This is a genomic window from Citrobacter sp. T1.2D-1 (assembly GCF_950098555.1).
Lineage (GTDB): Bacteria > Pseudomonadota > Gammaproteobacteria > Enterobacterales > Enterobacteriaceae > Citrobacter_A > Citrobacter_A telavivensis.
The window spans coordinates 115,344-230,686 of the sequence record NZ_CATNHH010000034.1; the positions used below are offsets into that span (position 1 = coordinate 115,344).

Sequence of the window (115,343 nt, forward strand, 5' to 3'; positions counted from 1 at the left end):
TCCGCTTGAGCTGAGCTTTGGCGAAAAGATGACGATTTCCGGCAATATGTGCAATCGCTTCAACGGTCAGGCATCACTCTCTGACGGCGCATTGAAGGTAAAAGAGATGGCGATGACCCGTATGATGTGCGCCGATCCCCAGCTCAGCGAGCTGGATAACACCCTCAGCACGATGCTGAAACAAGGCGCACAGGTCGACCTGACCGCGAACCAGCTCACCCTGGCCACCGCGGAGCATTCGTTAAGCTATAAACTTGCCGATTTAGTGCAGTAATGGAAGCTTAGTAGCTACCACAGCTTCCCGCGGCGAGGGATTGTTCGCTGCAACGTTTGCCGTTGGGAAGCGCGCACATGCCGATTGCCGATCCATCCAACTGACGAGCAACGGAAAGTGAACCGCCAATCATGGCGCAATTGGCCTCACCGGAACTGGTCATCGCCGCTTTTAAACCCGGTGCGACGTGCGCTGCTGTCGCCTGCTGAACAGGTTCATTGTCACTGCTGCAAGCCGACAATAATAACGCGGCACATCCTACCCAAAACGCTGCGCGCATTTGACTCCCCTCATATTCTGTAAGCGTAAACAAGCCGCACTAATAATAGGCATCCGAATCCGTCGCGTCGAGAGCCAAAACGCGCATTTATGCGGCCTCGCCGCATTTTATTGCGCTTTTTCACGCGGTTTTTGATCCTACTGACCTGTTCTGCCGTTATGCGCTTACCCGACGCGCGGTCAAATAATGCGCCTGCCAGTACTGATTCGACAAATGTGACAGCGTCACACCCTGCGAACTGGACGCATGAATAAAGGAGTCATTGCCGATATAGACGCCAACATGATGCACGTTCGGCTCCGTTTTAAAGAACACCAGATCGCCGACTTTGAGTTCACGCTGGCTGACAGGATGACCGGTATGACTTTGTTCCAGCGCCGTTCGCGGTAAACGTCTGTTGATCACCGACGCGATGATTCTGCGCGTGAATGCGGAACAATCAATTCCTCTGCGGCTATCTCCCCCCCATTGGTAATCGGTTCCTCTCCACGCGGCAAATTCACTCATAATGCGACGCTTAAGTTGCGCTTTCTTATTCGGAACAGGTGCTTGCGAAAAGTACCCTTCAGAATAAGTCAGATGAGATACGGTATTGAAACCTATGTTTTTAACCTGGCTTTTCACCATGGCAAATGACGACGACGAGACGGAAATAAGTAAAGCGAGCAATAATATTCGAAACATAACCTAATCAAAACAATTAAATACATGGACACATCCAGACTTTTTGCGCACGAAAAAGAGTTATCTATAGGGATAGATAAAAGAGTCATTGTTGTTATAACGCGTATTCGCGATTAAATAGAGATTATCGACATTCAGTGACCTGAAGATTTTCAGGCTCTCTTGTTCTGAACAGCGCCCAGTATAGACGTGGGCTACCGGATACCGAACTTAAAAAACCTTATTAAGAAATTTACATCGTGATGACGACAGCGAAGATAATAAATTCATTAAGGAAATCCTCAAAGAGAATCCCAATCCATTTTTGGACAAAGTATTTTTTATTGTTATTCCAGCGATAAAATTATCGCGGAGAGTAAGAAAAATTTCGCTCATCTCCCGCAACCAATAACCAATTAGCAACAAAAATACACAATTAAATATACAACCCAGTCTTTGTTGGTACGTAATAAAACGGTCGCTATTTTTGCGATCCTTGTGTCAATTTGTGCACTCGAAAGCAGCACAACTTCAAGGGAATACAGGAAAGCCCTATACTTAAGGAATAACTATCAGGGCGCTAAGTTGTTTCCTGCGTCCCTCTTTTTTTGCGCAATGTAAGGGTGTCATATGCAAACAATTGACGGTAATGGTGCAGTCGCTTCGGTGGCGTTTCGTACCAGTGAAGTTATCGCCATCTACCCCATTACGCCCAGTTCAACGATGGCTGAACAGGCAGATGCCTGGGCAGGCAACGGGCTAAAAAATGTCTGGGGGGATACGCCGCGTGTCGTCGAAATGCAGTCGGAAGGCGGTGCTATTGCTACCGTTCACGGTGCGCTGCAAACCGGCGCGCTAGCTACCTCCTTTACCTCTTCACAGGGGTTACTGCTGATGATCCCCACGCTGTACAAACTGGCGGGACAGTTAACCCCCTTTGTACTGCATGTCGCCGCGCGTACTGTGGCAACCCACGCGCTGTCTATTTTTGGCGATCATTCTGACGTCATGGCCGTCCGCCAGACCGGCTGCGCCATGCTGTGCGCGGCGAGCGTACAGGAAGCGCAGGACTTTGCGCTGATCTCGCAAATCGCCACCCTGAAGAGTCGGGTTCCCTTTATTCATTTCTTTGATGGTTTCCGCACATCGCATGAAATCAACAAAATCATCCCGCTCGCGGATGACACCATTCGCGGCCTGATGCCACAGGCTGAAATTGAGGCGCACCGTGCGCGGGCGCTCAATCCGGAACACCCGGTGATCCGCGGCACCTCAGCGAATCCGGACACCTACTTCCAGTCCCGAGAGGCAACCAACCCGTGGTATGACGCGGTATATGACCACGTCGAACAGGCAATGAATGACTTCGCCGCGGCAACTGGTCGTCAGTATCAGCCGTTCGAATACTACGGTTATCCGCAGGCCGAACGGGTCATCATTCTGATGGGCTCCGCCATCGGCACCAGCGAAGAGGTGGTCGACGAACTGCTGACGCGCGGCGAGAAAGTCGGGGTGCTGAAAGTCCGTCTGTTCCGCCCCTTCTCGGCTAAACATCTGCTGCGGGCTTTGCCTGAATCCGTTCGCGCGGTTGCCGTGCTCGATCGAACCAAAGAACCGGGTGCCCAGGCCGAGCCGCTGTATCTCGACGTGATGACCGCGCTGGCGGAAGCCTTCAACTGCGGCGAACGCGAAACGTTGCCGCGCGTGATTGGCGGCCGCTATGGCCTTTCGTCAAAAGAGTTTGGTCCGGACTGCGTGCTGTCGGTCTTTAATGAATTGAGCCACGCCAAACCCAAACCGCGCTTTACCGTTGGTATCTACGATGATGTGACTAACCTGTCGCTGCCGCTGCCTGATAACACCCTGCCGGCGACGGCCAAACTGGAAGCGCTGTTTTACGGCCTCGGCAGCGACGGCAGTGTTTCGGCAACCAAAAACAACATCAAGATCATCGGTAATTCGACGCCGTGGTATGCCCAGGGTTACTTCGTTTACGACTCCAAAAAGGCCGGCGGTCTGACGGTTTCTCACCTGCGCGTGAGTGAACAGCCGATCCGTTCCGCTTACCTGATCTCTCAGGCCGATTTTGTCGGCTGCCATCAGTTGCAGTTTATCGACAAGTACCAGATGGCTGAGCGTCTGAAGCCCGGTGGTATTTTCCTGCTGAATACGCCATATCCCGCCGATGAGGTCTGGTCACGGTTGCCGCAGGAAGTACAGGCGGTACTGAACCAGAAGAAAGCGCGTTTTTACGTCATTAATGCGGTGAAAATCGCCCGTGAATGTGGACTGGCGGCGCGTATTAACACCGTCATGCAGATGGCGTTTTTCCATCTGACACAAATCCTGCCGGGTGACAGCGCGCTGGTTGAGCTTCAGGGCGCGATTGCCAAAAGCTATAGCAGTAAAGGTCAGGACCTGGTAGAACGCAACTGGCAGGCACTGGCGCTGGCGCGAGAATCCGTTGCTGAGGTGCCGCTGCAGGCGGTTGATCCGCACAGCGCCAACCGTCCTCCGGTGGTATCTGACGCCGCACCTGACTTTGTAAAAACGGTCACCGCAGCCATGCTCGCGGGCCTCGGCGACGCCCTTCCCGTTTCGGCGTTACCGCCTGACGGCACGTGGCCGATGGGCACTACGCGCTGGGAAAAACGCAACATCGCCGAAGAGATCCCCATCTGGAAAGAAGAACTGTGTACCCAGTGTAACCACTGCGTTGCTGCCTGCCCGCACTCGGCAATTCGTGCCAAAGTGGTCTCGCCGGAAGCGATGGAAAACGCCCCTGCCAGCCTGCATTCGCTGGATGTGAAATCACGGGATATGCGCGGGCAAAAATACGTTCTGCAGGTCGCGCCGGAAGACTGCACCGGTTGTAATCTGTGCGTGGAAGTCTGTCCGGCGAAGGACCGTCAGGATCCGGAAATCAAGGCCATCAATATGATGTCCCGCCTTGAACACGTAGAAGAAGAGAAAGTGAATTATGACTTCTTCCTCAGTCTGCCGGAAATTGACCGCAGTAAACTTGAGCGCATCGATATCCGTACGTCGCAGCTGATTACGCCGCTGTTTGAGTATTCCGGTGCCTGTTCCGGCTGTGGCGAAACGCCGTATATCAAGCTACTGACCCAGCTCTACGGTGACAGAATGCTGATCGCCAACGCCACCGGTTGTTCGTCTATTTACGGCGGTAACCTGCCTTCCACACCTTACACCACCGATATCCATGGTCGCGGCCCGGCGTGGGCAAACTCGCTGTTTGAGGATAACGCGGAATTCGGTCTGGGCTTCCGGCTGACGGTCGATCAGCATCGGGTACGCGTTCTGCGCCTGCTTGAACAGTTTGCCGATCGGATCCCGGCCGAACTGAACGATGCACTGCATGCGGAAGCGACGCCTGAAGTGCGTCGCGAGCAGGTTGCCGCGCTGCGTCAGCATCTGAAGGATGTCGATGGCGCAAGTGAACTGCTCACCGATGCCGACGCGCTGGTTGAAAAATCCATCTGGCTGATTGGTGGTGACGGCTGGGCCTACGATATTGGCTTCGGCGGGCTGGATCATGTGCTGAGCCTGACTGAAAACGTCAATATTCTGGTGCTGGATACGCAATGCTACTCCAACACGGGCGGTCAGGCCTCAAAAGCCACGCCGCTCGGTGCCGTGACGAAATTTGGCGAGCACGGTAAGCGTAAGGCGCGTAAAGATCTGGGCGTCAGCATGATGATGTACGGTCATGTCTATGTGGCGCAGATTTCGCTCGGTGCACAACTCAACCAGACCGTGAAGGCCATTCAGGAAGCGGAAGCGTATCCTGGGCCGTCGTTGATCATCGCCTACAGCCCGTGTGAAGAACACGGCTATGACCTCGCGCTGAGTCACGATCAGATGCGTCAGTTGACGGCGACCGGCTTCTGGCCGCTCTACCGCTTTGACCCACGCCGCGCGGATGAAGGCAAATTGCCGCTGGCGCTGGACTCTCGTCCACCGTCAGATGCGCTGGCGGAGACATTGCTCAACGAGCAGCGTTTCCGTCGCCTGAATGCGCAGCAACCGGACGTGGCCGAGCAGTTATGGAAAGACGCCGCGGCGGATCTGCAAAAACGCTATGACTTCCTGGCGCAATTGGCAGGTAAAGCCGAGAAGACCAGTACCGACTGACCCGGTTGCTGGAATCGCTGACTGAACGCAAAAAAAAGCCCGAACATCTGTTCGGGCTTGTCAATTTCTTTGTCGGTAAATCAGTACGTTTCGCAATGGACCAACAAAAAAGCAGTACGTGACAATAAAGGCATATAACAGCCGAAGAATATCGCATCGTCTTTATTTTGTATAATTTAAATTTTATATCTTTCATGCAATTATATTCATACCAATTATTATCATTTCTACAGAATTATTTATTTAAGGTTTAACTTAAGACGTAACGATTGATGTTTATCTCTTTGCGGAACTTCTCCTTTAGTATTTTTTTACTCCCCAACAGAGGGAGTTACAGGTAAATAATAAAACTAAAGGATAATTTCGATGAAAAGAAAAGTACTGGCCCTTGTTATCCCTGCCCTGTTAGCCGCAGGCGCCGCGCATGCCGCTGAAGTTTATAATAAGGACGGCAACAAATTAGATCTGTATGGCAAAGTTGATGGCCTGCATTATTTCTCTGATGATGCCAACAGTGATGGCGATCAAACTTATGTCCGTATGGGTTTCAAAGGTGAAACGCAGATTAACGACCAACTGACCGGTTACGGCCAGTGGGAATATCAGGTTAACGCTAACACCACCGAAAGCGATCACGGCAACAGCTTTACCCGTCTTGGCTTTGCTGGTCTGAAATTTGGCGATTACGGTTCATTTGACTACGGTCGTAACTACGGCGTCATGTACGACGTGGAAGGCTGGACCGATATGCTGCCTGAATTTGGTGGCGACTCCTATACCCGGTCTGACAACTTTATGACGGGTCGTGCTAACGGTGTTGCAACCTGGCGTAATACTGATTTCTTCGGTCTGGTTAATGGCCTGAACGTCGCCCTGCAGTATCAGGGTGCCAACGAAAATCAGAAAACCAATGAACAGGAAGGCACCGGTAATGGTGGCGATCGCACCGTCCAGAACGCTAACGGCGACGGTTTCGGTATCTCGTCTACCTATGACGTCGGGATGGGGGTTAGCTTCGGTGCAGCCTACACCACTTCCGATCGTACCAACGAGCAGGTCAATACCGGCGGTCGCGTCGCGGGTGGCGATAAGGCGGATGCCTGGACTGCGGGTCTGAAATATGACGCCAACAACATTTATCTGGCCACTATGTATTCTGAAACCCGTAACATGACCCCGTATGGTGATGACGGCGTAGCAAACAAAACCCAGAACGTAGAAGTGACGGCACAATACCAGTTCGACTTCGGGCTGCGTCCAGCGGTTTCCTTCCTGATGTCAAAAGGTAAAGATCTGACCGGTCAGGGCAATGACAACAGCAAAGATCTGGTGAAATACGCGGATATTGGCGCGACTTACTACTTTAACAAGAACATGTCCACCTACGTTGATTATAAAATCAACCTGCTGGATAACGACGACAGCTTCTATTCTCGTAACAATATTAATACCGATGATGTCGTCGCACTCGGTATGGTCTACCAGTTCTAAGCCCCTCAGCCCGCGGGTAACGGCGGGCTGTTATCACTTTCACCCGGTTAGAACCTATCCGCTTTACCTATAACAAAACGCGATATCTTGTAGACTAAAATCCCCTTCAGTTAGATGATATATTCATTGTATGACCTGCCGTCGAGGATGCCGCCATGAACCATCAACCCGTAAAATCATCACGAATCGCATCCGTCGGCTATGACGAGAAATCGTCTACGCTGGAAATTCGTTTCTACCAGTCTGGTGTTCTGCAATATCGCGGAGTCCCTGCGCATATATACCAAAATTTTCTTTCTGTGGTCTCAAAAGGCCGATTTTATGACGGCGTTATTAAGGGTAAGTATCCAGAAACTAAAAACAAATAATGCTGAAATGTGATCATTATCATTGTACTGAATCTGCGATAAGACGTTACACTTTATATGGATACTCAAACAGGAGGTTTAATGAACAGAACAATTCTTGTACCCATCGATATTTCAGACTCAGAATTAACTCAACGTGTGATTAATCATGTCGAAGCCGAGGCGAAAATTGACGATGCACAGGTTCATTTCCTGACCGTCATCCCGTCTCTGCCTTACTATTCTGCACTGGGCCTGGCCTACTCTGCGGAGTTGCCTGCCATGGACGATCTGAAAGCCGAAGCGAAATCTCAACTGGAAGAGATTATCAAGAAGTTCACTATCCCGTCGGACAGAGTACAGATCCATATCGCTGAAGGCTCGCCAAAAGACAAGATTCTTGAAATGGCGAAAAAACTGGCGGTTGATATGGTGATTATTGCTTCGCACCGCCCGGACATTACAACATATCTGTTAGGGTCGAACGCCGCTGCTGTGGTACGCCATGCAGAGTGTTCCGTACTGGTCGTACGCTAACATTTTCAGCCCGCACATCGCTGCGGGCTTTTTGTTCCCGTCCTTCAGAACGTTTAAGCTGTAAAACGTGCTGGCATTCGTCGCCGCAATCCGTACCATACACGGCACACTTTCGCATGCGGATTATTGCCCGCAGGCGCAAACCCGTCTTTTGTTGCCATCAGGTGGGGCACAAAAATGCGCAGCTGGTGTATGAAATCAATGCTACCGGGATTGAAGAAATGAAGAGTGAGCAGATAGCGATGCTAAACTCGACGCTGGCGATGTAAAGCGCTTTTGTCCCACTGGTGCCCCGTTTGATATTTGAGTAAAGATTAAATGTCGCAAAATCAAGATATTACTAAGAAAGAACAGTACAACCTGAATAAATTGCAAAAACGTCTGCGTCGTAACGTGGGCGAAGCGATTGCCGATTTCAATATGATTGAAGATGGCGACCGCATCATGGTCTGCCTGTCCGGCGGTAAAGACAGCTACACCATGCTGGAAATTTTGCGCAATTTGCAGCAAAGCGCCCCTATTAGCTTTTCTCTGATCGCCGTTAACCTGGACCAGAAACAACCCGGTTTCCCCGAGCACATTCTGCCTGAATATCTTGAACAACTTGGCGTTGAGTACAAGATTGTTGAAGAGAATACGTATGGGATCGTGAAAGATAAGATCCCGGAAGGCAAAACCACCTGCTCTCTTTGTTCACGCCTGCGCCGTGGCATTCTCTATCGCACGGCGACGGAACTGGGTGCCACCAAAATCGCCCTGGGCCACCATCGCGACGACATTCTGCAAACCCTGTTCCTGAATATGTTCTACGGCGGGAAAATGAAAGGCATGCCGCCGAAGCTGATGAGCGATGATGGTAAACATATCGTGATCCGCCCGCTGGCCTACTGCCGTGAAAAGGATATTGAACGCTTTGCCGAAGCCAAAGGCTTCCCGATCATCCCTTGTAATCTGTGCGGTTCGCAGCCAAACCTGCAACGTCAGGTGATTGCCGATATGCTGCGCGACTGGGATAAACGCTATCCTGGCCGTATTGAGACCATGTTCAGCGCCATGCAGAACGTGGTTCCTTCACACCTGAGCGACATTAACCTGTTCGATTTCAAAGGCATTAAGCACGGTTCTGATGTTGTCGATGGCGGCGATCTGGCGTTTGATCGTGAAGAGATCCCGCTTCAGCCCGCAGGCTGGCAACCGGAAGAAGACGACAATCAGCTTGACGAGCTGCGTCTGAACGTTGTTGAAGTGAAGTAATGTGAAGCGGGCCGGACACGTTTTGTCTCCGGCCCAACAAGCGTTTATTTCAGCAGGCGAACCCGACAGGTTTTGCCTTTGATCTTCCCATTCTGCAGTTGTTTCCACGCCTTATGCGCCACCGACTGACGGACCGCCACATAAACATGCGCCGGATGAACGGTAATCTTGCCAATATCCGCGCCATCCAGACCAATATCGCCGGTTAACGCGCCCAGCACATCACCCGGACGCATTTTGGCCTTCTTACCGCCGTCGATACACAACGTCGCCATTTCAGCAACCAGCGGCGTTACCGTGCGTTGAGCCGTAGCGGAGACCCAGTTAAGGGTTATCTGTAGCATTTCAGAGAGAATATTCGCCCGCTGCGCCTCTTCCGGTGCGCAAAAGCTGATAGCCAGACCGCTGTTCCCGGCGCGCGCGGTACGTCCAATGCGGTGAACATGGACTTCCGGATCCCACGCCAGTTCGAAATTCACCACCAACTCCAGCGATTTGATATCGAGTCCGCGCGCCGCAACGTCAGTCGCCACCAGCACCCGCGCACTGCCATTGGCAAAGCGCACCAGCGTCTGATCGCGGTCGCGCTGTTCCAGATCGCCGTGCAGTGCAAGCGCACTTTGTCCGGCCTCATTCAGCGCATCGCACACCGCCTGGCAATCTTTTTTGGTATTACAGAACACCACGCAGGAAGCTGGCTGATGCTGGCTAAGCAACGTTTGCAGCAGCGGAATTTTACCGTGCGTGGACGTTTCAAAGAACTGCTGTTCGATGGCGGGAAGCGCATCCACCGAATCAATTTCGATAGAGAGCGGATTTCGCTGCACGCGACCGCTGATGGCCGCGATCGCTTCCGGCCAGGTCGCCGAAAACAGCAGCGTCTGACGTGATGCGGGCGCGAAGCGGATCACCTCGTCTATCGCCTCACTGAATCCCATATCCAGCATCCGGTCAGCTTCGTCCATCACCAGAGTGGTCAGCGCGTCCAGCGAAACGGTGCCCTTTTGCAGATGGTCGAGTAAGCGACCGGGCGTGGCGACAATGATATGCGGCGCATGTTGAAGAGAATCGCGCTGTGCACCGAAAGGTTGTCCACCACAAAGCGTCAGGATTTTAGTATTCGGTAAGAAACGCGCCAGACGACGCAGTTCGCCCGCGACCTGATCCGCCAGTTCGCGCGTCGGGCACAGGACCAGCGACTGCGTCTGAAACAGGGTGACATCAATATGCTGTAACAGCCCGAGACCAAATGCTGCCGTCTTACCGCTGCCGGTTTTCGCCTGCACCCGGACATCCTGCCCGGCAAGGATCGCCGGCAACGCCGCCGCCTGGACGGGTGTCATGGACAGATACCCCAGCTCGTTCAGATTCTCAAGCTGGGCGGCGGGTAACACATTCAGGGTAGCAAAAGCAGTCACAATTTAATCTCACGGTAAACGACTCACAGTCAGCAGGCGCGTATCCTCGCAGATCTGCGCCTGTGATGCGACATTTTAATCGGTTCTTCATCCGGTGGCGGATCCGGCATCGGCTGCGGACGAGGAATCGGCTCAGGGATGGGTATGGGGTCGGTTGGCACGGAATCAGAGAAATGAATCGCCCGATCGTGCAGGGTTAACACAGGTAACATCGTTGCCTCCGGTCTGTCATTGACTCCCTTTTAGGGTAGTAGCTGAAAACAGGCAGACAAAAAAAAGCCGACTTATTTAAGTCGGCGTCGTACGAATCAATTGTGCTATGCAGTAATTCAAAAAAGGAAGTAAGACAATATGGAGCGCAACGCCCATCGCTTGACGTTGCATTCACCTGCAAGAGTGATATTGCCCCTAACAGGCGTCGCATTTATTGACTTCGCTCAATCTTAAAGCCGTTTTTAGGTGTAGAAATCTCTTAAAACACCCGTTTTTACAACCATTTACTACGATGCAACCATAAAGTAACACCACCAATCAGAACCACTAACAGAATGCAAAAGAGTGAAAAACCAAATTGCCACCCTCCGCCAGGTATGCCGCCGAGATTGACGCCGAACAGTCCGGTCAGAAACGTGCTGGGAAGGAAAACCATCGCCATCAATGACATGGTATACGTGCGTCTTGCCAGAGACTCCTGCATCACCTGAGCAATCTCATCCGCCATAACGCCGGTACGGGCGATACAGGCATCAATTTCATCCAGCCCTCTTCCCAGTCGGTCGGCAATGTCCTGCATCCGGCGTCGCTGATCGTCCGTCATCCACGGCAGACGCTCGCTGGCCAGGCGCGAGTACACATCGCGCTGTGGAGCCATATAGCGGCGCATGACGATCAGCTGTTTTCGCAACAGTGCGAGGAATCCGCGCGGCGGGATTTGTTGATCGAGCAGATTGTCTTCGAGATCGATGATTTTATCGTGCAACTCTTCGATAAATTCGCTGGCGTGATCCGTCAGCGCATCGCATACGTCAACCAACCAGCCGCCACAGTCGGCAGGCCCGGTGCCTTCCTGGAGATCGCTGACCACATCGTCAAGCGCCAGCACTTTACGCTGTCGCGTTGAGACGATCAGCCGTTCATCCATATACAGACGCATTGCGACCAGTTGGTCGGGACGTTCATCGGTGCTGCCATTAATACAGCGCAGCGTAATGAGCGTCCCTTCCCCCAGGCGGCTAACGCGCGGACGAAGACTTTCACCGGCCAACGCGTCACGGACGTTATTCGGCAATAACGGCGTCGTTGCCAGCCATTGCGCGCTGTCCGGATGCGTGTAGTTCAGGTGCAGCCAGCATGGATGTTCGCTGCTGATCACATCATCATCTTCCAGCGGTTTTACGCCGCCTTTGCCGTCCAGCAACCAGGCAAACACCGCATCCGGCACACTGACTTCAGACCCTTTGATGGCTTCCATTTCGCCTCCCATACCTCGCGCTTTTCTGGTTAGTCTAGCCGTCGACGTATGTTAAGCAACCACTCATTCTCCCATTGTGCTGAAATGGCTCATGAAAACCCGCGAGCATAGCGCTTGTGCACCGGGGGGGATATCTCTTCTGCCGAATCACTTAAACGGAATTGATGTGTTTTTGACTGGAGATCGACAACCTGAGATTTCAGAACATCTGACGATCCTGATAATTCGTCCACCATCAGGGTGTTACTTTGCGTCACTTTTTCCAGTTCGTTCATCGCCAGGGTTATCTGATTAATCCCTTTTTCCTGTTCAGTCGTGGTGGCCGATATTTCACTCATCAACTGGCTTAATTGCCCTGCACCCTGAACAATTTCCTGCATATTTTTTTCTGTTTCGCCCACAATCGTTGCGCCTTGCTGCACATTTTGATGAGTCACATCGATGAGCCCCCGAATATTTTTCGCGGCCTCTGCACTTCTGTGCGCCAGATTTCGAACCTCCGTCGCCACGACGGAAAATCCTTTTCCGTGCTCTCCTGCACGCGCGGCTTCTACAGCGGCATTCAGCGCCAGAATATTGGTCTGGAACGCAATATCATCAATCAGGGTGATTATTTCTGTCATTTGCTGCGCACACGCCGTAATCGAATGCATATTACTGGCGACCTGAACCATTAATTCGCTGCCCTTGTACGCGCATTGCATCGCGCTGTCGGCCTGTTGGTTGGCGAGTCGCGTGTGGTCAGCGTTGTTGCGGGTACTGGCTGCCATTTGTTCCATACTGGCGGCGGTCTGGATTAATGAGGCGGACTGCTGTTCTGTTTTTACCGATAATTCAGCGCTGCGGGCAGCCAACTGCTCTGACAACAACAGCGCTGTTTTCGAAGAAAGTCGGATCTCCCGCACCAGCGTCGCGATGCTGCCGGATAAACTGTTGATGCCCGGAATGAGTCTCCCGGCACAGTTATTACCAAATTCAGGAATATGAACGGCGAGATTTCCCGCGGTCACCGCCTCAATACTTCTTTTCACCGTATTGATGGGGGTGACAAGATATATTGTCATGTAGCACCATAATGACAGTAACGCCAGCAGAAAAATGACGTTCATTGCAATGAATACCGGAAATCTCACCGAGTACATTATTTGCACAACATTAATCATGAAAAAAACAAATAGCAGAAATACGAGAATAAATGTTCTGACGCTAATGTGTTTTAACATTTTAAACCTGTTAGAGGTTAATATGGCAGGTCATATTTATATAGCATCAGAAAAGCATATATTCTTCTCGTTTAGCTCTGTATCTCATCTTCACGTTGAGATTAATTAAATTTACCTTAAAGCGGGATAATGGAAGATAAATTTACCTTATGCTTCATGTTAATCATGGAAACGACGACTTTCCCCTCCAGGCTCATGAGATTCTACTCCTGAACAGTTAAGTGGCACGACACTCTATGTAACGCGCATTAACCACAGCTTAACTGATTAGATTTCATAACGTTTAAATAAGCACCTTCGCGCTTTTGCCGCTTTTCACCGCAGAACGCTAATGAAGAAGGCGAAAATTTCGGGATTTGTCATTTTTTTCTCATGCGAAAGGATGAATCCCTGCTAAATTTAACTGCACGACAGACTCTCGATGGAAAGCAAGATGTTGCACGTATCATGGGATCCGGTATTAATCGGCATCTCGTTTCTTGTTGCCTTCATTGCTGCATTTGTCTCCCTCGATAGCGCGGGTAAAGTGGCTATTTCTGCGCGGCGAGAATCGATATTCTGGCGCTTATCGGGGGGTATTACGCTCGGTATGGGGATCTGGTCTATGCATTTCATCGCAATGCTGGCGATGAAAATGAGCATGCCCCTTAACTATCATCTGCCGTTGACCCTTCTCTCCTTTGCTATTGCCCTGCTCGCGGCGTCGTTTGCAATTCACATTGTGATTCCCGGCACACCGCTCTCACGCATCAGACTGCTGGTCGCAACCGTGGTTCTGAGCATGGGAATGGTCGCCATGCATTATGTTGGGATGGCCGCAGTCGTCGGACAAGGTGCCATCATCTGGAATCGGGGGCTGGTAGCCCTGTCCGTTATCATCGCCGTCATGGCTTCCGGTCTCGGCCTGCGACTGGCTTTTTCACAGCAGCAGGATACGCGCCAGACGTTGCTTAACCGGTTGGCGGCGTCACTAATTTTCGCGCTGGCGATCTCCGCCATGCACTACACCGGTATGAGCGCGGCCACGTTCAGTCATCATAGCCACACACTCCACGCGGGACTCAGTCAGGTTGAACTCGCCATCTGCGTCGCGGGTATCACGCTGGTCACGCTAGGCGTGATGCTGGTGATCTCCATGCTTGACTCGCAGGTGCGGGCGTCGCAACTGGCAGAAAACCTCTCCCATCTCAGCGAGAAACTGACCCAGCAAAGTCATTTCGATGCCTTGACAGGGCTGCCCAACCGCGCACAAATCGACACCTGTTTACTGGCCTGTATGGAAGACTCGGCGCTCAACCAGCGGCGGTTTGCCCTTGCTTTTATCGATCTTGACCGTTTTAAAGTCGTCAATGACACCTGGGGTCATCATATTGGCGACCAATTACTGGTAGCCAGTAGCCAGCGCATCCTCGCCTGTCTTGATGACACCATGACGCTTGCCCGCTTAGGGGGAGACGAATTTATTTTATTGATGCCGGAGAACAATACCGAAGCTATCTCCACTCGGATGGACCGTATTGCCAACGCTCTGCGAATGCCTTTCTCTCTCTCAGGCCATGTCATTCGTGTTTCACTCAGCGCCGGGCTCAGCTTCTATCCCGAACACGGTACCACCCCGCATGAGCTACGCGTGAAGTCGGATGTCGCCATGTATCATGTGAAGCAGCAGGGTCGCGACGGCTGGGCCATCTACCAACCGGAAATGGAAGCCCTTGTTACCACCGCGCCAGCCTTTTTACAGGACCTGTCACAGGCGCTGGCGCGTCATGAATTTGAGCTATGGTATCAGCCAAAATATACTGCCAGTGACCGCACTCTGGCCGGGTTTGAGGCGCTGTTGCGCTGGCGGCATCCTGAACAAGGGCTACTGATGCCTGGCGCGTTTCTCCCCACGCTTGAAGATACGGGTCTCATGCTTTCGGTCGGGAAATGGGTGATTCAGCAGGCCTGTTCGCAGCTCTGTCAATGGACCCAGCAAGGACATACCGACTGGTCGCTTGCGATTAACCTCTCTGCGACGCAGTTTGAACAGCATGATATCGTCGATATCGTCTGTAGCGCGCTTGCCCGTTACCAGATCCTGCCGTCCCGGTTAACGCTGGAAATAACGGAAAGTGCCGTGCTAAAAAATCTTGAGCGCAGCACGCAGATCCTGAATAGCTTTTCGACTGCCGGGATCACGGTTTCAATTGATGATTTCGGAAGCGGATATTCAAATATGCTAATGTTGAAATCACTTCCGGCGCGGGAATTGAAGATCGATCGTATCTTTATTAAAGATATCAATGAGAACAACAAGAACAGCAAAATTGTCTCGACGATTATTGATATCGCCCACTCTATGAATTTACGCGTCGTCGCGGAAGGGATCGAAACGCCTGAGCAAGAGCGACTCCTGACGCAGATGGGGTGTGGCGTACTGCAAGGCTTTTTATATGCCCATCCCTTACCGGCACAGCAAATACCGTCACTATTACAAAAGGATAATCTCATTGAACAACTAAACGTTGTTTCCTGTTTATCACCACAACGTTCTATTACATTATAAAAAACTATTCTCGCATGTTCGCAAAATAATGAATAAAAAATAACGGGATTACTGATGATTGCACACAACCTGAATGCACTGGATTTATTAACGCTTCCGGTCTGGATCGTCTCTCCAGGCACCGAAGAATTACTCTTTGCCAATCGTATCGCCAGAGAGATGATGCAAGGATACACCTTCAGCCAACTGCGCAAAGGGGTGTATTCCACCCACGCGCAGACTATCTTACCGAACTATATTACGGATCTTCGCAACCAGCAGGATATTGTCGAAATTCTGACGGTGCCGCGTGAAAATAATCCGGCTGCGCTCACCTGCCGGTTGTCGGTAAAAGACCTGCCGGGATCCGGTGAAGTGATTCTCTTCGAAGGCATTGATACCCCGGCGGCGCAGGGGTTGAAGGCCAGCCGGTCTGCAACCTATCAGCGTAAAAAGCAGGGATTTTACGCCCGATTTTTTCTCACTAACTCCGCCCCCATGCTGTTGATTGACCCCTCAAGAGAGGGACTTATTGTCGATGCCAACCTGGCGGCGCTCAATTTCTACGGCTACAGCCTGGAGGCAATGTGCCAGAAACATACTTGGGAAATCAATATGTTGGGTCGGCAGATTCTGCCGATTATGCATGAAATTGCGCGACTTCCGGGCGGGCATAAACCGTTAAATTTTGTCCATAAAATTGCCGATGGCACAACCCGCCATGTGCAAACCTATGCCGGGCCGATTGAAATCTACGGCGACAGACTGATGCTGTGCATCATTCACGACATCACCGAGCAGAAACGCCTCGAACAAGAACTGGAGCGCGCCGCCCTGCATGATGCGCTGACCGGATTGCTCAACCGTCGTCAGTTCTATCAACTGACTGAACAGGGACAGATGCAGCATCTGTCCCTGCCCCAGGATTACAGCCTGCTGCTCATTGATACCGACCGGTTTAAAAGCATTAACGACCTGTATGGTCACCTGAAAGGGGATGAGGTGCTCTGCGAGCTGGCGCGAAACCTGGAATCCTGCGCGCGCAACGGTGATTTAGTGTTCCGCTGGGGCGGCGAAGAGTTTATTCTGCTGTTACCGCGCACCCCGCTGGAGACCGCGCTGCAGCTAGCCGAATCCATTCGCGCCTCGGTGGCGAAAATTGGCCTCCCCGGCCTGCCGCGCTTTACCGTGAGCATTGGTGTGGCCCACCACGAACCTAACGAAAGTATCGATGAACTGTTTAAGCGGGTGGATGCTGCACTCTACCGGGCCAAAAACGATGGGCGAAACCGGGTGCTCGCAGCCTGAAAACGGTGTCCCCCGACGACGCGCACCGTCGCCGGGGTGTCCGGATTTATTTCCCCGCGGCGTCGCGCTGATCAAAAACCTGCTGCGCCAGATGCAGCGTCGCATTGGCGGCAGGCAATCCGCAGTAAAGCGCCGAATGCATGATCAGCTCTTTCAGTTCCTCACGCGTTACACCGTTGTTGAACGCGGCATTGAGATGCATTTTCAGCTCCGCCTCGCGATTGAGCGCAATCAGCATCGCAATGGTTATCATACTGCGCGTATGCCGATCCAGTCCGGGACGGCTCCAGATATCACCCCATGCATAACGGGTAATGAAGTTCTGAAATTCTTCATTCAGCGGCGTCAGATTTTGCACGGTGCGGTCAACATGCGCATCGCCCAGGACACCCCGGCGTATGGCCATTCCCTGCTGATAACGTTCTTCATCCTGCATGTTGTCCTCCCAGAAACGATAATAACGCCGCGTTCACCGTGGCCGGCGCTTCAATAGTGGATAAGTGGGACGCCTTCACCACGGCCAGCACGGAACCTGCAATACGCTGATGCATAAACCGGGCGTCGTCCACGGTGGTGACCGGGTCATATTCTCCGGCGATCAGCAGCACCGGCCGCGTAATACGGCTAATCTGTTCACGTAAATCAGCCGTAGCCAGCGCATCACAGCAGGCGGCGTATCCTTCTGCTGACGAGTCCGCGAGTTGCTGACACAGGGCTGAGACCGTTTGCGGTGCGGACCGACAAAAGGATGGGCTGAACCAGCGTTCAGGTGCGCTGACGGCAATGTCGCGCAGTCCGTTCTGACGAACATGTTGTGCGCGAGCGTGCCAGCCCGCCTCATCACCGATGCGTGCGGCGCTGTTTATCACCGTCACGCTCAGCATCCTCTGAGGATGATGACAGGCAAGCCAGAGCCCGGTGAGCCCTCCCATCGAGATCCCGCAAAAATGCGCTGCCGGAATATCCAGGTGGTCAAGCAACGCAATCACATCCTGCCCTAACCGGGCGAGATCGGTTGGCCCCGTTTTACCCGTAGCACCATGCCCGTGAGTGTCATAGCGTAACACCCGATACTGTGCGCTCAACGCGGCAAGTTGCGGCGCCCACATCGTAAGCGTGGTGCCCAGGGAATTGGATAACACCACCACTGGCGCATCGTCCGGGCCATCAATCTGGTAATTCAGTTCCATGCTGTCGTTCCTCGTAACGTGCAAGCACACGTTGAACAAATTGTGCCGCGCTGCCGGTCGCCGTGCCGGGATCCAGTAACGCCGCCAGCTGAGATTCATTAAGATGGGCCATCACCTGCGGGTCATCGACAAGCACCGAATGCAGGGATCGATCGTTTTCTATTGCGCGATGGCACAGCCCTTCAATCAGATGGTGCGCGTCCTGTTTGCCGATAAATGCCGCCAGCGCCAGAGTGACCGCTTCCGCCATCATCAGACCGTGGGTGATGTCCAGGTTGTCACGCATCTTTTGCGGAAAAACCTGCATATGCAGGGCGAGCAGCTGGGTTTCCTCCAGCGCGTGCCCGACCAGCATGACGACCTCCGGCAGGACTTCCCATTCAGCCTGCCAGCCGCCGAGCGCGCGTTCATGCTGCTGTAGCTGACAACCAAAGAGTGTGGCCATCAGCCCTGGCGTACGCTGCGTGGCGGTCAGGATCGCCGCACAGCTTACCGGATTTCGTTTATGCGGCATCGCCGACGATCCGCCCCGACCTGCGGCGGCAGGTTCGCTGACTTCTGCCACTTCAGTCTGCATCAGCAGCGCAAAGTCCTGAGCAAACTTGCCGAGGGTACCGCCAATACCGGCATACCATGCCCCGACTTCTAACAGCCTGTCGCGCTGGGTATGCCAGGGCGTATCCGGCAGCGTCAGCGCCAGTTCCTGCGCAAGCCGCTCTGCCACCGGTAGAGCGTCCTGTCCGAGTGATGCCAGCGTTCCCGCCGCGCCGCCAAACTGCAGCACCTGGACGCGAGGCAGCAACTGTTGCAGACGTTCCTGCCAGCGCAGCAGCGCATCAAGCGTGCTCGCCAGTTTTAAGCCCCAGGTCACCGGCAGCGCCTGCTGCATCCAGGTACGCCCAGGCATGACGGTGTGCTGGTAGTGCAATGCCTGACGGGCAAAGGTTTCTGTCAACTGACCCAGCGCGCGTTGCGTGTGATTCAGCGCGGCACGCAGTTGCAGCACCAGACCGGTATCGATCGCATCCTGACTGGTTGCCCCCCAGTGGACGTAGCGCGCCGCGTCAGGATCTGCGCTCTTCACCCGTTCGGTTAAGTGTTTTACCAGCGGAATCGCCAGATTGCCTGCCGCCCGCGCCGATTCCGCCAGCGCGGGCAGATCAAACAACTCCGCGCGACAGGCCTGGGCGATAGGCCCGGCGGCCGTTGCCGGGATCACTCCGCAGGCGGCCTGCGCGCGGGCAAGCGCGGCTTCAAAATCGAGCATTCCCTGGAGAAGCTGTAAATCTGAAAATTCTGTCGTGAGCGCCGTTCCGCGCATCAACGGGGTTAGCAAGGTCATTCCTGCTCCTTACACACGTTCAATAATCAATGCGATCCCCTGACCCACGCCAATGCACATCGTACAAAGCGCATAGCGGCCGCCGGTACGCTGTAACTGGTAAGCGGCGGTCATCGCCAGACGACCGCCCGATGCCCCCAGAGGGTGGCCGAGGGCAATCGCACCGCCGTTGGGATTCACCTGGGCGGCATCATCGGGTAGCCCCAAATCGCGCATCACCGCCAGCGCCTGCGCGGCAAACGCTTCGTTAAGTTCGATGACATCCATCTGACTGAGCGTTAATCCTGTTTGTGCCAGCACTTTACGGACCGCCGGTGCCGGACCGAAGCCCATAATTCGCGGGGCGACCCCAGCGGTTGCCACGCCGACAATACGCGCCAGCGGTTGCAACCCCTGCTGTACCATCGCCTGTTCACTGGCGATGAGCAGCGCACAGGCACCGTCGTTGACGCCAGACGCATTGCCCGCCGATACCGTACCGTCGGCGCGAACCACGCCTTTCAGCCTGGCGAGCGCCTCCAGCGACGTTGCGCGCGGATGCTCATCCTCGCGAAAGATCAGCGGATCGCCCCTTTTCTGTGACACTGTCACAGGAATCAATTCTTGCGCGAACAGTCCCTGCTCCTGAGCGGCAGCGGTGCGTAACTGGCTGCGCAGGGCAAACGCATCCTGATCGGTGCGCGATATGCCAAACTCCTGCGCCACGTTTTCCGCCGTTTCCGGCATAGAATCTACACCATAGCGTGCTTTCATTTGCGCGTTGATAAAACGCCAGCCAATCGTGGTGTCTTCGATTTTCATATTCCGGCTGAAGGCGTTTTCTGCTTTACCCATCACAAATGGCGCACGCGACATGCTCTCCACGCCCCCCGCGATCATCAGCTGCGTTTCACCACTTTTAATCGCTCGCGCGGCGATGCCGATGGCATCAAGGCTGGATCCGCACAGACGGTTTACCGTGCTGCCCGGAACGCTTTCCGGTAGCCCGGCCAGCAGCAGCGCCATCCGCGCCACGTTGCGGTTATCTTCCCCCGCCTGATTTGCACAGCCGTAAATCACATCATCAATCAGCGCCGGATCGAGGCCAGGATTACGTTCAAGCAAGGCTTTCAGCACAATGGCGGCCAAATCGTCAGCCCTGACGCTCGCCAGCGTTCCGCCGAAGCGACCAAAAGGGGTCCGCACTGCATCGCAGATAAATGCCTGATTCATCATAGTTCCTTATGCGCTTTGCGCCAGCGGTTCACAGCTCAGCGTTACCGGCGTCAGACGCTGCAACTCCTCAAAAGAGAGACCGTTGAAAATCTCCCGGACAACCGGCCCCGTGTCGGTAATGTCGATCACTGCCAGGTCGGTATAGATACGGCTGACACAGCCCATGCCCGTCAGTGGGTAGGAGCAGTACTCAACCAGTTTGCACTCACCGTCGCGGGTCAGATGGTCCATCATCACGAAAACCTGGCGCGCACCGATCGCCAGATCCATCGCGCCGCCCACGGCGGGAATGGCGTCCGGCGCACCGGTACTCCAGTTGGCAAGATCCCCTGATGCAGAGACCTGATACGCCCCCAGCACGCAGATATCGAGGTGTCCGCCACGCATCATGGCGAAAGAGTCGCCGTGGTGGAAAAAGCAACCGCCCTGCAACAAGGTGACGTACTCTTTTCCGGCGTTAATCAGTTCCGGATCTTCTTCCCCTTCTGCGGGTTTTGGCCCCATCCCGAGCAGGCCATTTTCACTGTGCAGGAAAATCTCTTTTTCCGCCGGCAGGTAGTTGGCGATGCGGGTCGGCAAGCCGATCCCCAGATTGACGTATGCTCCTTCCGGAATATCCTGCGCCACGCGTCTGGCCATTTCGTCACGGGATAATTTCTTCATCATTTACTCCTTACGCGCGCAGCGCAGCGTGGGTGAGGTTTTCCAGAGAAAACACGCGCTGGACAAAAATACCGGGCGTGATGACGTGCTCGGGATCGAGTTCGCCCAGCGGGACAATCTGATTCACCTCCACCACGGTGGTTTGCGCGGCAGTCGCCATGATGGGGCCAAAATTGCGCGCCGCTTTTCGATACACCAGATTTCCCCAGCGATCGGCCTGGTGCGCCTTAATCAGAGCAAAATCGGCTTTGATCGGATAGTCGAGTACATAGTTTTTCCCCTCGATGCGGCGAGTTTCTTTACCTTCCGCCAGCGGGGTGCCGTAGCCTGTCGGCGTATAAATGGCTCCCAGTCCGGCCCCGGCGGCCTGAATCCGCGCCGCCAGATTCCCCTGCGGCACCAGTTCCAGCTCAACCTCGCCGCGGCGATACAGTGCGTCAAAAACCTGTGAATCCACCTGACGCGGAAAGGAGCAGATCATTTTGCGCACGCGTCTGGCCTTCAACAGCGCCGCCAGACCGATTTCACCGTTGCCCGCATTGTTATTGATGATGGTGAGGTCGCGAGCCCCCTGCGCAATGAGCGCATCGATCAACGTGGTGGGTTGTCCGGCGGTACCAAAGCCCCCAATCATGATGGTGGCACCATCCGGGATCCCGGCGATGGCCTCCTCCAGCGAAGGCACACTTTTATCAATCATCAGCTCGCTCCTTTTGGTGCGTATTTCGCACATTTTTGCGTTGTTCGCACAAAATGTGACCCACTTAACGAAGTCAGGCAAGGGCGATAATCGAAATATGGTGCGATTATCGAACATCATTTATATTTGTACGAAGAATGTGATCCGTGGCGAACAACGAGAGGAAAACAGTGGAAAAACATCCTGATGACCGACTGAACAATGAGGCCGATCCGTTCAAGGGCGACCCTAACTACATGGCTTCACTGGCGCGTGGGCTGGAGGTGATTCAGGCGTTTACGCCGCAACGGCGGGTTATGTCAATATCGCAGATTAGCCAGAAAACCGGGATACCGCGCGCGGCGGTCAGACGCTGTCTGTATACGCTGGGAAAACTGGGATTTGTCTATGCCGAAGATGGAAAAAATTTTGAATTACGCCCACGGATCCTGGCGCTGGGACATGCTTATCTGGCCTCTACGCCGCTGGCACGTGCGACGCAACCGGTTCTGAAGCATCTGAGCGAAATGCTCAATGAGTCCTGTTCCATCGCCACCCTCGACGGTGACGATATTTTGTATATCGCCCGCGCCTCCAGTTCACGCATTATGACCATCGATCTGGACATCGGCAGTCGACTGCCCGCGTGGTCCACTTCAATGGGACGCGTGCTGCTCAGTCATCTTTCTGAGGACAAGCTGAACGACATGCTCGGTCGCATCACCATGATCCGCTACACCTCGCAGACCGTGGATTCCGTCCCCGCCCTGCGCGCCGAACTGAAGAAAGTGCGGCAACAGGGCTATGCGCTAAACGATCAGGAACTGGAGATGGGGCTGCGATCCATTGCCGTACCGCTGATGAACAGTCAGGGCCAGGTTCAGGCCGCGTTGAACGTGGGAGTACATGCCGGCCAGGTGACGGCGGACGAGTTGCGCAACCGGGTGCTGCCTGAGTTGCAGAAAGCCGCGCAGGAGCTGTCGCTGTTGCTGCATTAACGGCTTCGCTTGGCGTGGCGTTCCCAGTTTTCCTGCTTCGCCTGTGCGGTCTTGCGCAGCGCCACGTAACACGCCCCGCTGCCGCCATGATGCGGCAGCGCCGTGCAATACGCCTGAACGTCGTCGAATTCGGTCAACCAGCGCGCCACGTAGCTGCGTACGATGTTGGCATGTGAGTTATTGTCTCGTCCTTTACCATGAATGATCAGTACGTTACGCAGACCATCCTGTAACGACTGGAGAAGAAAACTGAACAGCTGTTGGCGGCACGCTTCCACCGGTTGACGCAACAGGTTCAGGCTCGCCTGCTGGCTGTACTTCCCTGTGTGCAGTTTATCGAGCACGCCCTGCTGCAATCCCTCGCGACGAAACGCCAGCGGCTGCGTCAGCGGGACGACCTCCAGAAAACCGGTGGTGAAAAAATTATCCAGTTGGAGTGTATCAATGCGCTGCGGGGTACGCGTATTGCGCACGGGTTGCCAGTGTACGTCGGCGCAACGTTTCAGCGGCTGAACATCCTCCATGGCGTCAAGAAATAATGATTTGTCGTCAAGGTTCATGCTCCGTCCTCCCGCTTTTAAAGACAGCCACTATCATAACCGTCGCCCAGAAGGGCGACAACGGTTTACAGATGTTTCCAGTAAACATCGGGATGTCATAAACCCATGATGCACTAAGTACCGTCGATTTTATCCATGATTAACTCATATTGAGTGATTCTAAAATCCATTTGATTTAACTTAGATTTTCGTGAAATCAATCACCCATGATGGCTGGCATCAGTAAACGGTTCTTGCTATAAGACATTACCCGCCACACGGAATAATAACGGGAACACATGAAGGATAAACTGCTGTGTGTACTGTAGAGTCTGGCGGATGTCGACAGGCTCTATTTTTTTATCCCAAATCAGAGGTATAGCGCTGCTGACGACGACCATGATACGTTGACGCCCACCGACTGCATGCCAACGAGGCAACCGATGCTGACACTACTGGAAGAGAAAATGATGACCCCGCTGGGTCCGCTTTGGGTGATTTGCGATGAGCAATACAGGCTGCGCGCCATCGAGTGGGAACAGTACAGCGATCGTATGGTGCAACTGCTGGATATCCATTACCGCGCCGAAGGTTATACCCGCATCAGCGCGACGAATCCGGGCGGCCTGTGCGATAAACTTGCCGACTACTTTGCCGGCAACCTCAGCGCGATCGATTCGCTGCCTACCGCCACCGGCGGTACCCCTTTTCAGCGGGAAGTCTGGCAGACATTACGCACCATTCCTTGTGGTCAGGTGATGCACTACGGCCAGTTGGCTGAACAATTGGGACGTCCTGGGGCCGCGCGGGCGGTTGGCGCGGCGAACGGTTCGAATCCAATCAGCATTGTGGTGCCCTGCCACCGCGTCATCGGACGCAACGGCACCATGACCGGTTATGCTGGCGGCGTGCAGCGGAAAGAGTGGCTGTTGCGCCATGAAGGTTACCTGTTGCTGTAATATCCAGGCAATTCGTGCCTTCTTGCTCACACTTTTACGTAAAGACGCCACACGGAAAGTATGGATTTTCAAAGAGATAGAAATAATTTGCTCACGTATACCAGAATTATCCGCTATTGGGGTTAGCTCAGACTTACGTGCTCACCAAAAAGATGTTAAAATTGACAAATATCAATTACGGCTTGAGCAGACCTATGATCCCGGAAAAGCGAATTATACGGCGCATTCAGTCTGGCGGTTGTGCTATCCATTGCCAGGATTGCAGTATCAGCCAGCTTTGCATCCCGTTCACACTTAACGAGCATGAGCTTGATCAGCTTGATAATATCATCGAGCGTAAAAAGCCGATCCAGAAAGGCCAGACGCTGTTTAAGGCGGGTGATGAGCTGAAATCGCTCTATGCCATTCGTTCCGGTACGATCAAGAGCTATACCATTACTGAACAAGGCGATGAGCAGATAACAGGCTTCCACCTCGCGGGCGACCTGGTCGGTTTCGACGCGATCGGTAGCGGTCATCATCCGAGTTTTGCGCAGGCACTGGAAACCTCAATGGTCTGCGAAATCCCGTTTGAGACACTTGATGATCTGTCCGGCAAAATGCCGAACCTGCGTCAGCAGATGATGCGTCTGATGAGTGGTGAGATCAAAGGCGACCAGGATATGATCCTGTTGCTGTCGAAGAAAAACGCGGAAGAGCGTCTGGCGGCATTTATCTATAACCTGTCCCGTCGCTTCGCGCAGCGAGGCTTCTCTCCACGTGAATTCCGACTGACCATGACCCGTGGGGATATCGGTAACTACCTGGGCCTGACCGTTGAAACGATCAGCCGTTTGCTGGGTCGTTTCCAGAAGAGCGGGATGCTGGCGGTGAAAGGGAAATACATCACCATCGAAAACAGTGATGCGCTGGCGGTACTCGCCGGACACACCCGTAACGTTGCTTAATCTTTCCGCAACCCTTCTGAAACCCTTCTGTCGAATCGCTAAATTTTCCTGATTTATTGATCTGACAGAAGGTTCTTCCCTGTTTCAATTCACATTCTTGGGTTACTCTTTTAGTTACAAACTGCGATGACAGTTGTAAGGAGACCCTGTATGGCTATGTATCAAAACATGCTGGTGGTTATCGATCCGAATCAGGACGATCAACCTGCGTTACGGCGTGCGGTTTATTTGCATCAACGGATTGGTGGCAAAATTAAAGCCTTTTTGCCGATCTACGACTTTTCCTACGAGATGACCACCCTGCTGTCGCCTGATGAGCGTACAGCCATGCGTCAGGGCGTCATTAGTCAGCGGACAGCCTGGATACGCGAACAAGCAAAATACTACATCGAAGCAGGCGTTCCTGTTGACATTAAAGTGGTCTGGCACAACCGTCCTTTTGAAGCCATTATTCAGGAAGTCATTAGCGCCGGGCACGATCTGGTGCTGAAGATGGCGCACCAGCATGACAGACTGGAAGCGGTTATCTTTACACCGACCGACTGGCATCTGCTGCGTAAATGCCCAAGCCCGGTGTGGATGGTAAAAGACCAGCCCTGGCCGGAAGGCGGTAAAGCGCTGGTAGCGGTAAACCTCGCCAGCGAAGAGGCCTACCACAATGCGCTGAATGAAAAGCTGGTGAAAGAGACGCTACAACTCGCCGAGCAGGTCAACCATACAGAGGTGCATCTGGTCGGGGCCTACCCTGTCACCCCTATCAATATCGCCATTGAACTGCCGGAATTTGATCCCAGCGTCTATAACGATGCGATTCGCGGTCAGCACCTGCTGGCAATGAAAGCGCTGCGGCAAAAATTCAGCATCGACGAGAAAGTCACGCACGTCGAGAAAGGATTGCCGGAAGAGGTGATCCCCGATTTAGCAGAACATCTGCAGGCGGGGATTGTGGTTCTGGGGACGGTGGGTCGTACCGGGATTTCCGCCGCGTTCCTGGGCAACACGGCGGAACAGGTCATCGATCACCTGCGTTGCGACCTGCTGGTCATCAAGCCCGATCAGTACCAGACGCCTGTTGAACTTGATGACGATGAAGACGACTAACGCGTCGTGAAAGAAACCAAAGGCCCGAATAATCGGGCCTTTTTTATTGTTTGTCCTCACCGCCGAGGAAATAAATCCCCAACGGGATGGCGAGCAGCACAGTGAAAACAAGGCTATAGACGAAAATCATTGATGACTGAATGATATACATCGACGTCGTCCAGTCAGAAAGCGGAATATCATACTGTTCAATCACCCCGCCGATCGTGGCGCGTGTGACAACCGATGCGGCGATGATAAACACCCCCAGCAGGCACAGCAGAAACTTTTTGCCCTTCGCCGTCTTTAGCTTTTCCATCATCATAATGCCCTTCTGTTACTGAAAGTCCGTTACTTTAGTGCAACAATACCATGACAATGCGCAAAAGTCTTCACGCACAAATGCGTCACATTGAAATCTTATTGGTATGAAAGCGCCGATATCACTATTTATCGCCACGATTCTTTGATGACTCAATTGTTTATCCTGAGTATCATGATTAAGACTGTGGCTATATTGCTGTTATTTAAAAGGGACCGGAATACCGGGGATAACGATGTTTACTGACCTGTTTGTAAAAAACATCTTCAATGTGACGGTTATTTTAAGTAGCCTTTTCAGCTTAATTCTGATGAATTTTTGGTTTCATCACGGTAATAAAAAGAAGAAAGGGTTTGTTCTGCATGTCATCCAGTTTCTTATTTACACCCTGATCATTAGTACATTGGGTAGCGTCGCGAATACGGTCATTGCGCATTATCATATCAGCGCAATCTCATCCAGTTTTGTCGACTTTGTCTGTACTTCACTGATTGCGCTGATTCTGACCCTGAAACTGTTTCTGCTTATTAACCAGTTTGAAAAATCGCAAATAAATAAAGGTCATGATATCACCCGCGCGAGAATTTTATCGCGGATAATCAAGATAACCCTCGTTATCGTCATCATTCTGCTGTATGGCGAACACTTCGGTATGAGTCTGTCGGGATTACTGACCTTCGGCGGAATTGGCGGTATCGCGGTCGGGATGGCCGGGAAAGATATTTTGAGCAATTTCTTTTCAGGAATCATGCTCTATTTCGACCGCCCTTTCAGCATCGGTGACTGGGTGCGATCTCCGGATCGCAATATTGAAGGCACCGTGACGGAAATTGGCTGGCGGATGACCAAAATCACCACTTTCGATCATCGGCCATTATACGTTCCCAACTCGATTTTTTCCTCGATTAGCGTCGAAAACCCAGGCCGCATGAGTAACCGGCGAATCAACACGGTTGTCGGGTTACGTTACGAAGATGCCAGCAAAATCGGTGCTATCGTCGCTGATATACGGCAGATGCTACAAACCCATAATGATATCGATCAGCAACAAACGCTGCTGGTCTATTTCAATGGCTTTGGCGACTCCTCGTTAAATATCATGGTGTATTGTTTTACCCGCACCACGATCTGGGAAGAGTGGCTGGCCGTACAGCAACAGGTTTATCTTAATATTATTGATATTGTACAGAATCATGGTGCTGACTTTGCCTTCCCGAGCCAGACGCTCTATATCAATGAAACCGGTAGCGGTTCGTGACGTTTACTATTCCAGCCCCGGACATCGCGATCCGGGGCTGGGGATCCCTCTCCTCACTCGACAATTTCGATGAAATTCCCGTCCGGGTCCTTGATGACCGCTTCATAGTAACCATCCCCGGTGGTACGTGGAGGCGAAACGAGGATCCCCTGCGCCTGTGCTTTTTTCGCCAGCATATCCACTTTTTTTGCACTACCCACCGCAATCGCCAGATGCACCCATCCGGTTGTCTGGTTATCCGGTCGCTGAGCACGCAACCCCGGTTTTGTCATCAGTTCAATGGCAATGTCATCGCCGATGCGCACAAAATAGGACTCGAATCCGGGATTGTTCTTGCTGCTGTATTTTTCATTGAGCGTACCGCCAAAAAACTCCGCCCAGAAGCGCGCCTGTGCCTCCAGTTCCGTGGTCCATAGCGCCATGTGTGCGATTTTCATGTTTTACCTCGTCTCAGCCCGTCAGAATGTTGACAGCAGCGATCGTTTTGCCCGATCATGCTTTTTATTGCTCGATGATATGGTTTTCAGGATTTATTATGCTCGATTATGCAGCTTTCCCGGAACAACGACAAGCCCTGATTCAGCAGATCCTGCAGGAGAATGGGCGTGTGGTATGCAGCGACCTCGCCTCCCGACTGAACGTGTCGGAACACACCATTCGCCGCGATCTTCACGAACTCAGTAAGGAAGGTATTTGCAAAAAAGTGTATGGCGGCGCGGTAATGATGCTGCCAGAGGCCGGTGACTATGCGGTCCGCAAAACGAAGAAACCCGATCAAAAGAGCAGCATCGCGCAAAAATGTGCACGACTGGTCAAATCAGGCAGTTGTATTTTTATCGACACCGGCACGACCAACCTGGCAATGGCGGAAGCGCTCCCGGCAGAACTCTCTCTGACCGTGGTCACCAATTCACCGGAAATCGCTGCCGTACTGCTAAAAAAGCCGCTGTATGACGTCATCATGCTCGGCGGTCAGTTGCAGCGTTCTTCCGGCGGTTGCGTCGGCGCATCGGCGATCGCTCAGGTTCAGGGAATGTTGTTTGATCAGGGCTTTATCGGCGGCTGTGCGATGGCACCAGAATCCGGTCTGACCGGGTTCGATTATGCCGACTGTGAATTCAAGCGCGCGGTGCTTCAACAGTGCAATGAAACCATTGTGGCGCTAACGGCAGACAAGATCCCGGCGGTGGCTCGCTATGTCGTCGCCCGAAGCAGTGAAATTGACGTTATTGTGGTTGAGGCGAACATCAGCAAGGAGTATTGCGAGGCGTTTCGCGAACATGATATTCGCATTTACACGGTGTAATCAGCAGGCGCGATCCCGCGCCCGCTGACGGATTGTTAGTGCTTAATGATGTACATGGTCCGGCTGTAAGCCACATCTTCCGGGTTCATGATCGGATACCCTTTCAGCCACGGTTTGATTAAGCGCCCGTTGGTGTACTGATAAATTGGCGCGATCGGAGCCTGCTCCATGAGGATTTTTTCCGCCGCATTGTAATCCGCGTTACGTGCTTTATCGGTATTTTCCATCGTCGCCTGGGTGATGACTTTGTCATACGCCGGGTTGTTAAAACGGGAAATATTGCCGGAGTGTGTTGAGGTCAACAGCGACAGGAAGGTGGAAGGCTCGTTGTAATCCCCCACCCAGGAAGCGCGAATCACATCGAAGTTCCCGGTGTTACGGCTGTCGATGTAGGTTTTCCACTCCTGGTTTTGCAGCTTGACATCCACACCTAAATTTTTCTTCCACATCGAGGCTACCGCGATGGCGATTTTCTGGTGGTTCTCAGAGGTGTTGTACAGCAGCGTCAGATTCAGCGGCTTCTGCGGGCCGTATCCCGCCGCACGCAACAGCGTTTTCGCCTGCGCATTCAGCTCTTCCTGACTCATTTGCTCAAAGGGCGACGGTTCAGGCGTAAAGCCGGCAGTGACGTCCGGCGTAAAATGCCAGGCCGGTTTTTCCCCGGTCCCCAACACCTTCTCCGCCATAATGCGACGATCGATGGTCATGCTCAGCGCCAGACGCACGCGGGAATCCGCAGTAGGGCCTTTTTGCGTGTTAAACGCATAGTAATAGGTTCCCAACTGGGGTGGCGTATAGACCTGACCAGGAATGTCCTTCAACAGCTTCTGGTACATATTTTTGGGGAACGACTCGGTGATGTCGATGTCACCCGCCAGGTAACGTTTGGTGGCTGAGGACTCCTGATTGATAGGCAGGAAGGTCACCTTTTGCAGCACCGTTTTACCGTTATCCCAGTAATGGGTATTCGGCACCACCACCAGCTTTTCATTCACCACGCGATCCTGCAGCACATAGGCGCCGTTACCAATCAGATTGCCCGGTTTGGTCCAGTCTTTACCGCTTGCCACGTTGGCTTTTTGTACCGGATAAAACGCAAAGCTGGCGGTGAGATTGGCGAACCACGGCAGCGGTTTATCCAGTTGTACTTTCAGGGTGCGAGCGTCAATGGCGGTCACGCCGAGCTTATCGGGCGTCATTTTGCCATCAATAATCGCCTGGGCGTTATTCACCCCCGCCAGCGCGGCAAACCAGGCAAAAGGTGACAGCGTTTTCGGATCTACCAGCCGCTGCCAGCTATAGACAAAATCCTGCGCGGTCACCGGGGTACCGTCTGACCAGCGCGCATTATCGCGCAGCGTAAACGTCCAGATCCGATTGTCGTTGCTTTTCCACTGCGTGGCGACGCCAGGCACGATTTCGCCCTTCTCGTTCTGGTTCACCAGCCCTTCATACAGGTCGCGAATAACCTGAATTTCCGGCAGTCCAACGGCTTTTGCCGGGTCAAGCGTCGCAGGTTCATCTTTTATATGGCGAACCAGCTCCTGCTTCTCTGCCAGTACCGTTGTGCTGGGAACATCCGCAGCATATGACAGAGAAATGCTGCTAACCAACAGCGCACAACAGGTTACTGAAACAGAGTGCTTCATAGAGTCCCCTCAATCCGGCTTAGTCACGATGGCGTAATTATTTGTTTCGCCTGAAGGAAATGCAAACAACTTCCTGCAGAAAATTGATATTACGACTAAAAATCAGTGCGTGTGAAAACGATTTGATTATCGGCCAGATTTGCACAACACTGCGAGTAATAATCCCTGAATTCAGAGACGCTTATGACCGTTACCCGCCCTCGTGCACAACGCGGCGCCTTTCCGCCAGGAACCGAACATTATGGACGTTCACTGTTGGGGGCTCCGCTGATCTGGTTTCCGGCTTCCGCCGCCAGTCGCGACAGTGGTTTGATTATTGCGGGAACGCACGGTGACGAAAACGCGTCGGTGGTCACGCTCTCCTGCGCGCTGCGCACGCTGACGCCGTCACTGCGCCGCCACCATGTGATCCTCGCGGTAAACCCGGACGGCTGTCAGCTTGGTTTACGTGCGAACGCCAACGGCGTCGATCTCAATCGCAATTTTCCGTCAGCCAACTGGAAAGCCGGGGAGACGGTTTATCGCTGGAACAGCGCTGCACAAGCGCGTGACGTGGTGCTGTTGACGGGAGAGCATCCGGGTTCGGAACCGGAAACTCAGGCGCTATGTCAGTTGATTCATCGCATTCACCCCGCGTGGGTCGTCTCCTTCCATGACCCGCTGGCCTGCATTGAAGATCCCAAAAGCAGTGAACTCGGTGAATGGCTGGCGCAGGCGTTCGAACTGCCGCTGGTGACCAGCGTGGGTTACGAAACGCCCGGCTCTTTCGGCAGCTGGTGTGCGGACCTGGAATTACACTGCATCACTGCGGAATTTCCGCCGATCTCATCCGATGAGGCCAGCGAGAAATATCTACAGGCGATGTCCACGCTCCTGCGCTGGCATCCTAAAGATGAAGTTGTCCGGTCGTAAAGTGCAGCGCGGGCTCGACATCGACAGCCAACCAGGTAGGGCCATCAAGATCGGCAAAACTGACCTGCGGCGTCAGCGGTAATGCGGCAGTAATCGCCCGTGACGTGCAAAGCATGCAACCCAGCATCAGCGCAAATCCCTGTTCGCGTGCGTCGGTAGCCAGCGCCAGCGCCTCGGTCAGTCCACCGGTTTTGTCCAGCTTGATATTGACCATTTCATAGCGCCCGTGCAGCGCTTTCAGGCTGCTACGGGTATGACAACTCTCATCCGCGCAGACCGGCAGCGGATGGATGAAATTTTCCAGCGCCGCGTCATCCTGCGCCGGAAGCGGTTGTTCCAGCATCGCCACGCCGAGATCGGCTAACAGTTGACAGCGCGCCGCCAGCCCTTCCGCCCGCCATGACTCATTGGCATCGACAATCAGGGTCGCCTCCGGTGCCGCCGACCGAATCGCCACCATGCGTTCACTGATCAACCGATCGTCCAGTTTCACCTTCAACACTCTTGCACCGGCTTCCCACAGCGCCGCCGCGCTGGCCGCCATTTGTTCCGGTGTGCCAATCACCACGGTCTGCGCAGTGGCGATCGTCTCGGGCAACGCCACGCCAAGCGTTTCCGTCAGCGTTTGCTGCTGCTGACGGGCATGCAGATCCCACAATGCACAGTCAACCGCGTTACGCGCCGCGCCGGCGGGAAGCAGTTTCTGTAGCGCGTCCCGGGTCAGTCCTTTTTCCAGTTGCGGCGCTATGCTCATGATTTGCGCCATCACGGACGCATCGCTTTCCCCGTAGCGCGGATAGGGCGTGCATTCGCCCGTCCCTTTCACGCCCTCTTCTTCCAGTTCAACCACCCCGACACGCGCCTCGCTGCGGCTGCCACGGGCAATCACAAAGGGGGTATGTAACGGCCAGGCTTCCTCGTATACCTTCACAGAACGCATTTTTTCTCCTTAAACCATGACGTGGTGGTTTGTGCGCTACACCGAAATAGCGTTTGCCGTGTTATCGGCTGTTGGCATAAACTAGCTGTGACGTTAACTATATGTAAACAGGAAGATAACCATGTCACAAACCGTTCATTTCCAGGGCAACCCGGTTGCAGTCGCCAACTCCATTCCTCAAGCGGGTAGCAAAGCGCTGCCTTTTACCCTCGTGGCAAAAGATCTGTCTGACGTCGCACTGAGCCAGTTTGCAGGCAAACGCAAAGTGCTGAACATTTTCCCGAGCATCGATACCGGCGTTTGCGCGGCATCGGTACGTAAGTTTAACCAACTGGCCACTGAAATCGACAATACCGTCGTACTGTGTGTGTCTGCGGACCTGCCGTTTGCTCAGTCCCGCTTCTGCGGCGCAGAAGGTCTGAGCAACGTTATCACGCTGTCCACGCTGCGTAACTCTGAGTTCCTGAAAAACTACGGCGTTGAAATCACTGAAGGCCCTCTGAAAGGCCTGGCCGCTCGCGCGGTGGTGGTTCTGGATGAAAATGACAATGTCATCTTCAGCCAACTGGTGAATGAAATCACTAACGAGCCTGACTATGCCGCCGCACTGGAAGTGCTGAAAGCGTAAGTCATCCCGGCATACAAAAATGCCTCCATTTTGTCGGAGGCATTTTTTTACTCTTCACTCTTCTTCTGGTTCAGGCCATATTCGCGCAGCTTATTCGCAATCGCGGTATGAGAAACCCCCAGACGTTTCGCCAGCTTGCGCGTACTTGGATAACTGCGGTACAGCTGGGTTAACACCGAGCGCTCAAAGCGGCTGGTGATGTCATCCAGAGAACCTTCCATCGCATCTTCACCGACTGCAACCGTCGTCGCATCGTAATCCGGCAGCAAAATATCCTGCGGCCGCAGCTCGTAACCTTCAAGCTGCGTCAGCGCCCGGTAGACGGCGTTTTTCAACTGTCGCACGTTGCCTGGCCAGCCGTAGCGGGTCAACACCGTACTGAGATCGGCAGCCAGTTTGGGGCGCGGGACACCCTGTTCATCGGCAAAACGCGCCACGAACAGTTCGGTCAGCGGCATGATATCCTGCGGACAATCGCGCAGCGGCGGCAAATTCAGCGTCAGCACGTTAAGGCGATAATAGAGATCTTCGCGGAACAGTCCTTTCTGCACCAGTTCAACGAGATTCTTTTGCGTCGCGCAGATCACACGCACATCGACATGGACCTCATGATCTTCCCCCACCCGGCGGAACGTGCCGTCATTGAGGAACCGCAGCAGTTTAGTCTGCATGCGTGGCGACATTTCGCCAATCTCATCAAGCAGCACCGAACCGCCGTTCGCCTGCTCGAAGAAGCCTTTTTTGCCTTCCGGCGCATGGCCGAACAGTTCGCTTTCCACCGCATCTTCAGGAATCGAGGCGCAGTTGAGCGCCAGATACGGTTTACCCGCACGCAGGCTGGCCTGATGACAGGCATGGGCAAACAGATCTTTACCGGTGCCGGTATCGCCGATAATCAGCAGCGGCGCACTCAGCATTGCCAGTTTGCGCGCCTGTTCAACAACGTGTTTCATTTTGCCGCTGACGGCGATGATCTGGCTGAAAGCGCTCACATCCTGGGTCGCCAGATTCTGCAACTGACGCCCCATCCGAATGGTTGAACGTAGCATTACCACCGCCCCGGTGAGCATGGTTTCGTCAGCTTCCCCTTGCAGAAAGACCGGTGTGATTTCCATCAGGAAATTCTGCCCGTTGATCACCACATGTTCGTTGTGGGAGGTCTGCGGATTGCCCTCCAGCCAGCGCTGGAAGTTAAAACCGTTTATCAGTTGCGCGGCGGTGTGGTTGCGCATTCGCTCCGGATTTAGCGCAAAGAGCTGGCAACTCGCCGGGTTCGCCATCTCAATTTTACTTTTCAGATCCAGCGACAGGACGGGTTCAGGCAGCGCCTCAAGCAGCGCGCTGAGCGCCAGATGTTCACGCTCTGACGGCATCCACGGTACGGTGCGTACGTCGGTAACGCCCGCAATGCGGCGGATTTCAGCCATCAGGCTACTGAAGTTAGTGAACTCCAGTTCGGCAAAGTTAAGGTAGATTCGCCCGATGGGGTCAATCTCGATACCGCGCAAATCTATGCTTCGTAGCACCAGTAAATCGAGTAATTCGCGAGTCAGACCGAGTCGGTCTTCACAAAAGACTTCCAGACGCATGGGGGGACCTTCACCTGAATAATGAGCTATAGATAAGATGATAAGCCAGGAATGGGGAAGCAGGAAGGATTCTGTCAACAAATATTGACAGCATGACGGAAAAACAGGCGTTTCGGCGTAAAGTTACGCGGTCAACGCCTGCGACAACATTATTTCTCTCGCGAGGAGCCGTTTTTCTGCACTGTCTCTTTGAGCTGACCGACCAGCTGACGACGGAAATCCCCCAGACGCGGTTTGTCATCATCTATCCATGGCAACGGACGGCAAAGTTCCATCGCTTTGATCCCCAGTCGCGCGGTTAACAGCCCTGCCCCAATCCCCTGCGCGGCACGGGTCGACAGGCGCGCGGCGAGATCCTGCGACATCCAATCCATCCCCACTTCCCGCACCAGCTCGCTGGCCCCGGCAAAGGCGATATTGAGCAACACCAGACGGAACAGACGCAAACGGCTGTAATAGCCCAGCTCAATACCGTACAGCGTGGCAATACGGTTAATCAGTCGCAGATTGCGCCAGGCAATAAACGCCATATCCACCAGCGCCAGCGGGCTGACCGCGATCATCAGCGTCGACTCCGCCGCCGAACGGCTGATTTCGCGCCGCGCCTGGGCATCGAGCACCGGCTGAACCAGATGGGCGTAGAGGCTGACCACCTCGCGATCGTTTTGCGTTTCGTGAATCGAGGCGTACCAGCGCTGTAGCGCCGGATGCGACTGATCGATTCCGGCCTGCTGCGCCAGTTTCTCGCAGAAGGCCCGCCCTTTTCCGGCACCGTGACTGTGCAGCAGGTCGCGCGCTTCATCGCGCTCATGCGCACGCTGACGCAAACGCCACAGGCGTCGCCATTCGGTTGCCACCGATCCAACGCCCGCGCCGATAATCAGCGCCCCGGCCGCGCAGCCACCGAGCGCCACCCAATCCTGCGTTTGCCAGGCGTTCATCGTCCACTGTACGCCCTGTCCAACCACGCTTACGCCGAACAGCCCCAGACCGCCCATCACCATCTTGCGCCACAAACTGCGCTTCGGGCGCAGCGCCGCATCAATTACCGCTTCGGCCTGCCCCTCTTCTTCCAGAGGCTCATCGACGGTGGCCGGGGCAAAGGACTGGGCTTGCGTCTCGCTAAACGTTTGTTGCGCTTTAAAAGCCGGGTTCTGCTCGACTTCAAGCGGACCGGCAAAATCAATCCGCGGTTTTATCGGTTCGCTCATCGCAATTTATCTCCTATTAAAAACTCCAGCGCGGCATCCAGGCGAATGTGCGGCAGTGGCTTATCGACATCCATCTTTTGTGGTCGAAAAGCTTCAAACTGAAATCCCTGATTGTCCCAGAACGCCTGTCCCGGCAGTCGTGCCGGCACTTCGCCGGGGTAGACCGTCAGGGGCGATCCGTCGCTTAAGCGATTTCCGCGCAGCGCCGGGATCTTCTCGCCGTTAACGTCAATCAACCCGCTGGTGGTTGCCTGGACGGAAGCCAGCCCCAGACAATCCATGCTGATCCCCTCAAACGCCGCGTTCTGCCAGGCGTCCTGAATCAACTGCTGCAACAGCGACACCATATTGGCGTGCTGGTCGATAGTCACGTGGTCCGCTTTGGTGGCGGCAAACAGCAACTTGTCTATCACCGGAGAAAACAGCCGACGAAACAACGTGCGCTGTCCGTAATGGAAACTTTGCATCAGTTGGGTTAGTGCAAGGCGCATATCGTTGAACGCCTGCGGCCCACTGTTGAGTGGTTGCAGACAATCCACCAGCACGATCTGACGGTCGAAGCGCAAAAAGTGGTTCTTATAGAACCCCTTCACCACCTTTTCGCAGTAGTAGTTAAAGCGTTCGCGCAGCATCCCGGCGTTGGTGTGTTTATCCGCCTGGGCCAGTCTGGATTCCCCCCACGCGTCCACATCCGGCCAGGGGAAAAATTGCAGTGCCGGCGCGCCAGCCATATCACCAGGCAGCACGAACCGCCCCGGCTGGATGAAATGCAACCCCTGCTGTTTGCACTGATGCAGGTATTCTGTCCACGCCGCCGCGATGTCGGCCAGGCGATTCTCATCGGCGGTTGCCAGCGGATCCAGTCCTTGCGTCAGTTGTCGCCATTTCGCCGACCATTCTGCCCGCTGTCCGGTGAGCAACCCGGTCATCTGCCGTGACCAGCTCAGATAATCCTGCGCCAGCATCGGCAGGTCGAGCAGCCATTCGCCGGGATAATCGACAATCTCCAGATACAGCGTCGACGTCTCTTTGAAGTGACGCAGCAGAGAATCATTGGATTTATAGCGTAGCGCCAGGCGAATTTCGCTGACCCCGCGGGTTGGCGTCGGCCACGTCGGCGGATCGCCATACAGCTGGGCCAGCCCTTCATCGTAGGTAAAGCGGGGAATGCCAAAATCGCGCTGGGGAACCCGCTTCACCCCGAGCAGGCGCTCTTCACGCACCGCGCTAAGCAGCGGCAATCGCGCCCCGGCATGGATATTCAATAACTGGTTAACCATTGCGGTGATAAATGCGGTTTTTCCGCTCCGGCTCAGCCCGGTGACCGCGAGGCGCAAATGTCGGTCTACGCCGCGATTAACCAGCGCATTGAATTCATTGGTGAGTCTCTTCATCGCCATCCCGTTATGCCTGAAGACCAGAAAAAAGTATAACGCATACCTTTATTGTGGGGGCAGGTCGTTGATTATCAACCGTGTTGTGGTACTGGAAAAGCAAGTGCGACACCGTTACACCTGAAAAGCGGTTTAATGGCATGAATACGTCAGGACGATGCGTTATCAGCAATGCCGCACAAATAACGCATTATTTTAAATTAAATTTGATAACGTTTATTTCTCTACCCGATTCTTATCCGTCCCCCTGTTCATCCCGCGCCAGACAATGTCTCCCATTGACACCAAATATATTGCATTGTATAAAACCCCGCTTCAATAATGAGTTTCATTTGCATTAATAATAATTTGAATGAAGGGTAGCGGTTAATGAAAAAAGTCATTTGCGCATTCGGCATGGTGTTCGCGTCCGTCAGTGCTGCTCAGGCAACGACCTATCCACTGACTCTGGAGAACTGTGGATACACTGAAACGTTCACCAAAGCGCCAGAACGCGTCGTGGCTCTCGGGCAGAATACCGTTGAGATTCTGCTGCTGTTAGGTTTGCAGAATAACGTGATCGCCAGTGCATTTTGGCCGACCAAAGTGCTGCCTCAGTTGGCTGAACAAAATGCCAAAATCAAAACGCTCACGGTAGAAATTCCCACTCTTGAATCCATCCTTGCGCAAAACCCGGATTTCGTTCCCGCACAGTTACCTTTGTTATTAGGGCCTGAAAGTAAGGTAGCAAAACGTGAAGATTTGCTTACCGTCGGCGTAAACAGCTATTTATCGCCAGGCATGTGCGCCACAAAGAAAGCGGCCGGCGATTTATATGGCAGTCGTCAGACCCTGTGGGATATGACCTATCTCTATAAAGAGATTGAAGATTTCGCGAAAATTTTCAATGTGGAAGACAGAGGTCAGGCTGTTATCGCCGATTTTAAAAAGCGTGAAGCCGATCTCCGCCAGGAGTTCGGTAACAGCAAGAAAGATCTCTCTTTTGTTTTTTGGTTCTCCAGTGCATCCCCTTCTGCCGATGCTTACGTCGGCGGTAAAAACAGTGCTTCCGGGTTCATTGCCAACGTGCTGGGTGGACACAACGCCATCACCTCTGAGACAGAATGGCCGACGGTGAGTTGGGAAAGCGTTATCGCAGCCAACCCGGACGTCATTGTGGTATCCAGCCTTGACCGTAACCGCTGGGCGCTTGATAACGCTGAAGAGAAAATCAAATTCCTGAAAAGCGATCCTGCCGTCAGTCAGTTAGACGCCGTGAAAAAAGGCCATATTGTGGTTATGGACGGTCAGGCGATGAACCCGACTATCCGCACCCTTTACGGTGCTGAACAGGTTGGCGAGCAGCTCAGAAAACTGGGGCTGAACTGATGACATCTGCGGTACTTCAGACACGACAGGGTCTGCTTCTTACCAGCTCATGTTTACTCGCTATCCTGCTTTTGTTTCTCACGATTGCCACTGGGGTCAGCGTGGGTGAGTTGTCTATCCCGCTGCGGGACGTTTTCTACGCCATCAGCAACAGAATGGGACTCACCGATATCCCGCTCAGCCGCATCTATGAAAGTGTGATTTGGGACTTTCGCCTGAGCCGCGCGCTGGTCGCGGCATGCTGTGGGGCGGGTCTCGCAATCTGTGGTGCAGTACTGCAAAGTCTGTTGAAGAATGCACTGGCGGAACCCTATGTGTTAGGGGTATCTGCGGGCGCATCAACCGGTGCGGTTTCCGTTGTTGTTTTGGGGATTGGTACGGGCGCGGTCTCCCTCTCTGCTGGCGCATTTGCCGGGGCATTTGCAGCCTTTGCCTTTGTCGCCTTTCTGACAAACGGCGCGCGAGGGGGTAACGAACGAACTATTCTGGCTGGCGTGGCGGCTTCCCAGCTCTTCAATGCCATCACGGCTTATACCATCAGCACCTCCGCTAGCGCGCAACAGGCTCGCGACGTGATGTTCTGGCTGCTGGGCAGTTTCAGCGGCGTACGCTGGCCTGAGTTCCAGTTAGCGTTGATTGTGGTACTGACCGGACTGGCAATATGCCTTTACTATTCGCGTGCGCTGGATGCCTTTACCTTTGGCGACGATGCCGCCGCGTCTTTGGGGATTGCTGTTCCCTGGGTACGTCTTGCCCTTTTCACCACCACCGCGTTCATCACCGCCACTATCGTCAGCATGGCTGGCTCAATTGGTTTTGTAGGGCTGGTGGTTCCACATGTCATGCGCTTCTTCTTTGGGCCGCTGCATCGCACATTGCTTATTGCCAGCGCACTTGCTGGCGCGATCCTGATGGTGCTGGCGGATATCGCGTCGCGTTTATTGATAGCGCCGCAAAGTTTGCCGGTTGGCGTGGTAACCGCCCTGGTCGGTGTCCCCTTCTTTGCCGTGATCATTTACCGCTCAAGGAATAAGTGATGAGTATTGCCGCTGAAAATGTGACCTGGAAAGTCGGTAAAAAGGTTATCGTCAACAATGTCTCGCTCAACGTCGCGCCCGGTAAGACCGTTGGATTACTTGGGCCAAACGGTTGTGGGAAATCATCACTTTTACGCATCCTGGCAGGATTACGTCGCCCGGATATCGGCAACGTGACGCTGGACGGAAAAAACCTATCCCGTATACCCAAAAAGCAACTTGCCCGTCGGGTAGCTTTCGTTGAACAACACGGCATGACCGATGCAAACATGCGCGTGCGTGATGTCGTAAAACTTGGCCGCATTCCCCATCACTCCCCCTTCTCTAACTGGAGCACGCACGACGACGAAACGGTCAACGCAGCCTTACAGCGGGTTGATATGCTGGAAAAATGCGAACAAGGTTGGCTCAGTTTATCCGGCGGTGAACGCCAGCGGGTACATATCGCCCGTGCGCTGGCGCAAGCCCCCACCGAAATTCTACTGGACGAACCCACCAACCACCTGGATATTCACCATCAAATGCAATTAATGCATCTGATCAGTGAACTGCCAGTGACCAGCATTGTGGCTATCCACGATCTCAACCATGCGTCTATGTTCTGTGACTCGCTGATGGTTATGCAACGTGGGCAGATTGTGGCAACGGGAACGCCGCAGGACATTCTGAGCGAGGAACTGCTTTGGGACGTTTTCCGGGTTAAGACCCGAATCGAAATCTCGCCTTTCCATGGCAAAAAACATATCCACTTCCTGGTGTAAGGCCGTGTAATGCGTCTCTCTGCGTGGTCCCTGCGACCAGCCACAACCCTCCACCCGCCTGTTCTGCTGGGCAGCCAGTTTGCCTTTAATATCGGTTTTTACGCGGTCGTGCCATTTCTCGCCCTCTTTCTGCGCGACGATATGCTGCTCTCTGGTGGACTTATTGGGCTGGTGCTGGGATTGCGCACCTTCTCACAGCAAGGAATGTTTATTGTCGGCGGCGCCCTCTCCGATCGTTTCGGGGCAAAAATTGTCATCCTCTTCGGTTGTATGGTTCGTGTTCTGGGCTATCTGCTTCTGGCCTATGGACAATCGCTGGGCCCCATCATTCTGGGCGCGTGTCTGACGGGAATCGGCGGGGCGCTGTTCTCCCCGTCAATTGAAGCCCTGCTGGCAAAAGCAGGCACGCAAAGCGAAGCCCGCGGAAAGCGCAGCCGTGCGGAATGGTTTGCCCTGTTTGCGGTTTGTGGGGAGCTTGGCGCGGTACTCGGCCCGGCGATGGGTGCGCTGATGACGGGGATCGGTTTTCGACAAATCGCGCTGGCTGGGGCCGGTGTGTTTCTTATCGCGTTAATCGTTCTCTACTTCTTCCTGCCTGCCTCTGACCACAACAAACAGACGCTCAACATTCTCCCGTGGTGGACGACCTTTCGTCAGCCTCGCTTCGTTGCCTTTATCATCGCCTACAGTTCGTGGTTGTTGAGCTACAACCAACTCTACCTGGCTTTGCCGGTGGAGCTCCAGCGTTCGGGTGGCAGTGAAAAGGACCTCGGTCCACTCTTTATGCTGGCCTCGGTACTGATTATTTTATTTCAGCTTCCGCTCGCGCGTGTCGCGAGGCGGGTTGGTGCCGTCAGGATACTGCCTGTGGGGTTTTTGTTGCTCTCAGCCGCGTTTGCGAGTGTGGCCTTTTTTGCCGCGACAGAACCGCCGCAGGGAGGATTACGGTTAATACCGTCAGTCTGTCTGGTCACGCTATTAACGCTGGGCCAGATGCTGCTGGTACCGTCGGCAAAGGATGTCATCCCTCAGTTCGCCAATGAATCGACGTTGGGCGCACACTATGGTGCGCTCTCCACCGCAGGGGGATGCGCAGTGCTGGCGGGTAATTTGCTGCTTGGTCGTTTACTGGACAATGCGCTTGTTCCGTCAACACAAGCGATTTATCCCTGGCTTTTACTGGCGTTGTTTCCGCTCTGTAGCGCTGCGGCCCTGGTGCTGATTTGCCGTCCGCTACGCACAGCGCGAATCGCTGAAACCTGAACGGCGGGAAAATCACCAAACGAACGATCATAAAATCAGTGCACTATTGCTGGCATTCTTCCTGGGAGGCTATAGTCGTTACTCCCTCTCACTTCGTCAGGAGCACCCTATGCCAGAGTTCTGTTTTTATCAAAAAGGGCAGCACACCAGAACACTGAAACGATCCGACGCGGATGCCGCATTGCGACTGACTGAGCAGGGCTACGAGAAGCAATTTGAAGAGATCAATGCCGCAGATGAAGAACAGGCGCTTGCCCGTTTTGCAGATATCCGCAAGGAAAAACAGATCGATCAGCAAAACTTTTTAGCCGGTGCGGGCGTCATGCCGCTCATCGGGATTTTAGCGACAGCGATAACGACCATTTTAGGAAAAAAGAAAGGCTAGCAGCCCAACAATCGACGCTGTGGGCTGTTACAGATGAAGACAAGGGAAATGATTAAAGACTGCGGAAATTAACTTCCGGAATAACGTTTTGATATTTTCGCCGCCATGCGGCTTAAAAATGGCTCCAGTGCCAGAGCCAGCAGCATTTTCAGTGGACGGCGGGCGACGGATTTCACCGCCCACCCTGCGACACCCGCCGGGCCGTAGCGTAGTGCGGTCAGAAGCACCAGCTTTCCTGCTATTTTCATTCCGGGTCTTACCTTCTGCCCGGCGCGTTGCCAGCGATTGCTCATCTCAGCCCTCTTAAATGACTTACAACTGACGGAAACGGCTACGTAAGGTAAACGTGTCCGAGGTGACATACCGTTCCATTTCCCGCAAGCGTTTCTCCCCCGCCGCCAGCTCTTTATCGACGATATCCAACAGCTCGCCGCTGGACGGTTGCTGTTCGCCAGCCGCGAGGTTGTCCGGCATCGGATCGAGCACAAACGCCAGAATGATGTAGGCGACCAGGGTGAAAAAGGCCAGCCCGAAGAAGATCGACAACACCACTAAAATGCGCACCAGTTTAACCGGCACATCAAGATATTGCGCGATCCCCGCGCAGACGCCCCGCACCATGCCTTGTTGTGGAATGCGCCATAATTTTTTGTTCAGATCAATGCCGCCCATTAGCGATCCCTCCAGTTCGGATGTTCCGCATCAAGAATATCTTCCAGCGCCTGGATACGTTCACGCATGCGTTGCGCGTCGTCGGTCAACTGAACTAAACGTTGCTGTTCGCTTTGCGATAACTCCCCGCGACTGGAACGGTTGCTGTAATGCAGCCATAACCAAATCGGTAACACAAACAGCACGAAAATGGTTAACGGAATGGCCAGAAATAGCGCGCTCATGAGTACTCCTTACAGGTGATGAGCGGCGGCGCGTTCGGGCACCGCCAGGTATTATTATTGCTTGTCTTGCTGCATTTTGGCTTTCAGCTGTGCCAGTTGCTCGCTGATTTCATCATCCGCTTTCAGGTCGGCAAACTGCTGATCCAACGTTTTCTGTTTGCCAAAGTTGTGGCTTTCCGCTTCGGCTTCCATGTGGTCAATGCGACGCTCGAAAGATTCAAAGCGCGCCATCGCTTCATCCAGCTTACCGCTGTCCAGTTGACGACGCACGTCACGGGATGAGTTCGCCGCCTGATGACGCAGCGTCAGCGCCTGCTGACGAGCGCGGGTTTCGCTGAGTTTGTTTTCCAGCTCGCCAATCTCTTTCTTCATGCGCGTCAGCGTATCGTCCACCAGCGTCACTTCATGTTCCAGAGAGCCAATCAGATCGGTCAGCTTCTGCTTCTCGATCAGTGCGGCACGGGCCAGATCGTCTTTCTCTTTACGCAGCGCCAGTTCCGCTTTCTCCTGCCACTCGGTTTGCTGAGCCGTTGCCTGTTCGATTCGACGTGATAACTGTTTCTTTTCCGCCAGCGCACGTGCCGAGTTAGAACGCACTTCAACCAGCGTATCTTCCATTTCCTGAATCATCAGACGAACCAGCTTCTGCGGATCTTCCGCTTTCTCAAGCAGTGCGTTGATGTTGGCATTCACGATGTCGGCGAAACGAGAAAAAATACCCATAATTCTATCCTCACATTTTTCTGATGTCGGGCGATGCCCTGCTGACTCTCTAATACAATCTGCGTGCCAACTTTTTAATCCTTTGATTTTGCTTGATATGTACCGTTTTACCTCGACAGAAAAACAAGGTAAAGTGGTTAAATACACTAACATGTGGCGAAATTCATCATGGCTGAATACAAAGATAATCTGTTAGGGGAAGCCAACAGTTTTCTGGAAGTGCTGGAGCAGGTTTCCCGCCTTGCGCCGCTGGACAAGCCGGTACTGATCATCGGCGAGCGCGGAACCGGTAAGGAACTGATTGCCAACCGCCTGCATTATCTCTCCTCTCGCTGGCAGGGACCGTTTATTTCGCTCAACTGCGCGGCGCTGAATGAAAACCTGCTCGACAGCGAACTGTTCGGTCATGAAGCCGGCGCGTTTACCGGTGCGCAAAAACGTCATCCGGGGCGCTTTGAACGGGCCGACGGCGGCACGCTGTTTCTGGATGAACTTGCTACCGCGCCAATGCTGGTGCAGGAAAAACTGCTCAGAGTGATTGAATATGGCGAACTGGAGCGCGTCGGCGGTAGCCAACCGTTGCAGGTGAACGTGCGTCTGGTTTGCGCCACCAATGCGGACCTTCCGGCGATGGTCAATGAAGGCACCTTCCGCGCGGATCTCCTTGACCGTCTGGCGTTCGACGTGGTGCAACTGCCGCCGCTGCGCGAACGTCAGGCCGATATCATGCTCATGGCAGAACACTTTGCCATTCAGATGTGTCGTGAAATTCGCCTGCCGCTGTTTCCCGGATTTACGCCACATGCCAGAGAAGCGCTGCTGAACTACGGCTGGCCGGGGAATATCCGTGAATTAAAAAATGTGGTTGAGCGTTCGGTATACCGACATGGCACCAGCGAGTCGCCGCTTGATGAGATTGTGATCGATCCGTTTCAGCGTCACGTGCCAACGCCCCCCGTCGCAGAAACCGCGACAACGGGCCCCTCGCTTCCCCTCGATTTACGCGAGTTTCAGCAACAGCAGGAGAAAACGTTACTGCAAACGAGTCTGCAACAGGCAAAGTTCAACCAGAAGCGGGCGGCACAATTGCTGGGACTGACCTATCATCAGTTGCGCGCACTGCTCAAAAAACATCAGATTTAACGCTTGCCACCCCCTGATTGCGCATATTTGCGCCAGTTGCCCGCAGACATTTGTACCTGGCGGGCGATAGTGCGATACACTTTGCAAATCGTACCTAAAAACCTTAAAAATTATGCGCCTGGTTTTATCGTCTCTGGTAGTGATGGCTGGACTTCTGAGTGCTCAGGCTACTGCTGCGCCTGAAATCACCCCGCGTGAAGATATCCGCGACAGTGGCTTTGTCTATTGCGTGAGTGGGCAGGTCAACACCTTTAATCCGCAGAAAGTGAGCAGCGGGCTGATCGTTGACACCCTCGCCGCCCAGCTCTATGACCGGCTGCTGGATGTCGATCCCTACACCTATCGTCTGGTCCCGGAACTGGCAGAAAGCTGGGAGGTGCTGGATAACGGCGCAACCTACCGCTTCCACCTGCGTCGCGACGTGGCGTTTCAAAAAACGGCCTGGTTTACCCCCTCCCGCAAACTGAATGCCGACGACGTGGTCTTTACTTTTCAGCGCATCTTTGATCGCAACCATCCGTGGCATAACGTCAACGGCGGCAATTTCCCCTATTTCGACAGCCTGCAGTTTGCCGATAACGTGCAGAGCGTGCGTAAGCTTGACAACAACACGGTGGAATTTCGGCTGACGAAACCGGACGCCTCTTTCTTATGGCACCTGGCAACCCACTATGCGTCCGTGATGTCGGCTGAATATGCCGGGCAACTGGCAAAGCAGGATCGCCAGGAACAGCTTGACCGCCAACCGGTCGGTACCGGTCCGTTCCAGCTTTCAGAGTATCGCGCCGGACAGTACATTCGCCTGCAACGGCATGAACAATTCTGGCGGGGTAAACCGTTGATGCCGCAGGTGGTGGTGGATCTGGGCTCTGGCGGAACCGGACGCTTATCAAAACTGCTCACCGGTGAATGTGATGTGCTGGCCTGGCCTGCCGCCAGCCAGTTGACTATCCTGCGTGACGACCCGCGCCTGCGTTTGACGCTGCGTCCGGGGATGAACATCGCTTACCTGGCGTTTAACACTGACAAACCCCCGCTGAATAACCCGGCGGTTCGCCACGCGCTGGCGCTGGCAATCAATAACCAGCGTCTGATGCAGTCCATCTATTACGGCACGGCAGAAACGGCAGCCTCTATTTTACCTCGCGCCTCGTGGGCGTATGACAACGAGGCTAAAATAACAGAATACAATCCGGCCAAATCCCGCGAGCAGCTTAAGGCGCTGGGGCTGGAGAATCTGACGCTGCGGCTGTGGGTGCCGACCAGTTCGCAGGCGTGGAACCCCAGCCCGCTGAAAACGGCTGAGCTGATCCAGGCGGATATGGCGCAGGTTGGGGTGAAAGTGGTGATTGTACCGGTTGAAGGTCGTTTCCAGGAGGCGCGGTTGATGGACATGAACCATGATCTGACGTTGTCCGGATGGGCAACCGACAGTAACGATCCGGACAGTTTCTTCCGCCCGTTACTCAGCTGCGCGGCCATCAATTCGCAAACCAACTTCGCCCACTGGTGCGATCCGGAATTCGACAACGTGCTGCGCAAGGCGCTCTCTTCTCAGCAGCTTTCCGCGCGTATTGATGCGTATGATGAAGCGCAGAACATTCTCGCCAAAGAGTTGCCGATCCTGCCGCTTGCCTCGTCGCTGCGTTTGCAGGCCTATCGATATGACATTAAAGGTCTGGTGTTGAGTCCTTTTGGTAACGCCTCTTTCGCCGGCGTGTCGCGCGAAAAAAACGATGAGGTGAAAAAGCCATGATTATCTTCACCCTGCGTCGTTTTCTGTTGCTGTTGGTCACCCTGTTTTTTCTGACCTTTATTGGCTTCAGCCTCAGCTATTTTACACCGCATGCGCCGCTTCAGGGGGCATCGCTGTGGAATGCGTGGGTGTTCTGGTTCAATGGCCTCATTCACTGGGATTTTGGTGTCTCCAGCATCAACGGACAGCTCATCTCTGAGCAGCTTAAAGAGGTGTTCCCGGCCACCATGGAGCTGTGCACGTTGGCGTTTGGCTTTGCGCTAATGGTGGGGATTCCGGTGGGCATGCTGGCGGGGATCACCCGCAACAAGTGGCAGGATCGCCTGATCAGCGCCCTCGCCCTGCTCGGTTTTTCAATCCCCGTATTCTGGCTGGCGCTCCTGCTGACCCTTTTCTTTTCGCTGAACCTCGGCTGGCTGCCGGTGTCAGGCCGCTTCGATCTGTTGTACGAAGTTAAGCCGGTCACGGGTCTCGCTATTATCGACGCCTGGATCTCTGACTCCCCCTGGCGTGATGAAATGGTGATGAGCGCCGTGCGTCATATGGTATTGCCGGTGCTGACGCTGGCCGTCGCGCCGACCACCGAAGTAATTCGCCTGATGCGCATCAGTACCATCGAGGTGTTCGATCAGAATTACGTTAAAGCCGCGGCCACGCGCGGTCTGTCACGGTTTACGATCCTGCGCCGCCATGTGTTGCATAACGCCTTACCGCCAGTGATCCCTCGTCTTGGCCTGCAGTTTTCAACCATGCTGACGCTGGCGATGATTACTGAAATGGTCTTTAGCTGGCCCGGGCTGGGCCGCTGGCTGATCAACGCCATCCGCCAGCAGGATTACGCCGCGATTTCCGCCGGCGTAATGGTGATTGGTTCGCTGGTCATCATCGTTAACGTGATTTCTGATATTTTGGGTGCTATGGCTAACCCTCTGAAACATAAGGAATGGTATGCCTTACGATAGCGTTTATAGCGAAAAGCGCCCGCCAGGTACGCTACGCACCGCATGGCGCAAATTTTATGGCGATACCACGGCAATGGTCGGCCTGTACGGATGTGCGGGACTGGTGGTGCTATGCGTGTTTGGCAACTGGTTTGCACCGTATGGCATCGATCAACAGTTCCTCGGCTATCAGTTGCTACCGCCGTCCTGGTCACGCTATGGCGAAGTTTCCTTTTTCCTTGGTACCGACGATCTGGGACGTGATGTCCTGAGCCGCCTGCTCAGCGGCGCGGCCCCTACGGTGGGCGGCGCGTTTGTCGTTACGCTCGCCGCGACGCTGTGCGGACTGCTGCTGGGTGTTGTCGCAGGGGCGACGCACGGTCTGCGTTCCGCCGTGCTTAACCATATTCTTGATACGCTGCTGTCGATTCCGTCTTTGCTGCTGGCGATTATCGTCGTCGCCTTCGCCGGGCCGCATTTAACCCATGCCATGTTTGCCGTCTGGCTGGCGCTGCTGCCGCGCATGGTGCGCTCGGTCTACAGTATGGTGCATGACGAGCTGGAAAAAGAGTACGTTATCGCGGCACGTCTTGATGGCGCCTCGACGCTCAACATCCTCTGGTTCGCCATTCTGCCCAACATTACCGCGGGTCTTATCACTGAAATCACCCGCGCATTGTCAATGGCGATCCTCGACATCGCCGCGCTGGGTTTTCTCGATCTTGGCGCACAACTCCCCTCTCCGGAATGGGGGGCCATGCTGGGCGATGCGCTGGAGTTGATTTACGTTGCGCCGTGGACGGTGATGTTGCCCGGTGCGGCAATCATGATAAGCGTTCTGCTGGTCAACCTGCTGGGTGACGGCATTCGCCGCGCCATCATTGCGGGGGTGGAATAATGCCGTTACTGGATATCCGCAACCTGACGATTGAATTTAAAGCCGGCGAAGAGTGGGTCAAAGCCGTCGATCGCGTCAGCATGACCTTAAGCGAAGGTGAGATTCGCGGGCTGGTGGGTGAATCAGGTTCGGGTAAAAGCCTGATTGCCAAAGCCATCTGCGGCATAGCCAAAGACAACTGGCGCGTCACCGCCGACCGGATGCGTTTTGACGATATCGACCTGCTGCGCCTTTCGCCGCGCGAACGACGCAAACTGGTGGGACATAACGTCTCAATGATCTTCCAGGAGCCGCAGTCGTGTCTGGATCCCTCCGAGCGTGTGGGTCGCCAGTTGATGCAAAACATTCCGGCATGGACCTATAAAGGCCGCTGGTGGCAGCGTATTGGCTGGCGCAAACGTCGCGCCATTGAACTGCTGCACCGCGTGGGGATTAAAGATCATAAAGACGCGATGCGCAGCTTCCCTTATGAACTGACCGACGGTGAATGCCAGAAGGTGATGATCGCCATCGCGCTGGCGAATCAGCCGCGACTGCTGATTGCGGACGAACCCACCAACGCGATGGAACCGACCACCCAGGCGCAGATCTTCCGTCTGCTGACACGACTGAATCAGAACAGCAATACCACTATTCTGCTGATCAGCCATGACCTGCAAATGCTTAGCCAGTGGGCAGATAAAATTAACGTGCTGTACTGTGGTCAGACGGTGGAAACGGCACTGAGCAAAGAGCTGGTGACGACGCCGCATCATCCGTACACGCAGGCGCTGATTCGCGCCATTCCCGACTTTGGTAGCGCCATGCCGCACAAGAGTCGTCTTAACACGATGCCCGGAGCCATACCGTTGCTGGAACAATTGCCGATCGGCTGCCGTCTGGGGCCGCGCTGTCCCTATGCACAGCGCGAATGTATTGAAACGCCGCGTCTGACCGGGGTGAAAAACCATCTCTACGCCTGTCATTTCCCGCTAAACATGGAGAGAGAGTGAGATGGTCGAGACCTTACTCGAAGTCCGCAATCTGAGTAAAACCTTCCGCTATCGTACGGGCTGGTTTCGTCGCCAGACCGTGGAAGCCGTAAAACCGCTGAGCTTTACGCTGCGCGAACGCCAGACGCTGGCCATCATTGGTGAAAATGGCTCCGGTAAATCGACGCTGGCAAAAATGCTGGCAGGCATGGTTGAACCGACCGGCGGTGAACTGCTGATTGACGATCATCCGCTCGAATTTGGTGACTATTCGTTTCGCAGTCAGCGTATCCGTATGATTTTCCAGGATCCGTCAACGTCACTGAACCCGCGCCAGCGTATTTCGCAAATCCTCGATTTTCCGCTGCGCTTGAATACCGATCTTGAGCCGGAACAGCGACGCAAACAGATCATCGAGACCATGCGGATGGTAGGACTGCTGCCCGATCACGTCAGCTACTATCCCCATATGCTGGCGCCGGGACAAAAACAGCGTCTGGGGTTGGCGCGTGCGATGATCCTGCGTCCGAAAGTGATTATTGCCGATGAGGCACTGGCGTCGCTCGATATGTCGATGCGCTCGCAGCTCATCAACCTGATGCTGGAATTGCAGGAAAAACAGGGCATTTCGTATATCTACGTGACTCAGCATCTGGGGATGATGAAGCACATCAGCGATCAGGTGCTGGTGATGCACCAGGGGGAAGTCGTCGAGCGCGGCAGTACCGCGGATGTACTGGCCTCTCCGCTGCATGAACTGACCAAACGCCTGATTGCCGGGCATTTTGGTGAGGCATTGACGGCGGATGCGTGGCGCAAAGATCGGTAAAGAGTAAAGGCAGAAATTATTCTGCCTTTTCTTAACCCCGAGACGACACATAATGTTTTTATTTATAGGTTACATTATAAACCACTGTGGCAGAAACCGAGCCCGCTTTAACTGCCGCGCTGGTGGTTCTGTAATAACGAGCCGTCATGGCGATAGCGGTATTTCCTTCAACGGCATCGCCTACCTTAAAGGTTTCATTCAGTTTCGCCGGGTTATTATTGACTAACAGCTGGACACCGACCCCCGAGGCCGTTGAGTTGCCATTTAAAGCCAGCACACCATCGTCCTGTGCGTCAGTGTCCTCGGTGCCATCAAGCAGCAAATTGACAGAGACGTTATTATTGCACTTCAGTGAAATCTCAAACGGCGTATCCTCAGCCGTACTTCCCTTATGGGAGAGGTCGTTGGCACTGACCGGTTTGAGCAAAACACGTGAAGGCGTAGCAGCATCGACACTACAGCTGGGGACAACCACGGTACCGGTAATATGGTAGGTGATGGCGGGATAGCCATCCGTGGTAAAGGGCGTAACGGTCGTATTAATGATGCCGGGCTTTGCCGGGGCGCCGCCGCCGTATACACTAAGAGCACCTATCATAATAATGCCTTCGTGACTTTGTGGGTTCCAGCATTCAGATTCCATACAGAATTTATTCCATGTGGCGGCAATCGTGACCGGAGGCGAGGCATTGTGCAATGAATTATACCAGCCGTCATAGGCTCTGGTATAAAATTTAAAACCAAGACCACTCCAGGAACCATCCGATAACAGCGCTTTTTCAAGATCGTTGGTGCCCGGTACGGCATTGGTTATTTTCCCTACATAAGTAAAATAACCCGAGCAGGATATCGCTGCGGCGGTCTCGACATCAGCTTGGGTTCCAAGTAAATCTTTATATTCAATGCTGGTGCTGTTATCCGCATCGCCTGGAATAGTGATGGTGCCGATGTCAATATTCATAACCCCGGTGGTGCCTGAACAACTGGCATGCACTGAGCAGGTGAGTGTCAACAGTGAAACAAAAATGCTGATCAGTATGAAAATGATATTTTTTGCTTTCATAATTTCGCAGTTAAGATATTGTTTGTAGAGGTAATTGTTTGAATCTGTCACGGTTTGAACTGGGGTATTATAATATCTATTATGCTATGCGCATATTTATGTCGGGTGTAAAAACAGACCCGGTAAAAACTTGGGTAACGCTTCCAATTAGTTGAATTGTCATGAATTATTGGGGCCCTTATTGAAAAATACATGTTCTACTAATTGGAGGCATCACCAAACCGTGAATAAAAGAGAAACGTTTAATTAATAATTTGTGACTAGCGACATTCATTACTAAACCGCTGAATAGCCGTTTGCTTAGTGTCATCCTCAATACCGGGCGCAAGCATGTAGCTAACCGAACATTGTGATGCGCTACCCTCACCCCATTTTACTTTCAACGCCCCTTTCAGCTCCACGACGCGGGCATAGATCGTGCTCCCCTGCGCAACGGTACCAACGCTATGGTCTTTTTCGTCATAGACCTCAGCACCAAACGGCAGCGCTTTGCCTGCGTAGGACGAGGTAATTAAAATCGGCGTGCCTTTCTCCGCGTTGAACTTCACTTTCACGACAGCGCCATAGCGAGGGACCACTTTTTGCGATGTATTGTCCAACTCGACATTGCGGGACGTGCCTTTCGGATCGATTGATACATCACTCAACTGATAGGGACTTGAAGCCGGCAGCAGCGCATAACCAAACCTGTCAACCTTAATCCCGGGATATGACGGCACTGTTGCCCCTTCTGCGCCTTTCGCTTCCACCAGCGTGAAGGTATCGCTGTTATAAGGTGAGAGCGTCAGGCCACCGGAGTGGGCAACCATCGCCCCGGACATGCTCAGAGACGTGCTGCGGTAGTCCGGCCCCTGACTGTAACTGCCTGACATCTGTGCCACACGGCTCCGATACGAACCGCCGACGCTCGCGGAAGTTCCGGCCTCACTGTCATGCGTGCCGCTGGCGTTCCAGGACAATTGATTATCCGTTCCCGCGCTTCCTGAAATCATCGCCTGTTCACCCGAACGACCATTTGAGTCCTGGTTGTAGCTCAGACTCATTTGTGGTGCATAGTTGCTGTCGTGGTTTTCCCACAGGGGGAATGACAGATTCAAATAATAACTGGTCTGCGATTCGCCCCAGGCATCCTGGCTACGGCTAACGTTGATGCTGTAGCTCAGTTGTTTATAGTGATTCGAGTAACCAAACTGATACTGGCGCTCATAATTATCTTGTCCCCAATAGTCCTGTAAAGAACCACTGAGATAGAGTTGGCCCCAGTCATCAGCCAGTCCCTGGCTTATCGTGACTGTGAAACGGTTTTTTTCACGCTGGATGGTATTTCTGTCTTCGCCATCTTTAACCGCCTGAATGCTTTCCATTGCAGTCATATAATCCATATAACCGCTGCTCGAAAAACGGTATGCAGCAAGCGTTATGTTACTATTGGTTTCATTAATAAGCTTGCTGTAGCTCACCTGATAGCTTTGGCCGGAAATATCCTGCTTATCTGGTGACGGCAAATGCGTCTGCGATTGTGTGACGTCAAAAGCGATCGCACCGATTTGCAGCCCCAGCGCCGTCCCCACCTTAACCGCCTGATAATCTTTATTGGCCTGTAAACCGGTATAGCCGGTAATCAGGTTGGAGAAACCGCGTTGATAAGTCGCTTCAGCCAGGTTCGGATCGCTTGAAACACTGTCACTACGCAGTTTACCCAAGCTCAGGCTGTAACGCTGACTGCCTGGGCGCAAGAGCTGAGACACCGAGGCATAAGGAATCGAAAAATTCTGCTGAGAGCCATCGGCCTCTTCAATAGTGACATCCAGGTTGCCGCCGTAACCGGTTGGATAGAGATCGTTGATGACGAAAGAGCCCGGCGAAACGGTGGTCTCATAAATGGTCTGCCCGCTCTGTTTCACCGTCACTTTCGCATTGGTTTTCGCGATACCGCGGATTTCAGGCGCATAACCACGCTGTGATTCCGGCAGCATACGTTCGTCGCTGGCGACCTGAACGCCGGTAAATGGCACCGTATCGAACAATTGCCCACTGGTGTTGGACTGCCCAGCCACCAAACGACCAGAAATACGCGGTAAATCGTGCTGAATGTAAGTATTCAGAACGCTGTAGCGTCCCCCGGTTCCATCGGCCCAGTTATACGACCCATTATGGCGTAAATACCAGGAGCCGATATTCAACCCGCTGTTAATGGCGGTATAAAACGACTTTGAATCGTAGCCATTATTTTTAGATTGATACGCGTTCATGTTATAACTCAGCATCATCGCCGGAATACCGCTGTCCCACATAGAGGCAGGCACTGACCCGCGGGGCTGTTTATTAATATAAATCTGCGGTATAGAGATGTTTAACTGCTGATTCTGGTTATCAAAATCCAGCTCAGCTTCAGGAACGATCGCTTTAAGGTTGATACATTCTGTTTTGTCAGTGAGGGAATCCCACTGAGTAAAGTTAATTTGTTCTTTCTTGAAATTAATCAAATTGAGCACATTCAGCGGAATACAGGGGATGACATTTTTGTTATCTGCCGCCTTGAACTCGACTTCCGCCACGGTCAGCGTTTGTTGATTCAACGCCACAGCGATTTTATAAACACCCGGCAGAACGTTAGCTCCGTTGGAGAAACGGGCTAAATCTACGGACTGTCCCGCCGGCTGTTTTACAAAGTCAGAATCAAACTCCACTTGCTCCTCTGCCGGGGGAGCCGGCACGTCCCCCGTGGCGGCCACCGAACATTGCATAATGAAAATGTTTAGTACTAAAAACAAAATAACTGAGAACAAGATAATCATAATATTTCCACCAGAGGCAGAGCTTAAGACTATTTGCCCTGGTTATGTTTGACCGCAGCGCCATAGTCATTAATTGAGGTAAAAGTAATCGCGTTAATATCACTGATTGCACTTACATTTTTAAAATGAAAGTCAGAACTGCTTCCCGGCGCGATCATTTTTCCATCTTCAACGTGTTTACTCCCCCCCTGGGTATAGGTCACTGTCCCGAGAGTAATATAATAAGGTGTAGGGTTTGTGGCTTTTACACCGCCATTACTGATTGACCATTGCAATGCGTCTGGCGCATCACCGGCACTACCGCTTAAACCTTGCGGACGATAAAAAAGCTTTATTCGGGTTCTGAACGCGATACTAAGATGATTATTCTCAGCGGCATTTTTTGACTTCGCTGGGATCTCCAGAACGTTCAAATAAAATATGGATTCTTTATTCGTCGCAATCCCCTTGCCATCAACCAGACTAATCCTTAACGTCTGCCCCTTTCCGGCATCGACGCGATTAATGGGAGGTGTTAATACAAACGGTGAAATAATTTTATCCGGCGTTGCGGATTGATTGCCATCATCAATCCAGCTTTGTGCCAGCACCGGTGCTTTGCCGGAGTTTTTCATGTTTACAGTGACTTCGTTTTGCTCCGCGGGATAAATAACGCGGGTTCCGCTTAGCACAATACCAGCACAAGAGAGAGTGCTATAACTTAATGCTGTCATCCCTGATAGCGCTACGAATAAAAACTTTACTTTACGTCTGGACAGAATCATAGGAATAAACATATTGTCATAACACTCTTTGGTCGATTATTTATAAATCAGGTCGTAAACGACTTTGCCTTGTACCGCACCAGCACCCAGGGTGGCGCCTGATACTTTGTAGTACTCAACAAAGTAAGAAAGGGTTCCCTTTTTACTCGTGGTGTCAGGCACGACATATTGCGCGGAACCTGTCTGCCCTGCATCGCCGACAAGAATAGCGGTGTCGTCATTACCATTTGATAATTGCAGACTTACGCCGGTTGCGGCACCAGTCGTAGCGATATTATTCAGATGCCCGGTTGCGGAATCCACCTGAATACCATCAGGTTCAAAAAACGTCCCGACCTTGGTATCTGGATCCGTCAGCGTACAATTTGCCAACTCAATGGTAAACGGTGTACGCCCGGCGGTAGCATCAGTGAACGCAGAGACGGCGACCGGTGGCAATGTTACGGTCCCGTCGGCCTCAACGCCGTTCACTGTCGCCTCACAAGTAGAAGAGGTAATTTTACCCTCAAAGGTGATGGTGCCGCTTGACGCTCCAGGGGCGGCATAGGAGGCATTCACCATGCCCATAGATGCGGATGCAATAAGACCCACTTTAAAAAAAACAGATAGTTTCATTTTCGTTCCTAAAAATAGAATGATGCCCTGACCGCGAGTCTATAGCTGTTCCTGAGATAATTTTATTTGCGTATAAAAAACAGAAGGCAATATACAATAACAACGCATTCATCGTTGCAAAACATTCCTTCCATCTATTATAAATCAGCCACCCATTTAGTCCCCATGCAATTTATACAGCTTGAATAGAAAACATGAGTGAAAATGTCTATCACAAGAACCAACTCTCCACTAACGAAGAATATTGTATTTATGGAAACATTCGAATGCAATGTAGCCTCAATCCAGAATTACACACCCCCACACGTTATTTATTCGTAAATTGCAATATTTTGGCGGTGTAATTTTAGACACTTATTCTGGATCCAGTGATAGACATGAATAAGTCATAATTGGAAAGTTATTCTCTTTCATTACCAGGATTCAGCACCACCATGTCAGATTCACCGACCATTGACATTTTTTTGCATGAAAACAAGCCTGAACAATCATTCCAGGAGTTACTCACTGCTCTGAATACTCAGGCGATACCCCTACTGACACGTAAGGGAACGGTACTACAGTATGCAACCGATGAGATAAAATACTGTTATTTGCTGCATAAAGGGCATGTGGTGATCAACCGCACAATAGATGGATTGTCGTTAAACTCTGAAACTGCCCCTTTTGTTTTTGGCTTTAGCATGTTGAGCGACATCCCTTGTCAGCTAACATTATGCACATCAGCAGATGCGGTCGTGAGCCGCCTTCCGCTTGGCGAGGCCATGGACATTATCCAGCAGCACGTGCTATGGGAGCCGCTTTCCCACGTGATGGTACATATTTCGTCCCGCATTTTTACGCATTGCACGCGTTTGTCTCAGCCAGGGGCTTACGGCGCCATACGCTATCTACTGTTTGACCTTTCGCTGGAGTCTGACGAGTTCAGAAAATCGGAATCGGTAGTAAATTACGTTCAAAACCGCTGTTTCTTGTCCCGCAGCGGGATTATGGCAGTACTTTCGACATTGCGCCGGGGAAACTACATTGAAATAAATAACGGAAAATTAATTAAAATTAATTACTTACCAACAAAGTTTTGAGCTTAAGCATGATCTGGTGAGCTTTGTTGTAACGTTTTGCAACTCTTTGTCTATAATTATCAAAGAGACATGTCATTCGGTATAACTGTTTTATGGATGAAAAAGCATTAACTCCACCGGCACTCAATACCCCCCACCCATGGTCAAAAACGTTGGTTGAGGCATTATTGCCTTTTGTCACACCTCGTACTTACCGAAAGGGAATTAGGCTTGATTTTCTTGAGGCAAACACTCCGGTTTGTCGATTAATCCTCAGTGGCTCTGTTGAGGTACATCGCACCGCAGACCATCTGCTCGTGGTACGTGCCCCATCATTTACTATCCTGGGCCTGGGAGTCACCGGCAGCTATATTATTACCGCAGAGCCCTGCAAAATCGCGACCCTGCCTTTAGTGGAGGTGCATCAGCACATCCAGGAACTGGGTTTGTGGGAAGTGCTGGCTAAACATATGGTCGTGGTGAGCAGTAAACTGTTTTCTTACAGTCGACAATTGAGCGCGCCCACCGCCTATGAAGTGATTTGCAGTCAACTGATTGAGTTGATGCATGAGTCAGAATCCTTACGTAAAACACTTTCCGTTGAGCGCTTCATTCGTGACAGAACCCATCTTTCTCGCAGCAGCATCATGAAAATCCTTGCCGACCTCAAGTTAGGTGGTTATATCAGCATCGAAAATGGACGACTGATAGCTATCCATCATTTGCCGCAAAAGTATTGATTAAATGAGGTTGGATCAGTACAGACAGCGACTGCTGATATAATAGAAAAGTGCTGGTTTTCTGCTCCGTGACGCGAACCACTTTCAGCACTATGTAAAAATCACGTGACAATTCAGGCGTATAGTGGGCTATAATTTCAGCCTGCTATCTCTTTTATTCTGGCTACATTCGTCATAACCGAATGAATATAAAGCTAAAATAAGCAATGACATAAGGATTTAAGCTATGGGTTTTCTTTCCGGTAAGCGTATTCTGGTGACCGGTCTTGCCAGCAAACTTTCCATCGCCTGGGGTATCGCGCAGGCGATGCACCGCGAAGGCGCGGAACTGGCATTCACCTACCAAAACGACAAACTGAAAGGCCGCGTGGAAGAATTTGCTGCTCAGCTGGGTTCAAACATCGTTCTGCAGTGCGATGTGGCAGAAGATGAAAGCATCGACACCATGTTCGCAGAGTTGGCCAAAGCCTGGCCGAAATTTGACGGTTTCGTTCACTCTATCGGCTTTGCTCCTGGCGACCAACTGGACGGTGACTATGTGAACGCGGTCACCCGCGAAGGTTTTAAAATCGCTCACGACATCAGCTCCTACAGCTTTGTGGCGATGGCGAAAGCCTGCCGTTCTATGCTGAACCCGGGCTCTGCCCTGCTGACGCTTTCTTACCTGGGCGCTGAGCGCGCGATCCCGAACTACAACGTGATGGGTCTGGCAAAAGCGTCTCTGGAAGCAAACGTCCGTTATATGGCGAACGCGATGGGTCCGGAAGGTGTACGTGTTAACGCTATCTCTGCGGGTCCAATCCGTACGCTGGCGGCTTCCGGCATTAAAGATTTCCGTAAGATGCTGGCACACTGCGAAGCAGTCACCCCGATTCGTCGCACTGTGACCATCGAAGATGTGGGCAACTCTGCGGCGTTCCTGTGCTCCGATCTGTCTGGCGGTATCTCCGGTGAAGTGGTTCATGTCGACGGTGGCTTTAGCATCGCTGCAATGAACGAACTGGAACTGAAATAATCGTTCCGACTTCCCCTGTGGGCGGTGCCCTGCCGCCCATGTTCTAAAACCTTCCCCGCAATATAGCTTTTTGATCTTTGTTATCACGCAACAATCTTTCATCCCTTCCCCCGCTTACGCCAGGATAAAGCAGCGAAAACGATCCGGCGTGATTCGACGACGACGTGTCCGGGTCGCCACATACAGACCAAGGAACGCCCATGGAACAACGCCGATTCAACGGCAAAAGCCACTGGTATCACGAAACCCAGTCCAGCACCGGCCCGCAGGACGTGTTACCGCTGGTGCCCGAAGCCGCACACGTTGACGATCGCTTTCTGTTGGATTTGGTGATCCCCGAAGACGCGCTTATTCCCTTTCAGTCCTGGCTGCAACCGGCACGCCAGTTGGCTCACGAACTGTTCCCTGACACCGTTTTACTGAACCGCCTGCATACCTTTAGCGCTTATGAACGCATGAGTACCGCGTTAACGGTCGCCCAGGTGTACGGTGTGCAGCGACTCTGTAACCATTATGCGGCCCGTCTGACGTCGCTTCCCGGCCCAGATTCGTCACGTGAAAGTAATCACCGACTGGCGCAGATTACCCAGTACGCGCGCCAGCTTGCCCGTTCGCCCTCGGTGATTGATAACCGCGCACGCCAGCATCTACGCGACGTGGGTCTCTCCGCCTGGGATATCGCGCTGATAAACCAAATCATCGGCTATATCGGTTTTCAGGCACGCGTCATCGCCACGTTTCAGGCCTGGCTTGGACAACCGGTGCGTTGGGTGCCGGGCCTGGACACGCAGTCATTCGCCGATGTCGCCCCATTTCTGCAGCCCGACGCGACCTGGCATTCGGCGCACGAGCAGGTCGAACTGCGCTACGCAACGGCGGAACAGCTTGAGTGTCTGTCGCGCTATCAGCCCGTCGCCTACCTTCAACACATCGCCCCCAATCTGGTTCATCAACCGACGCTGCTCGCCCTGCTTGGCTCCTTACTGAAGAGCACATTGTCTGTTGAGTCCCCCGCGCACGGTTTCACCACGCTGCTGACGTCACGAATTAACGGCAGTGCAAGCTGCTTTAACCAACATGCGACAGCATCAGAAGTCGCCGAATCACTACGGCAGAACGAACATGAGATTGAGCGGCGGGAACGGCAACAGCCGCTTGAGCGCCCGTTGTTCCAGGCGATACAATGGCTGACGCGCGCGCCCGATCGTTTCAGTGCCGCACAGTTCACCCCGCTCAGCGAGTACTGTACGTCCGTCGAACAGGCAATCAATCTGTTGGCCTGGTCGGGTTTGTGCGGATGGATAAATCGTCTGAAAATCGCGCTGGGCGAGACGCGTTAACCCCCTCATTGCCATAAAGAGCACTTGCCGCATCAGGTACTTTCGCGTAAAACTGTCAGCCGCTCTTATGGCCACGAAAATAGACAAATATGTTTCAGGACAACCCGCTGCTAGCGCAGCTTAAACAGCAACTGCATTCCCAGACGCCACGTGCCGAAGGGGTGGTAAAAGCCACGGAAAAGGGCTTTGGCTTCCTGGAAGTCGATGCGCAAAAAAGTTATTTCATCCCACCGCCGCAGATGAAAAAAGTGATGCATGGCGACCGAATCATCGCCGTCATCCACACTGAAAAAGATCGTGAATCTGCGGAGCCGGAAGAACTGGTTGAGCCGTTCCTGACCCGTTTTGTCGGTAAAGTGCAGGGTAAGAACGATCGCCTGTCCATCGTGCCGGATCATCCGCTGTTAAAAGACGCTATCCCCTGCCGCGCCGCGCGCGGTGTGGAACATGAATTTAAAGAGGGTGACTGGGCCGTTGCTGAAATGCGCCGTCATCCACTCAAAGGCGACCGCACCTTCTACGCCGAATTAACCCAGTTCATCACTTTCGCTGACGACCACTTCGTACCGTGGTGGGTCACCCTGGCACGTCACAATCTTGAAAAAGAAGCGCCAGACGGCGTGGCGACGGAAATGCTGGATGAAGGTCTGGAACGCCAGGATCTTACCGCGCTGAATTTTGTCACCATCGACAGTGCCAGCACTGAAGATATGGACGATGCGCTGTATGCCGAAGAACTGACCGACGGCAAGCTACAGCTGACCGTGGCGATTGCCGATCCTACCGCCTGGATAGCCGAAGGCAGCAAGCTGGATAACGCCGCGAAAATCCGTGCGTTCACCAACTATTTGCCGGGCTTCAACATTCCAATGCTGCCGCGCGAACTGTCTGACGATCTCTGCTCGCTGCGCGCCAATGAAGTGCGCCCGGTGCTCGCCTGTCGCATGACCATTGCCGCGGATGGCGCCATTGAAGATGACATCACGTTCTTCGCCGCCACGATTGAGTCGAAAGCAAAACTGGCTTACGACAACGTCTCTGACTGGCTGGAAAATAGCGGTAGCTGGCAGCCTGAGCGCGAAGAAATCGCACAGCAGATTCGCCTGCTGCAACGTATCTGCCTGAACCGCGGCGAGTGGCGCCATCACCATGCGCTGGTGTTTAAAGATCGCCCTGACTACCGCTTCATTCTCGGCGACAAAGGCGAAGTGCTCGATATCGTCGCGGAACCGCGCCGTATCGCGAACCGGATTGTCGAAGAGTCAATGATTGCCGCCAACATCTGCGCCGCACGCGTGCTACGCGACAAACTCGGCTTTGGCATTTACAACGTTCACTTGGGCTTTGATCCGGCCAATGCTGATGCGCTGGCGGCGCTGCTGCAATCCCACGGGATGCATGTGGACGCCGAAGAGGTATTGACCCTCGAAGGCTTCTGCAAACTGCGTCGTGAACTGGATGCGCAACCGTCGGGTTTCCTCGACAGCCGTATTCGTCGCTTCCAGTCCTTTGCGGAAATCAGCACCGAGCCGGGGCCGCACTTCGGGCTGGGTCTGGAGGCTTACGCCACCTGGACTTCACCGATTCGTAAGTATGGCGATATGATCAACCATCGCCTGCTTAAAGCAGTCATCAAAGGTGAAAGTATTAGCCGTCCGCAGGAAGAGGTAACCGTACAGATGGCAGAACGCCGTCGCCTGAACCGTATGGCGGAACGCGATGTTGGTGACTGGTTGTATGCCCGTTTCCTCAGCGATAAGGCCGGTACGGATACCCGCTTCGCGGCGGAGATCATCGATGTCAGCCGTGGCGGGATGCGTGTCCGCCTGGTGGATAACGGCGCGGTTGCTTTTATCCCCGCGCCATTCCTGCACGCGGTGCGTGACGAACTGGTGTGCAGCCAGGAAAACGGCACCATCCAGATCAAAGGCGAAACCGTCTACAAAGTGACCGATGTGATTGATGTCACCATCGCCGAAGTGCGGATGGAAACCCGTAGCCTCATCGCCCGTCCAGCCGCCTGATAACCGGCTCTGTAACGGCCTTTTTCTTTTCAGGAAAGGCCGTTTCTTTTCCCCCAAATCCCTATTCTCTCACTACACTCTGACTGTCAGCCGGATATATTTTCAACCGCGCCTATGCTTTTTCCCGGATCTGAATTACAAATAAATACATAAACAAAACAAGATGTTCAGCCATCATGAGTTTAACTGAACGGTAGCTGCCCCTTCCATTGAGGGTTGTTCGCGCTTTAAACGGGAGGGTGTTCATTATGAAAGACATTCTGGAGTCCGCAACGTTGTATAGCTATATGGGCACTCACACGCCTTACTGGCGTTTGTCAGAAGATTCCAACACCCTGCATTTGTCCGTCACCGAAGCGACCGACCGTACGGAAAGCGTTGAACTTGCGCCCGAGCAAGCCGAACGGATCCGCGAAATGACCGTTATCACATCCAGCCTGATGATGACGCTCCCCTTTGACAACAACGATATCCCGGTGCATCTGGTGGGCCGTAAAATCAGCAAGCATGAATGGGCGGGCAGCGCATCGGCCTGGCACGATACCCCTTCCGTGGCGCGCGATCTGGTCAAAGGGCTGTCGTTTGCTGAACAGGTAGTGTCTGAAGCCAACTCTGCCATTGTGATCCTCGACAGCCGGGGCAACATTCAGCGCTTCAACCGCCTGTGTGAAGAGTACACCGGGCTAAAAGAGCAAGAAGTGATTGGGCAGAGCGTCTTCAAACTCTTTATGAGTCGTCGGGAGGCCGCCGCCTCTCGTCGCAACATCAGCGGCTTCTTTCGCAACGGCAATTCGTATGAAGTTGAACTCTGGGTACAGACCCGCAAGGGCCAGCGGCTGTTTCTGTTTCGCAACAAATTTGTCCACAGCGGCAGCGGGAAGAATGAAATCTATCTGATCTGCTCCGGCACTGACATTACGGAAGAACGGCGCGCGCAGGAACGATTACGCGTGCTGGCGAATACCGACACGATTACCGGTTTGCCAAACCGCAATGCTATTCATGAGCTGATCAATGACGCCATCGATCAGGCGGTTGGAGACAGCCAGGTGGGCATTGTCTATCTCGACCTGGATAATTTCAAAAAGGTGAACGATGCCTATGGTCACATGTTTGGTGATCAGCTTTTACAGGCGGTGTCATTAGCGCTTCTGAGTTGTCTGGATGAAAATCAAGTGCTGGCCCGCCTCGGCGGTGATGAGTTTATTGTACTGGCCAGCCAGACATCCCAGAGCTCGCTTGAGGCGGTCGCCTCGCGGATCCTCACCCGATTGCGCCAGCCCTTCCGTATCGGCCTGATAGAAGTCTATACGGGCTGTTCTGTCGGTATCGCGTTGGCGCCTCAGCACGGTGAGAGCAGCGGCGACCTGATCCGCAATGCCGATACCGCGATGTACACCGTAAAAGAAGGCGGACGCGGCCAGTTCTGCGTCTTCTCGCCGGAGATGAACGAGCGGGTATTCGAATACCTGTGGCTGGACACTAACCTGCGTAAAGCGCTGGAAAACGATCAGTTGCTGATTCACTATCAGCCGAAAGTGACCTGGCGAGGCGAAGTCCGCAGCCTTGAGGCGCTGGTGCGCTGGCAGTCCCCTGAACGCGGGCTAATCCCTCCGCTGGAGTTCATCTCTTACGCCGAGGAGTCCGGGCTGATTGTGCCACTCGGCCGCTGGGTGATCCTCGACGTTGTGCGCCAGGTCGCGAAATGGCGTGATAAAGGCATCAACCTGCGCGTGGCGGTTAACATTTCTGCCCGCCAACTGGCCGACCAGACGATATTCACCGATCTGAAGCGAGTGTTGCACGAGCTCAATTTTGAATATTGTCCTATCGATGTCGAACTGACGGAGAGCTGCCTGATTGAAAACGAAGCGCTTGCGCTGTCCGTCATTCAGCAGTTTAGCCAGCTCGGTGCCCAGGTGCATCTGGATGACTTTGGCACCGGCTATTCCTCGCTTTCGCAGCTGACGCGTTTTCCGATTGATGCCATCAAGCTGGATCAGATTTTTGTTCGCGACATTCACAAGAAATCGGTATCGCAGTCGATGGTCCGTGCGATTGTCGCCGTGGCGCAGGCGTTGAATCTACAGGTGATTGCCGAAGGCGTGGAGAGCGCCAAAGAGGATGCTTTTTTGACGAAAAACGGCGTTAATGAGCGACAGGGCTTTTTATTTGCCAAACCAATGCCTGCCACCGTGTTTGAGCGCTGGTACAAACGTTATCTCAATAAGAAAAAGCGTTAAGCCGGCAAAATGATCGCCTGAGCGAAACGGAAAGTTTCGCTTTTTGCCTTCTACATATCTGTATGTATTCGCAGAACATATGATATTCCCTAAAGGTTCTGGCGAGGCCGAATTTTCCCTTCTCTTTTGCCGTCATTTTTTGCATCATTAACTTCTCTCATTATTTGACAAAGGATCCCCCCATGTCTGATATCGATGCTAAGCGGGTTGCCGAGCGTATTGATACCGTGCTTGATATCCTGGTGGCCGGTGATGTCCACTCCGCCATCCATAATCTCGAAATTCTGAAGGCGGAATTGTTGAGTAAGGTACAGGATGAGGCCGTATCATTGACGAAGAAACCCCGGGCCCCGTGGGAGATCTGATTTTTTCGCGCACGGTTTGCGGCCGTGTGCCGCCTGGATGTGGCACCGCCGCATGTGTTTAATCTTCGCGGTATGATTACCGCTATAAAAATTAGAGCTATGAACTCCCGACAACAAAAAATTTTGCAAATGGTCATTGATAAAGGTCAGATGAGCGTCTCTGAACTGGCCAAAATCACTGGCGTTTCCGAAGTCACCATCCGACAGGATCTGAACACCCTGGAGAAGCAGAGCTTTCTACGCCGTGCGCACGGTTTCGCCGTTTCGCTGGATAGCGAAGACGTGGAAACCCGGATGATGACCAACTACACCCTGAAGCGTCAGCTCGCGGAATTCGCGGCATCGCTGGTTAACCCTGGCGAGTCGGTGTTCATTGAAAATGGCAGCAGCAATGCCCTGTTGGCAAGAACGCTGGCGGAACAGAAAGACGTCACCATCATCACGGTCAGTAGTTACATTGCACATCTGTTGAAAGCGACTCCCTGTGAAGTGATCCTGCTCGGCGGTATTTATCAGAAAAAAAGCGAAAGCATGGTGGGACCACTTACCCGTCAGTTCATCCAGCAGGTTCATTTCAGTAAGGCGTTTATTGGCATTGATGGCTGGCAAACCGAAACGGGCTTCACGGGTCGCGACATGATGCGGGCTGATGTGGTCAATGCTGTGCTGGAGAAAGGTTCGGAAGCCATTGTTCTGACCGACAGTTCTAAATTTGGCGCGGTCCATCCGTACACGCTGGGCCCTATTGAGCGGTTTAGCCGCGTGATCACCGATGCCAGAATCAGCGCCAGCGACCGTAAGTTGATGGAACAGCGTGGCCTGACCGTTAATATCGTCGACGCTGAGTAAAATATTCGCAAATGATTTGCGCTGTGCAGATCATTTGCGCTCTGAGACTATTCTGACTCCTGAATTAAGACTATTTACCTGTTGTTCACAGGCGAAAGTCGTAAAATTAATAGTAGCGATATAACAGGAAGTGACTATCACCTGCGTGATATTACCCTGCGCAATAAGGTTTCACGGATGCTCTCTTTAATGACAGATATTTTAACTATAGTTAAAGAGAGCTTACTTCCGTGAATCGTTAATTCAGGAGAAAGTATTATGTTTGTAACGAGCAAAAAAATGACCGCCGCTGTGCTGGCGATTGCCCTGGCAATGTCTCTGAGCGCCTGTTCTAACTGGTCTAAACGTGACCGTAACACCGCCATTGGTGCGGGTGCAGGTGCATTAGGTGGTGCAGTCTTAACAGATGGCAGCACGCTGGGTACGCTGGGTGGTGCCGCTGTCGGTGGTATTATCGGCCATCAGGTAGGTAAATAATCGTAAATAATCTACGGTTGTCCGGCTCGATATAATAATACGATTATTTTTTTCTGGTCTGCACTACACAATTTATTTAGCAGTAGAAATTAAAGCCACGATATTTATATCGTGGCTTTTTCATCAACCGCCCGCCAGTTTCACTTTCAGGCCTTTGGCTTCCAGCAACGACTTAATTAAATCACGCTTGTCACCCTGAATTTCAATTACGCCGTCTTTTACTGCTCCGCCGCAGCCACATTTTTTCTTCAGCTCTGCAGCCAGTTTGTTGAGTTCGCCGTCATCCAGATCAACGCCGGTAATCAGGCAGACGCCCTTCCCTTTACGACCGCTGGTCTGACGCTGGATACGGACAATTCCATCGCCTTTCGGACGTTCAGGTGCGGCCTTGGGTTCATCAATCCGCCCGCTTTCAGTCGAATAAACCAGACGACTGTTCGAATTGCTCATTACGCCTCCCGCCTCAGTGACGCGTTTATTGCCTTCAGCGTCTGCGCCGGATCGTCAGACTGCGTCACCGGACGCCCGATGACCATATAATCCACTCCCGCCTTCAGCGCCTGCTCAGGGGTCATAATCCGCCGCTGATCGCCGGCAGCACTGCCCTGCGGGCGAATACCCGGGGTGACCAGTTTAAAATCACGACCAAACGCCTGCTTAAAGCGTACCGCTTCCTGGGCTGAGCAGACCACGCCATCCAGACCACATTTTTGCGTTAATGCCGCCAGTCTCTCGGCATGCTCAGCAGGTGACAGTGTCACACCAATATCGGCTAAGTCGCTGGCTTCCATGCTGGTCAACACAGTGACCGCGATTAATAGCGGCGCATCCTTACCAAACGGCAGCAGAGCTTCACGAGCTGCGGTCATCATTCTCGCCCCGCCCGACGCATGGACATTGACCATCCAGACGCCAAGATCCGCGGCGGCAGCTACCGCGTGGGCTGCGGTATTCGGGATATCATGGAATTTCAGATCCAAAAAAATATCAAAGCCACGTTGCTGGAGATCGCGAACCAGCTGAGGTCCGAACAGCGTGAACATCTCTTTGCCAACTTTCAGACGGCAATCGCGCGGGTCAATTCGGTCAACAAACGCCAGAGCGTCATCGCGGTTATTATAATCGAGAGCAACAACGACAGGAGAATCGGTAGCAGCACGGGGAGAAGATGAAGCAGTTAACGTCATAACCAGGCCTTCTTGCTAAGGGGCAAATGGGTAAACGGCGTGCATTCTACCTGTCAGGCGCAAAAAATAACAGACGCGATTACACCTCTGCCAGGCGATGTGGCACAAATGCCAGAGTGAGGTTGTGAATAAAACCATTAGTATGTTGTAACTAAATAACGATCTTTTTAAAAATTACAGTCCATCAAGTCCGCGAATTGGCTTAATCGTTGACCAGGCGCGACAGGAAGGACAATGCCAGTACAGCGTATAGGCGGTGAAACCGCATTTAGAGCAGCGGTAGCGTGGTTTGCTGCGCACCTGTTCGCCCACCATATCACGCAGCACCATCAGACTCTCTTTCGCACGGCCCTCTTCGGCTTCGTTAAGGTGATAATCCATCAGCTTATGGAAAACACGCATCGTCGGATGGCGCTGGAGCTGGCGGGTGATATAGACCTGTGCAGTCTCCGTCCCTTCGCGATCCTCAAGAATATCGGCCAGCATCAGTTCTGCGGCAGCGCCGGTATTCTCTTCTACCGCGCGGCGCAGGAATTCTGCCCATTCATCATTTTTGCCTAACTGTTGGTAGCAGGTCTGGAGCATTTCCAGCGTTTCGCTAACCAGTTCTTTATCCTGGGAAATCACCCGCTGGAGACATTCAACAGCCTTCGCATAATCGCCCTTCGCCATCCAGACACGGCCCATCATGATAGAGACCCTGGCGCTATTTTTATCCGCCGCGGCCCCTTTTTTCAGCAGCGTCATGGCGCGATCCATGTCGTCGCTCCCCATCTGCTGCAGCGCCAGTTCACAGTAAAAATGGGCGATTTCGATACGCTGCTTGTCTTTGCCCAGTTTGACCAGTCTTTCGGCAACCTCAATGGCCTTCTGCCAGTCGCTGGTCGCCTGATAGATCTGCAACAGTTGCTGCAACGCGCCTACGCGAAAATCAGTTTCATCGGTAAGCTGATTGAACATATCCTCCGCCCGGTCATACAAACCGGCGGCCATGTAATCACGGCCTAACTGCTGAACCGCCAGCAGTCGCTGTTCATAGGTCAGCGAGGCGCTTTCCATGAGGGTTTGGTGAATACGGATGGCGCGGTCAACTTCGCCGCGAGAACGAAACAGGTTTCCGAGGGTGAGATGAGCCTCAACGGTGCCGGTATCCTCTTTCAACATATCGAGGAACAGATCCACCGCTTTATCTTGTTGGTTGCTCAGGAGGAAGTTAACGCCCGCGACGTAATCGCGGGAAAGGCGGTTAGCTTCATCCTGTTTTGTTTGTTGCGCACTTCTGCGACCCATATACCAGCCATAGGCGGCAGCAACAGGTAAAAGCAGAAACAACAACTCCAGCATAAACGGTTATTCCTTCGCGACCGACGTACCAGGCGTCACCACAACGTCGGTCGCAGGCGAGAGCTGGTTTTCCAGTCGTTTAATTTTACGTTCAGCACGCACCAGAGAAACACGAACCCGCAGCCAGAAAAGACCGCAGATCAACCAACCAATGGCGAAACCTGCAGCGAACAAAACGGCCAGCAAGGTTGAGATACGATACTCGCCCTGGGCCAACAGATAATTAAACGTCACCTGTTGATCGTTCTGCGCACCCAATGTTACCGAGATAACAAATATCGCCAACACCAGTAAGAAAATGAGTAAATATTTCACATTACTTCCCGTTATGTGGTTTAAGCGAATAAATCGTGTTCAACTTACCGCATTTAGCCTTTTAAATTACCATTTTCACGGCGTCTGCGAAATGGGAAAGCAGTCGGCTATCGGATGATTTAAGGGCAAACCGGGTAAAATCAACCCCGGTCAGCCGTTTTGCTCGCGTTCGACAATCTCCTGCCTTTCTTCCGGCGGCGGCATGAGCGGCCCGCAGAACCGCTGCGCAAGCCAGGTCGCCAGCGTTACCAGCGCCCAGGAGATCAGCGTCGCGACCACCAGATCGCGCGGCCAGTGCATGCCCAACAGCATACGACTGCCCATGACGCCCGTCGCCCACACCAGCAAAAGGGCAATCGTCATTGTCCGCCGGCGCGGCCACAATAACCCCACGGCGAGCAGCGCCCAGCTTGCGGCAAACATCGTGTGACCGGACGGAAACGCAAACCCGGTCTCTTTTTGCCAGTGCTGGCGTAAAAACAGCGGAATATTCTGCTGGGTTGAGAGTTGCGCCTTCACCAGGTCACTGCGATCCTTACGTTTTAAAGTGTAGAACTCATCAACCGGGATATGATGCGTTTTTTCCAGCCATATCACGAAAGGACGAGGTTCCTGTACCTGGTCCTTAACCCACGACTTGACGCCCTGACCCATCAGGATAGCACCCGCCAGAATGGTAAAAAGCATCACTGCTGCTTTAAGGCGAAAGCGTAAGCACCAGAGGAACCAGCCGCAAAGAATGACATGCGTGATAATGCCCCACGGTTGGGTGACCGTTTCCGTTATCCAGTACATCACTTTTAGCCATCCGGAATCCTGACCCGGTTGCCAGCGCCAGCCGGACACCCACACGGCAACGGGCATAATCAGCAATAATCCCGCACCAGCCGCAGTACGCTTTGCAATCGACAGCATGTATACCTCTTTGACGGATAAGTGCCACAATCATAACCGAAAAATCCCCTGTTCGGGGAAATTGACAGATTTGTGCCATTCGCATGACGATTGGGCGGCAGCGATTAGGTGAAGTCCGTTGCCTTATGGCAAAATAAGAAGATAAGCCAACAGGCAACGGCACTACATCGCGTGCCGGCATTATCTGGAGAAACACATGCAGCTTAAACGAGTGGCAGAAGCCAAACTGCCAACCCCATGGGGCGATTTCCTGATGGTGGGATTTGAAGAACTGGCAACCGGGCACGATCACGTCGCGTTAGTGTATGGTGATATTTCTGGTCAGACGCCGGTTCTGGCCCGTGTCCATTCAGAATGTCTGACGGGCGATGCCCTGTTCAGTCTGCGCTGCGACTGTGGTTTTCAGCTGGAAGCCGCCCTGACGCATATCGCGGAAGAAGGACGCGGAATTCTGCTTTATCATCGTCAGGAAGGACGTAACATTGGCCTTCTCAATAAGATTCGCGCCTACGCGTTGCAGGACCAGGGCTACGACACCGTAGAGGCCAATCATCAGTTGGGTTTTGCCGCAGATGAACGTGATTTCACCCTCTGCGCCGATATGTTCAAGCTGCTGGGCGTTGATGAAGTGCGTCTGCTCACCAATAACCCGAAGAAAGTCGAAATTCTCAGTGAAGCGGGAATTAATATTGTGGAGCGGGTCCCGCTGATTGTTGGCCGTAATCCCAATAATGAACATTATCTGGATACCAAAGCCGCCAAGATGGGCCACCTGTTGAGTAAATAAGCAATACGAATACGTTAAAAGCAATGCTTTAAAAAAGCCTGCATCGTGTCATGCAGGCTTTTTTTATCGCTTACTTCAGCATATTGCGAATCACATAATGCAAGATACCGTCGTTCTGGTAGTAGGTTAACTCGGTCGCCGTATCGATACGACAGCGGCACTGCACCACCTCTTTGTGCCCGTCAGCCCGGGTTAACGTCACCGGCACCGTCGCGCCAGGTTTCAGTTTTTGCAGATCGGCAATGTCAATTGCCTCTTCCCCGGTCAGCCCCAGCGTTTTTCGCGTCACACCCTGCGGAAATTCCAGAGGCAGGATACCCATCCCAATCAGGTTAGAGCGGTGGATTCGTTCGAACGACTCCGCGATGACCACGCGAATCCCCAGCAGTCGCGGCCCTTTAGCAGCCCAGTCACGACTGGAACCCGAACCGTACTCTTTGCCGGCAATCACCGCCAGCGGAATGTTCTCCTGCTGATACTGCATTGCCGCGTCATAGATAGACAGCACCTCCGTGCCGGGAAGATGCCGCGTCATTCCCCCTTCCACACCCGGCACCATTTCGTTACGGATGCGAATGTTGGCGAACGTCCCGCGCATCATCACCTCATGATTCCCACGTCGTGAGCCATAGGAGTTAAAGTCTTTGCGCTCCACGCCGCGGCTTTGCAGATAACGCCCGGCAGGACTGTCGGCCTTAATGCTCCCGGCAGGGGAAATGTGGTCGGTGGTCACCGAATCCCCCAGCATCGCCAGAATGCGTGCGCCGTGAATATCGGTCACCGGTGCGGGCTGCGCCTGCATCTCGTCAAAGAACGGCGACAGGCGAATGTAGGTCGAATCGTTTTGCCAGCCGTAGGTGTCTGAGCGGTCAACGTTGATCGCTTTCCACTCTGGCGTCCCTTCGAACACCTCCGCATATTCTTTGTGGAACATCTCTGAGGAGACCAACGCCACCGCACGGGCAATTTCCTGCGCCGACGGCCAGATATCTTTCAGGTAGACCGGATCGCCTTTGCGGTCATGACCGAGCGGATCTTTCGCCAGGTTGATGTTCATGTTGCCCGCGAGGGCATAGGCGACCACCAGCGGCGGAGACGCCAGCCAGTTGGTTTTCACCAGCGGGTGGATACGACCTTCAAAGTTACGGTTGCCTGACAGCACGGCGCCAACGGTCAGATCGCCCTTCTTAATCGCGGTTTCGATAGGTTCCGGCAGCGGCCCTGAGTTACCAATACAGGTCGTGCAGCCATATCCCACCAGGTTAAAGCCCAGTTCATCGAGATACGGCGTCAGTTTCGCCTTGGCCAGATAATCCGACACCACTTTCGACCCCGGTGCCAGCGAGGCTTTCACCCACGGCTGACGTTTCAGTCCCAACGTCACCGCGTTTTTCGCCAACAGACCCGCCGCCATCAGCACGCTCGGGTTAGAGGTGTTGGTGCAGGACGTTATCGCCGAAATCACCACAGCCCCGTCAGGGAGTTGGTATGACTGGCCGTTCAGCACGTACTCCACGGGTTGACGATCTTTCTGCGCGGTGTTCAGTTCCAGCTCACTGCTGGCGGCAAAGGCTTTCGGCACATCGCCCAGCGCGACGCGATCCTGCGGACGTTTCGGTCCGGCAAGGCTCGCCTCGACATCATTCATATCCAGCGCCAGGGTACTGGTGAAGACCGGTTCATCGCCGGAGTTACGCCACATGCCCTGCACTTTCGCGTATTTTTCAACCAGTTCGATTTGATCTTCACTGCGCCCGCTCAAGCGCATGTAGTCCAACGTCACGCCATCGATCGGGAAGAAGCCGCAGGTCGCGCCATATTCCGGCGACATATTGGCGATGGTGGCGCGGTCAGCCAACGGTAAGGAGTCCAGGCCGTCGCCATAAAATTCGACAAATTTTCCGACCACGCCGTGCTTACGCAGCATCTGAGTGACGGTCAACACGAGATCCGTTGCGGTAATCCCCTCACGCAGTTTTCCAGTCAGTTTGAAGCCCACCACATCCGGGATCAGCATCGAAACAGGTTGTCCCAGCATCGCCGCTTCAGCCTCTATACCGCCCACGCCCCAGCCCAGAACGCCCAGACCGTTAATCATGGTGGTGTGTGAGTCAGTGCCGACCAGCGTATCCGGATAAGCCAGCCATTCACCGTCCTGCAGCTCGCTCCAGACCGCTTTGCCGAGGTATTCCAGGTTAACCTGGTGGCAAATGCCGGTTCCCGGCGGTACCACGCTAAAGCGACTGAAGGCCTGCTGGCCCCATTTCAGGAACACATAGCGCTCGTGGTTACGCTCCATTTCGAGGCGCACGTTCTCTTCGAACGCATCGTCATCGCCAAAATGGTCAACGGTGACGGAGTGGTCAATAACCAGATCCACCGGCGACAGGGGGTTCACTTTCGCGGTATCGCCGCCCAGGCGTTTCACCGCTTCGCGCATCGCGGCGAGATCCACCACCGCCGGGACGCCGGTAAAGTCCTGCATCAACACGCGTGCAGGACGGTAGGCAATTTCGCGATCGGCATGGGCGCGCTTTAGCCACCCTGCCAGCGCCTGAATATCCTCTTGTGTGACGGAATCGCCGTCCTGACAGCGCAACAGGTTTTCCAGTAAGACTTTCAGTGATTTGGGCAGACGGGTGATATCGCCCAGAGATTTCGCAGCCAGCGGCAGACTGTAGTAGTGGTAGGTTTTGTCTTTGGCCTGCAGTGTATCCTTACTGGCTTCTCGTAGGGTTGACGACATAGCTCCTCCTTAATGACAGGGTTGCGATGCCCTGATTCTCTTCAGGGTGAATATTAAAGATAACACAAACACACTGTAACGTTTTGATAACAACCCGAATTGATAAAAGAGGAGAAACCGAACAATGGGGACAGAGGGTACAGAAGCGCGGACGAACGAGTGTATGAAAGAGAGAAAACGAAAACCTCGCCGCAGCGAGGTTTGAGATTAATTCATCACCATCCAGAACAGTTCAGCCCAAAAGAGCAGCGAGACGGAAAATGCGCCCATCCAGGACCAGTATTTCATATTTGCACTAAGCATCGGCTACACCCGTTTTTGTTTAATACATTGTGTTGAGACTTTCTCAACTATTTATTGCTGTGGTGTATATGTGAAAGCGTACCGCAATAATTTGTCAGTACAAAAAAACGGTAATAAGAATGGGGACGATTATTGTTTCTGTTGTTCGTCTTCGTCTTCGTCGAATAACGCAATAAATGCTTGCTGTTGCTGAGTCAACTTCCAGTTTTCGGGAACCGTTTTCACGCACGCGCCTTTTTTCGTTTCTCGCACCGTGTCACCAGAGTGACATGTGGGTAAAGACGTCTGTTGTGAGTCGTGAACAACCATGTTTACCCCCAGGCATTCCAGATCAACAGTGCAATCACGACCCAAAACAGCGCTGAGCCCAGGAAAACCGCAAGCCATGCTTTGCGTTTCATCTCAGGGTCCCGACGTGGTTCCTGGTTTTCAGACGGCATTGCTAACCTCATACAATCGACATCACTTATCATTTAAGCACCAACAATCGGTACAATTAATCATCAGATGAGACAAATCCTAATGAAACTTTAGTCAAAAATCCAGTGAATTTACGAATCGTTTCCAGTGAATAAATCAATCTTTTGATCGAAAATAAATATTTGGAATAGGAAATTTGCGAGGCGGGGAATAAGACACTACTTTACGACTGATTATCCATAACTCCCGTATGGATATTATTATTACGTCAGCCTTAATAAACAGAATTGTGATTTAATTAAAACTTTCGGTATCCCCTGCGAACAAAAGATACCGACTGTTTCTGTGGCAATTACTTTTCAGGCAATTTTATATCTTTAAACATCTCTTCAATTTCTTCATTCGAGCGCAATGCCACGGCGGTATCCACCACGTCACGCGTCAAATGCGGTGCGAAACGTTGAATGAAATCATACATGTAACTGCGCAGGAACGTGCTGCGACGGAAACCGATTTTGGTCGTGCTGTGGCTGAAGACATCGTGCGCATCCACGCGAACCAGATCCGGGTCCGACAGTGGATCAACCGCCATGCTGGCGATCACCCCTACCCCTAAGCCTAAACGCACGTAGGTTTTGATCACATCCGCATCAGTCGCCGTGAAAACAATACGTGGCGTCAGCCCTGCGCGGTTAAAGGCGGTATCCAGTTCGGAACGACCGGTAAAGCCAAAGGTGTACGTCACCAACGGATACTGCGCCAGTTCTTCAATAGACACTGAGGCTTTATTGGCGAGCGGATGTTCGGGCGTCACCACAATCGAGCGATTCCAGTGATAGCATGGCAACATCACCAGATCGTCATACAGATGCAGCGCTTCCGTAGCGATGGCAAAATCGGCATTACCTTTCGAAACCGCCTCAGCAATCTGCGTCGGCGATCCCTGATGCATATGCAACGACACGCGCGGATAGCGCTCTATAAAACCTTTAATCACGTTCGGCAACGCATAACGTGCCTGAGTATGCGTCGTCGCGATATAAAGTGAGCCTTTATCCGGCCAGGTATGCTCACCGGCAACCGACTTTATCGCATCCACTTTGGAGAGCACTTCGCGCGCAATGCGGATTATCTCCTGGCCTGCTGGCGTCACCTGAGTCAGATGCTTACCGCTACGGGCAAAAATCTGGATGCCAAGTTCATCTTCCAGCATGCGGACCTGCTTACTGATACCCGGCTGCGAGGTATAAAGTCCTTCCGCGGTGGAGGAGACGTTAAGGTTGTGGTTAACCACCTCAACGATGTAGCGAAGCTGCTGTAATTTCATGTTAAACCATCCAGATTAGCGCCATCAAGTCATCGTTTCAGAGCAGGCTGAGGGGCGCTGCTAATACGATTTAATAATAAAAAAGCCATTAACTATAACCACTATATCATTAATAGCCAGACTGTATAGGGATGACTAAAAAATAATAAGCCCGCAATAAAAACAAAAAAAGGGCCGCTTACGCGACCCTCTTCACAACGACAGAACCGTGGGCGATTACTTCTTGCCTTCAACCCATTTGCCATCAACAAAGAAGGCTGACCAGCCGGTCGCTTTCCCGTCCTTTTCAGCGGCAACATACTGCTGCTTGGTCTTACGGCTAAAACGCACCAGCGTTTTATTGCCTTCAGGATCCTGCTGAGGCGCATCGGCCAGATAACGCAGTTTTTCCGGCAGGCGGTCACGGAAGCGGAACAACTCTTCCACCAGCGGCGCACGCGTTTCACGGGATTTCGGGAAGGTATTGGCGGCCAGGAACACCCCGGCGGCACCATCACGCAGCACGAAATACGCATCCGATTTTTCACACGGCAACTCTGGCAGCGGAACCGGATCTTCTTTCGGCGGCGCAACCTCACCGTTACGCAGGATTTTACGGGTGTTTTTGCACTCGTCGTTGGTACAGGCCATGTACTTACCGAAACGCCCCATCTTCAGGTGCATCTCAGAACCACATTTTTCGCACTCGACGATTGGACCGTCATACCCTTTGATGCGGAATTCGCCCTCTTCGATCTCGTAGCCGTCGCAGGTCGGGTTATTACCACAGACGTGCAGCTTACGCTTCGGATCGATCAGGTAGCTGTCCATCGCCGTGCCGCACTTCTGACAACGACGCTTGGCGCGCAGGGCATTGGTTTCCGCGTCATCACCTTCCAGCACGTTCAGGACTTCGTTTTCCGGCACCAGATTAATGGTGGTTTTGCAGCGCTCTTTCGGCGACAGCGCATAGCCGGAGCAACCGAGGAACACGCCGGTACTGGCGGTACGAATCCCCATTTTACGCCCGCAGGTTGGGCAGTCGATGCTGGTCAACACCATCTGGTTCGGACGCATCCCCCCTTCTTCCGGATCCTTCTCAGCTTTGTCCAGTTGCTGAGTAAAATCACTGAAGAAGTTGTCGAGCACGCCTTTCCATTCGGTTTCGTGATTCGCGACCTGATCGAGGCTGTTTTCCATCTGCGCGGTGAAATCGTAGTTCATCAGCTCGCGGAAATTCTCTTCCAGGCGGTCGGTGACAATCTCACCCATTTTTTCCGCATAGAAGCGACGGTTTTCCACGCGCACATAGCCACGATCCTGGATGGTCGAAATGATCGACGCATAGGTCGACGGGCGGCCAATTCCACGTTTTTCCAGCTCTTTCACCAGCGAGGCTTCGCTGAAGCGCGCCGGTGGTTTGGTGAAGTGCTGAGCCGGGGTCAGTTCAACCAGAGACAGCGCATCGCCTTTATTGACTGCCGGCAGCGTCCGGTCTTCGTCACCTTTACGCAGCGCTGGCATCACCTTCGTCCAGCCGTCGAAGCGAAGAATACGACCGCGCGCCTTCAGACGGAAATCGCCCGCGCCAACGGTCAGCGTGGTGGAGTCGTACTGCGCCGGCGTCATCTGACAGGCGACAAACTGACGCCAGATCAGTTGATACAGTTTCTGCGCATCGGCTTCCATATCCTTCAGCGTTTCCGCCAGCACGGAGACATCAGAAGGACGAATCGCTTCGTGCGCTTCCTGTGAGTTTTCTTTGCTGGCGTACTGATTCGGACTTTCTGGCAAATATTTCTTGCCAAAATTGTCGCCGATATAACCGCGCACCATGTTTACGGCGTCCTGACTCAGGTTGGTCGAGTCGGTACGCATATAAGTGATGTAGCCCGCTTCGTACAGACGCTGCGCCATCATCATGGTCTTTTTCACACCAAAACCGAGACGCGTACTGGCCGCCTGTTGCAGGGTGGAGGTGATAAACGGCGCGCCCGGCTTGCTGCTGGTCGGCTTGTCTTCACGTTCCAGAACGCTGTAGCGCGCTTTCTCCAGCAGGCTCACCGCCGCAAGCGTCTGCTCGCGATTCACCGGACGGAACGGCTTATCGTTCTGATGGGTCACCTGCAAGGGCAGCGCGTCGCCGGAAGGCGTAGTGGTGTTGGCGTCAATTTCCCAGAACTCTTCCGGAACAAACGCTTTAATTTCGCGCTCACGCTCAACGACCAGACGCACCGCCACGGACTGTACGCGACCAGCTGACAGGCCGCGGGCAATCTTCTTCCACAACAGCGGCGAGACCATATACCCCACCACGCGGTCCATAAAGCGACGCGCCTGCTGAGCGTTTACTCGATCAATGTTCAGTTCGCCCGGCTTTTCAAATGCCTGACGAATCGCATTCTTCGTAATTTCGTTAAACACCACGTGACTGTAACGCGACTCATCACCACCGATCACTTCCCGCAGGTGCCATGCAATGGCTTCCCCTTCGCGGTCAAGGTCGGTTGCGAGATAGATGTGGTCGGCTTTTTCAGCCAGTTGTTTCAGTTCAGAGACGACCTTCTCTTTACCGGGCAGCACCTCATAGTGCGCGTCCCAGTTGTGCCACGGATCAACCCCCATACGGTTGACGAGCGCGCCACGTTCATCCTTTTTGGGCTTTTTAGCCGTTTTGGTGGAGGTAGAGTCGGCGCTCTTTTTAGCTGCTGAGCCACTGGTCGGCAAATCACGGATATGACCAACGCTGGACTTAACCACGTAGTCATTACCCAGATACTTGTTGATCGTTTTGGCTTTTGCCGGGGACTCAACGATGACAAGAGCTTTACCCATATTCACCTTTACCTAATTTGATTCTTCCAGGAATGCGTCGCACATTGATACACCATCTACAGACGACGAGCCACGGATATGGTCCCTGCGTCTGTGGATATCAACCCTTTGTACTGACTCTGTACACTAAATAGCCAGGTGACTGAGTTAACAGGTTTTTTCGCACAGAGGCGCTATAGCACGACGGAATTTCGGTCGAATGTCAAGCAAATCTGTTGCCTGGTTGACGAAAGCGTCACACTGTACCTGATAAAATTCGTTACGCAACTTTATTAGCATGCAAAAACAAATCCTGCCAGTCAGCAAAGGTTGACAACCCCCTGATCACGCTCAGGGAATATTTGCCCAAAAGAGTCGGTCGGCGTAGACTAATGTCCTTGTTTAAGGAGTAAAAAATGCGCAAAGAGACACAACCTATCGATCGCGAAACGCTGTTGATTGAAGCCAACAAAATCATTCGTGAGCATGAAGATACGCTGGCCGGCATTGTTGCCACCGGTGTAACCCAGCGAAATGGGGTGTTGGTCTTCAGTGGGGATTACTTTTTAGACGAGCAAGGTTTACCCACGCCAAAGAGCACTGCCGTGTTCAATATGTTTAAACATCTGGCGCATGTGCTTTCTGAAAAGTATCACCTGATCGATTAAAGCAAAAACGCGAGGCTTCAGGCCTCGCGTTTGTCGTTAATATGGCTTTTTACATCAGCGGTTTTTGTCCGCGCTGCCACCAGCGCAGTAGCAGACGGTCGGCACTTTCAGCGGCACTGCCGGTTACGCGATCCACCAGTTTCTTACGCTGCAGATAACGAACGTTAAACACCTCTCGCCCTTCCATTAATCCCAGGATCACCTCGTCGCTGGTATTTATCTCATCAATGAGTCCTTTATCCAGCGCCTGCTGTCCATACCAGTGTTCACCGGTGGCGACCTGCTCAATGTCCAGAGTCGGACGCATACGATGAACAAAATCTTTAAACAGGAGATGGGTTTCGTTCAAATCCTCACGAAATTTCTGCCGCCCTTCTTCAGTGTTCTCACCCAACAGCGTCAGGGTCCGCTTGTATTGTCCGGCGGTATGCAACTCGATATCGATATCCTTTCCTTTCAGGAAGCGGTTGAAGTTGGGGATCTGCGCGACCACGCCAATTGAGCCGACAATCGCAAAGGGGGCCGAGACAATTTTGTCCGCCACGCAGGCCATCATGTAACCGCCACTCGCCGCGACCTTGTCCACCGTCACGGTCAGCGGGATGTTCTTATCGCGTAAGCGTTGCAGTTGTGATGCGGCGAGACCATAGCCGTGGACAACGCCGCCGGGACTTTCCAGACGCACCACCACCTGATCCTGCGGTTTCACCACCGCCAGAACGGCCGTCACCTCTTCACGCAGCGAACTGACTTCGTGGGCATCCATGCTGCCTTTGAAATCCAGCACCCAGACGCGCGGCTTATCCGACGTGTCGCTGTCGCCCTGCTTCGCTTTTACTTTGGCGGCTTTCGCTTCCAGCTTGTGCTTTTTCTTTTGCGCTTTATGCCAGAGTTTCTGTTGATGGCTATCCAGCAACGCCATCGCCAGTTCATCCTTCATCTCTTTATATTGTTCGCTGAGGTTGGTAACCCGCAGTTCGCCACGCTGGCGCTTACGTTGGGCAACATTCACGATAATGATGGCTATCGCCGCGATAGCCAGTACAACGGTGACGATTTTTGCTAAAAACAACCCATATTCAGACAACAATTCCACACGTTCCACCTTGGTTAAACAACTTAGCGTCGGCTCAGTGTACATCAGGCGTAATGCGTCGTCTCGCGGGATATGCGGATGGACAAAAGTATGACAAAGTGTTCATTTTAGGGCGTTATCGCCGTTGGCTGATTGAAATTGGGTCCTGTTTCAGGCATAAACCCGACACACCAACGAGAAGCAGAGCGACCAGGCATGTCGCCGAGGAGTCCCCATGCATTATCAACCGAAACAAGACCTTTTGCAGGATCGCATCATTCTGGTGACCGGTGCCAGCGATGGCATTGGCCGGGAAGCGGCCCTGACCTACGCTCGCTACGGCGCCAGCGTTATTTTGCTAGGCCGTAATGATGAGAAATTGCGCCACGTCGCCGAAATGATTGCCCAGCAAACGGGGCGTCAGCCATCGTGGCTTACGCTTGATCTGTTAACCTGTACCGCTGATGATTGTCATCAACTGGCGCAGCGCGTCGCCGGTCAGTATCCACGTCTGGACGGCGTCCTGCACAATGCCGGATTACTGGGAGACGTCTGCCCGATGATCGAGCAGGACCCGCAGGTCTGGCAACAGGTGATGCAGGTCAACGTCAACGCGACGTTTATGCTGACCCAGGCATTGCTTCCTTTATTACTTAAGTCAGATTCCGGATCGTTAGTCTTCACCTCCTCCAGCGTAGGCCAACAAGGCCGCGCCAACTGGGGGGCCTACGCGGCCTCTAAATTTGCCACCGAAGGAATGATGCAGGTGCTGGCGGACGAGTATCAAAACCGCCCGCTGCGCGTGAATTGCATCAACCCGGGCGGCACGCGTACCGGAATGCGCGCCAACGCCTTTCCGACGGAAGATCCGCAAAAGCTCAAAACACCCGCCGATATTATGCCGCTGTATCTGTGGCTAATGGGCGATGACAGCCGCCGCAAGACCGGCATGACCTTCGACGCCCAACCGGGCCGCAAACCAGGAATCGCCCAATGAGTGAAGAACGTTATCAACAGCGCCAGCAGCGCGTGAAGGACCGGGTTGATGCCCGGGTAGCCCAGGCTCAGGATGAGCGCGGTATCGTGATGGTTTTCACCGGCAACGGGAAAGGAAAAACCACCGCCGCCTTCGGCACGGCCACCCGCGCGGTGGGACACGGTAAAAAGGTCGGTGTCGTGCAGTTTATCAAGGGAACCTGGCCCAACGGCGAGCGTAACCTGCTGGAACCGCACGGCGTCGAATTTCAGGTGATGGCGACCGGGTTTACCTGGGAAACACAGAACCGCGAGGCCGACACGGCGGCCTGTCTGGCAGTATGGGAGCACGGCAAGCGAATGCTTGCCGACCCGCAACTGGACATGGTGGTGCTGGACGAGTTGACCTACATGGTGGCGTATGACTATCTGCCGCTTGAAGAGGTGATTAGCGCGTTGAATGCGCGACCGTCTCACCAGACGGTGATCATCACCGGTCGTGGCTGCCATCGGGATATTCTCGAGCTGGCCGATACCGTCAGTGAACTGCGTCCGGTCAAACATGCCTTTGAGGCAGGGGTCAAAGCCCAGATGGGTATCGACTACTGATCCAGGGCGGATAAGGCGCTTGCGGTGCCATCCGGCACCGCGCAATTGCCTGATGGCGCTACGCTTATCAGGCCTACAAAAGCGTTAACCGTTGTTATTGCGACCGCCAGCACGGCGACCGCCGCTCACCTGGCTGTGACGTTTCACCGCACGACGAATCTGATTCGCCTTCATGCGACGACGATCTTTCTCCACCGCCACTTTCGAGGTGGTTTCCGGCTCCAGTTCTACCAGTTCGCGCAGATAGTTGGTCTGCGCGAGATCCAGTTCCGTCCAGCCGCCGCGCGGCAGGCCTTTCGGCAGCGGAATATCACCATAGCGCACGCGGATCAGGCGGCTTACCTGCACGCCAACGGCTTCCCACAGGCGACGCACTTCACGGTTGCGCCCTTCGGTCAGGGTGACGTTGTACCACTGGTTGATCCCTTCACCACCGCTGAACTTGATGGTTTTAAACGCCGCCGGGCCATCTTCCAGTTGAACACCACGGCTCAGATCGCGCAGTTTAGCGTCGTCGACCTGGCCAAAGACGCGCACCGCGTATTCACGTTCAACTTCACGGCTCGGGTGCATCAAACGGTTCGCCAGTTCACCATCGGTGGTAAACAACAGCAGACCGCAGGTATTGACGTCCAGACGCCCTACCGCAATCCAGCGCGCGCCGCGCAGTTTCGGTAAGCGATCGAAGACGGTAGGACGACCTTCCGGATCGTTACGCGTACACAGTTCGCCTTCCGGCTTGTAATAGGCCAGAACGCGACAAATTTGTTCCGCCGACTCTTTCACCGAAATCAGGTGACCGTCGATACGAATTTTCAGACCGGGCGTCACTTCAACGCGATCGCCAAGCGTGGCGATTTTGCCGTCTACACTGACGCGACCTGCTGCAATGATGGATTCAATTTCACGGCGGGAGCCGTGGCCAGCACGCGCCAGCACTTTCTGTAACTTTTCGCTCATAGAGCTTCCTTTAGCTGTCGCCTTCACAGGCGTCGAACAGGAGAATCAACGGCGCTTCTCAGCGCCATTTTAAGGCCGCGTAGTATACAGAGTTGCGCCCTTATAAGAAAGGTTTAACGTCTCCGACACCTTCGCGCAAGACAACCGGGGAATCATCCGTTAAATCGATCACCGTCGTCGGCTGTTGGCCCAGATAGCCGCCGTGAATAATCAGGTCCACCTGTTTTTCCAGTCGGTCTTTAATTTCTTCCGGATCGGATTCGGTAAAATCACTGCCCGGCAACATCAGCGAGGTGGAGAGCATTGGCTCGCCCAGCGACTGCAACAGTTCAAGCGCGATCGGGTTCGACGGCACACGCAGACCGATGGTCTTACGTTTTTCCTGCAACAACCGACGCGGCACCTCTTTCGTCCCTTTCAGAATGAAAGTGTAATTGCCTGGCGTATTGTTCTTGATCAGACGAAAAGCCACGTTGTCGACAAACGAATAGGTCGACAGTTCGGACAAGTCGCGACACATCAGGGTGAAGTTGTGCCCATCCGGTAACTGGCGAATGCGGCAAATCCGCTCCATCGCGCCTTTGTCTTCAATTTTACAACCGAGCGCGTAACCGGAATCGGTTGGATACACAATCACCCCGCCCTTACGCACAATCTCAACCGCCTGGTTGATCAGGCGCTGCTGTGGGTTATCAGGATGGATATAAAAAAACTGGCTCATACTTCCCTCACTGTGGTGTTCTGCGGCTGCTCCCACGTCTGCCAGACGCCTTCAACGCCTGCCGGCAGCCAGAGCTTGCGGCCCAACTCGATCCACGGACAAGGCTGATGAAAATCAGATCCTTGCGATGCCCATAGCTGATGCTGGCGGGCAAGCGTGGCCAGTTGCGTGCGCTCATTGGGGGACTGTTGACACTGCGCAACTTCCATCGCATCACCGTGATGTTGCGCAAAATACGCCACCAGCCTTTTCAGCCACTTAGCGCTAAGATCGTACCGACCTGGATGAGCCAGTACGGCCTTACCGCCAGAATGATGAATGACATCAATAGCTTGTTCTATTGTACACCACTGTGGCGGAACGTATCCTGTTTTCCCGCGCGCGAGATACTTTTTAAAGACATCCGCCATGGTGGTCGCTTTGCCACACTCCACCAGGTAACGGGCAAAATGACCGCGGGTAACCGCACCGCCGTCGGCCAGGCGCAATGCGCCTTCCCACGCGCCAGTGATATGCGCTTTTTCCAGTCGGTCGGCGATGAGCCGCGCACGCTGCTGCCGTCGTTCCGTCTGTTGCGCCAGAAACGCGCACATCGCCGGATTTTCAATGTCGATGTTCAGACCCACAATATGAATTTCGTGATTCTCCCAGACCGTTGAGATCTCAACGCCGGGGATCAGGTTCAGCGCCAGGCCAGAACGTGAAATTTCTTCGCTTGCCGCAGGAATAGCGGCTGTGGTGTCATGGTCGGTAATCGCCAGCGTGCCAACGCGCATCTCGACGGCGCGGTGAACTAACGCTTCTGGCGTCAGTCGTCCATCGGATGCCGTTGTATGACTGTGCAGGTCATAAATCACTGCATAATTCGTGTCGCTCAAGGCGAACTCCCGTCTCTCAAAAATAATCTTTCCTGCGCATCATAACGGTTCCAGCAAATTTACTGAAATCAGGTGTTGACAATAACCCACCGAACTAGTTAACTAGTACGAAAGTTCACAAGCAAAAGGGTATCGAAATGAAAGCAACATTTGTTCTGCACGGTGGGTGGCGCACTTCCTGATTTCGGGCAGTGTATTTCGCGTGTAGATCGCCACCAGATACCCGGCCCGCCAACAGAGCGGGCTTTTTTTTGAACAAAATTAATGAGAACAACAATGCAGACATCAAAACCGACACTCGAACTCATTACCTGCGATGCCGCCTATCGTAAAAACCCGACGGAGTTGTTCCATCAGGTTTGCGGCGATCGTCCGGCAACGCTGCTGCTGGAATCGGCAGATATCGACAGCAAAGACGATCTCAAAAGCCTGTTGCTGGTGGATAGCGCGTTGCGCATTACCGCCGTCGGTGACACTGTCACCATTCAGGCCTTAACCGACAACGGTGCAGCGCTGCTGACGCTGCTGGATGCGGCATTGCCTGCCGGTGTTGAGAATGAACATCAGGAGTCGGGACGCGTGCTGCGTTTCCCGGCGGTCAGCCCGTTATTAGACGAGGACGCGCGTCTGTGCGCACTCTCTGTATTTGACGCCTTCCGCCTGCTGCAGGAGCTGGTCAACGTCCCGGCGCAGGAGCGCGAAGCGATGTTCTTCGGCGGCCTGTTTGCTTACGATCTGGTTGCCGGTTTTGAAGATTTACCGCAGCTTGAGGCAGGCAACCGCTGCCCGGACTACTGTTTCTATCTGGCGGAAACGCTGATGGTTATCGACCACCAGAAACAAAGCACCCGTATTCAGGCCAGTCTGTTCAGCGATAACGACGCCGAGAAACAGCGCCTCACCGCGCGACTGGCCCGTCTTAGCCAGCAACTGACGGAACCAGCACCGCCGCTGCCGGTCATTCCTGTGCCGCAGATGCGCTGCGAATGCAATCAGAGCGATGAAGAATTTGGCGCAGTGGTACGCTCAATGCAAAAAGCGATTCGTGCCGGGGAAATTTTCCAGGTCGTCCCGTCACGCCGCTTCTCTCTGCCCTGCCCGTCGCCGCTGGCGGCCTATTATGTGCTGAAGAAAAGCAATCCCAGCCCGTACATGTTCTTTATGCAGGACAATGATTTCACCCTGTTTGGCGCGTCGCCGGAAAGCTCGCTGAAATACGATGCCACCAGCCGTCAGATTGAAATCTACCCGATTGCCGGCACGCGTCCTCGCGGTCGTCGCGCCGACGGTTCGCTGGATCGTGACCTCGACAGCCGCATTGAGCTGGAGATGCGCACCGATCATAAAGAACTTTCCGAACACCTGATGCTGGTTGACCTGGCGCGTAACGATCTCGCCCGCATCTGTACGCCGGGCAGCCGCTATGTGGCTGACCTGACCAAGGTTGACCGTTATTCCTACGTCATGCACCTGGTTTCCCGCGTGGTCGGCGAACTGCGCAGCGATCTCGATGTACTGCACGCCTACCGCGCCTGCATGAATATGGGCACGCTCAGCGGCGCACCGAAAGTGCGGGCGATGCAGCTGATTGCTGAAGCCGAAGGTCGCCGACGCGGTAGCTACGGCGGTGCAGTCGGTTACTTCACCGCGCACGGCGATCTGGATACCTGCATTGTTATTCGTTCAGCCCTGGTGGAAGACGGTATCGCCACCGTCCAGGCCGGCGCCGGTATTGTGCTCGATTCTGTTCCCCAGTCCGAAGCCGACGAAACCCGTAATAAAGCGCGCGCGGTCCTGCGTGCCATTGCCACCGCGCACCACGCACAGGAGACTTTCTGATGGCTGATATTCTGCTGCTCGATAACATCGACTCATTTACCTATAACCTGGCAGATCAGCTGCGTACCAACGGTCACAACGTGGTGATTTACCGTAACCATATTCCGGCCCAGACCCTGATTGAGCGTCTGGCAACCATGAAGAACCCGGTTCTGGTCCTTTCTCCCGGCCCTGGCGTGCCCAGTGAAGCGGGCTGTATGCCGGAACTGCTGACGCGCCTGCGCGGTAAGCTGCCGATTATCGGCATCTGCCTGGGACATCAGGCGATTGTCGAAGCCTATGGCGGCTACGTCGGCCAGGCCGGCGAGATCCTGCACGGTAAGGCGTCCAGCATTGAACACGATGGACAGGCGATGTTTGCCGGTCTGACAAATCCGCTGCCGGTTGCACGCTATCATTCACTCATCGGCAGCAACGTTCCCGCAGGCCTGACCATTAACGCCCATTTTAACGGCATGGTGATGGCGGTACGTCACGACGCCGATCGCGTTTGCGGGTTACAGTTCCATCCGGAGTCCATTCTGACCACTCAGGGCGCACGCCTGCTTGAGCAGACGCTGGCCTGGGCGCAGCAGAAGCTGGAGCCGACCAATACGCTGCAGCCGATCCTCGAAAAACTGTATCAGGCGCAAACCCTGAGTCAGCAGGAGAGTCATCAGTTGTTCTCCGCCGTCGTGCGCGGCGAACTGAAGCCGGAACAGTTGGCTGCCGCTCTGGTCAGCATGAAAATTCGCGGTGAACATCCCAATGAAATTGCTGGTGCGGCAACCGCCTTACTGGAAAACGCCGCACCGTTCCCGCGCCCTGACTATCTGTTCGCCGATATTGTCGGTACCGGCGGTGACGGGAGTAACAGCATTAATATCTCAACCGCCAGCGCGTTTGTTGCTGCGGCGTGCGGCCTGAAGGTCGCTAAACACGGCAACCGCAGCGTCTCCAGTAAATCCGGTTCGTCAGACCTGCTGGCCGCCTTCGGCATCAATCTCGATATGAATGCCGACAGATCGCGTCAGGCGCTGGACGACCTGGGCGTCTGCTTCCTGTTTGCACCGAAATACCACACTGGTTTCCGCCACGCGATGCCGGTACGTCAGCAGTTGAAAACCCGTACGCTGTTCAACGTGCTGGGGCCATTGATTAACCCGGCGCACCCGCCGCTGGCGCTGATTGGCGTCTACAGCCCGGAACTGGTTCTGCCGATTGCCGAAACCCTGCGGGTGCTGGGTTACCAGCGTGCTGCGGTCGTGCACAGCGGCGGAATGGATGAAGTCTCCCTGCATGCGCCGACCATTGTGGCGGAGCTGCATGACGGCGAGATCAAAAGCTATCAGTTGACGGCGGACGACTTCGGCCTGACCCCTTACCATCAGGAACAGCTGGCAGGCGGTACGCCGGAAGAAAACCGTGACATTCTGACACGCTTACTACAAGGTAAAGGTGACGCCGCCCACGAGGCTGCCGTTGCCGCAAACGTCGCAATGTTGATGCGACTGCATGGTGAAGAAGATCTCAAGGCTAATGCGCAAACCGTTCTCGAGGTATTGCACAGTGGTTCCGCTTATGACCGAGTCACCGCTCTGGCGGCAAGAGGATAAATGATGCAAACCGTTTTAGCGAAAATCGTCGCAGACAAGGCGATTTGGGTGGAAGCCCGCAAACAGCAACAACCGTTGACCCGTTTTCAGAACGATGTCCAGCCCAGCACGCGTCATTTTTATGATGCCTTACAGGGCGCGCGTACGGCTTTTATTCTGGAGTGCAAGAAAGCCTCTCCATCCAAAGGCGTGATCCGCGATGATTTCGACCCGGCGCGGATTGCCGGAATATACAAACATTACGCCTCCGCCATTTCCGTTCTGACCGACGAGAAGTATTTTCAGGGCAGTTTTGATTTCCTGCCGATCGTGAGCAGCATCGCGCCGCAGCCGATTCTGTGTAAGGACTTTATTATCGACCCTTACCAAATCTACCTTGCGCGCCACTATCAGGCTGACGCCTGCCTGCTGATGCTTTCCGTTCTCGACGACGAGCAGTATCGCCATCTTTCTACCGTAGCGCACAGCCTGAACATGGGCGTGCTAACGGAAGTCAGTAATGAGGCCGAACTGGAGCGCGCCATTGCGCTGGGTGCGAAAGTGGTCGGGATTAACAACCGCGACCTGCGCGACCTGTCGATTGATTTGAATCGTACCCGTCAACTGGCACCGAAACTGGGTCAGGGCGTGACGGTGATTAGCGAGTCGGGGATCAATACCTACGCCCAGATCCGCGAGCTGAGCCACTTTGCCAATGGTTTCCTGATTGGTTCCGCGCTGATGTCCTCTGACGATCTCAACGCCGCAGTGCGTCGCGTTCTGCTTGGCGAGAATAAGGTCTGTGGCCTGACGCGTCCGGAAGATGCCAAAGCCGCCTGCGAATCTGGCGCGATTTATGGCGGACTGATCTTTGTCCCTTCTTCTCCACGCTTTGTCAGCGATGAGCAGGCCCGCGCGGTGCAGTCCGCCGCCCCGCTGCAATACGTCGGCGTGTTCCGCAACCATGATATTGCCGACGTCTGCGAAAAAGCGGTGCAGCTTTCGCTGAAAGCCGTACAACTGCATGGCCGTGAAGATCAGGCGTACGTTGACGCCCTGCGCGCCGCGCTGCCTGAAAACGTACAGATCTGGAAAGCGCTGAGCGTCGGTGACACCCTCCCGGCCCGCGATTATCAGCACGTTAACAAGTACGTGCTGGATAACGGCCAGGGCGGCAGCGGTCAGCGTTTCGACTGGTCGTTACTGCTGGGTCAGTCGCTGGACAATGTGTTACTGGCAGGCGGTCTTGGCGCGGATAACTGCGTCGATGCGGCAAAAACCGGCTGTGCCGGTCTCGATTTTAATTCTGGTGTAGAGTCACAGCCGGGCATCAAAGATGCACGCCTTCTGGCCTCGGTATTTCAGACACTGCGCGCATATTAAGGAAAAGGACATGACAACATTACTCAATCCCTATTTTGGTGAATTCGGTGGCATGTATGTGCCGCAGATTCTGATGCCTGCTCTGCGTCAACTGGAAGACGCGTTCGTCAGTGCGCAAAAAGATCCCGAGTTTCAGGCCCAGTTTACTGACCTGCTGAAGAACTACGCGGGACGTCCCACCGCGCTGACCAAATGTCAGAACATCACCGCCGGAACCCGCACCACGCTGTACCTGAAGCGCGAAGATCTGCTGCACGGCGGCGCACATAAAACTAACCAGGTGTTAGGTCAGGCGTTACTGGCAAAACGCATGGGCAAAACAGAGATTATTGCCGAAACCGGTGCGGGACAGCACGGCGTCGCCTCTGCCCTCGCCAGCGCCCTGCTCGGTCTGAAATGCCGTATCTACATGGGGGCAAAAGACGTTGAGCGCCAGTCGCCGAACGTCTTCCGTATGCGCCTGATGGGTGCCGAAGTGATTCCGGTCTATAGCGGTTCGGCCACGTTGAAAGATGCCTGTAACGAAGCGCTACGCGACTGGTCTGGCAGTTACGAAACCGCGCACTACATGCTGGGTACCGCTGCGGGTCCGCACCCGTTCCCGACCATCGTACGTGAATTCCAGCGCATGATTGGCGAAGAAACCAAAGCGCAGATCCTCGAAAAAGAGGGTCGCCTGCCGGATGCGGTGATCGCCTGCGTGGGCGGCGGTTCTAACGCCATCGGGATGTTTGCCGATTTCATCAATGAACCCGACGTGGGATTGATCGGCGTGGAGCCGGGCGGTCACGGAATTGAAACCGGTGAACACGGTGCGCCGTTGAAGCACGGTCGCGTTGGGATCTATTTCGGCATGAAAGCGCCGATGATGCAGACCGATGAGGGCCAGATCGAGGAATCCTACTCCATCTCCGCGGGTCTCGACTTCCCGTCCGTTGGGCCACAGCATGCGTATCTGAACAGCATCGGGCGCGCCGACTACGTGTCGATCACCGATGACGAGGCGCTGGAAGCGTTTAAAACACTCTGCCTGCACGAAGGCATCATTCCGGCGCTCGAGTCGTCGCACGCCCTGGCCCACGCGCTGAAAATGATGCGCGAGAACCCGGAAAAAGAGCAACTGCTGGTGGTTAACCTTTCCGGACGCGGTGACAAAGACATTTTCACGGTACACGATATTCTGAAAGCGCGAGGGGAAATCTGATGGAACGCTATGAAAGCCTGTTTGCTCAACTCAACGATCGCAAGGAAGGAGCCTTTGTTCCCTTCGTGACCCTCGGCGACCCGGGCGTTGAGCAGTCACTGAAAATTATCGATGCCCTGATTGAGGCGGGTGCGGATGCGCTGGAGTTAGGGATCCCCTTCTCCGATCCGCTCGCCGATGGCCCGACCATTCAGAGCGCCACGCTGCGTGCATTTGCTGCTGGCGTTACGCCGACCCGCTGTTTTGAGATGCTGGCAGCCATCCGTGAAAAACACCCGACCATTCCAATTGGCCTGCTGATGTATGCGAACCTGGTGTTCAGCAAGGGCATTGACGCGTTTTACGCACAGTGTGAAAAGGTCGGCGTCGACTCCGTGCTGGTCGCCGACGTCCCCATTGAAGAGTCTGCGCCATTCCGCCAGGCCGCGCTGCGCCACAACGTTGCGCCGATCTTCATCTGTCCGCCGAATGCCGATGATGACCTGCTGCGCCAGATTGCCTCGCATGGCCGGGGTTATACCTATCTGCTGTCGCGGGCAGGCGTGACTGGCGCTGAAAACCGCGCCGCGCTGCCGCTACATCATCTGGTAGAGAAGCTGAAAGAGTACAATGCAGCACCATCTTTGCAGGGGTTTGGCATTTCGGCACCGGATCAGGTTTCCGCCGCCATTGACGCGGGTGCCGCTGGCGCGATCTCCGGTTCTGCGATCGTCAAAATCATTGAGAAGAACGTTGAGCAACCTGAGCAGATGCTCGCAGAGCTGAAGACATTCGTCAGCGGGTTAAAAGCCGCCACTCGCCGGTAATTTCCCAGGACCGCCAGACACCATCTGGCGGTCTTATCCTTTGGTCTGCTTCATTTTATACATCTCGCCATCCGCAAACTGAATGGCATCATCAATCCCCTCAGTCACTTCTGCTGCGCCCCAGGAAATGGAGAGCGGTACCTGCTTATCCTGCACGATAAACTGATACTCATTGATTTGGCGGGCGATACGTTCTGCGATGGCGACCGCATCGGCAGTTTTCGCATGATACAGCACGATCACAAACTCATCCCCACCGGTACGAATCACCAGATCGTCACTGGTACGGGTGTTGGACAACATCCGGTTGGCAATGACCTGTAGCGCTCTGTCGCCAGCAACATGCCCCCAGGTATCGTTAATCGCTTTGAATTTATTGCAATCAACCAGTACCACCGAACTGTTTGAGAGATCCCGCCGCTTGATGATGTCGAGAATTTTACGGTTGAAGCAGCCCGTCAACGAGTCGATGTAGATTTTCAGATCGCTCTCATTCAGCCAGGATTTTAATCCCATCATGATCAGCACAAAGAAGAACGGAGCCATCAGGATCAGCAGTCCCGCCTGGGTGTCATGCATCGCAAACCCGCTGAGCGAGATGGCGTAGTGAATCACATACTTTTCAGAGAGCACCTTAAAACGGATTTCCGGGCGACGCTGACAGTCCCCCGACAGACAAAGCGATTGCTGATTCAGGGTATTCACCAGCGAAACGTTCAACCCGTGCGGCACCTGCCGATCAAAGGCATCGCGTAATGCTTCCTGAAGCTCCGGCCTCGCATGGTCGTAAACCAGATAGCCCACGATATGGTCGGAAATCTCATTGCCGGAGAGGTCATAAATATAGCTCACGACGCTGAAGGCTTTCTCATCCGTGATTTTATCGTCATAAAAATCCGTGGAGCTCAATGCTTTCGTTTTGACACTCTTTTCGAGCAGACGGGTATAAAAATCGACGGGAGGAAGAAAGAAGCTGGAAATATTTCGCGCCATCTTCGACGTGAGATAATCAAACGCTTTAGCATCCGCAGGCGTAAACCAGTAAAAATAGCTCGCATCATCGGCGATAATATAGCGATGAGCATCGAAATTACCCGGATTGAGCGCATTCACCCTGCTGCGAATAAACTCAGCGGCGGCAAACATGCACAGCGCGTTGACGGTCCGCTCACGCGCCACCATCGCTCACGATGCGGAGTGAATGCGTTTGCTGTCGGCGTTAATACCCCAGGCTTCCCCGCGGGGAGTAAATTGTGACATCTCACCGCACTGGCCGGCGGTTTTAATCTGCCGGTAGCGCACACCGGTGGCATCCGCGATCATTTCATTATCATTAAAGATATCGAGCATCCGCGTTTGCAGGCGGTTCATCCCTTCATTAACCGCCGCCAGTCGCTGTTCATAGATAATGAACAGGAAAAGCGACGTAAAAAGCAGCGTGATCAACGCTGAAATAATAAGTGCCTGTCTGTTTCGTAAACTGTCCTGCACAATTTTCACCAAGGCACCCTGGGCATCAACACGCTGTTATCACTACGGTATTCGATTTTACCTGTGCAGTACAGGTCAGAACGGCTAATCATCCCCTTCTGTCAGATAACCTGCATGGCAGTTGCTCAAGCGTCGCGATTTTTTGTTCCAGCAAAAACGGCGTTAATTTCATGATGCGATACTTACAATGCATGCCTATCAGAAAAGATAGCAGGTCTGTACACGGTGCATAAAAAAAGCGGGCTGAAGGCGCCCGCTTTTAACCGTTGTGACCGTTTTTTTAGAAACGGTAGCCCGCCGAGAACATAAACACCCACGGATCGAGGCGGATATTGTCGTTGTATCGACCTTCAGGCAGCACCGCGCCGTTAGATTTGTATTTGGCTTCGGTATCAATATCCATATACCAAACAGACATGTTAATCAGCCAGTCACGGTTGATGAGGTAATCGAGACCTACCTGGCCTGCCACACCCCATGAATCTTTCAGACTGAGATCGGATAGCCCAGCATCCTGACCGTCGTCATTAAATTTGGTATCGAAGAATGTGGTGTAGTTAACACCAGCACCAATATACGGACGCAGTTTGCTGCTGGAGTCGCCGAAATACCACTGCGCCATCAGGGTTGGCGGCAGATGGTGAACGGTGGCGATATCACCGGTCGCCTGCGTACCCACCTTATGGCGGAATGGCGTTGCCGCCAGCAGTTCAACACCGATGTTATCGGTCGCCATGTAAGTGAATGTCAGACCCAACTGTGTGTTGTTGCTGACGTTAAAGCCACCTAAATGACCTAAAGTCCCGTCCGCGCCTTCCGTCGGTCTTACCGTTGCCGAACCGGCGCGAATGAAGAACTCGCCAGCTTCATGCGCATAAACGCTGCCAGAGAGAAGAGTACTTACTGCCAATGCCGCCACTGTTAACTTTTTCATACCCGCTCCATCGTTATGGTTATAAATGCGTCACGAATATACCTACATTGGAGTAATAAGTGATCTAACCTGGATCACATTAGGCTGCATAATTTAACATTTATTGATCCAGATTAAGTTAGAAGTAGCATTCAAAATCCTGGTTATTCCTGTTCAGATCAATTTTGTAATATTTTCAATCTGAAAGTATTTTCTTATTTTTTGCGGGAACGACGTCATCACGTTGTGGATTTGTTGTTCAAATTACTCTGGCTTTACAAAGATATGCTTTTCCATACACCCCTTGATGCTGCCACTGCACGGTTATCCAGGGTACAATTGCACGCTTAACAACACCTGCAGAACTCAAGGAGAGTGCATGTCTATCACGGCGCAGTCCGTATACCGTGACACCGGGAATTTTTTCCGTAATCAATTTTTAACCATCCTCCTGATCTCGCTACTGTGCGCGCTCATCACGGTGGTATTAGGGCATGCCTTCTCACCCAGCGATGCGCAGATTGCACAGTTGAGTGAAGGGGATAATCTTGCGGGAAGCGTGGGCTTGTTCGAACTGGTGCAAAACATGACGCCGGAACAGCAGCAGATCCTGTTGCGCGCCTCTGCGGCCTCCACGTTTTCAGGACTGATCGGTAATACCGTGATGGCCGGTGGCGTACTGCTGATGATTCAGTTGATTTCAGCGGGTCATCGCGTCAGTGCCCTGCGTGCTATCGGTGCCAGTGCGCCGATTCTGCCGCGCCTGTTCATCCTGATTTTGCTGACGACCTTGCTGGTACAACTCGGGATTATGCTGGTGGTGGTGCCCGGCATCCTGTTGGCTATTCTGCTGGCGCTTGCCCCAATCATGCTGGTGCAGGATAAAATGGGTATATTCACCGCGATGCGCAACAGTATGCGTCTGGCGTGGTCTAATATGCGACTGGTCGCCCCGGCGGTCATGGGCTGGCTGCTGGCAAAAACGCTGTTGCTGCTGTTTGCCTCCAGCTTTGCTGCATTTGACCCTAACGTTGGCGCCGTTATCGCGAATACGTTGAGCAATCTGATCTCCGCCGTATTGCTCATCTACCTGTTTCGTCTGTATATGTTGATTCGCCAATAACCCTGTCTGCGTCGCCGGCAGAAATGCCCGACGCCTTTGATTACGGAATCGAAGAATGAAGCAGTTTCTTGATTTTTTACCGCTGGTTGTCTTCTTTGTCTTTTACAAAGTGTATGACATCTATGCGGCCACCTCGGCGCTCATTGTCGCAACGGCGATCGTGCTCATCTACAGTTGGGTTCGCTATCGTAAAGTTGAGAAAATGGCGCTGATCACCTTTGTGCTGGTTGCCGTGTTCGGTGGTCTGACTATCTTCTTCCATAACGATGAATTTATTAAATGGAAGGTGACCGTAATTTACGGCCTGTTTGCGGGTGCGTTACTGGTAAGCCAGTGGATCATGAAAAAACCGCTGATCCAGCGCATGCTGGGTAAAGAACTGACGCTTCCGCAACCGGTCTGGTCGAAGCTCAACCTCGCGTGGGCTATCTTCTTTATCCTGTGTGGACTTGCCAATATCTACATTGCATTCTGGCTGCCGCAAAATATCTGGGTGAACTTTAAAGTGTTCGGCCTCACTGCACTGACGCTGATCTTTACCCTGCTGAGCGGCGTCTATATCTATCGTCATCTCCCGCAAGAAGACAAATCGTAAACGTCCATCAGACCAGGCCTTCGGGCCTGGTTTTGCTTTCTGCACATTCCCTGCCGTACCTACCCTAAATTGCATGAATCATGAAGATATTATGGAGATTGCCTTCACAATATTGTAATGAGAATGGTTATCATTGATATTCCTTATCGCATTTTTAACAATATGGATGTCAGTTGATGAATACGATAACAAAAATCTCGCCGCGCCCTCTGGCGCTTTTGATTGCCACAGCATTAAGCGGAAATGCATTCGCTGCAGACGAAGTCATGAACGACGGCGAAACGATGGTCGTCCAGGCCACCGCCGAAGAAGCCCTCAAACAACAACCCGGTGTTTCTATCATCACCGCCAAAGACATTGAAAAATCCCCGCCGGTCAACGATCTCTCCGATATCATTCGCACCATGCCAGGCGTGAACCTGACAGGCAACAGCGCCAGCGGGAGCCGGGGCAATAATCGTCAGATTGACATTCGCGGCATGGGGCCGGAAAACACGCTGATCCTGATTGACGGCGTACCGGTCACTTCACGCAATTCCGTACGCTATAGCTGGCGCGGCGAGCGCGATACGCGTGGCGACACGAACTGGGTACCTGCGGAGATGGTCGAACGTATTGAAGTCCTGCGCGGCCCGGCGGCGGCGCGTTACGGTTCTGGTGCGGCAGGCGGCGTGGTAAATATCATCACCAAACAGCCGACGAACGACTGGCATGGCTCGCTGTCTCTTTATACCAATCAGCCTGAGAACAGCAAAGAAGGCGCCACCAAACGTGCGAACTTCAATCTGAGCGGCCCGCTCATTGATGACATTCTCACCATGCGCCTGTACGGCAATATCAATAAAACCGATGCCGATGCGGCGGATATTAATACCCAGCAAAATGGATCCTATGCCGCAGGACGTGAAGGGGTGCGCAATAAAGACATCAACGCCCTGCTCTCCTGGAAACTGACGCCACAGCAAATTGTTGATTTTGACTACAGCTACAGCCGTCAGGGCAATATCTATGCCGGAGATACGCAGTACAGCAACAGCAACGTCAGTCCTGACGGGTTAGTCAGTTCGCTCTATGGTGACGAAACCAACCGGATGTATCGCCAGTCATGGGGGCTGACGCATAACGGCATCTGGGACTGGGGACAGTCTAAATTTGGCGTGTATTACGAAAAAACCAACAATACCCGGATGCAGGAAGGCTCGACCGGTAGAGTGGAAGGGATGATCAATAACACTGAATACGCCACCAGCCGCCTGGAATCTTATCGTTCTTCCGGAGAACTCAACATCCCGCTTTTCTGGCTGGTTGATCAAACCCTGACGCTGGGTGCGGAATGGAACCGTGATGAACTTAACGACCCGGCATCGATGCAGGCTACCAGCGCATCCGGTGTGCAGATTGGCAATGTCTCCGGTGACGCGTCCAGCCGCAGCACCAAAAATAGCGCCACGCTTACCGGTATCTATCTTGAAGATAATATCGAAGCGCGGCCGGGCACAGATATTATTCCGGGGATCCGTTTTGACTATCACGACGAATTTGGCAGCAACTGGAGCCCCAGTCTGAATATGTCGCAGGAACTGGGCAATCTGTTCAAACTGAAAGCCGGGATTGCGCGCGTCTTTAAAGCGCCAAACCTGTACCAATCCAGCGAGGGATATTTGCTCTCCACGCGCGGCAACGGTTGCCCGAATAATATCGCCACTGGCAGCTGTTATCTGCTGGGTAATCCGGATCTGGACCCGGAAATCAGTATCAACAAAGAAATCGGCCTTGAATTTACTTACTCAGGCTGGGATGCGGGAATCACCTGGTTCCGTAACGATTATAAAAACAAGATCGTCTCCGGGACCGATATTATCGGTTACGCTTCCAACGGGAATAATATCCTGCAATGGGAAAATGGCGGCAAAGCGATTGTTGAAGGCCTGGAAGGCAACGTGGTGATTCCGCTGGTACCGGAGACGTTAAACTGGCGCACCAACGCGACGTATATGATCAAATCCGAGAACAAGGACACCGGTAACCCGCTCTCTGTGATCCCCAAATACACCATCAATACCCTGCTCGACTGGCAGGTGAATGATAAGTTGTCCACCCAGTTACAGTGGACGCAGTATGGTCGACAAAAACCACGCGAGTACGCTGAAACGCGTAACGAAACGGGTGCCATGTCGGATAAAGAGATTGGCGCTTATGCGATTGTTGGTCTCGGTGCCAACTACCAGATGACGAAAAACCTGCGTCTGAACGCCGGGATCAGTAACCTGTTCGACAAGCAAATCTATCGTGAAAACGACGGAGCCTCCACGTATAACGAACCCGGGCGCGCTTACTATGCAGGCGTGACGATGTCATTCTAATCTCTCAAACGCCCGCCTCGCGGGCGTTTCCCCTCTGTTCTCCGTGCTAAAATCATAGTAGCATCGCGCCTGAAATTTCTTTCTACAGTCGGTTTTACAATGACAACAACAACTCACGCCCCACAGGGCGAACTGGTTTTACGCACACTGGCTATGCCTGCCGATACCAATGCGAACGGTGATATTTTTGGCGGCTGGCTGATGTCGCAGATGGATATTGGCGGTGCCATTCAGGCCAAGGAGATTGCCCATGGTCGCGTGGTGACCGTCCGCGTGGAAGGAATGAGCTTTCTGCGCCCGGTCGCAGTCGGCGACGTCGTGTGCTGCTATGCCCGCTGCGTGAAGCGTGGGACCACTTCCGTCAGTATCAATATTGAAGTCTGGGTGAAGAAAGTGGCGTCTGAGCCGATTGGCCAGCGCTACAAAGCGACAGAAGCGTTGTTCATCTACGTCGCGGTGGATCCGGACGGTAAACCCCGCCCGCTTCCGGCGCAATAAGCACAAAAAAGCCTCCGCTCTGGAGGCTTCTTTTTTTCCTGCGTCACAATCACTCGATTTGCGTGGTGCCGTTCAGGCGGAAGACAATATTCACGACCAACCCTGAGCCCGGTTTTCCGGCCTCATAGCGCCATCTGCGCATCGCATTTTTCACTTCACGTTCAAACATGTTGGCCGGTTGCGCTGACACGATTTGTACGTTATCTACCCGACCGTCAGACGTGACGTCAAATTTCACTTTTACCCGCCCCTCAATGCGCAATGCCTGGGCTCGCGCCGGATACTGCGGCTGATTGCGCGTCAACGCACGCGGACCTGCCGGAACGCTCACCGTCGGCTTGCTGGTCGCCGGTGCGGTACTGGTCGTCGGACGCGCAGGCGCGGTATTCTCAAACGGTGACGTCTGGCGCGGCTCGGCAGGTTTAACATCACGCTTCGGCTGCTCCTGCACCTTTTTCACCGGCTTCGGTTTTGGCTTAGGTTTAGGCTTCGGCTTCTCGATAATAACCGGAGCCTCTTTAGGCGGTTCGGGAATCGGCTCAGGTTCAGGCTCGACCACCGGTTCCGGCGGCGGCTGAACCGCCTGTGGCGGTTCCAGGTCGGCTGGCGAAACCATCGTTACGGAGATAGGCTGCGCAGGGGCTGGCAGTTCAATAACCTGATGTACTGAGGTATACAAGAGTCCCGCCACTAAAGCGCCATGAATGCCAACGGAAAGTAACGTCGGCCAGGGAAAGCGACGAGGTAAATCAAGGGTCATTGAAGTCATAATCGTTTCAGTTGAAAAACCAGGCCTCGATTTTAAATGCAAATAGCAATCATATTCAATAAGCCATCGACATAAGCGCCATTTTTATCCTGTCAATTCCCTGACAACTGCACGGCCTTAACAAGGTTGTCATCTTTGCGTTGCAGTAAAGAGACCTTTCAAATAACGTATTTAGCACTTTTACCGACCAAGGAGCCCTATCCGTGCTTTATGTCATCTACGCGCAAGATAATCAAAACTCACTTGAAAAGCGTCTTTCCGTCCGCCCCGCTCATCTGGCGCGACTGCAGTTGCTCCACGACGAAGGACGTCTCCTGACCGCGGGCCCAATGCCTGCTGTCGATAGCAACGATCCGGGTGCGGCAGGTTTTACCGGCTCCACGGTTATTGCTGAATTTGACTCACTGGAAGAGGCGAAATCCTGGGCGGAGGCCGACCCCTATGTCGCCGCCGGGGTTTACGCGCAGGTTTCGGTGAAACCCTTCAAGAAGACGTTCTGAAAGACGTGTTCATTGGGCACCGCATGCGGTGCCCTGTTCACTCAGAGGTTGTGGATCGCAAACAACAGCGAATTACGCTGCTGATTCAGGACACACTTTCTGATTGAGTGGATGCGCATATTCCGACGCGACTGCCCCTCAAGCCAACGCGCTTTACGGCGACTGGCCTGACGCAGCATCCGCCAGCGCCCCACTTCCGTTCTACTCCGCTTCATGATACCTACTCTTACAGTGCTAGAATTGGCATTATACCCCCCGCAGACAGGCAGGCTAGCGCTTTTGCCGTGTTTTTATTTGCCAGATTAATCATGACGCGTAAACTCATAACAATACGCTTTCAAAAGGATTTTTAATCTATGACAACCTTCTACACGGTGGTGAGTTGGCTGGTCATTCTGGGCTACTGGGTGCTCATTGCCTGTGTAACATTACGTATTTTAATGAAACGCCGTGCGGTTCCCTCCGCGATGGCCTGGCTGTTGATCATTTACATTCTGCCGTTGGTCGGAATTATTGCTTATTTATCCTTCGGGGAACTCCATTTAGGCAAACGCCGGGCCGAGCGCGCCCGCGCAATGTGGCCGTCCACCGCGAAGTGGCTGAACGATCTCAAAGCCTGCAAACACATCTTTGCCGAGGAGAACAGCAGCGTTGCCGCTTCGCTGTTCAAACTCTGTGAGCGCCGCCAGGGCATCGCTGGCGTCAAGGGCAACCAACTTCAGTTGCTCACCGATTCTGATGATGTGATGCAGGCGCTAATCCGCGATATCCAGCTCGCGCGACATAACATCGAGATGGTGTTCTATATCTGGCAACCCGGCGGCATGGCGGATCAGGTTGCGGAATCTCTGATGGCTGCCGCACGACGCGGGATCCATTGCCGCTTGATGCTCGACTCTGCCGGCAGCGTCGCCTTCTTCCGCAGTCCCTGGGCAGCAATGATGCGCAACGCCGGTATCGAAGTGGTTGAGGCGCTGAAGGTCAATCTGTTCCGTGTGTTCCTGCGCCGTATGGACCTGCGTCAACACCGTAAAATGGTAATGATCGACAACTATATTGCCTATACCGGCAGCATGAATATGGTTGACCCGCGCTTTTTCAAACAGGATGCGGGAGTGGGTCAATGGGTGGATCTGATGGCGCGAATGGAAGGTCCGGTCGCCACCGCGATGGGCATCGTCTATTCCTGCGACTGGGAGATTGAAACCGGCAAACGGATCCTGCCTCCGCCGCCGGACGTCAACATCATGCCGTTCGAAGAGGCCAGCGGACACACCATTCATACCATCGCGTCTGGCCCAGGCTTTCCGGAAGATCTGATACACCAGGCGCTACTGACTGCGGCCTATTCGGCGCGTGAATATTTGATCATGACCACCCCCTATTTCGTGCCGAGCGACGATTTACTGCACGCCATCTGTACGGCGGCGCAGCGCGGGGTGGACGTCAGCATTATTCTGCCGCGCAAGAATGATTCGCTGTTGGTCGGCTGGGCCAGCCGCGCCTTCTTTACCGAACTGCTGGCGGCAGGAGTGAAAATCTATCAGTTTGAAGGCGGTCTGCTGCATACCAAGAGCGTACTGGTCGATGGTGAACTCAGTCTGGTCGGGACCGTGAACCTCGACATGCGCAGCCTGTGGCTTAACTTTGAGATCACACTGGTCATTGATGACGTCGGATTCGGCGGCGATCTGGCTGCCGTGCAGGACGATTACATCTCCCGTTCCCGGCTGCTGGACGCGAGTTTGTGGGTAAAACGGCCACTCTGGCAGCGGATCACCGAGCGACTGTTTTACTTCTTCAGCCCGTTGCTGTAAAACGTGCCCAAGAGACGGTAAACAGGTAGTCATTATGGATATGGATCTGAACAATCGCCTGACTGAAGACGAAACGCTTGAGCAGGCTTACGATATTTTTCTCGAACTGGCGGCCGACAACCTCGATCCGGCGGACATTATTTTGTTCAACCTGCAGTTTGAGGAACGCGGCGGCGCGGAGTTATTTGACCCGTCAGAAGACTGGCAGGAGCATGTTGATTACGACCTGAACCCTGACTTCTTTGCCGAAGTGGTGATTGGTCTGGCGGACAGCGAAGATGGCGAGATCAACGATATTTTTGCTCGCGTACTGCTGTGTCGCGAAAAAGATCACAAGCTCTGCCATATTCTCTGGCGCGAGTAATGAGTAATAATGATGAAGAGAAGAGCCGCCAGCGCGGCTCTTTTTATTTAGTCCGGTAGTTTACTACCGCAATGGTTACAAAACTTCGCGCTATGTTCGTGCTGGCTTTGCTGACACTGCGGGCATTTCCGCTGCTGACTTCGCTTTTGAAACGCGATGCTCATATGGGTGGTGATCAATCCGGTGGGGATCGCAATCACCGAGTAGCCAATCAGAATCAGTGCTGACGCCACGACTCGCCCCAACGGGGTGTGAGGCGTAATATCGCCGTACCCGACTGTCGTAACCGTAACAATCGCCCAGTAGACCGACGCATTCAGCGTGGTAAATCCATATTCCGGCCCTTCGATGAGATACATCAGCGTGCCGAAAATAATCATCACAATGCCGATAAACGAATAAAACAGAATCAGCTGATGTCTGGCGCTCAGAATCGCCTGCCAGAACACCCGTAGCGAAGGCATAAAGCGCAGTAACTTCAGGATCCGCAAAATACGAATGGCCCGCATCGCCCGCCAGGCAAAAACGTAATTAAGGCTGATTTCCGGCCACAGCCACATCACATACAAGGGCAGAATGGTGGCTAAATCAATCAGGCCCCAGAAGCTGAAGACATATTTCGCCGGATTCGGCCAGCTCACTAAACGCAGAAAATATTCCAGCGTAAAAACCAGCGTGACGAAGAGTTCGAGCCAGACGAAAATATGCCACTCATCAAATGTCAGGTGATATTGCGTGCCAATGCCCGACTCAATAAAAATAATCAGCACGCTGAGTAGCGCGAACAGTGCACATAATCCCTCAACCCGTCGGCCTGAACGGGTATTCAGGTCGAACAAACGGTGATAAACCCGCCCGCGAAGTGATGACAATGAAAACGACACGATAACCTCAGTAAAAAGAAGGGCTGACAGTTTGTCAGCCCTTGCAATTATAACGGGTCTACCTTAAGGCAGGATACGGCATGCCGGAAACTACCTTCCAGTACCGGGCGCGTTTTCGCACACTCGGGCCCGGCAATGGGACAACGGGTGCGGAATACGCAGCCTGACGGCGGGTTAATCGGTGACGGCAATTCCCCTTCCAGTAACTGAATCGTCTTGTTCTTTTCCAGATCGGGATCGGGAATCGGCACTGCCGACATCAGCGCTTTGGTGTAGGGGTGCAGCGGGTTGTGGTAAACCTCATCATAGGTTCCCAGCTCCACGGCATGGCCCAGATACATCACCAGCACGCGGTCGGAGATATGTTTTACGACCGCCAGGTCATGGGCAATGAAGATCAGCGACAGTCCCATCTCCCGCTGAAGCTGCTGCAGCAGATTGACGACCTGCGCCTGAATCGACACGTCCAGTGCGGAAACCGGCTCATCACAGATGATCAGCTTCGGCTCCAGAATCAACGCCCGGGCAATCCCGATACGCTGGCACTGTCCGCCCGAAAACTCATGCGGGTAGCGGTTGATCAGGTTTGGCAGCAAACCCACCTTCATCATCATCGCTTTTACCCGATCGCGCACATCCTGACGCGACAGCTTCGGATGATAGGTCCGCAGCGGTTCAGCAATGATTTCACCAATGGTCATGCGCGGATTCAGCGACGCCAGCGGATCCTGGAAAATCATCTGAATATCGCTGCGCACGTCGCGCCATTCATCGGGTTTCATTCCCGGCAGGTCTTTACCTAACCATGCCACCCGCCCTTCGGTTGCTTTTACCAGTCCGATAATGGCCCGGGCAAAGGTCGATTTCCCACAGCCAGATTCACCAACGACACCCAGCGTCTCCCCTTCATACAGCCGCAGCGTCACGCCATCGACTGCCTTCAGGGTTTTCGAGGGCTGCCAGAACCACTGCTTGCCATCTTTAATGTCGAAATGCACCTTCAGATCGGCGATTTCCAGGAGGACTTTACGTTTTTCATCAACAGCGTTCATGCCAGATCCTCCACCGGTTTAAAGCAGGCGCGCAGACGTCCTGGACTGAACTCTTCCAGCGGCGGCGCGGTGCTGCAAATCTCCATCGCATGAGGGCAACGCGGCTGAAACGGACAGCCTTTCGGCAGACGCAGTAAGTTGGGCGGGTTTCCCGGAATAGTCAGCATCTCTTCGCCTTCACCATCCAGACGCGGCACTGCGTTCAGCAGGCCAATCGAATACGGATGAACGGGCTGATAAAAGACATCGCGGGCATTACCGTATTCCATAGTCCGACCGGCATACATCACCAGTACTTTGTCGCAGATACCGGCCACAACCCCAAGATCGTGGGTAATCATGATGATTGCGGTGTTAAATTCACGCTTCAGTTCATTCAGAAGCGTCATGATTTGCGCCTGTACGGTGACGTCCAGCGCGGTCGTCGGTTCGTCGGCAATCAGTAACTTCGGCCTGCACAGCAGCGCCATTGCGATCATCACGCGCTGGCGCATACCACCGGAAAATTCATGCGGGAACATCTTCATCCGCTTACGCGCTTCCGGCATTTTGACCGCGTCCAGCATTCTGACCGACTCGTCAAACGCCTCCGCTTTGCTCATGCTTTTATGCAGCATCAGCACTTCCATCAGTTGCTCTCCGACGCGCATGTAAGGGTTCAGCGAGGTCATCGGGTCCTGGAAAATCATCGAGATCTGTTCGGCGCGCAGTTTATTCAGTTCACGCTCCGGCAGATTGAGGATCTCGCGTCCGCTGAAGGTCGCCGAACCGCCAATCCGGCCATTGGCGGCCAGCAGCCCCATCAGCGCAAACGCGGTCTGCGATTTGCCTGAACCGGACTCCCCCACGATACCGAGGGTTTCTCCGGCGCGCAGCGTAAAGTTCAAATCATTCACTGCGGTGACATCACCGTCCGGAGTGCTGAACGTCACGCGGAGATCTTTTACGTCCAGCAGTGCGTTAGCCCTTTGCTGCGTGAACGGCACGCTTGCAGTTTCAATTACGCTCATGGCTGCACTCCTTAACGGTCTTTCGGGTCGAGGGCATCACGCAGGCCATCGCCAATAAAGTTAAAACAGAACAACGTCACCACCAGGAAGCCTGCCGGGAACAGCAGTAGCCATGGCGACACTTCCATCGAGTTGGCGCCATCACTCAGTAATGCGCCCCAACTGCTCAACGGCTCCTGCGTTCCCAGTCCCAGGAAGCTGAGGAAGGATTCAAACAGGATCATGCTTGGCACCAGCAAAGAGGCATACACCACCACCACGCCCAGCACGTTAGGCACAATATGACGCAGTACGATATTGCCGGTCGACACGCCGCCCACCTGCGCGGCCTCGATAAACTCTTTGCGCTTCAGGCTCAGGGTCTGCCCACGCACAATACGCGCCATATCCAGCCAGGAGACCATTCCGATCGCCACAAAAATCAGCAGAATGTTTTGTCCGAAGAAGGTGACCAGCAGAATAACGAAGAACATAAACGGGAAGGAGTTGAGGATTTCCAGCAGACGCATCATCACGGAGTCGATTTTTCCGCCCAGATAGCCAGAAAGCGAGCCGTACAGCGTGCCCACCACCACGGCTACCAGCGCGGCGGCGATGCCGACCATCAGCGAGATCCGCCCGCCAATCGCCACGCGCACCAGCAGGTCACGTCCAGAGGAGTCGGTACCGAAATAGTGGCCTGATTCGGTATCTGGCGCGCTGGACATCATTCCCCAGTCGGTATCGAAGTAGGTGAACTGCGACAGCATGGGTGCCAGCGTCACAAACAGCGCGATCAATACCAGCACAATCAGACTGGCGACCGCGGCGCGGTTATGCATGAAACGACGGCGTGCATCCTGCCACAGGCTGCGTCCTTCGACCTCCAGCTTCTCACTGAAATTCTCCAGCGCGTCGCTGTTTTTCTTACTTAACATCATCGCGAGCTCCAGTATCAGTAACGAATTTTCGGGTCGATGACGGCGTACAGCACGTCAACTATCGCATTAAAGACAATGGTTAATGCCCCCACGAGGATCGTCAGGCTGAGAACCAGCGAGTAATCGCGGTTCAGCGCGCCGTTAACAAACAGCTGACCGATACCCGGCAAACCATAAATTGTTTCAATGACCATCGAACCGGTGATAATCCCGACAAACGCTGGTCCCATATACGAAAGCACCGGGAGCAGCGCGGGTTTCAATGCATGGCGAAAAATGATGCGACGCATCGGCAGCCCTTTGGCTCGCGCGGTGCGGATGAAATTCGAGTGCAGCACTTCAATCATCGAGCCACGGGTGATACGCGCAATACTGGCAATATAGGCCAGCGAGAGCGCCACCATCGGCAGGATCATAAATTTCAACGCCCCACCGTTCCAGCCGCCGCCCGGCAGCCACTTGAGGGTGATCGCAAATATCATGACCAGCAGCGGTGCGACCACAAAGCTCGGTATCACCACCCCGGTCATGGCCACCCCCATGACCGCATAGTCCCATCGCGTGTTTTGCTTCAACGCGGCAATCACGCCGGCGCTCACCCCGAGGATCACGGCCAGAAGAAAGGCCGCAAGGCCCAGCTTCGCGGAAACCGGGAAGCTCGAGGCGACCAGATCGTTAACCGTATAATCTTTGTATTTAAAAGAAGGGCCGAAATCACCGTGCGCCAGCTGCTTCAGGTAACTGAAATACTGGGTCATGATGGGATCGTTCAGATGGTATTTCGCTTCAATATTCGCCAGGACTTCCGCTGGCAGCGCGCGTTCACCGGTGAAAGGACTTCCCGGCGCAAGGCGCATCATAAAGAACGAAATGGTAATAAGAATAAACAGTGTCGGAATTGCTTCCAGACAGCGGCGTAGAATAAATTTCAACATTGCCCGTACCTTCTGGCGAGTGCCTTTACACCCCTTCACGCAGAACCACTGATGAGGAGTGTTGAGAGTCGACGAAAAAAGACACTGTGGGGCAACCTATGCTGCCCCACCCTTTGCCATTAATGCTTGATAATATACAAGTCTTTTACGTGGATATTATCCATCGGGTCTTTACCGGTATAACCACCCACCCACGGTTTAACCAAACGGGCGTTGACGTAGTAGAACACCGGCACAATCGCAGAATCTTTATCAAGCTGCTGCTCGGCTTTACCGTACAGCTCAGTACGCTGCTCTTCATTCGTTGCTTTCAGCGCATCGGCAAGGATCTTGTCAAACGCCGGGCTCTTATAGTGCGTCGTGTTGTTCGAGCTGTCAGACAACACCATATTCAGGAAGGACGTTGGCTCGTTGTAATCCGCACACCAGGCCGCACGCGAGACATCATAGTTACCCTGATGACGCGTATCGAGGAAGGTTTTCCACTCCTGGTTTTCCAGCTTCACATTCACGCCTAAGTTTTTCTTCCAGATGGACGCGGCGGCAATAGCCAGTTTTTTATGCAGATCGGAGGTGTTATACAACAGGTTGAAGGTCAACGGTTTTTCCGCGGTATATCCGGCTTCAGCCAGTAATTTTTTCGCTTCTTCGTTACGTTTTTCCTGCGTCCAGCCAAACCACTCTGGTTGAGTCAGTTTTGCGCCGTCGGTGTACGGAGGCGTGAAGCTGTATGCCGGCAGGTCGCCCTGGTTTTTCACTTTATTAACGATAATATCGCGGTCCAGCGCCAGCTTGAGCGCGGTACGCACGCGGACATCCGTAAACGGTGCTTTCTGGTTATTGATTTCGTAATAGTAGGTGCACAGATACGGGTCAACGTGAACTTCGTTCGGGATCTCTTTTTTCAACTTCTGGAACAGTTCAATCGGCATGTTGTTATAGGTCATGTCGATTTCACCGCTGCGGTAACGGTTGACGTCCGTCACTTCTGAAGCGATTGGCAGGTAGGTCACCTGATTAATGACCGTTTTGGCGTTGTCCCAATAATTAGGATTGCGCTCAAGCACGATATGCTCGTTGACGACCCAGTCTTTCAGCTTATACGCACCGTTGGTGATGATATTCGCTGGCTGTGTCCACTTCTCACCGTATTTTTCGACAGCGGCTTTAGGAACCGGGGAAACGGATGAGTGCACCAGCAGTTTGTAGAAATAAGGAACAGGCTCGCTGAGTGTGACTTCAAAGGTATTATCATCGATGGCTTTAACACCGAGATCGGTTGGTGGTTTCTTGCCGGCAACAATGTCGTCAATATTGACGATGTGACCATACTGGAGATAACTGGCGTATGGAGATGCGGTATTCGGATTCGCCAGACGCTGCCAGCTGTATACAAAATCGTGGGCCGTCACCGGCGAGCCATCTGACCATTTTGCGTCTTTGCGCAGATGGAATGTCCAGACTTTAAAGTCTTTATTTTCCCATTTCTCAGCCACGCCCGGGGACGGTTTACCGTCGACGTCACTGATGATTAAACCTTCGAACAGATCGCGGCTGATATTGGATTCCGGCACCCCTTCAATTTTGTGCGGATCGAGGGACTGTACTTCTGAGCCATTATTTCGCACCAGCGTCTGTTTTTCTGCCAGTTGCACACCTGCGGGAACAACCGCCGCCGTCGCCACATTTCCGGCGATTAGCGCAGTCAAAATTCCTGCCGCCACTAAACTTTTTTTCGTGTTGGTCATTGTGTTTGTACTCCCTCATTATAATTACTGGTTAAATCACCAGCCTGTTAATCCCGTCAGGGATCTCTGAGCAGCTCCGGAGACTTTCAGCTGTCAGGTCGTTTACTGCCTGCTATCACCGACTTTATTTATTCTGGCGATTCGTTTGATCGCCTTACGTCGATTCGTTATACGCCTCTCCTGCCAGGGGCGCATGAATAGTGGGCTGAACTGCCTTGTTGATATTTATTCTCATCAACGAGCAATCTGCTGCAATATGAACTGTCGGAAAGTAACAAAAGCATTAATTAACCGCCAATACAATTTACAGATTTGTTAAGCAATTCTCTTTTAGAGAAAAAATAACGCTCCGGCGGAACGTTCCGAAACATATAAAATAAATATAATCACTTATTAATCATACAATTAACAGCACCTCATCAGACTGAAAGCGTTGATATCAGCAAAAGGCGTTAAAATGTACGATAATTTAACAATTGGTTATTTTTTAGCACATTCATCTGCAGGTTCACTGAATTAACTAATATCATCTCAATTATCCTTCAGCAAGCCCAGGATTGTGATGTGAGCAAAATAACAAAGTGGCAGTATGAAACGGGAGTAAAAGCGCTGCAAAATCAAGAGGATTTACACCCAGAAGGGCATGAGTTTTTCCCGAAGTACGGACCTGAAAGTCAGAAAGGTGACGAAACGTAGAAGTAGAACATAGAGATGAACGGAGCCGCGAACAGCTCCGTAGGTTATTTCATCTGAAAGCAAATTAACTTAACAGCCCAGGAAATATGGCCTTAATACCCGTGACAATAAATTCGATGCCCAGCGCCATTAATAGCAGACCCATAATTCGGGTAATCACGTTAATACCCGTCTGCCCCAGAACTCGCACCAACCACGGTGCCATACGGAAAAGTCCCCAACAGCACAGGGCAAAAATCGCAATCGCCACAAAAAAGCCAAGCAGGTACATTACGCTGTGGTAACGCGTTCCCCACACGATGGTCGAACTGATCGCCCCAGGACCCGCCATCAGCGGCAGCGCCAGAGGAACGACGCCCACGCTTTCCCGGATTGCCGTTTCCGATTTTTCCTGCTTGTTCTGTTTATCCTCTCCCAGTTTCCCGCTAATCATCGACATCGCGATGGTTACCACCAGGATACCGCCAGCAATGCGGAACGAGTCAATTGAGATGCCGAACAGTTGCAGGATGCCGTCACCGAGGAATAACGAGGTCCACAGAATGATCGCGACGGACAGGTTGGCAGTCAGGTTCGTTTTATTGCGCGCCGCCGCTGTCTGGTAGCTGGTCATACTGATGAAGACAGGAATAATCCCAACCGGGTTCACTAACGCAAACAACCCGATGAAAAATTTGAAATAAACAGGAAAATCAAACAGCGTTTGGATCACGGTTAGCTCCGAAGCGTTAGCCGTATAAAATGAGTTAAAGTTACCGGGTGAAAACCGTGCTGAAGATACGCCTTTTCACAGTACATTTCACCAGGGCAAACGTAAAATTGCTACCATTCCTGAGTGTTACCAATATGTTTTAATTATGATAATTTGATAGCCATTCACCACTACAATTAGACAACACTTAGCGTTAAGGGCTAAAAGGGCCTGCTGAAAGGTGTCAGCTTTGACAAATATTGATCCAGATCACGTAATAGCTACTCAGAAGTGAGTAACCTTGCTTACGCCACCTGGAAGTAACGCGTTAGAGTTAGATGCCGCTGACGCATAAACTCTTTTAGTAAATCAGAGCAAACTGGACGTTAAGTAACCAATTGATTTTCTGGCCGTTATGCAAACTAACGCCCGCTGTCTATACTCACGTATCGAGCAGATGATTTACTAAAAAAGTTTAACATTATCAGGAGAGCATTATGGCTGTTACTAATGTCGCTGAACTTAACGCACTCGTCGAGCGCGTCAAAAAAGCCCAGCGTGAATATGCCAGTTTCACTCAAGAACAAGTTGATAAAATCTTCCGCGCCGCCGCTCTGGCCGCTGCAGATGCTCGAATCCCTCTCGCGAAGATGGCCGTTGCCGAATCTGGCATGGGTATCGTCGAAGATAAAGTGATTAAAAACCACTTTGCTTCTGAGTACATCTATAACGCTTACAAAGATGAAAAAACCTGCGGCGTGCTGTCTGAAGACGACACCTTCGGGACCATCACCATTGCTGAACCTATCGGTATCATCTGCGGTATCGTACCTACCACTAACCCAACCTCTACGGCGATCTTTAAGTCCCTGATCAGCCTGAAAACTCGTAACGCAATCATCTTCTCTCCGCACCCACGTGCGAAAGATGCGACCAACAAAGCGGCAGATATCGTGCTGCAGGCGGCTATCGCGGCTGGCGCACCGAAAGACCTGATTGGCTGGATCGATCAACCTTCCGTAGAACTGTCTAATGCACTGATGCACCACCCGGATATCAACCTGATTCTGGCAACCGGTGGTCCGGGCATGGTGAAAGCGGCATACAGCTCCGGTAAACCCGCTATCGGCGTGGGCGCAGGTAACACGCCAGTGGTTATCGACGAAACCGCTGATATCAAACGTGCTGTTGCATCTGTCCTGATGTCCAAAACCTTCGACAACGGCGTAATCTGTGCTTCTGAACAGTCTGTTGTTGTGGTTGATTCAGTTTACGACGCCGTTCGCGAACGTTTCGCCAGCCACGGCGGCTACATGCTGCAGGGCAAAGAGCTGAAAGCCGTTCAGGACGTTATCCTGAAAAATGGTGCGCTGAACGCTGCTATCGTAGGTCAACCCGCATATAAAATTGCTGAACTGGCCGGCTTCTCGGTACCGGAAACGACCAAGATTCTGATCGGTGAAGTAAAAGTGGTTGATGAGAGCGAACCGTTCGCTCACGAAAAACTGTCCCCGACGCTGGCGATGTACCGTGCGAAAGATTTCGAAGACGCGGTTATCAAAGCAGAGAAACTGGTAGCAATGGGCGGTATCGGTCACACTTCTTGTCTGTACACCGACCAGGACAACCAGCCGGAACGCGTGGCTTACTTCGGTCAGATGATGAAAACCGCCCGTATCCTGATCAACACCCCGGCATCTCAGGGTGGTATCGGTGACCTGTATAACTTCAAACTCGCACCTTCCCTGACTCTGGGTTGTGGTTCCTGGGGTGGTAACTCCATCTCTGAAAACGTTGGTCCGAAACACCTGATCAACAAGAAAACCGTTGCTAAGCGAGCTGAAAACATGTTGTGGCACAAACTTCCGAAATCTATCTACTTCCGCCGTGGCTCACTGCCTATCGCGCTGGATGAAGTGATTACTGATGGCCACAAACGTGCGCTCATCGTGACTGACCGCTTCCTGTTTAACAACGGTTATGCAGACCAGATCACCTCTGTGCTGAAAGCCGCTGGCGTTGAAACCGAAGTGTTCTTTGAAGTGGAAGCTGACCCAACGCTTTCTGTCGTCCGTAAAGGCGCAGAACTGGCAAACTCCTTCAAACCAGACGTTATCATCGCGCTGGGTGGCGGTTCCCCGATGGACGCCGCGAAAATCATGTGGGTCATGTACGAACATCCGGAAACGCACTTCGAAGAACTGGCGCTGCGCTTTATGGATATCCGTAAACGTATCTACAAGTTCCCGAAAATGGGTGTGAAAGCGAAAATGGTCGCGGTCACCACCACGTCCGGTACCGGTTCTGAAGTCACGCCGTTCGCTGTTGTGACCGACGATGCAACCGGCCAGAAATACCCGCTGGCTGACTATGCCCTGACCCCGGATATGGCGATTGTCGATGCCAACCTGGTGATGGAGATGCCGAAATCACTGTGTGCCTTTGGTGGTCTTGATGCGGTGACTCACGCCCTGGAAGCTTACGTTTCCGTACTGGCTTCTGAGTTCTCCGACGGTCAGGCACTGCAGGCGCTGAAACTGCTGAAAGAAAATCTGCCGGCGTCCTATAACGAAGGGTCTAAAAACCCGGTAGCCCGTGAACGTGTTCACAGTGCAGCCACCATCGCCGGTATCGCGTTTGCGAACGCCTTCCTCGGTGTTTGTCACTCAATGGCGCACAAACTGGGCTCTCAGTTCCACATTCCACACGGCCTGGCAAACGCCCTGCTGATCAGCAACGTTATTCGCTACAACGCGAACGACAACCCGACCAAGCAGACTGCCTTCAGTCAGTATGACCGTCCGCAGGCACGCCGTCGTTATGCTGAAATCGCAGACCATCTGGGTCTGAGCGCACCGGGCGACCGTACTGCAGCGAAGATCGAGAAACTGCTGGCATGGCTGGAAAGCCTGAAAGCTGAACTGGGTATTCCGAAGTCAATCCGCGAAGCGGGCGTTCAGGAAGCAGACTTCCTGGCTCACGTAGACAAGTTGTCTGAAGATGCATTCGATGACCAGTGCACCGGCGCTAACCCGCGCTACCCGCTGATCTCCGAACTGAAACAGATCCTGATGGATACCTTCTACGGTCGTGAGTACTCTGAAGGAACTCCGGCGGCGAAAGAAGTTGCTGCCGCGCCGAAAGCAGAGAAAAAAGCGAAGAAATCCGCTTAATCCTCGCTGAGCATTCACAACGTAAAAGCGGCCTCTGTTGAGGCCGCTTTTTTATATCCGAAATCAGTTACTGCTGTCGGGTCAATGAACGGCTGAGCACTTCGCCAACCGCTCATCAAGGCAGACGGTTAGTCGTAACGATGGCGTTCCTGTATCGCTGTCAGAGACCCCTCCTCCAGCGCTTCCTTATAATGCTTACGGCAGACCGACACATACCGCTCGTTGCCGCCTATGACCACCTGTTCGCCTTCATTATAAGGTCTGCCCGCCTGATCAAGACGTAGCACCATACTCGCTTTGCGTCCGCAGAAGCAGATGGTTTTGAGTTCAACCAGCTTATCTGACCACGCCAACAGGTATTGGCTACCCACAAACAGTTCGCCGCGAAAATCCGTGCGTAATCCGTAGCACAACACCGGAATATCCAGTTGATCAACAACTTCCGATAATTCATAAACCTGCTGTCGGGTTAAAAACTGACATTCGTCCACCAGCACACAATGAACAGGCTGTTGCGCATTATCGGTTGCTATCTCTTCATACAGCGATGAATTCTGGTTAAACAATTTGGCGGGAGAAGACAGCCCGATACGCGAACTCACTTTCCCCGCGCCATAGCGATCGTCTATTTCGGCGGTATATACAACAGTACGCATCCCGCGTTCCTGGTAATTGTATGAAGATTGCAGTAAGGCAGTCGACTTACCGGCATTCATTGCTGAATAGTAGAAATATAGCTGTGCCATCGGCCACAGACCCTCACCAAAGTGAAATAAAGACGGGGCGCAGTGTAGCATAATTTGAATCGTTATCGGTGCCTGGTTCTGCACCCGCCGGCTATATCTTCCGTCGCCAGCACACGTCCCGCGAAAAATCTGTAGAGGTGAGTGTACGGAAAATACGAATTAACAATTGAACAAACAACGCGCGACGGATCCCATTCTTGTCGTATTGTGCGTTCGATATTCATCAACACTGCTTATCAACACCGCCCTAATGGAAACCCTGAACTTATTGTTACTGTTCTACATAACTATTGCGGAGTAATAGACGGTGTCCATCAACAAAACTAATACAAAAGGTTGAAATCACTACGATGAGAGTCTATTTCATCGTGTGAAAATGTGACCTGAATCCGGATGTTTTCGACTGAAAAAAGGAGTAACCGCTCAGCCAATAAGCCCTTTTTTGTGCGTTCCTTCAAGAAAAATTTAAGTTCGGATATTTATTGTTGGCAAAAAATAAAGGGCAATTTTGAATTCCTTACATTCCTGGCTATTGCACATCTGAATTTAACGCTCTATTATTAGCTCAACAAACCACCCCCAATATAAGTTTGAGATTACTACAATGAGCGAAGCACTTAAAATTCTGAACAACATCCGTACTCTTCGTGCGCAGGCAAGAGAATGTACCCTTGAAACGCTGGAAGAAATGCTGGAAAAATTAGAAGTTGTTGTTAACGAACGTCGTGAAGAAGAAAGCGCGGCAGCGGCTGAAGTTGAAGAGCGTACTCGTAAACTGCAACAATATCGTGAAATGCTGATTGCTGATGGTATTGATCCGAATGAACTGCTGAATAGCATGGCTGCAGTTAAATCCGGCACCAAAGCTAAACGTGCAGCGCGTCCGGCTAAATATAGCTACGTTGACGAAAACGGCGAAACTAAAACCTGGACTGGTCAGGGTCGTACTCCGGCAGTGATCAAGAAAGCAATGGAAGAGCAAGGTAAACAACTGGATGATTTCCTGATTAAGGAATAATCTGTAATCTACCTGCTTAAAATCCCGCGCTCTGCGGGATTTTTTATGTCCGCGATCTACCGATTCCCCATAAAGCGTGCGTATAAAAAAACGGCACTGGATACCAGCGCCGTCTCTGTTCGTTAATTATAACGTCTGGTTACTTCTTAATACCCATCTCTTCTTCGAGCCAGGCCTTAAATTCGCTGCCAAGTGAATTATGTCGAATGCCATATTCCACAAATGCCTGCATATAACCTAATTTATTGCCGCAGTCGTGGCTCTTCCCTTTCATATGATAGGCTTCGACAGTCTCTTTTTCGATCAGCATATCGATAGCGTCAGTCAACTGAATTTCGTCACCCGCTCCCGGAGGGGTTTTCGCCAGCAGAGGCCAGATGTCCGCGCTCAGCACGTAGCGGCCAACAATCGCCAGATTTGACGGGGCGACATCGGCTTTCGGTTTTTCAACGACGCCCACCATCGGAACGCTTTCGCCAGGTGCCAGCGGCACGCCTTTACAGTCAACAACACCGTATGCGGTCACATCAGCGACCGGCTCAACCATGATCTGGCTATTTCCGGTTTCATCAAAACGACGAATCATTTCTGCCAGGTTATCCTGGGATAAATCGGACTCAAACTCATCAAGAATAACGTCAGGCAGAATTACGGCGACAGGCTCATTACCGACTACCGGATGGGCGCACAATACCGCGTGGCCCAGGCCTTTTGCCAGCCCCTGACGAACCTGCATTATCGTGACGTGCGGTGGGCAAATAGATTGCACTTCTTCGAGTAGCTGGCGCTTAACGCGTTTTTCCAGCATCGCTTCCAGTTCAAAACTGGTGTCGAAGTGGTTTTCGATCGAATTTTTCGATGAGTGAGTCACCAGCACAATTTCAGTGATGCCCGCAGCAATACACTCGTTAACGACATACTGAATTAATGGCTTATCAACCAGCGGCAACATCTCTTTCGGGATCGCTTTCGTCGCCGGTAACATCCTGGTTCCTAATCCCGCAACCGGGATAACGGCTTTTTTGACTTTCGAGTTAATGGCAGCCATTTAAATTCTCCTGGACTGTTCATGTATTGAACGTGTTCATCAATCTGTATCGCATCGAGTATATCA

At 53.2% G+C, this 115,343-nt stretch carries 109 protein-coding genes, 3 pseudogenes and 1 other annotated feature (1 of these 113 only partly in view); of the genes and pseudogenes, 57 read left to right on the top strand and 55 right to left on the bottom strand.

Annotated features, from left to right (window positions below):
* Positions 1-274 carry the 3' portion of a heat shock protein HslJ gene (hslJ, locus tag QQZ17_RS18685; RefSeq protein ID WP_152404503.1) on the top strand. Its footprint begins 149 nt before the window's first position, so only the last 274 of its 423 coding nucleotides appear in the window; the start codon falls outside the window, past its left edge; its stop codon occupies positions 272-274.
* Between the two features lie 7 nt (positions 275-281).
* Here the strand turns inward: hslJ and QQZ17_RS18690 are convergent, their stop codons facing one another.
* Together QQZ17_RS18690 and QQZ17_RS18695 are read right to left on the bottom strand one after the other, a co-directional pair.
* Positions 282-554 (bottom strand): putative hemolysin, encoded by a 273-nt coding sequence (locus QQZ17_RS18690; protein ID WP_125368165.1) that lies wholly within the window; start codon positions 552-554, stop codon positions 282-284.
* A gap of 156 nt (positions 555-710) precedes the next feature.
* Positions 711-1,238 (bottom strand): C40 family peptidase, encoded by a 528-nt coding sequence (locus tag QQZ17_RS18695; RefSeq protein WP_342395160.1) that lies wholly within the window; start codon positions 1,236-1,238, stop codon positions 711-713.
* A gap of 609 nt (positions 1,239-1,847) precedes the next feature.
* Here QQZ17_RS18695 and nifJ point away from each other — a divergent pair.
* From nifJ to ttcA, 6 genes and pseudogenes are all read left to right on the top strand, one after another.
* Positions 1,848-5,372, top strand: a complete 3,525-nt coding sequence (gene nifJ / locus QQZ17_RS18700) for a pyruvate:ferredoxin (flavodoxin) oxidoreductase (RefSeq protein ID WP_152404501.1) — start codon at positions 1,848-1,850, stop codon at positions 5,370-5,372.
* Between the two features lie 366 nt (positions 5,373-5,738).
* A complete protein-coding gene (ompC, locus tag QQZ17_RS18705; RefSeq protein WP_152404499.1) occupies positions 5,739-6,863 on the top strand; it encodes a porin OmpC in 1,125 nt (374 codons plus the stop codon).
* A 155-nt stretch (positions 6,864-7,018) separates the two neighbouring features.
* The gene (locus QQZ17_RS18710; RefSeq protein WP_152404496.1) at positions 7,019-7,231 is read left to right on the top strand and encodes a KTSC domain-containing protein; all 213 of its coding nucleotides are present in this window, start codon (positions 7,019-7,021) and stop codon (positions 7,229-7,231) included.
* A gap of 81 nt (positions 7,232-7,312) precedes the next feature.
* Positions 7,313-7,747, top strand: a complete 435-nt coding sequence (uspF, locus tag QQZ17_RS18715; RefSeq protein ID WP_042318856.1) for a universal stress protein UspF — start codon at positions 7,313-7,315, stop codon at positions 7,745-7,747.
* Between the two features lie 57 nt (positions 7,748-7,804).
* Positions 7,805-8,016 (top strand): annotated as a pseudogene (locus tag QQZ17_RS18720) (site-specific integrase); the annotation flags it as partial.
* Between the two features lie 49 nt (positions 8,017-8,065).
* A complete protein-coding gene (ttcA, locus tag QQZ17_RS18725; RefSeq protein WP_152404494.1) occupies positions 8,066-9,001 on the top strand; it encodes a tRNA 2-thiocytidine(32) synthetase TtcA in 936 nt (311 codons plus the stop codon).
* Positions 9,002-9,045: 44 nt separating this feature from the next.
* Here ttcA and dbpA read toward each other — a convergent pair whose 3' ends face one another.
* The 4 genes from dbpA to QQZ17_RS18745 all read right to left on the bottom strand — a co-directional run bounded on the left by dbpA (position 9,046) and on the right by QQZ17_RS18745 (position 13,113).
* Positions 9,046-10,419 (bottom strand): ATP-dependent RNA helicase DbpA, encoded by a 1,374-nt coding sequence (dbpA, locus tag QQZ17_RS18730; protein ID WP_152404492.1) that lies wholly within the window; start codon positions 10,417-10,419, stop codon positions 9,046-9,048.
* 29 nt (positions 10,420-10,448) lie between these two features.
* Positions 10,449-10,631, bottom strand: coding sequence for a proline-rich small protein YnaL (ynaL, locus tag QQZ17_RS18735; protein WP_152404490.1), 183 nt, complete (start codon positions 10,629-10,631; stop codon positions 10,449-10,451).
* A 275-nt stretch (positions 10,632-10,906) separates the two neighbouring features.
* Positions 10,907-11,890, bottom strand: coding sequence for a zinc transporter ZntB (gene zntB / locus QQZ17_RS18740; RefSeq protein WP_152404488.1), 984 nt, complete (start codon positions 11,888-11,890; stop codon positions 10,907-10,909).
* An 89-nt stretch (positions 11,891-11,979) separates the two neighbouring features.
* The gene (locus QQZ17_RS18745) at positions 11,980-13,113 is read right to left on the bottom strand and encodes a methyl-accepting chemotaxis protein (protein ID WP_152404486.1); all 1,134 of its coding nucleotides are present in this window, start codon (positions 13,111-13,113) and stop codon (positions 11,980-11,982) included.
* 433 nt (positions 13,114-13,546) lie between these two features.
* Here QQZ17_RS18745 and QQZ17_RS18750 point away from each other — a divergent pair, with 433 nt between their 5' ends.
* Positions 13,547-15,661 (top strand): putative bifunctional diguanylate cyclase/phosphodiesterase, encoded by a 2,115-nt coding sequence (locus QQZ17_RS18750; protein ID WP_152404484.1) that lies wholly within the window; start codon positions 13,547-13,549, stop codon positions 15,659-15,661.
* A 54-nt stretch (positions 15,662-15,715) separates the two neighbouring features.
* A complete protein-coding gene (locus QQZ17_RS18755; RefSeq protein WP_152404482.1) occupies positions 15,716-16,948 on the top strand; it encodes a sensor domain-containing diguanylate cyclase in 1,233 nt (410 codons plus the stop codon).
* Between the two features lie 46 nt (positions 16,949-16,994).
* Here the strand turns inward: QQZ17_RS18755 and pcaC are convergent, their stop codons facing one another.
* From pcaC to QQZ17_RS18785, 6 genes are read right to left on the bottom strand one after another with little or no spacing between them, the layout of a single operon-like run.
* Entirely contained in the window at positions 16,995-17,384 is a 390-nt protein-coding gene (pcaC, locus tag QQZ17_RS18760) for a 4-carboxymuconolactone decarboxylase (protein ID WP_152404480.1), read from the bottom strand.
* Positions 17,374-18,138, bottom strand: a complete 765-nt coding sequence (gene pcaD, locus QQZ17_RS18765; protein WP_152404478.1) for a 3-oxoadipate enol-lactonase — start codon at positions 18,136-18,138, stop codon at positions 17,374-17,376. The genes pcaC and pcaD overlap by 11 nt, the downstream gene beginning before the upstream one ends.
* Positions 18,116-19,480 carry a 3-carboxy-cis,cis-muconate cycloisomerase gene (locus QQZ17_RS18770; RefSeq protein ID WP_152404476.1) on the bottom strand — a complete coding sequence of 455 codons (1,365 nt, stop codon included), beginning with the start codon at positions 19,478-19,480 and terminating at the stop codon, positions 18,116-18,118. Before QQZ17_RS18770 ends, pcaD begins: the two co-directional genes overlap by 23 nt.
* Positions 19,481-19,489: 9 nt before the next feature.
* On the bottom strand, positions 19,490-20,692 hold the full coding sequence (pcaF, locus tag QQZ17_RS18775) for a 3-oxoadipyl-CoA thiolase (protein ID WP_152406321.1): 1,203 nt from the start codon (positions 20,690-20,692) through the stop codon (positions 19,490-19,492).
* A 9-nt stretch (positions 20,693-20,701) separates the two neighbouring features.
* Positions 20,702-21,358: a 3-oxoacid CoA-transferase subunit B gene (locus QQZ17_RS18780; protein WP_152406320.1), complete on the bottom strand. Its 657-nt coding sequence runs from the start codon at positions 21,356-21,358 to the stop codon at positions 20,702-20,704.
* 10 nt (positions 21,359-21,368) lie between these two features.
* Positions 21,369-22,058, bottom strand: coding sequence for a 3-oxoacid CoA-transferase subunit A (locus QQZ17_RS18785; protein WP_152404474.1), 690 nt, complete (start codon positions 22,056-22,058; stop codon positions 21,369-21,371).
* A 170-nt stretch (positions 22,059-22,228) separates the two neighbouring features.
* Between QQZ17_RS18785 and QQZ17_RS18790 the strand changes: the two genes are divergently transcribed.
* Positions 22,229-23,035: an IclR family transcriptional regulator domain-containing protein gene (locus QQZ17_RS18790; RefSeq protein ID WP_152404472.1), complete on the top strand. Its 807-nt coding sequence runs from the start codon at positions 22,229-22,231 to the stop codon at positions 23,033-23,035.
* On the opposite strand, the gene smrA is transcribed toward QQZ17_RS18790, so the two are convergent.
* Entirely contained in the window at positions 23,032-23,595 is a 564-nt protein-coding gene (smrA, locus tag QQZ17_RS18795; RefSeq protein WP_152404470.1) for a DNA endonuclease SmrA, read from the bottom strand. The two genes, QQZ17_RS18790 and smrA, sit on opposite strands and share 4 nt — an antisense overlap.
* A 422-nt stretch (positions 23,596-24,017) precedes the next feature.
* Between smrA and ogt the strand changes: the two genes are divergently transcribed.
* The 3 genes from ogt to uspE all read left to right on the top strand — a co-directional run bounded on the left by ogt (position 24,018) and on the right by uspE (position 26,581).
* On the top strand, positions 24,018-24,533 hold the full coding sequence (ogt, locus tag QQZ17_RS18800; protein WP_152404468.1) for a methylated-DNA--[protein]-cysteine S-methyltransferase: 516 nt from the start codon (positions 24,018-24,020) through the stop codon (positions 24,531-24,533).
* 194 nt (positions 24,534-24,727) lie between these two features.
* Positions 24,728-25,480, top strand: coding sequence for a fumarate/nitrate reduction transcriptional regulator Fnr (gene fnr, locus QQZ17_RS18805; protein WP_003020397.1), 753 nt, complete (start codon positions 24,728-24,730; stop codon positions 25,478-25,480).
* Positions 25,481-25,630: 150 nt separating this feature from the next.
* Complete coding sequence (gene uspE, locus QQZ17_RS18810) at positions 25,631-26,581, top strand: universal stress protein UspE (protein ID WP_152404466.1); 951 nt, start codon at positions 25,631-25,633, stop codon at positions 26,579-26,581.
* A gap of 43 nt (positions 26,582-26,624) precedes the next feature.
* Here uspE and QQZ17_RS18815 read toward each other — a convergent pair whose 3' ends face one another.
* Positions 26,625-26,885 carry a DUF2534 family protein gene (locus tag QQZ17_RS18815; protein ID WP_152404464.1) on the bottom strand — a complete coding sequence of 87 codons (261 nt, stop codon included), beginning with the start codon at positions 26,883-26,885 and terminating at the stop codon, positions 26,625-26,627.
* A gap of 232 nt (positions 26,886-27,117) precedes the next feature.
* Between QQZ17_RS18815 and QQZ17_RS18820 the strand changes: the two genes are divergently transcribed.
* Positions 27,118-28,140: a mechanosensitive ion channel family protein gene (locus tag QQZ17_RS18820; RefSeq protein WP_152404462.1), complete on the top strand. Its 1,023-nt coding sequence runs from the start codon at positions 27,118-27,120 to the stop codon at positions 28,138-28,140.
* Positions 28,141-28,193: 53 nt separating this feature from the next.
* On the opposite strand, the gene QQZ17_RS18825 is transcribed toward QQZ17_RS18820, so the two are convergent.
* Positions 28,194-28,577, bottom strand: a complete 384-nt coding sequence (locus QQZ17_RS18825) for a VOC family protein (RefSeq protein WP_152404460.1) — start codon at positions 28,575-28,577, stop codon at positions 28,194-28,196.
* A 98-nt stretch (positions 28,578-28,675) separates the two neighbouring features.
* Between QQZ17_RS18825 and QQZ17_RS18830 the strand changes: the two genes are divergently transcribed.
* Positions 28,676-29,446, top strand: a complete 771-nt coding sequence (locus QQZ17_RS18830; RefSeq protein WP_152404458.1) for a DeoR/GlpR family DNA-binding transcription regulator — start codon at positions 28,676-28,678, stop codon at positions 29,444-29,446.
* 35 nt (positions 29,447-29,481) lie between these two features.
* Here the strand turns inward: QQZ17_RS18830 and QQZ17_RS18835 are convergent, their stop codons facing one another.
* Positions 29,482-31,095: a peptide ABC transporter substrate-binding protein gene (locus tag QQZ17_RS18835; protein ID WP_152404455.1), complete on the bottom strand. Its 1,614-nt coding sequence runs from the start codon at positions 31,093-31,095 to the stop codon at positions 29,482-29,484.
* A 183-nt stretch (positions 31,096-31,278) separates the two neighbouring features.
* Here QQZ17_RS18835 and mpaA point away from each other — a divergent pair, with 183 nt between their 5' ends.
* Entirely contained in the window at positions 31,279-32,007 is a 729-nt protein-coding gene (gene mpaA, locus QQZ17_RS18840; protein WP_152404453.1) for a murein tripeptide amidase MpaA, read from the top strand.
* On the opposite strand, the gene ycjG is transcribed toward mpaA, so the two are convergent.
* Positions 31,982-32,947, bottom strand: coding sequence for an L-Ala-D/L-Glu epimerase (gene ycjG, locus QQZ17_RS18845; RefSeq protein WP_152404451.1), 966 nt, complete (start codon positions 32,945-32,947; stop codon positions 31,982-31,984). The two genes, mpaA and ycjG, sit on opposite strands and share 26 nt — an antisense overlap.
* Before the next feature lie 121 nt (positions 32,948-33,068).
* Between ycjG and tpx the strand changes: the two genes are divergently transcribed.
* Positions 33,069-33,575: a thiol peroxidase gene (gene tpx, locus QQZ17_RS18850; RefSeq protein WP_152404449.1), complete on the top strand. Its 507-nt coding sequence runs from the start codon at positions 33,069-33,071 to the stop codon at positions 33,573-33,575.
* 47 nt (positions 33,576-33,622) lie between these two features.
* On the opposite strand, the gene tyrR is transcribed toward tpx, so the two are convergent.
* From tyrR to QQZ17_RS18865, 3 genes are all read right to left on the bottom strand, one after another.
* The gene (gene tyrR / locus QQZ17_RS18855) at positions 33,623-35,164 is read right to left on the bottom strand and encodes a transcriptional regulator TyrR (protein WP_152404447.1); all 1,542 of its coding nucleotides are present in this window, start codon (positions 35,162-35,164) and stop codon (positions 33,623-33,625) included.
* 149 nt (positions 35,165-35,313) lie between these two features.
* Positions 35,314-36,375 carry a YcjF family protein gene (locus tag QQZ17_RS18860; RefSeq protein ID WP_152404445.1) on the bottom strand — a complete coding sequence of 354 codons (1,062 nt, stop codon included), beginning with the start codon at positions 36,373-36,375 and terminating at the stop codon, positions 35,314-35,316.
* Positions 36,372-37,769 (bottom strand): YcjX family protein, encoded by a 1,398-nt coding sequence (locus tag QQZ17_RS18865; protein WP_152404443.1) that lies wholly within the window; start codon positions 37,767-37,769, stop codon positions 36,372-36,374. Before QQZ17_RS18865 ends, QQZ17_RS18860 begins: the two co-directional genes overlap by 4 nt.
* Before the next feature lie 369 nt (positions 37,770-38,138).
* Between QQZ17_RS18865 and QQZ17_RS18870 the strand changes: the two genes are divergently transcribed.
* The 5 genes from QQZ17_RS18870 to QQZ17_RS18890 all read left to right on the top strand — a co-directional run bounded on the left by QQZ17_RS18870 (position 38,139) and on the right by QQZ17_RS18890 (position 42,583).
* Positions 38,139-39,137, top strand: a complete 999-nt coding sequence (locus QQZ17_RS18870; protein ID WP_152404441.1) for an ABC transporter substrate-binding protein — start codon at positions 38,139-38,141, stop codon at positions 39,135-39,137.
* Positions 39,137-40,174 (top strand): FecCD family ABC transporter permease, encoded by a 1,038-nt coding sequence (locus QQZ17_RS18875; protein ID WP_152404439.1) that lies wholly within the window; start codon positions 39,137-39,139, stop codon positions 40,172-40,174. The genes QQZ17_RS18870 and QQZ17_RS18875 overlap by 1 nt, the downstream gene beginning before the upstream one ends.
* On the top strand, positions 40,174-40,935 hold the full coding sequence (locus QQZ17_RS18880; protein ID WP_152404437.1) for an ABC transporter ATP-binding protein: 762 nt from the start codon (positions 40,174-40,176) through the stop codon (positions 40,933-40,935). Before QQZ17_RS18875 ends, QQZ17_RS18880 begins: the two co-directional genes overlap by 1 nt.
* Positions 40,936-40,944: 9 nt before the next feature.
* Positions 40,945-42,198 carry an MDR family MFS transporter gene (locus QQZ17_RS18885; RefSeq protein WP_152404435.1) on the top strand — a complete coding sequence of 418 codons (1,254 nt, stop codon included), beginning with the start codon at positions 40,945-40,947 and terminating at the stop codon, positions 42,196-42,198.
* Between the two features lie 109 nt (positions 42,199-42,307).
* Complete coding sequence (locus QQZ17_RS18890; protein ID WP_152404433.1) at positions 42,308-42,583, top strand: hypothetical protein; 276 nt, start codon at positions 42,308-42,310, stop codon at positions 42,581-42,583.
* Between the two features lie 68 nt (positions 42,584-42,651).
* On the opposite strand, the gene pspD is transcribed toward QQZ17_RS18890, so the two are convergent.
* The 4 genes from pspD to pspA are packed head-to-tail and all read right to left on the bottom strand — an operon-like array spanning position 42,652 to position 44,202.
* Positions 42,652-42,876, bottom strand: a complete 225-nt coding sequence (gene pspD / locus QQZ17_RS18895; RefSeq protein WP_152404430.1) for a phage shock protein PspD — start codon at positions 42,874-42,876, stop codon at positions 42,652-42,654.
* A gap of 19 nt (positions 42,877-42,895) precedes the next feature.
* Complete coding sequence (pspC, locus tag QQZ17_RS18900; protein ID WP_046480991.1) at positions 42,896-43,255, bottom strand: envelope stress response membrane protein PspC; 360 nt, start codon at positions 43,253-43,255, stop codon at positions 42,896-42,898.
* Complete coding sequence (pspB, locus tag QQZ17_RS18905) at positions 43,255-43,479, bottom strand: envelope stress response membrane protein PspB (protein WP_042318763.1); 225 nt, start codon at positions 43,477-43,479, stop codon at positions 43,255-43,257. The genes pspC and pspB overlap by 1 nt, the downstream gene beginning before the upstream one ends.
* A gap of 54 nt (positions 43,480-43,533) precedes the next feature.
* Positions 43,534-44,202 (bottom strand): phage shock protein PspA, encoded by a 669-nt coding sequence (pspA, locus tag QQZ17_RS18910; RefSeq protein WP_152404428.1) that lies wholly within the window; start codon positions 44,200-44,202, stop codon positions 43,534-43,536.
* A gap of 168 nt (positions 44,203-44,370) precedes the next feature.
* Here pspA and pspF point away from each other — a divergent pair, with 168 nt between their 5' ends.
* The 6 genes from pspF (at position 44,371) to sapF (ending at position 50,740) form a co-directional block, all read left to right on the top strand.
* Complete coding sequence (gene pspF, locus QQZ17_RS18915; RefSeq protein ID WP_152404425.1) at positions 44,371-45,345, top strand: phage shock protein operon transcriptional activator; 975 nt, start codon at positions 44,371-44,373, stop codon at positions 45,343-45,345.
* Between the two features lie 112 nt (positions 45,346-45,457).
* Complete coding sequence (gene sapA / locus QQZ17_RS18920; protein ID WP_152404423.1) at positions 45,458-47,101, top strand: ABC transporter substrate-binding protein SapA; 1,644 nt, start codon at positions 45,458-45,460, stop codon at positions 47,099-47,101.
* Positions 47,098-48,063, top strand: coding sequence for a peptide ABC transporter permease SapB (sapB, locus tag QQZ17_RS18925; protein ID WP_152404421.1), 966 nt, complete (start codon positions 47,098-47,100; stop codon positions 48,061-48,063). Before sapA ends, sapB begins: the two co-directional genes overlap by 4 nt.
* A complete protein-coding gene (gene sapC, locus QQZ17_RS18930) occupies positions 48,050-48,940 on the top strand; it encodes a peptide ABC transporter permease SapC (RefSeq protein ID WP_152404418.1) in 891 nt (296 codons plus the stop codon). Before sapB ends, sapC begins: the two co-directional genes overlap by 14 nt.
* Entirely contained in the window at positions 48,940-49,932 is a 993-nt protein-coding gene (gene sapD, locus QQZ17_RS18935; RefSeq protein ID WP_284554150.1) for a peptide ABC transporter ATP-binding protein SapD, read from the top strand. The genes sapC and sapD overlap by 1 nt, the downstream gene beginning before the upstream one ends.
* 1 nt (position 49,933) lies before the next feature.
* Positions 49,934-50,740: a peptide ABC transporter ATP-binding protein SapF gene (gene sapF, locus QQZ17_RS18940; protein ID WP_152404416.1), complete on the top strand. Its 807-nt coding sequence runs from the start codon at positions 49,934-49,936 to the stop codon at positions 50,738-50,740.
* 58 nt (positions 50,741-50,798) lie between these two features.
* Here sapF and QQZ17_RS18945 read toward each other — a convergent pair whose 3' ends face one another.
* The 4 genes from QQZ17_RS18945 to QQZ17_RS18960 form a co-directional block, all read right to left on the bottom strand.
* Positions 50,799-51,803 (bottom strand): fimbrial protein, encoded by a 1,005-nt coding sequence (locus QQZ17_RS18945; RefSeq protein ID WP_152404414.1) that lies wholly within the window; start codon positions 51,801-51,803, stop codon positions 50,799-50,801.
* A 260-nt stretch (positions 51,804-52,063) separates the two neighbouring features.
* Positions 52,064-54,493: a fimbria/pilus outer membrane usher protein gene (locus tag QQZ17_RS18950; protein ID WP_187696618.1), complete on the bottom strand. Its 2,430-nt coding sequence runs from the start codon at positions 54,491-54,493 to the stop codon at positions 52,064-52,066.
* 137 nt (positions 54,494-54,630) lie between these two features.
* Positions 54,631-55,377 (bottom strand): fimbrial biogenesis chaperone, encoded by a 747-nt coding sequence (locus tag QQZ17_RS18955; protein ID WP_152404410.1) that lies wholly within the window; start codon positions 55,375-55,377, stop codon positions 54,631-54,633.
* 24 nt (positions 55,378-55,401) lie between these two features.
* Positions 55,402-55,980, bottom strand: a complete 579-nt coding sequence (locus tag QQZ17_RS18960; protein ID WP_152404409.1) for a fimbrial protein — start codon at positions 55,978-55,980, stop codon at positions 55,402-55,404.
* A gap of 434 nt (positions 55,981-56,414) precedes the next feature.
* Here QQZ17_RS18960 and QQZ17_RS18965 point away from each other — a divergent pair, with 434 nt between their 5' ends.
* The 9 genes from QQZ17_RS18965 (at position 56,415) to osmB (ending at position 66,094) form a co-directional block, all read left to right on the top strand.
* Positions 56,415-57,062, top strand: a complete 648-nt coding sequence (locus QQZ17_RS18965; protein WP_152404407.1) for a helix-turn-helix domain-containing protein — start codon at positions 56,415-56,417, stop codon at positions 57,060-57,062.
* Between the two features lie 92 nt (positions 57,063-57,154).
* Positions 57,155-57,781, top strand: a complete 627-nt coding sequence (locus QQZ17_RS18970; RefSeq protein ID WP_152404405.1) for a winged helix-turn-helix transcriptional regulator — start codon at positions 57,155-57,157, stop codon at positions 57,779-57,781.
* Between the two features lie 226 nt (positions 57,782-58,007).
* Complete coding sequence (gene fabI / locus QQZ17_RS18975; protein ID WP_152404403.1) at positions 58,008-58,796, top strand: enoyl-ACP reductase FabI; 789 nt, start codon at positions 58,008-58,010, stop codon at positions 58,794-58,796.
* 200 nt (positions 58,797-58,996) lie between these two features.
* Positions 58,997-60,136, top strand: coding sequence for a carboxymuconolactone decarboxylase family protein (locus QQZ17_RS18980; RefSeq protein WP_152404400.1), 1,140 nt, complete (start codon positions 58,997-58,999; stop codon positions 60,134-60,136).
* A gap of 89 nt (positions 60,137-60,225) precedes the next feature.
* Complete coding sequence (locus tag QQZ17_RS18985) at positions 60,226-62,160, top strand: exoribonuclease II (protein ID WP_152404398.1); 1,935 nt, start codon at positions 60,226-60,228, stop codon at positions 62,158-62,160.
* Between the two features lie 248 nt (positions 62,161-62,408).
* Positions 62,409-64,403: a cyclic di-GMP phosphodiesterase gene (gene pdeR / locus QQZ17_RS18990; protein WP_152404394.1), complete on the top strand. Its 1,995-nt coding sequence runs from the start codon at positions 62,409-62,411 to the stop codon at positions 64,401-64,403.
* Positions 64,404-64,585: 182 nt separating this feature from the next.
* Complete coding sequence (locus QQZ17_RS18995) at positions 64,586-64,768, top strand: YciZ family protein (protein ID WP_152404392.1); 183 nt, start codon at positions 64,586-64,588, stop codon at positions 64,766-64,768.
* A 99-nt stretch (positions 64,769-64,867) separates the two neighbouring features.
* On the top strand, positions 64,868-65,617 hold the full coding sequence (yciT, locus tag QQZ17_RS19000; RefSeq protein ID WP_152404390.1) for a DNA-binding transcriptional regulator YciT: 750 nt from the start codon (positions 64,868-64,870) through the stop codon (positions 65,615-65,617).
* A gap of 258 nt (positions 65,618-65,875) precedes the next feature.
* Positions 65,876-66,094, top strand: coding sequence for an osmotically-inducible lipoprotein OsmB (gene osmB / locus QQZ17_RS19005; RefSeq protein ID WP_042318738.1), 219 nt, complete (start codon positions 65,876-65,878; stop codon positions 66,092-66,094).
* A 123-nt stretch (positions 66,095-66,217) separates the two neighbouring features.
* Here osmB and yciH read toward each other — a convergent pair whose 3' ends face one another.
* From yciH to pgpB, 5 genes are all read right to left on the bottom strand, one after another.
* A complete protein-coding gene (yciH, locus tag QQZ17_RS19010; RefSeq protein ID WP_152404388.1) occupies positions 66,218-66,544 on the bottom strand; it encodes a stress response translation initiation inhibitor YciH in 327 nt (108 codons plus the stop codon).
* Positions 66,544-67,281: an orotidine-5'-phosphate decarboxylase gene (gene pyrF / locus QQZ17_RS19015; protein WP_152404386.1), complete on the bottom strand. Its 738-nt coding sequence runs from the start codon at positions 67,279-67,281 to the stop codon at positions 66,544-66,546. Before pyrF ends, yciH begins: the two co-directional genes overlap by 1 nt.
* A 174-nt stretch (positions 67,282-67,455) precedes the next feature.
* Positions 67,456-68,625: a lipopolysaccharide assembly protein LapB gene (gene lapB, locus QQZ17_RS19020; protein WP_152404384.1), complete on the bottom strand. Its 1,170-nt coding sequence runs from the start codon at positions 68,623-68,625 to the stop codon at positions 67,456-67,458.
* A gap of 6 nt (positions 68,626-68,631) precedes the next feature.
* Entirely contained in the window at positions 68,632-68,940 is a 309-nt protein-coding gene (lapA, locus tag QQZ17_RS19025; protein ID WP_152404382.1) for a lipopolysaccharide assembly protein LapA, read from the bottom strand.
* A 150-nt stretch (positions 68,941-69,090) separates the two neighbouring features.
* Complete coding sequence (gene pgpB, locus QQZ17_RS19030) at positions 69,091-69,855, bottom strand: phosphatidylglycerophosphatase B (RefSeq protein WP_152404379.1); 765 nt, start codon at positions 69,853-69,855, stop codon at positions 69,091-69,093.
* Positions 69,856-70,051: 196 nt separating this feature from the next.
* Here pgpB and ribA point away from each other — a divergent pair, with 196 nt between their 5' ends.
* Entirely contained in the window at positions 70,052-70,642 is a 591-nt protein-coding gene (ribA, locus tag QQZ17_RS19035; protein ID WP_042318727.1) for a GTP cyclohydrolase II, read from the top strand.
* 70 nt (positions 70,643-70,712) lie between these two features.
* Here ribA and acnA read toward each other — a convergent pair whose 3' ends face one another.
* The 5 genes from acnA to topA all read right to left on the bottom strand — a co-directional run bounded on the left by acnA (position 70,713) and on the right by topA (position 78,252).
* A complete protein-coding gene (gene acnA, locus QQZ17_RS19040) occupies positions 70,713-73,388 on the bottom strand; it encodes an aconitate hydratase AcnA (protein ID WP_152404377.1) in 2,676 nt (891 codons plus the stop codon).
* A gap of 207 nt (positions 73,389-73,595) precedes the next feature.
* Positions 73,596-73,691, bottom strand: coding sequence for a small membrane protein YmiC (gene ymiC / locus QQZ17_RS19045; protein ID WP_235922374.1), 96 nt, complete (start codon positions 73,689-73,691; stop codon positions 73,596-73,598).
* Between the two features lie 311 nt (positions 73,692-74,002).
* Positions 74,003-74,143 carry a YmiA family putative membrane protein gene (locus QQZ17_RS19055; protein WP_212807457.1) on the bottom strand — a complete coding sequence of 47 codons (141 nt, stop codon included), beginning with the start codon at positions 74,141-74,143 and terminating at the stop codon, positions 74,003-74,005.
* A 320-nt stretch (positions 74,144-74,463) separates the two neighbouring features.
* Positions 74,464-75,438: an HTH-type transcriptional regulator CysB gene (gene cysB / locus QQZ17_RS19060; protein ID WP_152404376.1), complete on the bottom strand. Its 975-nt coding sequence runs from the start codon at positions 75,436-75,438 to the stop codon at positions 74,464-74,466.
* A 216-nt stretch (positions 75,439-75,654) separates the two neighbouring features.
* Entirely contained in the window at positions 75,655-78,252 is a 2,598-nt protein-coding gene (topA, locus tag QQZ17_RS19065; RefSeq protein WP_284554151.1) for a type I DNA topoisomerase, read from the bottom strand.
* 395 nt (positions 78,253-78,647) lie between these two features.
* Between topA and QQZ17_RS19070 the strand changes: the two genes are divergently transcribed.
* A complete protein-coding gene (locus tag QQZ17_RS19070; protein WP_042318668.1) occupies positions 78,648-78,899 on the top strand; it encodes a YciN family protein in 252 nt (83 codons plus the stop codon).
* 49 nt (positions 78,900-78,948) lie between these two features.
* Here QQZ17_RS19070 and sohB read toward each other — a convergent pair whose 3' ends face one another.
* Positions 78,949-79,995, bottom strand: coding sequence for a protease SohB (sohB, locus tag QQZ17_RS19075; protein WP_152404373.1), 1,047 nt, complete (start codon positions 79,993-79,995; stop codon positions 78,949-78,951).
* 214 nt (positions 79,996-80,209) lie between these two features.
* Between sohB and QQZ17_RS19080 the strand changes: the two genes are divergently transcribed.
* Positions 80,210-80,971, top strand: coding sequence for a YciK family oxidoreductase (locus QQZ17_RS19080; protein WP_152404370.1), 762 nt, complete (start codon positions 80,210-80,212; stop codon positions 80,969-80,971).
* Entirely contained in the window at positions 80,968-81,558 is a 591-nt protein-coding gene (gene cobO, locus QQZ17_RS19085; protein ID WP_152404368.1) for a cob(I)yrinic acid a,c-diamide adenosyltransferase, read from the top strand. Before QQZ17_RS19080 ends, cobO begins: the two co-directional genes overlap by 4 nt.
* Positions 81,559-81,642: 84 nt before the next feature.
* Here the strand turns inward: cobO and rluB are convergent, their stop codons facing one another.
* From rluB to rnm, 3 genes are all read right to left on the bottom strand, one after another.
* On the bottom strand, positions 81,643-82,518 hold the full coding sequence (rluB, locus tag QQZ17_RS19090) for a 23S rRNA pseudouridine(2605) synthase RluB (RefSeq protein WP_043000531.1): 876 nt from the start codon (positions 82,516-82,518) through the stop codon (positions 81,643-81,645).
* 100 nt (positions 82,519-82,618) lie between these two features.
* Entirely contained in the window at positions 82,619-83,239 is a 621-nt protein-coding gene (locus tag QQZ17_RS19095) for an L-threonylcarbamoyladenylate synthase (protein WP_152404366.1), read from the bottom strand.
* Positions 83,236-84,117 (bottom strand): RNase RNM, encoded by an 882-nt coding sequence (rnm, locus tag QQZ17_RS19100; RefSeq protein WP_152404364.1) that lies wholly within the window; start codon positions 84,115-84,117, stop codon positions 83,236-83,238. Before rnm ends, QQZ17_RS19095 begins: the two co-directional genes overlap by 4 nt.
* 158 nt (positions 84,118-84,275) lie before the next feature.
* Positions 84,276-84,370 (top strand) — a sequence feature (Trp leader region).
* A 23-nt stretch (positions 84,371-84,393) separates the two neighbouring features.
* Between rnm and QQZ17_RS19105 the strand changes: the two genes are divergently transcribed.
* The 5 genes from QQZ17_RS19105 to trpA are packed head-to-tail and all read left to right on the top strand — an operon-like array spanning position 84,394 to position 90,923.
* A complete protein-coding gene (locus tag QQZ17_RS19105; protein ID WP_152404362.1) occupies positions 84,394-85,956 on the top strand; it encodes an anthranilate synthase component 1 in 1,563 nt (520 codons plus the stop codon).
* On the top strand, positions 85,956-87,551 hold the full coding sequence (trpD, locus tag QQZ17_RS19110) for a bifunctional anthranilate synthase glutamate amidotransferase component TrpG/anthranilate phosphoribosyltransferase TrpD (protein ID WP_042318656.1): 1,596 nt from the start codon (positions 85,956-85,958) through the stop codon (positions 87,549-87,551). Before QQZ17_RS19105 ends, trpD begins: the two co-directional genes overlap by 1 nt.
* Positions 87,552-87,554: 3 nt before the next feature.
* Positions 87,555-88,913, top strand: a complete 1,359-nt coding sequence (gene trpCF / locus QQZ17_RS19115) for a bifunctional indole-3-glycerol-phosphate synthase TrpC/phosphoribosylanthranilate isomerase TrpF (RefSeq protein ID WP_152406319.1) — start codon at positions 87,555-87,557, stop codon at positions 88,911-88,913.
* A gap of 10 nt (positions 88,914-88,923) precedes the next feature.
* Positions 88,924-90,117 (top strand): tryptophan synthase subunit beta, encoded by a 1,194-nt coding sequence (trpB, locus tag QQZ17_RS19120; protein ID WP_152404360.1) that lies wholly within the window; start codon positions 88,924-88,926, stop codon positions 90,115-90,117.
* Positions 90,117-90,923 (top strand): tryptophan synthase subunit alpha, encoded by an 807-nt coding sequence (gene trpA / locus QQZ17_RS19125; protein WP_152404358.1) that lies wholly within the window; start codon positions 90,117-90,119, stop codon positions 90,921-90,923. Before trpB ends, trpA begins: the two co-directional genes overlap by 1 nt.
* Positions 90,924-90,956: 33 nt before the next feature.
* Here the strand turns inward: trpA and QQZ17_RS19130 are convergent.
* Both QQZ17_RS19130 and ompW read right to left on the bottom strand, forming a co-directional pair.
* A pseudogene (locus QQZ17_RS19130) lies at positions 90,957-92,423 on the bottom strand (GGDEF domain-containing protein).
* Between the two features lie 271 nt (positions 92,424-92,694).
* Positions 92,695-93,348: an outer membrane protein OmpW gene (ompW, locus tag QQZ17_RS19135; protein ID WP_152404356.1), complete on the bottom strand. Its 654-nt coding sequence runs from the start codon at positions 93,346-93,348 to the stop codon at positions 92,695-92,697.
* A gap of 252 nt (positions 93,349-93,600) precedes the next feature.
* On the opposite strand from ompW, the pseudogene QQZ17_RS19140 reads away from it, so the two are divergent.
* The 5 genes and pseudogenes from QQZ17_RS19140 to yciA all read left to right on the top strand — a co-directional run.
* Positions 93,601-93,678: pseudogene (locus tag QQZ17_RS19140) on the top strand (YkgJ family cysteine cluster protein); the annotation flags it as partial.
* 28 nt (positions 93,679-93,706) lie between these two features.
* Positions 93,707-94,450 carry a YciC family protein gene (locus QQZ17_RS19145; protein WP_152404354.1) on the top strand — a complete coding sequence of 248 codons (744 nt, stop codon included), beginning with the start codon at positions 93,707-93,709 and terminating at the stop codon, positions 94,448-94,450.
* A 55-nt stretch (positions 94,451-94,505) separates the two neighbouring features.
* Positions 94,506-95,045 carry a septation protein A gene (locus QQZ17_RS19150; RefSeq protein WP_046481035.1) on the top strand — a complete coding sequence of 180 codons (540 nt, stop codon included), beginning with the start codon at positions 94,506-94,508 and terminating at the stop codon, positions 95,043-95,045.
* A 176-nt stretch (positions 95,046-95,221) separates the two neighbouring features.
* Positions 95,222-97,408: a TonB-dependent siderophore receptor gene (locus QQZ17_RS19155; RefSeq protein ID WP_152404352.1), complete on the top strand. Its 2,187-nt coding sequence runs from the start codon at positions 95,222-95,224 to the stop codon at positions 97,406-97,408.
* Positions 97,409-97,507: 99 nt separating this feature from the next.
* A complete protein-coding gene (yciA, locus tag QQZ17_RS19160; RefSeq protein ID WP_152404351.1) occupies positions 97,508-97,906 on the top strand; it encodes an acyl-CoA thioester hydrolase YciA in 399 nt (132 codons plus the stop codon).
* 49 nt (positions 97,907-97,955) lie between these two features.
* Here yciA and tonB read toward each other — a convergent pair whose 3' ends face one another.
* Positions 97,956-98,666, bottom strand: a complete 711-nt coding sequence (gene tonB, locus QQZ17_RS19165) for a TonB system transport protein TonB (RefSeq protein ID WP_152406318.1) — start codon at positions 98,664-98,666, stop codon at positions 97,956-97,958.
* A gap of 212 nt (positions 98,667-98,878) precedes the next feature.
* Between tonB and QQZ17_RS19170 the strand changes: the two genes are divergently transcribed.
* Positions 98,879-99,175 carry a YciI family protein gene (locus QQZ17_RS19170; protein ID WP_046481037.1) on the top strand — a complete coding sequence of 99 codons (297 nt, stop codon included), beginning with the start codon at positions 98,879-98,881 and terminating at the stop codon, positions 99,173-99,175.
* A gap of 41 nt (positions 99,176-99,216) precedes the next feature.
* Here QQZ17_RS19170 and QQZ17_RS19175 read toward each other — a convergent pair whose 3' ends face one another.
* On the bottom strand, positions 99,217-99,390 hold the full coding sequence (locus QQZ17_RS19175) for a YciY family protein (protein WP_152404349.1): 174 nt from the start codon (positions 99,388-99,390) through the stop codon (positions 99,217-99,219).
* A 141-nt stretch (positions 99,391-99,531) separates the two neighbouring features.
* Here QQZ17_RS19175 and cls point away from each other — a divergent pair, with 141 nt between their 5' ends.
* Together cls and QQZ17_RS19185 are read left to right on the top strand one after the other, a co-directional pair.
* Positions 99,532-100,992 carry a cardiolipin synthase gene (gene cls, locus QQZ17_RS19180; RefSeq protein WP_152404347.1) on the top strand — a complete coding sequence of 487 codons (1,461 nt, stop codon included), beginning with the start codon at positions 99,532-99,534 and terminating at the stop codon, positions 100,990-100,992.
* A gap of 34 nt (positions 100,993-101,026) precedes the next feature.
* Positions 101,027-101,356 (top strand): HI1450 family dsDNA-mimic protein, encoded by a 330-nt coding sequence (locus QQZ17_RS19185; protein WP_042283511.1) that lies wholly within the window; start codon positions 101,027-101,029, stop codon positions 101,354-101,356.
* 47 nt (positions 101,357-101,403) lie between these two features.
* On the opposite strand, the gene QQZ17_RS19190 is transcribed toward QQZ17_RS19185, so the two are convergent.
* From QQZ17_RS19190 to oppA, 6 genes are all read right to left on the bottom strand, one after another.
* The gene (locus QQZ17_RS19190; protein ID WP_152404345.1) at positions 101,404-102,240 is read right to left on the bottom strand and encodes an ion transporter; all 837 of its coding nucleotides are present in this window, start codon (positions 102,238-102,240) and stop codon (positions 101,404-101,406) included.
* 47 nt (positions 102,241-102,287) lie between these two features.
* Entirely contained in the window at positions 102,288-103,292 is a 1,005-nt protein-coding gene (oppF, locus tag QQZ17_RS19195) for a murein tripeptide/oligopeptide ABC transporter ATP-binding protein OppF (RefSeq protein WP_152404343.1), read from the bottom strand.
* The gene (gene oppD, locus QQZ17_RS19200; protein WP_152404340.1) at positions 103,289-104,302 is read right to left on the bottom strand and encodes a murein tripeptide/oligopeptide ABC transporter ATP-binding protein OppD; all 1,014 of its coding nucleotides are present in this window, start codon (positions 104,300-104,302) and stop codon (positions 103,289-103,291) included. The genes oppF and oppD overlap by 4 nt, the downstream gene beginning before the upstream one ends.
* Before the next feature lie 11 nt (positions 104,303-104,313).
* The gene (oppC, locus tag QQZ17_RS19205; RefSeq protein WP_152404338.1) at positions 104,314-105,222 is read right to left on the bottom strand and encodes an oligopeptide ABC transporter permease OppC; all 909 of its coding nucleotides are present in this window, start codon (positions 105,220-105,222) and stop codon (positions 104,314-104,316) included.
* Positions 105,223-105,236: 14 nt separating this feature from the next.
* A complete protein-coding gene (gene oppB / locus QQZ17_RS19210) occupies positions 105,237-106,157 on the bottom strand; it encodes an oligopeptide ABC transporter permease OppB (RefSeq protein WP_152404336.1) in 921 nt (306 codons plus the stop codon).
* Between the two features lie 119 nt (positions 106,158-106,276).
* The gene (gene oppA / locus QQZ17_RS19215; protein ID WP_152404333.1) at positions 106,277-107,905 is read right to left on the bottom strand and encodes an oligopeptide ABC transporter substrate-binding protein OppA; all 1,629 of its coding nucleotides are present in this window, start codon (positions 107,903-107,905) and stop codon (positions 106,277-106,279) included.
* A gap of 564 nt (positions 107,906-108,469) precedes the next feature.
* Here oppA and QQZ17_RS19220 point away from each other — a divergent pair.
* Positions 108,470-108,601 (top strand): hypothetical protein, encoded by a 132-nt coding sequence (locus QQZ17_RS19220; RefSeq protein ID WP_268878672.1) that lies wholly within the window; start codon positions 108,470-108,472, stop codon positions 108,599-108,601.
* A gap of 64 nt (positions 108,602-108,665) precedes the next feature.
* Here QQZ17_RS19220 and ychE read toward each other — a convergent pair whose 3' ends face one another.
* Entirely contained in the window at positions 108,666-109,313 is a 648-nt protein-coding gene (gene ychE, locus QQZ17_RS19225; RefSeq protein WP_042318631.1) for an NAAT family transporter YchE, read from the bottom strand.
* Positions 109,314-109,789: 476 nt separating this feature from the next.
* Between ychE and adhE the strand changes: the two genes are divergently transcribed.
* A complete protein-coding gene (gene adhE, locus QQZ17_RS19230) occupies positions 109,790-112,465 on the top strand; it encodes a bifunctional acetaldehyde-CoA/alcohol dehydrogenase (RefSeq protein ID WP_152404331.1) in 2,676 nt (891 codons plus the stop codon).
* Positions 112,466-112,593: 128 nt separating this feature from the next.
* Here adhE and tdk read toward each other — a convergent pair whose 3' ends face one another.
* Entirely contained in the window at positions 112,594-113,211 is a 618-nt protein-coding gene (tdk, locus tag QQZ17_RS19235) for a thymidine kinase (protein ID WP_152404329.1), read from the bottom strand.
* A 604-nt stretch (positions 113,212-113,815) separates the two neighbouring features.
* Here tdk and hns point away from each other — a divergent pair.
* Positions 113,816-114,229 carry a histone-like nucleoid-structuring protein H-NS gene (hns, locus tag QQZ17_RS19240; RefSeq protein WP_042318627.1) on the top strand — a complete coding sequence of 138 codons (414 nt, stop codon included), beginning with the start codon at positions 113,816-113,818 and terminating at the stop codon, positions 114,227-114,229.
* 139 nt (positions 114,230-114,368) lie between these two features.
* Here hns and galU read toward each other — a convergent pair whose 3' ends face one another.
* Positions 114,369-115,277, bottom strand: a complete 909-nt coding sequence (galU, locus tag QQZ17_RS19245; RefSeq protein WP_152404327.1) for a UTP--glucose-1-phosphate uridylyltransferase GalU — start codon at positions 115,275-115,277, stop codon at positions 114,369-114,371.
* Positions 115,278-115,343 lie beyond the last annotated feature (66 nt).

Bases quoted from the DNA above. Each gene is read 5' to 3' on its own strand.
- QQZ17_RS19055 (WP_212807457.1), bottom strand. From the start codon at position 74,143: ATGAGGTTAGCAATGCCGTCTGAAAACCAGGAACCACGTCGGGACCCT.
- QQZ17_RS18860 (WP_152404445.1), bottom strand. From the start codon at position 36,375: ATGAGCGAACCGATAAAACCGCGGATTGATTTTGCCGGTCCGCTTGAA.
- QQZ17_RS18985 (WP_152404398.1), top strand. From the start codon at position 60,226: ATGTTTCAGGACAACCCGCTGCTAGCGCAGCTTAAACAGCAACTGCAT.
- acnA (WP_152404377.1), bottom strand. From the start codon at position 73,388: ATGTCGTCAACCCTACGAGAAGCCAGTAAGGATACACTGCAGGCCAAA.
- ribA (WP_042318727.1), top strand. From the start codon at position 70,052: ATGCAGCTTAAACGAGTGGCAGAAGCCAAACTGCCAACCCCATGGGGC.
- ymiC (WP_235922374.1), bottom strand. From the start codon at position 73,691: ATGCTTAGTGCAAATATGAAATACTGGTCCTGGATGGGCGCATTTTCC.
- sapB (WP_152404421.1), top strand. From the start codon at position 47,098: ATGATTATCTTCACCCTGCGTCGTTTTCTGTTGCTGTTGGTCACCCTG.
- tpx (WP_152404449.1), top strand. From the start codon at position 33,069: ATGTCACAAACCGTTCATTTCCAGGGCAACCCGGTTGCAGTCGCCAAC.
- QQZ17_RS19175 (WP_152404349.1), bottom strand. From the start codon at position 99,390: ATGAAGCGGAGTAGAACGGAAGTGGGGCGCTGGCGGATGCTGCGTCAG.
- pgpB (WP_152404379.1), bottom strand. From the start codon at position 69,855: ATGCTGTCGATTGCAAAGCGTACTGCGGCTGGTGCGGGATTATTGCTG.
- QQZ17_RS18815 (WP_152404464.1), bottom strand. From the start codon at position 26,885: ATGATGATGGAAAAGCTAAAGACGGCGAAGGGCAAAAAGTTTCTGCTG.
- QQZ17_RS18835 (WP_152404455.1), bottom strand. From the start codon at position 31,095: ATGAAGCACTCTGTTTCAGTAACCTGTTGTGCGCTGTTGGTTAGCAGC.
- ynaL (WP_152404490.1), bottom strand. From the start codon at position 10,631: ATGTTACCTGTGTTAACCCTGCACGATCGGGCGATTCATTTCTCTGAT.
- cysB (WP_152404376.1), bottom strand. From the start codon at position 75,438: ATGAAATTACAGCAGCTTCGCTACATCGTTGAGGTGGTTAACCACAAC.
- yciA (WP_152404351.1), top strand. From the start codon at position 97,508: ATGACAACAACAACTCACGCCCCACAGGGCGAACTGGTTTTACGCACA.
- sapF (WP_152404416.1), top strand. From the start codon at position 49,934: ATGGTCGAGACCTTACTCGAAGTCCGCAATCTGAGTAAAACCTTCCGC.
- ogt (WP_152404468.1), top strand. From the start codon at position 24,018: ATGCTGACACTACTGGAAGAGAAAATGATGACCCCGCTGGGTCCGCTT.
- QQZ17_RS18965 (WP_152404407.1), top strand. From the start codon at position 56,415: ATGTCAGATTCACCGACCATTGACATTTTTTTGCATGAAAACAAGCCT.
- yciH (WP_152404388.1), bottom strand. From the start codon at position 66,544: ATGAGCAATTCGAACAGTCGTCTGGTTTATTCGACTGAAAGCGGGCGG.
- oppC (WP_152404338.1), bottom strand. From the start codon at position 105,222: ATGATGTTAAGTAAGAAAAACAGCGACGCGCTGGAGAATTTCAGTGAG.
- QQZ17_RS18820 (WP_152404462.1), top strand. From the start codon at position 27,118: ATGTTTACTGACCTGTTTGTAAAAAACATCTTCAATGTGACGGTTATT.
- zntB (WP_152404488.1), bottom strand. From the start codon at position 11,890: ATGGAAGCCATCAAAGGGTCTGAAGTCAGTGTGCCGGATGCGGTGTTT.
- cobO (WP_152404368.1), top strand. From the start codon at position 80,968: ATGAGTGAAGAACGTTATCAACAGCGCCAGCAGCGCGTGAAGGACCGG.
- ompC (WP_152404499.1), top strand. From the start codon at position 5,739: ATGAAAAGAAAAGTACTGGCCCTTGTTATCCCTGCCCTGTTAGCCGCA.
- QQZ17_RS18870 (WP_152404441.1), top strand. From the start codon at position 38,139: ATGAAAAAAGTCATTTGCGCATTCGGCATGGTGTTCGCGTCCGTCAGT.
- trpB (WP_152404360.1), top strand. From the start codon at position 88,924: ATGACAACATTACTCAATCCCTATTTTGGTGAATTCGGTGGCATGTAT.
- pspA (WP_152404428.1), bottom strand. From the start codon at position 44,202: ATGGGTATTTTTTCTCGTTTCGCCGACATCGTGAATGCCAACATCAAC.
- trpD (WP_042318656.1), top strand. From the start codon at position 85,956: ATGGCTGATATTCTGCTGCTCGATAACATCGACTCATTTACCTATAAC.
- pcaF (WP_152406321.1), bottom strand. From the start codon at position 20,692: ATGAATCAGGCATTTATCTGCGATGCAGTGCGGACCCCTTTTGGTCGC.
- pcaD (WP_152404478.1), bottom strand. From the start codon at position 18,138: ATGGAACTGAATTACCAGATTGATGGCCCGGACGATGCGCCAGTGGTG.
- nifJ (WP_152404501.1), top strand. From the start codon at position 1,848: ATGCAAACAATTGACGGTAATGGTGCAGTCGCTTCGGTGGCGTTTCGT.
- tyrR (WP_152404447.1), bottom strand. From the start codon at position 35,164: ATGCGTCTGGAAGTCTTTTGTGAAGACCGACTCGGTCTGACTCGCGAA.
- ompW (WP_152404356.1), bottom strand. From the start codon at position 93,348: ATGAAAAAGTTAACAGTGGCGGCATTGGCAGTAAGTACTCTTCTCTCT.
- ycjG (WP_152404451.1), bottom strand. From the start codon at position 32,947: ATGCGTTCTGTGAAGGTATACGAGGAAGCCTGGCCGTTACATACCCCC.
- fabI (WP_152404403.1), top strand. From the start codon at position 58,008: ATGGGTTTTCTTTCCGGTAAGCGTATTCTGGTGACCGGTCTTGCCAGC.
- tonB (WP_152406318.1), bottom strand. From the start codon at position 98,666: ATGACCCTTGATTTACCTCGTCGCTTTCCCTGGCCGACGTTACTTTCC.
- QQZ17_RS18890 (WP_152404433.1), top strand. From the start codon at position 42,308: ATGCCAGAGTTCTGTTTTTATCAAAAAGGGCAGCACACCAGAACACTG.
- sapA (WP_152404423.1), top strand. From the start codon at position 45,458: ATGCGCCTGGTTTTATCGTCTCTGGTAGTGATGGCTGGACTTCTGAGT.
- QQZ17_RS18995 (WP_152404392.1), top strand. From the start codon at position 64,586: ATGTCTGATATCGATGCTAAGCGGGTTGCCGAGCGTATTGATACCGTG.
- sapC (WP_152404418.1), top strand. From the start codon at position 48,050: ATGCCTTACGATAGCGTTTATAGCGAAAAGCGCCCGCCAGGTACGCTA.
- QQZ17_RS18710 (WP_152404496.1), top strand. From the start codon at position 7,019: ATGAACCATCAACCCGTAAAATCATCACGAATCGCATCCGTCGGCTAT.
- QQZ17_RS18780 (WP_152406320.1), bottom strand. From the start codon at position 21,358: ATGAAGAAATTATCCCGTGACGAAATGGCCAGACGCGTGGCGCAGGAT.
- trpCF (WP_152406319.1), top strand. From the start codon at position 87,555: ATGCAAACCGTTTTAGCGAAAATCGTCGCAGACAAGGCGATTTGGGTG.
- pdeR (WP_152404394.1), top strand. From the start codon at position 62,409: ATGAAAGACATTCTGGAGTCCGCAACGTTGTATAGCTATATGGGCACT.
- QQZ17_RS18970 (WP_152404405.1), top strand. From the start codon at position 57,155: ATGGATGAAAAAGCATTAACTCCACCGGCACTCAATACCCCCCACCCA.
- QQZ17_RS18755 (WP_152404482.1), top strand. From the start codon at position 15,716: ATGATTGCACACAACCTGAATGCACTGGATTTATTAACGCTTCCGGTC.
- rluB (WP_043000531.1), bottom strand. From the start codon at position 82,518: ATGAGCGAAAAGTTACAGAAAGTGCTGGCGCGTGCTGGCCACGGCTCC.
- QQZ17_RS18945 (WP_152404414.1), bottom strand. From the start codon at position 51,803: ATGAAAGCAAAAAATATCATTTTCATACTGATCAGCATTTTTGTTTCA.
- sapD (WP_284554150.1), top strand. From the start codon at position 48,940: ATGCCGTTACTGGATATCCGCAACCTGACGATTGAATTTAAAGCCGGC.
- pspD (WP_152404430.1), bottom strand. From the start codon at position 42,876: ATGAGCAATCGCTGGCAACGCGCCGGGCAGAAGGTAAGACCCGGAATG.
- adhE (WP_152404331.1), top strand. From the start codon at position 109,790: ATGGCTGTTACTAATGTCGCTGAACTTAACGCACTCGTCGAGCGCGTC.
- QQZ17_RS19095 (WP_152404366.1), bottom strand. From the start codon at position 83,239: ATGAGCCAGTTTTTTTATATCCATCCTGATAACCCACAGCAGCGCCTG.
- yciT (WP_152404390.1), top strand. From the start codon at position 64,868: ATGAACTCCCGACAACAAAAAATTTTGCAAATGGTCATTGATAAAGGT.
- QQZ17_RS19105 (WP_152404362.1), top strand. From the start codon at position 84,394: ATGCAGACATCAAAACCGACACTCGAACTCATTACCTGCGATGCCGCC.
- QQZ17_RS19150 (WP_046481035.1), top strand. From the start codon at position 94,506: ATGAAGCAGTTTCTTGATTTTTTACCGCTGGTTGTCTTCTTTGTCTTT.
- topA (WP_284554151.1), bottom strand. From the start codon at position 78,252: ATGGGTAAAGCTCTTGTCATCGTTGAGTCCCCGGCAAAAGCCAAAACG.
- QQZ17_RS18960 (WP_152404409.1), bottom strand. From the start codon at position 55,980: ATGAAACTATCTGTTTTTTTTAAAGTGGGTCTTATTGCATCCGCATCT.
- lapB (WP_152404384.1), bottom strand. From the start codon at position 68,625: ATGCTGGAGTTGTTGTTTCTGCTTTTACCTGTTGCTGCCGCCTATGGC.
- galU (WP_152404327.1), bottom strand. From the start codon at position 115,277: ATGGCTGCCATTAACTCGAAAGTCAAAAAAGCCGTTATCCCGGTTGCG.
- trpA (WP_152404358.1), top strand. From the start codon at position 90,117: ATGGAACGCTATGAAAGCCTGTTTGCTCAACTCAACGATCGCAAGGAA.
- QQZ17_RS18880 (WP_152404437.1), top strand. From the start codon at position 40,174: ATGAGTATTGCCGCTGAAAATGTGACCTGGAAAGTCGGTAAAAAGGTT.
- QQZ17_RS18745 (WP_152404486.1), bottom strand. From the start codon at position 13,113: ATGTTAAAACACATTAGCGTCAGAACATTTATTCTCGTATTTCTGCTA.
- QQZ17_RS18980 (WP_152404400.1), top strand. From the start codon at position 58,997: ATGGAACAACGCCGATTCAACGGCAAAAGCCACTGGTATCACGAAACC.
- hns (WP_042318627.1), top strand. From the start codon at position 113,816: ATGAGCGAAGCACTTAAAATTCTGAACAACATCCGTACTCTTCGTGCG.
- pspB (WP_042318763.1), bottom strand. From the start codon at position 43,479: ATGAGCGCGCTATTTCTGGCCATTCCGTTAACCATTTTCGTGCTGTTT.
- QQZ17_RS19145 (WP_152404354.1), top strand. From the start codon at position 93,707: ATGTCTATCACGGCGCAGTCCGTATACCGTGACACCGGGAATTTTTTC.
- smrA (WP_152404470.1), bottom strand. From the start codon at position 23,595: ATGAACCTTGACGACAAATCATTATTTCTTGACGCCATGGAGGATGTT.
- osmB (WP_042318738.1), top strand. From the start codon at position 65,876: ATGTTTGTAACGAGCAAAAAAATGACCGCCGCTGTGCTGGCGATTGCC.
- pspC (WP_046480991.1), bottom strand. From the start codon at position 43,255: ATGGGCGGCATTGATCTGAACAAAAAATTATGGCGCATTCCACAACAA.
- pyrF (WP_152404386.1), bottom strand. From the start codon at position 67,281: ATGACGTTAACTGCTTCATCTTCTCCCCGTGCTGCTACCGATTCTCCT.
- QQZ17_RS18695 (WP_342395160.1), bottom strand. From the start codon at position 1,238: ATGTTTCGAATATTATTGCTCGCTTTACTTATTTCCGTCTCGTCGTCG.
- QQZ17_RS18865 (WP_152404443.1), bottom strand. From the start codon at position 37,769: ATGAAGAGACTCACCAATGAATTCAATGCGCTGGTTAATCGCGGCGTA.
- mpaA (WP_152404453.1), top strand. From the start codon at position 31,279: ATGACCGTTACCCGCCCTCGTGCACAACGCGGCGCCTTTCCGCCAGGA.
- QQZ17_RS18955 (WP_152404410.1), bottom strand. From the start codon at position 55,377: ATGTTTATTCCTATGATTCTGTCCAGACGTAAAGTAAAGTTTTTATTC.
- QQZ17_RS19080 (WP_152404370.1), top strand. From the start codon at position 80,210: ATGCATTATCAACCGAAACAAGACCTTTTGCAGGATCGCATCATTCTG.
- QQZ17_RS18690 (WP_125368165.1), bottom strand. From the start codon at position 554: ATGCGCGCAGCGTTTTGGGTAGGATGTGCCGCGTTATTATTGTCGGCT.
- QQZ17_RS18885 (WP_152404435.1), top strand. From the start codon at position 40,945: ATGCGTCTCTCTGCGTGGTCCCTGCGACCAGCCACAACCCTCCACCCG.
- QQZ17_RS19070 (WP_042318668.1), top strand. From the start codon at position 78,648: ATGCGCAAAGAGACACAACCTATCGATCGCGAAACGCTGTTGATTGAA.
- cls (WP_152404347.1), top strand. From the start codon at position 99,532: ATGACAACCTTCTACACGGTGGTGAGTTGGCTGGTCATTCTGGGCTAC.
- QQZ17_RS19185 (WP_042283511.1), top strand. From the start codon at position 101,027: ATGGATATGGATCTGAACAATCGCCTGACTGAAGACGAAACGCTTGAG.
- fnr (WP_003020397.1), top strand. From the start codon at position 24,728: ATGATCCCGGAAAAGCGAATTATACGGCGCATTCAGTCTGGCGGTTGT.
- oppB (WP_152404336.1), bottom strand. From the start codon at position 106,157: ATGTTGAAATTTATTCTACGCCGCTGTCTGGAAGCAATTCCGACACTG.
- QQZ17_RS18770 (WP_152404476.1), bottom strand. From the start codon at position 19,480: ATGACCTTGCTAACCCCGTTGATGCGCGGAACGGCGCTCACGACAGAA.
- oppA (WP_152404333.1), bottom strand. From the start codon at position 107,905: ATGACCAACACGAAAAAAAGTTTAGTGGCGGCAGGAATTTTGACTGCG.
- QQZ17_RS19155 (WP_152404352.1), top strand. From the start codon at position 95,222: ATGAATACGATAACAAAAATCTCGCCGCGCCCTCTGGCGCTTTTGATT.
- QQZ17_RS18750 (WP_152404484.1), top strand. From the start codon at position 13,547: ATGTTGCACGTATCATGGGATCCGGTATTAATCGGCATCTCGTTTCTT.
- pspF (WP_152404425.1), top strand. From the start codon at position 44,371: ATGGCTGAATACAAAGATAATCTGTTAGGGGAAGCCAACAGTTTTCTG.
- QQZ17_RS18875 (WP_152404439.1), top strand. From the start codon at position 39,137: ATGACATCTGCGGTACTTCAGACACGACAGGGTCTGCTTCTTACCAGC.
- oppF (WP_152404343.1), bottom strand. From the start codon at position 103,292: ATGAACGCTGTTGATGAAAAACGTAAAGTCCTCCTGGAAATCGCCGAT.
- oppD (WP_152404340.1), bottom strand. From the start codon at position 104,302: ATGAGCGTAATTGAAACTGCAAGCGTGCCGTTCACGCAGCAAAGGGCT.
- QQZ17_RS18785 (WP_152404474.1), bottom strand. From the start codon at position 22,058: ATGATTGATAAAAGTGTGCCTTCGCTGGAGGAGGCCATCGCCGGGATC.
- pcaC (WP_152404480.1), bottom strand. From the start codon at position 17,384: ATGCAGGATGAAGAACGTTATCAGCAGGGAATGGCCATACGCCGGGGT.
- uspF (WP_042318856.1), top strand. From the start codon at position 7,313: ATGAACAGAACAATTCTTGTACCCATCGATATTTCAGACTCAGAATTA.
- ttcA (WP_152404494.1), top strand. From the start codon at position 8,066: ATGTCGCAAAATCAAGATATTACTAAGAAAGAACAGTACAACCTGAAT.
- QQZ17_RS18830 (WP_152404458.1), top strand. From the start codon at position 28,676: ATGCTCGATTATGCAGCTTTCCCGGAACAACGACAAGCCCTGATTCAG.
- tdk (WP_152404329.1), bottom strand. From the start codon at position 113,211: ATGGCACAGCTATATTTCTACTATTCAGCAATGAATGCCGGTAAGTCG.
- uspE (WP_152404466.1), top strand. From the start codon at position 25,631: ATGGCTATGTATCAAAACATGCTGGTGGTTATCGATCCGAATCAGGAC.
- QQZ17_RS18825 (WP_152404460.1), bottom strand. From the start codon at position 28,577: ATGAAAATCGCACACATGGCGCTATGGACCACGGAACTGGAGGCACAG.